Source organism: Stutzerimonas kunmingensis, assembly GCF_014764705.1.
Taxonomy (GTDB): domain Bacteria; phylum Pseudomonadota; class Gammaproteobacteria; order Pseudomonadales; family Pseudomonadaceae; genus Stutzerimonas.
Genome location: NZ_JACXXG010000011.1, coordinates 1 through 112964, shown reverse-complemented (window position 1 = coordinate 112964; position 112964 = coordinate 1). Strand labels below are relative to the sequence as shown.

Annotated in this window: 104 protein-coding genes and 1 pseudogene (1 of these 105 running past the window's edge); 71 read left to right on the top strand and 34 right to left on the bottom strand. The window is 62.1% G+C overall.

The window, feature by feature from the left end:
* On the top strand, positions 1-403 hold the final stretch of the coding sequence (cydB, locus tag IEG05_RS11200; RefSeq protein WP_046620050.1) for a cytochrome d ubiquinol oxidase subunit II. Its footprint begins 605 nt before the window's first position; 403 of the gene's 1008 nt are visible here — the last part of the coding sequence; the start codon falls outside the window, past its left edge; its stop codon occupies positions 401-403.
* Positions 403-567, top strand: a complete 165-nt coding sequence (locus tag IEG05_RS11195) for a DUF2474 domain-containing protein (RefSeq protein WP_046620053.1) — start codon at positions 403-405, stop codon at positions 565-567. The genes cydB and IEG05_RS11195 overlap by 1 nt, the downstream gene beginning before the upstream one ends.
* A 284-nt stretch (positions 568-851) precedes the next feature.
* On the opposite strand, the gene IEG05_RS11190 is transcribed toward IEG05_RS11195, so the two are convergent.
* Positions 852-1889, bottom strand: a complete 1038-nt coding sequence (locus tag IEG05_RS11190) for an AraC family transcriptional regulator (protein WP_041014199.1) — start codon at positions 1887-1889, stop codon at positions 852-854.
* Entirely contained in the window at positions 1886-2899 is a 1014-nt protein-coding gene (locus tag IEG05_RS11185) for a carbon-nitrogen hydrolase family protein (RefSeq protein WP_046620056.1), read from the bottom strand. Before IEG05_RS11185 ends, IEG05_RS11190 begins: the two co-directional genes overlap by 4 nt.
* Positions 2900-3086: 187 nt before the next feature.
* On the opposite strand from IEG05_RS11185, the gene IEG05_RS11180 reads away from it, so the two are divergent.
* From IEG05_RS11180 to IEG05_RS11160, 5 genes are all read left to right on the top strand, one after another.
* Positions 3087-5117, top strand: coding sequence for an NADPH-dependent 2,4-dienoyl-CoA reductase (locus IEG05_RS11180; protein WP_046620059.1), 2031 nt, complete (start codon positions 3087-3089; stop codon positions 5115-5117).
* Between the two features lie 31 nt (positions 5118-5148).
* Positions 5149-5571: a nuclear transport factor 2 family protein gene (locus tag IEG05_RS11175; RefSeq protein WP_014820531.1), complete on the top strand. Its 423-nt coding sequence runs from the start codon at positions 5149-5151 to the stop codon at positions 5569-5571.
* A 196-nt stretch (positions 5572-5767) separates the two neighbouring features.
* Complete coding sequence (locus IEG05_RS11170; protein WP_191122059.1) at positions 5768-7126, top strand: chromosome partitioning protein ParA; 1359 nt, start codon at positions 5768-5770, stop codon at positions 7124-7126.
* A 5-nt stretch (positions 7127-7131) separates the two neighbouring features.
* Positions 7132-8082, top strand: coding sequence for a 1-aminocyclopropane-1-carboxylate deaminase/D-cysteine desulfhydrase (locus tag IEG05_RS11165; RefSeq protein WP_046620064.1), 951 nt, complete (start codon positions 7132-7134; stop codon positions 8080-8082).
* Between the two features lie 18 nt (positions 8083-8100).
* Positions 8101-9204 carry a cyclic nucleotide-binding domain-containing protein gene (locus tag IEG05_RS11160; RefSeq protein ID WP_046620067.1) on the top strand — a complete coding sequence of 368 codons (1104 nt, stop codon included), beginning with the start codon at positions 8101-8103 and terminating at the stop codon, positions 9202-9204.
* 26 nt (positions 9205-9230) lie between these two features.
* Here the strand turns inward: IEG05_RS11160 and IEG05_RS11155 are convergent, their stop codons facing one another.
* Positions 9231-10625 (bottom strand): MATE family efflux transporter, encoded by a 1395-nt coding sequence (locus tag IEG05_RS11155; protein WP_046620071.1) that lies wholly within the window; start codon positions 10623-10625, stop codon positions 9231-9233.
* A gap of 121 nt (positions 10626-10746) precedes the next feature.
* Between IEG05_RS11155 and pdxB the strand changes: the two genes are divergently transcribed.
* The 8 genes from pdxB (at position 10747) to IEG05_RS11115 (ending at position 18567) form a co-directional block, all read left to right on the top strand.
* Positions 10747-11892 (top strand): 4-phosphoerythronate dehydrogenase PdxB, encoded by a 1146-nt coding sequence (pdxB, locus tag IEG05_RS11150; protein ID WP_046620073.1) that lies wholly within the window; start codon positions 10747-10749, stop codon positions 11890-11892.
* 88 nt (positions 11893-11980) lie between these two features.
* Positions 11981-13993, top strand: a complete 2013-nt coding sequence (gene dnaX / locus IEG05_RS11145; RefSeq protein WP_046620076.1) for a DNA polymerase III subunit gamma/tau — start codon at positions 11981-11983, stop codon at positions 13991-13993.
* A gap of 18 nt (positions 13994-14011) precedes the next feature.
* Positions 14012-14338 (top strand): YbaB/EbfC family nucleoid-associated protein, encoded by a 327-nt coding sequence (locus IEG05_RS11140; RefSeq protein WP_003294866.1) that lies wholly within the window; start codon positions 14012-14014, stop codon positions 14336-14338.
* Between the two features lie 160 nt (positions 14339-14498).
* Positions 14499-15098, top strand: a complete 600-nt coding sequence (gene recR / locus IEG05_RS11135) for a recombination mediator RecR (protein ID WP_014820524.1) — start codon at positions 14499-14501, stop codon at positions 15096-15098.
* Between the two features lie 145 nt (positions 15099-15243).
* Entirely contained in the window at positions 15244-16233 is a 990-nt protein-coding gene (locus IEG05_RS11130; protein ID WP_014820523.1) for an ABC transporter substrate-binding protein, read from the top strand.
* Positions 16234-16336: 103 nt separating this feature from the next.
* Positions 16337-17083 (top strand): ABC transporter ATP-binding protein, encoded by a 747-nt coding sequence (locus tag IEG05_RS11125; RefSeq protein ID WP_014820522.1) that lies wholly within the window; start codon positions 16337-16339, stop codon positions 17081-17083.
* On the top strand, positions 17080-17853 hold the full coding sequence (locus tag IEG05_RS11120; protein WP_014820521.1) for an ABC transporter permease: 774 nt from the start codon (positions 17080-17082) through the stop codon (positions 17851-17853). Before IEG05_RS11125 ends, IEG05_RS11120 begins: the two co-directional genes overlap by 4 nt.
* Positions 17854-17862: 9 nt before the next feature.
* Positions 17863-18567 (top strand): type 2 periplasmic-binding domain-containing protein, encoded by a 705-nt coding sequence (locus tag IEG05_RS11115; protein ID WP_191122058.1) that lies wholly within the window; start codon positions 17863-17865, stop codon positions 18565-18567.
* A gap of 28 nt (positions 18568-18595) precedes the next feature.
* Here the strand turns inward: IEG05_RS11115 and IEG05_RS11110 are convergent, their stop codons facing one another.
* The 4 genes from IEG05_RS11110 to hemN form a co-directional block, all read right to left on the bottom strand.
* A complete protein-coding gene (locus IEG05_RS11110) occupies positions 18596-19198 on the bottom strand; it encodes an SCO family protein (protein ID WP_224742794.1) in 603 nt (200 codons plus the stop codon).
* Positions 19199-19245: 47 nt separating this feature from the next.
* On the bottom strand, positions 19246-19794 hold the full coding sequence (locus IEG05_RS11105; protein WP_014820518.1) for an adenine phosphoribosyltransferase: 549 nt from the start codon (positions 19792-19794) through the stop codon (positions 19246-19248).
* Between the two features lie 26 nt (positions 19795-19820).
* Positions 19821-20555, bottom strand: a complete 735-nt coding sequence (fnr, locus tag IEG05_RS11100) for a fumarate/nitrate reduction transcriptional regulator Fnr (protein WP_014820517.1) — start codon at positions 20553-20555, stop codon at positions 19821-19823.
* Positions 20556-20672: 117 nt separating this feature from the next.
* Positions 20673-22049 carry an oxygen-independent coproporphyrinogen III oxidase gene (gene hemN / locus IEG05_RS11095; protein ID WP_191122056.1) on the bottom strand — a complete coding sequence of 459 codons (1377 nt, stop codon included), beginning with the start codon at positions 22047-22049 and terminating at the stop codon, positions 20673-20675.
* A gap of 207 nt (positions 22050-22256) precedes the next feature.
* On the opposite strand from hemN, the gene nadE reads away from it, so the two are divergent.
* Positions 22257-23084: an ammonia-dependent NAD(+) synthetase gene (gene nadE, locus IEG05_RS11090; RefSeq protein ID WP_045665512.1), complete on the top strand. Its 828-nt coding sequence runs from the start codon at positions 22257-22259 to the stop codon at positions 23082-23084.
* A gap of 18 nt (positions 23085-23102) precedes the next feature.
* Here the strand turns inward: nadE and IEG05_RS11085 are convergent, their stop codons facing one another.
* From IEG05_RS11085 to ccoN (IEG05_RS11030), 12 genes are all read right to left on the bottom strand, one after another.
* Complete coding sequence (locus tag IEG05_RS11085) at positions 23103-23819, bottom strand: urease accessory protein UreH domain-containing protein (RefSeq protein ID WP_045665511.1); 717 nt, start codon at positions 23817-23819, stop codon at positions 23103-23105.
* Between the two features lie 7 nt (positions 23820-23826).
* Positions 23827-24024: a cbb3-type cytochrome oxidase assembly protein CcoS gene (gene ccoS / locus IEG05_RS11080; RefSeq protein ID WP_191122055.1), complete on the bottom strand. Its 198-nt coding sequence runs from the start codon at positions 24022-24024 to the stop codon at positions 23827-23829.
* 79 nt (positions 24025-24103) lie between these two features.
* Positions 24104-26518 carry a heavy metal translocating P-type ATPase gene (locus IEG05_RS11075; protein ID WP_191122054.1) on the bottom strand — a complete coding sequence of 805 codons (2415 nt, stop codon included), beginning with the start codon at positions 26516-26518 and terminating at the stop codon, positions 24104-24106.
* A gap of 7 nt (positions 26519-26525) precedes the next feature.
* Entirely contained in the window at positions 26526-27026 is a 501-nt protein-coding gene (locus IEG05_RS11070) for a FixH family protein (protein WP_125861828.1), read from the bottom strand.
* Between the two features lie 12 nt (positions 27027-27038).
* Positions 27039-28454 (bottom strand): cytochrome c oxidase accessory protein CcoG, encoded by a 1416-nt coding sequence (ccoG, locus tag IEG05_RS11065; protein WP_191122053.1) that lies wholly within the window; start codon positions 28452-28454, stop codon positions 27039-27041.
* A 135-nt stretch (positions 28455-28589) separates the two neighbouring features.
* Positions 28590-29507, bottom strand: coding sequence for a cytochrome-c oxidase, cbb3-type subunit III (ccoP, locus tag IEG05_RS11060; RefSeq protein ID WP_191122052.1), 918 nt, complete (start codon positions 29505-29507; stop codon positions 28590-28592).
* Positions 29508-29693 (bottom strand): CcoQ/FixQ family Cbb3-type cytochrome c oxidase assembly chaperone, encoded by a 186-nt coding sequence (locus IEG05_RS11055; RefSeq protein WP_003301805.1) that lies wholly within the window; start codon positions 29691-29693, stop codon positions 29508-29510.
* Positions 29694-29699: 6 nt separating this feature from the next.
* The gene (ccoO, locus tag IEG05_RS11050) at positions 29700-30311 is read right to left on the bottom strand and encodes a cytochrome-c oxidase, cbb3-type subunit II (protein WP_041014125.1); all 612 of its coding nucleotides are present in this window, start codon (positions 30309-30311) and stop codon (positions 29700-29702) included.
* Between the two features lie 11 nt (positions 30312-30322).
* A complete protein-coding gene (gene ccoN, locus IEG05_RS11045; RefSeq protein ID WP_046620104.1) occupies positions 30323-31750 on the bottom strand; it encodes a cytochrome-c oxidase, cbb3-type subunit I in 1428 nt (475 codons plus the stop codon).
* 352 nt (positions 31751-32102) lie between these two features.
* On the bottom strand, positions 32103-33038 hold the full coding sequence (gene ccoP, locus IEG05_RS11040; RefSeq protein WP_191122051.1) for a cytochrome-c oxidase, cbb3-type subunit III: 936 nt from the start codon (positions 33036-33038) through the stop codon (positions 32103-32105).
* A gap of 94 nt (positions 33039-33132) precedes the next feature.
* A complete protein-coding gene (gene ccoO, locus IEG05_RS11035) occupies positions 33133-33744 on the bottom strand; it encodes a cytochrome-c oxidase, cbb3-type subunit II (RefSeq protein ID WP_044316406.1) in 612 nt (203 codons plus the stop codon).
* A 13-nt stretch (positions 33745-33757) separates the two neighbouring features.
* Positions 33758-35182 carry a cytochrome-c oxidase, cbb3-type subunit I gene (gene ccoN, locus IEG05_RS11030; RefSeq protein ID WP_041014122.1) on the bottom strand — a complete coding sequence of 475 codons (1425 nt, stop codon included), beginning with the start codon at positions 35180-35182 and terminating at the stop codon, positions 33758-33760.
* 62 nt (positions 35183-35244) lie between these two features.
* On the opposite strand from ccoN (IEG05_RS11030), the gene IEG05_RS11025 reads away from it, so the two are divergent.
* Entirely contained in the window at positions 35245-35937 is a 693-nt protein-coding gene (locus IEG05_RS11025) for an alpha/beta family hydrolase (protein WP_046620112.1), read from the top strand.
* Positions 35938-35981: 44 nt separating this feature from the next.
* Here IEG05_RS11025 and IEG05_RS11020 read toward each other — a convergent pair whose 3' ends face one another.
* Both IEG05_RS11020 and acnA read right to left on the bottom strand, forming a co-directional pair.
* Positions 35982-37550 (bottom strand): methyl-accepting chemotaxis protein, encoded by a 1569-nt coding sequence (locus tag IEG05_RS11020; RefSeq protein WP_125898485.1) that lies wholly within the window; start codon positions 37548-37550, stop codon positions 35982-35984.
* 341 nt (positions 37551-37891) lie between these two features.
* Positions 37892-40567 carry an aconitate hydratase AcnA gene (acnA, locus tag IEG05_RS11015; RefSeq protein WP_191122050.1) on the bottom strand — a complete coding sequence of 892 codons (2676 nt, stop codon included), beginning with the start codon at positions 40565-40567 and terminating at the stop codon, positions 37892-37894.
* Between the two features lie 164 nt (positions 40568-40731).
* Between acnA and rlmM the strand changes: the two genes are divergently transcribed.
* Together rlmM and tusA are read left to right on the top strand one after the other, a co-directional pair.
* Positions 40732-41781 carry a 23S rRNA (cytidine(2498)-2'-O)-methyltransferase RlmM gene (gene rlmM / locus IEG05_RS11010; RefSeq protein ID WP_191122049.1) on the top strand — a complete coding sequence of 350 codons (1050 nt, stop codon included), beginning with the start codon at positions 40732-40734 and terminating at the stop codon, positions 41779-41781.
* Positions 41782-41846: 65 nt separating this feature from the next.
* Positions 41847-42098, top strand: a complete 252-nt coding sequence (gene tusA, locus IEG05_RS11005) for a sulfurtransferase TusA (protein ID WP_014820499.1) — start codon at positions 41847-41849, stop codon at positions 42096-42098.
* A 29-nt stretch (positions 42099-42127) separates the two neighbouring features.
* Here the strand turns inward: tusA and IEG05_RS11000 are convergent, their stop codons facing one another.
* The 4 genes from IEG05_RS11000 to coxB are packed head-to-tail and all read right to left on the bottom strand — an operon-like array spanning position 42128 to position 46741.
* Positions 42128-42955: a cytochrome c oxidase assembly protein gene (locus IEG05_RS11000; RefSeq protein ID WP_191122062.1), complete on the bottom strand. Its 828-nt coding sequence runs from the start codon at positions 42953-42955 to the stop codon at positions 42128-42130.
* An 11-nt stretch (positions 42956-42966) separates the two neighbouring features.
* On the bottom strand, positions 42967-43326 hold the full coding sequence (locus tag IEG05_RS10995; RefSeq protein WP_191122048.1) for a hypothetical protein: 360 nt from the start codon (positions 43324-43326) through the stop codon (positions 42967-42969).
* Entirely contained in the window at positions 43326-45854 is a 2529-nt protein-coding gene (gene ctaD, locus IEG05_RS10990; RefSeq protein WP_191122047.1) for a cytochrome c oxidase subunit I, read from the bottom strand. Before ctaD ends, IEG05_RS10995 begins: the two co-directional genes overlap by 1 nt.
* A complete protein-coding gene (coxB, locus tag IEG05_RS10985) occupies positions 45851-46741 on the bottom strand; it encodes a cytochrome c oxidase subunit II (protein WP_046620123.1) in 891 nt (296 codons plus the stop codon). Before coxB ends, ctaD begins: the two co-directional genes overlap by 4 nt.
* Before the next feature lie 147 nt (positions 46742-46888).
* On the opposite strand from coxB, the gene IEG05_RS10980 reads away from it, so the two are divergent.
* Complete coding sequence (locus tag IEG05_RS10980) at positions 46889-47365, top strand: DUF2231 domain-containing protein (protein ID WP_014820494.1); 477 nt, start codon at positions 46889-46891, stop codon at positions 47363-47365.
* 121 nt (positions 47366-47486) lie between these two features.
* On the opposite strand, the gene IEG05_RS10975 is transcribed toward IEG05_RS10980, so the two are convergent.
* Both IEG05_RS10975 and IEG05_RS10970 read right to left on the bottom strand, forming a co-directional pair.
* A complete protein-coding gene (locus tag IEG05_RS10975; RefSeq protein WP_191122046.1) occupies positions 47487-47900 on the bottom strand; it encodes a CopD family protein in 414 nt (137 codons plus the stop codon).
* 121 nt (positions 47901-48021) lie between these two features.
* Positions 48022-48873 (bottom strand): ion transporter, encoded by an 852-nt coding sequence (locus IEG05_RS10970; RefSeq protein ID WP_191122045.1) that lies wholly within the window; start codon positions 48871-48873, stop codon positions 48022-48024.
* A gap of 189 nt (positions 48874-49062) precedes the next feature.
* Here IEG05_RS10970 and moaA point away from each other — a divergent pair, with 189 nt between their 5' ends.
* The 9 genes from moaA (at position 49063) to fliT (ending at position 62618) form a co-directional block, all read left to right on the top strand.
* Positions 49063-50058 (top strand): GTP 3',8-cyclase MoaA, encoded by a 996-nt coding sequence (gene moaA, locus IEG05_RS10965; protein WP_191122044.1) that lies wholly within the window; start codon positions 49063-49065, stop codon positions 50056-50058.
* 205 nt (positions 50059-50263) lie between these two features.
* Entirely contained in the window at positions 50264-53752 is a 3489-nt protein-coding gene (gene smc, locus IEG05_RS10960) for a chromosome segregation protein SMC (RefSeq protein WP_191122043.1), read from the top strand.
* Positions 53753-53935: 183 nt separating this feature from the next.
* A complete protein-coding gene (gene zipA, locus IEG05_RS10955; RefSeq protein ID WP_102841293.1) occupies positions 53936-54769 on the top strand; it encodes a cell division protein ZipA in 834 nt (277 codons plus the stop codon).
* 289 nt (positions 54770-55058) lie between these two features.
* A complete protein-coding gene (gene ligA, locus IEG05_RS10950; protein WP_191122042.1) occupies positions 55059-57434 on the top strand; it encodes an NAD-dependent DNA ligase LigA in 2376 nt (791 codons plus the stop codon).
* 398 nt (positions 57435-57832) lie between these two features.
* On the top strand, positions 57833-59809 hold the full coding sequence (locus tag IEG05_RS23535) for a flagellin N-terminal helical domain-containing protein (RefSeq protein ID WP_191122041.1): 1977 nt from the start codon (positions 57833-57835) through the stop codon (positions 59807-59809).
* A 74-nt stretch (positions 59810-59883) separates the two neighbouring features.
* The gene (locus IEG05_RS10940) at positions 59884-60240 is read left to right on the top strand and encodes a flagellar protein FlaG (RefSeq protein ID WP_224742790.1); all 357 of its coding nucleotides are present in this window, start codon (positions 59884-59886) and stop codon (positions 60238-60240) included.
* Between the two features lie 105 nt (positions 60241-60345).
* Positions 60346-61788, top strand: coding sequence for a flagellar filament capping protein FliD (gene fliD, locus IEG05_RS10935; RefSeq protein ID WP_336509758.1), 1443 nt, complete (start codon positions 60346-60348; stop codon positions 61786-61788).
* 106 nt (positions 61789-61894) lie between these two features.
* Positions 61895-62281: a flagellar export chaperone FliS gene (gene fliS / locus IEG05_RS10930; protein WP_104097473.1), complete on the top strand. Its 387-nt coding sequence runs from the start codon at positions 61895-61897 to the stop codon at positions 62279-62281.
* 43 nt (positions 62282-62324) lie between these two features.
* Entirely contained in the window at positions 62325-62618 is a 294-nt protein-coding gene (gene fliT, locus IEG05_RS23295; RefSeq protein ID WP_224742789.1) for a flagellar protein FliT, read from the top strand.
* A 56-nt stretch (positions 62619-62674) separates the two neighbouring features.
* On the opposite strand, the gene ppnP is transcribed toward fliT, so the two are convergent.
* Together ppnP and IEG05_RS10920 are read right to left on the bottom strand one after the other, a co-directional pair.
* Positions 62675-62956 carry a pyrimidine/purine nucleoside phosphorylase gene (gene ppnP, locus IEG05_RS10925; RefSeq protein ID WP_179484315.1) on the bottom strand — a complete coding sequence of 94 codons (282 nt, stop codon included), beginning with the start codon at positions 62954-62956 and terminating at the stop codon, positions 62675-62677.
* 77 nt (positions 62957-63033) lie between these two features.
* Positions 63034-63375: a DMT family protein gene (locus IEG05_RS10920; RefSeq protein WP_046620156.1), complete on the bottom strand. Its 342-nt coding sequence runs from the start codon at positions 63373-63375 to the stop codon at positions 63034-63036.
* Between the two features lie 128 nt (positions 63376-63503).
* Here IEG05_RS10920 and IEG05_RS23290 point away from each other — a divergent pair, with 128 nt between their 5' ends.
* Positions 63504-63755 (top strand): YkgJ family cysteine cluster protein, encoded by a 252-nt coding sequence (locus tag IEG05_RS23290; RefSeq protein WP_080950587.1) that lies wholly within the window; start codon positions 63504-63506, stop codon positions 63753-63755.
* A gap of 139 nt (positions 63756-63894) precedes the next feature.
* On the opposite strand, the gene gltA is transcribed toward IEG05_RS23290, so the two are convergent.
* Positions 63895-65166, bottom strand: coding sequence for a citrate synthase (gene gltA / locus IEG05_RS10915; RefSeq protein ID WP_003294794.1), 1272 nt, complete (start codon positions 65164-65166; stop codon positions 63895-63897).
* Positions 65167-65526: 360 nt separating this feature from the next.
* On the opposite strand from gltA, the gene sdhC reads away from it, so the two are divergent.
* The 15 genes from sdhC to htpG all read left to right on the top strand — a co-directional run bounded on the left by sdhC (position 65527) and on the right by htpG (position 83850).
* Positions 65527-65901, top strand: coding sequence for a succinate dehydrogenase, cytochrome b556 subunit (gene sdhC / locus IEG05_RS10910; protein ID WP_014820480.1), 375 nt, complete (start codon positions 65527-65529; stop codon positions 65899-65901).
* Positions 65895-66263 (top strand): succinate dehydrogenase, hydrophobic membrane anchor protein, encoded by a 369-nt coding sequence (gene sdhD, locus IEG05_RS10905; protein ID WP_015277279.1) that lies wholly within the window; start codon positions 65895-65897, stop codon positions 66261-66263. Before sdhC ends, sdhD begins: the two co-directional genes overlap by 7 nt.
* 3 nt (positions 66264-66266) lie before the next feature.
* Entirely contained in the window at positions 66267-68039 is a 1773-nt protein-coding gene (gene sdhA / locus IEG05_RS10900; RefSeq protein ID WP_014820478.1) for a succinate dehydrogenase flavoprotein subunit, read from the top strand.
* Between the two features lie 10 nt (positions 68040-68049).
* Entirely contained in the window at positions 68050-68754 is a 705-nt protein-coding gene (locus IEG05_RS10895) for a succinate dehydrogenase iron-sulfur subunit (protein WP_003302396.1), read from the top strand.
* A 290-nt stretch (positions 68755-69044) separates the two neighbouring features.
* Positions 69045-71876, top strand: coding sequence for a 2-oxoglutarate dehydrogenase E1 component (locus IEG05_RS10890; RefSeq protein ID WP_191122039.1), 2832 nt, complete (start codon positions 69045-69047; stop codon positions 71874-71876).
* A 69-nt stretch (positions 71877-71945) separates the two neighbouring features.
* Entirely contained in the window at positions 71946-73166 is a 1221-nt protein-coding gene (gene odhB / locus IEG05_RS10885; RefSeq protein ID WP_191122038.1) for a 2-oxoglutarate dehydrogenase complex dihydrolipoyllysine-residue succinyltransferase, read from the top strand.
* 95 nt (positions 73167-73261) lie between these two features.
* Positions 73262-74698, top strand: a complete 1437-nt coding sequence (gene lpdA, locus IEG05_RS10880) for a dihydrolipoyl dehydrogenase (RefSeq protein ID WP_041014095.1) — start codon at positions 73262-73264, stop codon at positions 74696-74698.
* Positions 74699-74890: 192 nt separating this feature from the next.
* Positions 74891-76057 (top strand): ADP-forming succinate--CoA ligase subunit beta, encoded by a 1167-nt coding sequence (gene sucC / locus IEG05_RS10875; protein WP_045666739.1) that lies wholly within the window; start codon positions 74891-74893, stop codon positions 76055-76057.
* Entirely contained in the window at positions 76057-76941 is an 885-nt protein-coding gene (gene sucD / locus IEG05_RS10870; protein WP_014820473.1) for a succinate--CoA ligase subunit alpha, read from the top strand. Before sucC ends, sucD begins: the two co-directional genes overlap by 1 nt.
* A gap of 451 nt (positions 76942-77392) precedes the next feature.
* Positions 77393-78712, top strand: coding sequence for a branched-chain amino acid transport system II carrier protein (brnQ, locus tag IEG05_RS10865; RefSeq protein WP_045666738.1), 1320 nt, complete (start codon positions 77393-77395; stop codon positions 78710-78712).
* Positions 78713-78833: 121 nt separating this feature from the next.
* The gene (locus IEG05_RS10860; protein ID WP_014820471.1) at positions 78834-79559 is read left to right on the top strand and encodes a DUF599 domain-containing protein; all 726 of its coding nucleotides are present in this window, start codon (positions 78834-78836) and stop codon (positions 79557-79559) included.
* 57 nt (positions 79560-79616) lie between these two features.
* Positions 79617-80078, top strand: coding sequence for a PaaI family thioesterase (locus tag IEG05_RS10855; protein ID WP_191122037.1), 462 nt, complete (start codon positions 79617-79619; stop codon positions 80076-80078).
* Positions 80075-80518, top strand: a complete 444-nt coding sequence (locus IEG05_RS10850; RefSeq protein WP_014820469.1) for a PaaI family thioesterase — start codon at positions 80075-80077, stop codon at positions 80516-80518. Before IEG05_RS10855 ends, IEG05_RS10850 begins: the two co-directional genes overlap by 4 nt.
* Before the next feature lie 65 nt (positions 80519-80583).
* Complete coding sequence (locus tag IEG05_RS10845) at positions 80584-81825, top strand: MFS transporter (RefSeq protein WP_191122036.1); 1242 nt, start codon at positions 80584-80586, stop codon at positions 81823-81825.
* 120 nt (positions 81826-81945) lie between these two features.
* Positions 81946-83850: a molecular chaperone HtpG gene (gene htpG, locus IEG05_RS10840; protein WP_191122035.1), complete on the top strand. Its 1905-nt coding sequence runs from the start codon at positions 81946-81948 to the stop codon at positions 83848-83850.
* Positions 83851-83911: 61 nt separating this feature from the next.
* Here the strand turns inward: htpG and IEG05_RS10835 are convergent, their stop codons facing one another.
* Positions 83912-84346 carry an OsmC family protein gene (locus tag IEG05_RS10835; protein ID WP_090519747.1) on the bottom strand — a complete coding sequence of 145 codons (435 nt, stop codon included), beginning with the start codon at positions 84344-84346 and terminating at the stop codon, positions 83912-83914.
* Between the two features lie 230 nt (positions 84347-84576).
* Between IEG05_RS10835 and IEG05_RS10830 the strand changes: the two genes are divergently transcribed.
* From IEG05_RS10830 to sstT, 4 genes are all read left to right on the top strand, one after another.
* Positions 84577-85602: an amidohydrolase family protein gene (locus tag IEG05_RS10830; protein ID WP_191122034.1), complete on the top strand. Its 1026-nt coding sequence runs from the start codon at positions 84577-84579 to the stop codon at positions 85600-85602.
* A 66-nt stretch (positions 85603-85668) separates the two neighbouring features.
* A complete protein-coding gene (locus IEG05_RS10825; protein WP_046620173.1) occupies positions 85669-86136 on the top strand; it encodes a DUF3859 domain-containing protein in 468 nt (155 codons plus the stop codon).
* Between the two features lie 164 nt (positions 86137-86300).
* Complete coding sequence (locus IEG05_RS10820) at positions 86301-87926, top strand: methyl-accepting chemotaxis protein (RefSeq protein ID WP_046620176.1); 1626 nt, start codon at positions 86301-86303, stop codon at positions 87924-87926.
* Between the two features lie 175 nt (positions 87927-88101).
* The gene (gene sstT / locus IEG05_RS10815) at positions 88102-89340 is read left to right on the top strand and encodes a serine/threonine transporter SstT (RefSeq protein WP_191122033.1); all 1239 of its coding nucleotides are present in this window, start codon (positions 88102-88104) and stop codon (positions 89338-89340) included.
* A gap of 63 nt (positions 89341-89403) precedes the next feature.
* Here sstT and fabB read toward each other — a convergent pair whose 3' ends face one another.
* Together fabB and fabA are read right to left on the bottom strand one after the other, a co-directional pair.
* Entirely contained in the window at positions 89404-90621 is a 1218-nt protein-coding gene (fabB, locus tag IEG05_RS10810; protein WP_046620178.1) for a beta-ketoacyl-ACP synthase I, read from the bottom strand.
* An 11-nt stretch (positions 90622-90632) separates the two neighbouring features.
* Complete coding sequence (fabA, locus tag IEG05_RS10805; protein WP_003285418.1) at positions 90633-91148, bottom strand: 3-hydroxyacyl-[acyl-carrier-protein] dehydratase FabA; 516 nt, start codon at positions 91146-91148, stop codon at positions 90633-90635.
* Between the two features lie 430 nt (positions 91149-91578).
* On the opposite strand from fabA, the gene IEG05_RS10800 reads away from it, so the two are divergent.
* The 8 genes from IEG05_RS10800 (at position 91579) to IEG05_RS10765 (ending at position 97967) form a co-directional block, all read left to right on the top strand.
* Positions 91579-92601: an NAD(P)H-dependent glycerol-3-phosphate dehydrogenase gene (locus tag IEG05_RS10800; protein ID WP_046620206.1), complete on the top strand. Its 1023-nt coding sequence runs from the start codon at positions 91579-91581 to the stop codon at positions 92599-92601.
* Positions 92602-92622: 21 nt separating this feature from the next.
* Entirely contained in the window at positions 92623-92979 is a 357-nt protein-coding gene (locus IEG05_RS10795; protein WP_046620179.1) for a DUF4389 domain-containing protein, read from the top strand.
* The gene (sixA, locus tag IEG05_RS10790) at positions 92976-93434 is read left to right on the top strand and encodes a phosphohistidine phosphatase SixA (protein WP_044314285.1); all 459 of its coding nucleotides are present in this window, start codon (positions 92976-92978) and stop codon (positions 93432-93434) included. The genes IEG05_RS10795 and sixA overlap by 4 nt, the downstream gene beginning before the upstream one ends.
* A 79-nt stretch (positions 93435-93513) precedes the next feature.
* Positions 93514-93957, top strand: a complete 444-nt coding sequence (locus tag IEG05_RS10785) for a hotdog fold thioesterase (RefSeq protein ID WP_044314286.1) — start codon at positions 93514-93516, stop codon at positions 93955-93957.
* 127 nt (positions 93958-94084) lie between these two features.
* Positions 94085-94897 carry an alpha/beta fold hydrolase gene (locus IEG05_RS10780; protein ID WP_046620181.1) on the top strand — a complete coding sequence of 271 codons (813 nt, stop codon included), beginning with the start codon at positions 94085-94087 and terminating at the stop codon, positions 94895-94897.
* The gene (locus IEG05_RS10775) at positions 94894-95751 is read left to right on the top strand and encodes an alpha/beta hydrolase (RefSeq protein WP_046620182.1); all 858 of its coding nucleotides are present in this window, start codon (positions 94894-94896) and stop codon (positions 95749-95751) included. The genes IEG05_RS10780 and IEG05_RS10775 overlap by 4 nt, the downstream gene beginning before the upstream one ends.
* A gap of 234 nt (positions 95752-95985) precedes the next feature.
* On the top strand, positions 95986-96789 hold the full coding sequence (locus IEG05_RS10770; protein ID WP_023447214.1) for a DUF4892 domain-containing protein: 804 nt from the start codon (positions 95986-95988) through the stop codon (positions 96787-96789).
* Positions 96790-96872: 83 nt separating this feature from the next.
* Entirely contained in the window at positions 96873-97967 is a 1095-nt protein-coding gene (locus tag IEG05_RS10765) for an AI-2E family transporter (protein ID WP_191122032.1), read from the top strand.
* A gap of 15 nt (positions 97968-97982) precedes the next feature.
* Here the strand turns inward: IEG05_RS10765 and IEG05_RS10760 are convergent, their stop codons facing one another.
* Positions 97983-98972: a patatin-like phospholipase family protein gene (locus IEG05_RS10760; protein ID WP_041014078.1), complete on the bottom strand. Its 990-nt coding sequence runs from the start codon at positions 98970-98972 to the stop codon at positions 97983-97985.
* Between the two features lie 182 nt (positions 98973-99154).
* Between IEG05_RS10760 and selD the strand changes: the two genes are divergently transcribed.
* The 14 genes and pseudogenes from selD to IEG05_RS10690 form a co-directional block, all read left to right on the top strand.
* Positions 99155-100189, top strand: a complete 1035-nt coding sequence (gene selD / locus IEG05_RS10755) for a selenide, water dikinase SelD (RefSeq protein ID WP_090519760.1) — start codon at positions 99155-99157, stop codon at positions 100187-100189.
* Positions 100189-101295, top strand: a complete 1107-nt coding sequence (gene mnmH, locus IEG05_RS10750) for a tRNA 2-selenouridine(34) synthase MnmH (RefSeq protein WP_191122031.1) — start codon at positions 100189-100191, stop codon at positions 101293-101295. Before selD ends, mnmH begins: the two co-directional genes overlap by 1 nt.
* Before the next feature lie 29 nt (positions 101296-101324).
* Entirely contained in the window at positions 101325-101603 is a 279-nt protein-coding gene (locus tag IEG05_RS10745; protein WP_014820449.1) for a hypothetical protein, read from the top strand.
* Positions 101604-101862: 259 nt separating this feature from the next.
* Positions 101863-102780, top strand: a complete 918-nt coding sequence (locus tag IEG05_RS10740) for an AAA family ATPase (protein WP_014820448.1) — start codon at positions 101863-101865, stop codon at positions 102778-102780.
* A gap of 34 nt (positions 102781-102814) precedes the next feature.
* Positions 102815-103777: a DUF58 domain-containing protein gene (locus tag IEG05_RS10735; protein ID WP_191122030.1), complete on the top strand. Its 963-nt coding sequence runs from the start codon at positions 102815-102817 to the stop codon at positions 103775-103777.
* Positions 103774-105774, top strand: coding sequence for a transglutaminaseTgpA domain-containing protein (locus IEG05_RS10730; protein WP_191122029.1), 2001 nt, complete (start codon positions 103774-103776; stop codon positions 105772-105774). Before IEG05_RS10735 ends, IEG05_RS10730 begins: the two co-directional genes overlap by 4 nt.
* Positions 105775-105892: 118 nt before the next feature.
* The gene (locus tag IEG05_RS10725; RefSeq protein WP_014820445.1) at positions 105893-106690 is read left to right on the top strand and encodes an acyl-CoA thioesterase; all 798 of its coding nucleotides are present in this window, start codon (positions 105893-105895) and stop codon (positions 106688-106690) included.
* Positions 106691-106865: 175 nt separating this feature from the next.
* On the top strand, positions 106866-107321 hold the full coding sequence (locus tag IEG05_RS10720) for an ATPase (RefSeq protein ID WP_191122028.1): 456 nt from the start codon (positions 106866-106868) through the stop codon (positions 107319-107321).
* A 69-nt stretch (positions 107322-107390) separates the two neighbouring features.
* A complete protein-coding gene (locus IEG05_RS10715; protein WP_191122027.1) occupies positions 107391-107828 on the top strand; it encodes a YqaA family protein in 438 nt (145 codons plus the stop codon).
* Positions 107829-107902: 74 nt separating this feature from the next.
* On the top strand, positions 107903-108970 hold the full coding sequence (locus IEG05_RS10710) for an AraC family transcriptional regulator (RefSeq protein ID WP_191122026.1): 1068 nt from the start codon (positions 107903-107905) through the stop codon (positions 108968-108970).
* Positions 108971-109155: 185 nt separating this feature from the next.
* Complete coding sequence (locus IEG05_RS10705) at positions 109156-109923, top strand: SDR family NAD(P)-dependent oxidoreductase (protein WP_090519776.1); 768 nt, start codon at positions 109156-109158, stop codon at positions 109921-109923.
* Between the two features lie 11 nt (positions 109924-109934).
* On the top strand, positions 109935-111119 hold the full coding sequence (locus IEG05_RS10700; RefSeq protein ID WP_191122025.1) for an acetyl-CoA C-acyltransferase: 1185 nt from the start codon (positions 109935-109937) through the stop codon (positions 111117-111119).
* 10 nt (positions 111120-111129) lie between these two features.
* Positions 111130-112269, top strand: a complete 1140-nt coding sequence (locus IEG05_RS10695; RefSeq protein WP_191122024.1) for an acyl-CoA dehydrogenase — start codon at positions 111130-111132, stop codon at positions 112267-112269.
* 135 nt (positions 112270-112404) lie between these two features.
* Positions 112405-112842 (top strand): annotated as a pseudogene (locus tag IEG05_RS10690) (AMP-binding protein); the annotation flags it as partial.
* Positions 112843-112964: the final 122 nt, after the last annotated feature.

Here is a 112964-nt window from a genome sequence, read left to right as displayed (position 1 = left end):
GCTGGTGGTCACCGGTATCGTCAGCCTGTGGACGCCGCTGACCCATCCGGATATCGCCGAGCGCTGGTTCAGCATGCCCAACCTGCTGTATTTCATGCCGGTTCCGGTGCTGGTGCTGCTCTGCGCGTTCGGACTGCTGCGCTCGATTCAGCGCTATGCCAACTACACGCCATTCCTGCTGACGCTGGCGCTGATCTTCCTCGGCTATAGCGGTCTGGGCATCAGCCTCTGGCCAAACATCATTCCGCCGTCGGTGAGCATCTGGGAGGCAGCCGCACCGCCTCAGAGTCAGGGCTTCACCCTGGTCGGTGCGCTGCTCATTCTGCCGCTGATCCTGATGTACACGGCCTGGAGCTACTACGTATTCCGCGGCAAGGTCAGTGCCGAGGACGGGTATCACTGATGGCAGATCTGGATAACCAACCGCCCGTACAGCGTGAGCAGCGCCCGCTCTGGCAGCGCATGAGCTGGTTGGTGCTGATCTGGAGTGGAAGCGTGCTGGCGCTCGGCATCGTCGCCTGGCTGCTGCGCCTGGCGATGAATGCGGCGGGGTTGTCTTCACCCTGAAGGCGCGCCCCGGTTTGGGGCATGCCACTCGCGCGTGCCCCGTGATCTGGCCGCCCGCGAGGCTCAAGGCACGTCACGATTCCTTCATTTGGCGGTTGTAGCCTGCTGGCATGAACCTTGATGCACAGACAGGCATCAGGCCTTGGGCAACCGCCGACGACTGAGGAATCTAGCGATGGACGACTACCAGGACGAACTACTGGAATGGCATGCCGCTGAGCAGGATCACCCGGACTGTGCCGAGGATGCGGTCGAACTCTGAGCGCCGCTCGCGTATGCGCCGTTCACGCGCCGCGCCGCTGCGCCCGGCGATAATCTCCCGGCGTCTGCCCGCTCCAGCGCTTGAAGGCACGCTGAAACGCTTCGGCTGAGGAAAAACCAAGCAGCCAGGCGATCTCGCCGAAAGCGGATTCGGTGTCGCGAATGTAGGCCATGGCCAGGTCGCGGCGGGTGTCGTTGAGGATCGCGCGATAGCTGCTGTCTTCTTCGGCCAGCTTGCGGCGCAGTGTCCAGGCCGGCATTTGCAGACGTGCAGCGATCTGTTGCAGGTCCGGCTCCTGACCCTTGAGCATCGGCCCGAGAATCTGTGCGACCCGCTCGCGCAGACTACGGGTGCGGGTGCGCCGTTCCAGTTCGGCTTCACACAGCTCCAGCAGATGCCGCCAGGTGCCGGGGCAATGATCCGGGTTGCGCAACGCCAGGCTGCGCTGATCCAGCTGCAGCTGATTCGCTTCGGCGCCGAAGATTACCGGCCGGCCGAACTGCTCGTCGTAGCGCGAGGCGTAGTCAGGGGCTTCGAACTCGATGTGGATCGCCATCGGCACCAGCGGCTGTCCGCTCAAGCGGCTGAGCTGCGAGATCCAGCTGGCGAGCACCGTATCGACGACGAAGCGGTTGTAGGCGTTGTAAGGGCTGATGGAATAGAAGCGCAGCCAGGCGCCTGACGCATCTTCATGAAAACTCGAACTGCCGCGGTAGTTGGATGCATACAGCGCCTCGTAGCGGATCAGTGCCCGTGCCGCTTCGCGCACGGTGGGCGCCTGAGCGGCGGTCAGCCCGGCGAGACCGAGGTGCCCGGGCTTGCGCAGGCGGCCCATCTCCAGGCCCAGAGCGGGATCGCCAGCCAGCTGGATGGCCGCATGCCCGAGCCGCATGTAACGGGGGATCGAGAGGCGGGCATGCGGCTCAGCGAGCCGCTCGCCATCCAGTCCGTAGGCCAGCAAAAGCGGCTGAGGGTCATGGCCGTACAGCTGCAACGCATCGTTGAGGCTGTGCAGAAAACCGACCGACAGATCGCCCAGGCGCACCCGTTGCGCATTCATGGGGTGCTGCCGAGCCATTGATTGCGTACCTGGACCGGGACGCCGTGGCCCGGGGGCGCCGGGCGGCGCGGCGAGCCGAGTAGATTCCAGGGCAAGGCGAGGGTATGCACGGCCATGTGCGGTCTTGCGCTGAGCGCGTCGGAATGTGTACTGCCACAGCTCGCCTGCGGATCTGCCAGCGCGCCGGGTACAGCCAGCAGTTTCGCTTCGGCAGGCGGTTGCTCGAGGTAGGCATCGCAGCCCAGCAGCACTGCCAGCGAGCCCGCCGGTGTTTCAATCAGCCGTCGACGCTCGGGGATGGGGGCAACGCTGTAACGGCGTTCGTAACGGCTCAACGCCTGCTTGTACTGCAGCGTTCCGAGAGGCTTGCCGCGACCGTCAAAGGTCAGGCTTACCTGGCGCAGCGGGCCATCGCCGATCATCAGCTGATCGTTCTCCAGATAGGGCTCCGGCAGCACGATCGAGCCAGCCACCAAGGTAACGCCGAACTCTCTGGCGAGGCCGCCGAAGACGTTCTGGTATTCCTCTGCCATCTGTCGGGCCTTGAGTCGCAACACCGCACCGGTACGCCGATCGTCGCCCTGATTATCCGGCAGTGCGCGCAGATAGCTGCCGGGATTGCTGAGCGCCATCCACTGCATCGCATCGCGCAGGGTGCGGGCCTGCTGCACTTCCGGCTTTTCGCCCAGGGCGAACAGGCCTGTGCCAACGTGTTCGGGGAGCACCACGACGGTTCGCTCGCTGAGCATGCCGGCTTCGGCCGCCTGCTTGAGGTAGGTGCGAAACTTGAGTTGCAGCCGCTCGCGGCTCTGATAGTCGGCAGGCTGCAGCCGCGTCTCGATGCCCAGCAGGTTGCCTGCGCTTCCGGCCTGCCCGTGGTCCTCGATGGGTAGCGTACGCAGATCGGACAGCAGTGGGCCGCTACGACGGTCTTGCGTCCAGTCGAGGTAGACGGCAAATGAGGCTGCCGCGAGGACGAGCAACAGCACGATATTGATTGAGGTGCGCATGTGAGGCAGGGCAGTGAGGGATTGCGTCAGCGTAGGTAACGCGGCGCCTGTTGCCAAGCTTTTTGCGCAGAAGGATCAAAAAGTTGTCACTTTGGATCATTGAGTGCGGCACCTTCGCTGTTTATCGTCGCTGCATACCGACCGTAGCCCCATGAGGCTCGGCACTCGTCATGATGAGGATGCTTCGATGACCGCTTTCCCGAAACTGCTGGCTCCGCTCGATCTGGGCTTTACCACCTTGCGCAACCGCACCCTGATGGGATCCATGCACACGGGCCTGGAGGAAATGCCCAACGGCTTCGAGCGGATGGCGGCATTCTTCGCCGAGCGCGCTCGCGGTGGCGTCGGCCTGATCGTCACCGGCGGCGTCGGCCCCAATGAGGAAGGCTCGGTGCGCGCCGGGGCGGCCAAGCTGTCCACGCCGGAGGAGGCCGAAGAGCACAAGATCGTTACCCAGGCGGTTCACGAAGCTGGCGGCAAGATCTGCATGCAGATCCTGCATGCCGGGCGTTACGCCTACAGCCCGCAGCTGGTGGCGCCGAGCGCTATCCAGGCGCCGATCAATCCGTTCACCCCGCGCGAACTGGACGAGGAGGGCATCGAGAAGCAGATCCGCGACTTCGTCAACTGCGCAAGCCTGGCCCAGCAAGCCGGTTATGACGGCGTCGAGATCATGGGTTCGGAAGGCTACTTCATCAATCAGTTCCTGGTGGCGCACACTAACCACCGCACCGATCGCTGGGGTGGCAGCTACGAGAATCGCATGCGCCTGCCGGTGGAGATCGTGCGCCGCGTGCGCGAAGCGGTGGGCAGCGACTTCATCATCATCTATCGCCTGTCGATGCTCGACCTCATCGAAGGCGGCAGTGTCTGGGAAGAGGTGGTGCAACTGGCCAAGGCCATCGAGCAGGCGGGCGCCACGCTGATCAATACCGGCATCGGTTGGCACGAGGCGCGGATTCCGACCATCGCCACCAAGGTGCCACGCGCCGCGTTCACCAAGGTGACCGCGAAGCTGCGTGGCGAGGTAAGCATTCCGCTGATCACCACCAACCGGATCAATACCCCGGAGGTCGCCGAACAGGTGCTGGCCGAGGGCGATGCGGACATGGTCTCCATGGCGCGGCCGTTCCTCGCCGATCCGGAGTTCGTCAACAAGGCCGCCGCCGGTCACAGCGAGCGCATCAACACCTGCATCGGCTGCAACCAGGCCTGTCTGGACCACACCTTCAGCGGCAAGCTGACCACCTGCCTGGTCAATCCACGTGCCTGCTACGAAACCGAGCTGAACTACATCCCCACTACCGTGGTGAAGGAGATCGCCGTCGTCGGTGCCGGGCCTGCGGGGCTCGCCGCTGCGACCATCGCAGCCGAGCGCGGTCACGAGGTGACGCTGTTCGATTCGTCCGCCGAAATCGGCGGGCAATTCAATGTTGCCAAGCGGGTGCCGGGCAAGGAGGAGTTCTACGAAACCCTGCGCTACTTCAAGAACCGCCTCGAAGAAACCGGAGTCGAGGTTCGTCTGAACACCCGCGCGACGGTGGAAGCGCTGCTGGCCGGTGGCTTCGACGAGATCATCCTGGCGACCGGGATCGCGCCGCGAGTGCCGGCAATTCCGGGGGTCGACCATCCGAAGGTGATTGGCTACCTGGATGCGATTCTGGAGCGCAAGCCGGTCGGCCAGCGCGTCGCGGTGATCGGCGCAGGCGGTATCGGCTTCGACGTGTCGGAATACATCACCCACGAAGGCGAATCCACCAGCCTGGATCGTGAAGCCTTCTGGAAGGAGTGGGGTATCGATCTCGGGCTGTCGGTGCGCGGCGGTATCGCCGGCATCCAGCCGGCTCCGCATGCGCCCAAGCGTCAGGTCTATCTGCTGCAGCGCAAGAAGTCCAAGGTGGGTAACGGGCTGGGCAAGACCACTGGCTGGATCCACCGTACCGGACTGAAGAACAAGCACGTGCAGATGCTCAATTCGGTGGAGTACCTGCAGATCGATGACGCCGGTCTGCACATCCGCGTGGGCGAAGGCGAGTCGCAGGTACTGCCGGTGGATACGGTGATTCTCTGCGCCGGGCAGGAGCCGTTGCGTGAGCTGCAGGAAGGCCTTGAAGCCGCCGGCGCGCGGGTGCATCTGATTGGTGGCGCCGACGTCGCCGCCGAACTGGACGCCAAGCGCGCGATCAATCAGGGCTGTCGCCTGGCTGCGGCGCTCTAGGCCATCGGCACATCCGCAAAGAGGATCACGCATGGAAACTGCAATCGCGCTGCAACCGGGGGCTGCCAATAGCCTGCAGGCCTGGCACCGAATGATCGCTGAGCGAGATCTGAGCCGGCTGCCGGAGCTGCTGCATCCGCAGGCAGTGTTTCGCTCGCCGATGGCTCACACGCCGTATGAGGGGGCAGCGACGGTGAACCTGATACTCAACACCGTGCTGCAGGTTTTCGAGGACTTCCGCTACCACCGTGAGCTGGCCAGCGCCCAGGGTGCGGATGTAGTCCTCGAGTTCAGCGCCCGGGTGGGTGACCGTGAGCTCAAGGGCATCGACATGATCCGCTTCGATGACGAAGGGAAGATTGTCGAATTCGAGGTCATGATCCGGCCCATGAGTGGCTTGCAGGCCTTGGGCGACGAGATGAAGCGACGTCTCGCTGCCTACCGCGGCAAGTGATTTAGCTAAGCTCATCGCAAATCCGCTGGGCGCCTGGTCGAACGGCGTCCGATGCGGCGACTCCCTGCCAACCGAGTCACATTGCCTGCGCGAACATTTCCCCTAAACTTGCGGCACCAAGGGGACGACGGCATCGGATGGCCGCTCGTTTCGCTAATCGCTGGCTCGCAGTTGCGGGCGATAAAGGAAATCGAGCATGCAGAACAAACCGCAGATGGTCGAAGCCGTCCTGTTCTTCAATGAGGGCTCCATCTGCAAGGAAATGCTGTATCCCGAATTCGAAGCGGTGCTGGATGGGGTGGTCGCGCTACCCGAGTTCGCAGACCGCCAGATGCATGCTGTCTACGTAATGATCAATCCGCGGCTGCAGGTGCGCGCCGCGGTGTTTTTCTGTCTCGACTTCAATGACGACGGCTCTGCCGACGCCGGTTGGAACATTCCCCTGCGTCAGTTGGCCGAGCGTACCGGGCGTGGTCCGGACATGGGGGCCGGACCGATTCGCCTGGCCTGCCGCAGCCAGTGCCCGGTCTCCTGGCACCAAATGCACATGTGGGATCCCAAGGTCGGTCCCGAACGCAATGATCTGGTTGTGTTGCGCGAGACCATCAAGCGCAACCAGCTCGGCCTGCTGGTCGAAGAGGAGACGCCTCAGGCCGTACCTGCGGAACGTCTGCAGATGGTCGCCGAAGACACCTGGTATGCAGCCGAGGCCGGCAAGGAGGCAGCCGCGAAACGTTCCGAAAGCCATGAGCGTGAACAGCGGCAGAAGGCTGCGCTGCTGATCAAGCAGCAGCGCCAACGCATTACCAACCTCGAGCGTCTGCGCGAAGAAGACGCGCTCAAGCTCACGGCTGCCGCGGAGAAGGAACGCAAGGCACTGCAGGAGGAGATCCGCACGCTGCAGCAGCAACTGCAACAGCAGACCGAGCTGAACGCCAGCCTGCATGCGCAGATGACCGCCCAGGGCGAGAGTTTCCAGAAAGCGCGTGAGGAAATGAGCAAGCAGCTGCGTACGCTGGAGGTCAGCGGCCGGGTTGAGATCGGCGCCGCCCGGGAGCAGTTCGAGCATGAAGCCCAGGCCCGTATCGCGGCGGCGATTGCGGAGTACAAGGAGCAGGTGGCGATCCGCGATGTCGAGCTGGCCTACCGCAACGAACTGGATGCACAGCTGGAAGAGGAAATCCAGCGGCTCAAGACCGAGTGCGAAACGCTGCGCCACAGCGGTGACCGGGTGCTGGAGGAACTGTCTCGACAAGGGGTCGTGTTCATGGCCTACCACCCGGGTGCCGGGCATCTGACGATCTCATTGCAGGACCTGGCCCGCTACCGCGCCAATCCTCTGGCTTATGCTGCTGCCAAGTGCTTTGTCTCCGAGGAGCAGTACCGACAGTGGCTGGAGCATTATCAGAAGCCGGCCTGCGTCGCGGCGCTTTCCAGCGGTGAGCGTTGCGCGATGCCCCTGGACAAGATCGATGCGCCGAGTCGCTTCGTGATCGGCGAATCCAACTGCTGCGCCCGGCACCGCAAGGAAGACCGGCAGCGCACCGGCAGCTGAGCGGTTTGTCCTCCGTTCAATCCGATCTCGGCTTCGATGCTCCGCTGATCCTGCAGCCGCTGTCATTGGACTGGCTCGCGCGCAGCGGGGTCGAGGTTGCGGTGCTGCGGCTCGATCTGCTGGATCCCGAGCTGTCCGGCAACAAGTGGTTCAAATTGGTAAAGCATCTCGATGCAGCGCGTTCTGTCGCTGCGCCGGGGCTGATCAGTCTCGGCGGCCCGCACTCCAATCATCTGCATGCGCTGGCTGCAGCCGGCCGCCGACTCGGCCTGCCTACTGTCGGCCTGCTGCGCGGCCATGAGCAGGTAACGCCAACGGTCGCCGATCTACGTGCCTGGGGCATGCAGCTGCATTGGCTCGGCTACGCTGGGTACCGGGAGCGCAATCTGCCTACCTACTGGACGCCATGGCGAGCGCGATATCCAGGTTTCTACTGCATCCCTGAAGGTGGCGGCGGTTTGCCCGGCGCCCTGGGATGCGCCGGACTCGTTCCGAGAGTGGAGTCCGCGCTCGCGTCGCTCGGCTGGAAGGACTACGACGCGCTCTGGCTGGCCGCCGGCACCGGGACGACGCTGGCAGGTCTGGTCATCGGCGAGGCAGGTAGGCATCGGGTGTTCGGCGCGCTGGCAGGGCCGCCTTCCCACGCCGTCGATGCCGGCGTGGCCAACTTGCTCGCGCAAGCCGGCGTGGCGTCCAGCGGCTATGAACTGCTGGACGCCAGTCGTGGCGGATTTGGTCGCTTCGACAGGGAGTTGGCGCAGTTCATTCTCGATACCGAGCGCCAGGGTGGCGTGCCGCTCGATCCGATATACACTGCAAAGACCATGATGGCATTGCGCCTTTATGTCGAGCGCGGTTATTTTCCCGCCGGCACGCGGCTGATATTCGTCCATACCGGTGGACTGCAAGGGCGCCGTGCTGCTCAGGGCCAGCTGCAGAAGCTGATTGACGGATAGACGTTTGGATTTTGTCGGATGAACAAACCGCTGCACCCCGATCAGCTGCGTAATCTGGTCCCGCTCAATGGCTTGTCGCCACGCCAGTTGTGGGAGCTTCGCGTGCGCATAGTGCCGCTCGTGCTTGCGCCTGGGCAGTTGCTCGACCTTGGTGATGAGCTGAGTTCGAAACGTCATTACCTGATGGCGGGCAGCCTGCTGTTGACCGATCACGACGGGCAGCAAACGCGGCTGGTGGCGGGCACATCGGCTGCTCTATACAGCCTTGCTGCGGGCCGCCTGGTGGAGGCGAGGGCGCTGGATGACTGCCAGCTGCTGACGGTGGACAGCGCGGAGTTGGAGCGGCTGCTGTCCTGGCGCCAAGCCCTGCAAGATGTGCTGCTGCAGCTGTCGATGGAGGGCGAGGACGGGGAGTGGCTGGAGCGCCTGCTGGAGAATCCGCTGTTCGCCCAGGTTCCACCGGCAAATATTCGCAGCATGCTCAGCCGCCTCGTGGAGATCGAGGTATCCGCCGGGCAAACCCTGCTACGCGAAGGGGAAGCCGGCGATTGCTGCTATTTCCTCAAGAGCGGCTGCGCGCAGGTCCTGAAGGCCGCCGGCAGCGGTGAGCAACTGTTGGCCGAGCTGGAACCCGGAGCCTGTTTCGGCGAAGAGGCGCTACTCGAGGAGCGACCGCGTAATGCCAGTGTCGCGATGGTTGAGGACGGTCGGGTGCTCCGCCTGGCGCGGGCGGACTTTCTCGAGCTGCTCAAGGCACCGGTGGTTGGCGAAGTCGATCTGGATGGCGTGGCGGATCTGCTGGCCTGCGGTGCGCAGTGGCTGGATGTGCGTCTGCTTGATGATTACGAGCAGGGCCATGCCATGCAGGCGCTGCACATGCCGCTGCACCTGCTGCGTTTGAAAACCCGTTTGCTGGACCCGCAGCGGCCCTACCTTTGCTATTGCGAAAGCGGCAAGCGCAGCGCCAACGCGGTGTTCCTACTGACGCAGCTCGGCTTCACCGCCTATGCGCTGCGTGGTGGACTCGACGCACTTGGTACCGAGGACCGCGCTGCGCTGCTTTGGGAGTGTGGCACGGGTTACCTGGCGCGCTCCGACGGCCGAATCGAACGCAGCCTATGATCCGCGCTGCCCCATCCCGACCTTTGTCAGACGGCCGCCCTGCGAAGCGCAGTGTGCCGACTAATCTCGCGTCGGGCGCTGCGGGCCAGGCGCACGCTGAGCAATAGAGCTGCGCAGCTCAGGCCGGCGATCAGGCCTTGCCATAGACCGGCAGGCCCACTGGCGGCGCCGAGGTGGTCGGTCAGGCCGAGCAGATAGCCCAACGGCAAACCGATCCCCCAGTAGGCGAAGAGGGTGTAGACCATCGTCATGCGGGTGTCCTGATAGCCGCGCAACGCGCCAGCAGCCGTGACCTGAACCACATCGGAGAACTGGAACAGCGCGGCGTAGAGGAACAGGCTGGCAGCGACGGCGACCACGGCCGGATCAGGGGTATAGATCCGCGCGATCTGCTCGCTGAACAGCAGCATGGCGCTGGCGGAAAAGCAGGCATATACCAGAGCGGCGCCGATCCCGACGCCGGCGACAAAGCGAGCGTCGCGTGGAGCGTTGCGGCCCAGCTCCTGACCAATGCGCACGGTCACCGCCATACCCAGCGACAGTGGAATCATGAAGATCAGCGAAGTGAAGTTCAGTGCGATCTGGTGACCGGCGACAACCGTTGCCCCGAGGGCGCCGATCAGCAGGGCGATCACCGAGAAGATGCTGGCCTCGGCGAACACCGCGACCCCGATTGGTACGCCGACCGAAAGCAGATGACGCAGCATCGGCCAGCGTGGCCATTCGAAGTGGGAAAACAGCTGACTGGCCTGATAGGCCGGTGCGCGCTTAACCCAGACGCTCATCGCCACCAACATGAACAGCATCACCAATGCCGTGGAAACGCCGCAACCGACGCCGCCCATCGCCGGCACGCCGAACTTGCCGTAGATGAACACATAGTTCAGCGGAATGTTCAGCAGCAGTCCGAGGATACCGATCACCATGCTTGGCCGCGGATGGCCCAGCCCGTCGCTGAAACAGCGCAGCACTTGATACAGAGCGACAGCGGGAAATCCGCAGGCGACAGCGCGCAGGTAGTCCATGGTCGGCTCGACCAGGGCCGGTTCGACACGCATCAGATGCAGGACGGGCTCCGCGTTCCACATCAATGATGCACTGAGCACACCGATGCCGCCGCCCATCCACAACGCCTGGCGAACCAGCGGGCCGATTTCGCCATGCCGTCCTGCGCCGAAGCGCTGCGCGACGTTCGGCGTGGTCGCCAGGGTGATTCCGCAGACGAGCAGATATACCGGCACCCAGATCGAATTGCCTAGCGCGACGGCGGCCAGGTCCTGCGGGCTTACGCGTCCGGCCATAACGGTATCGACGAAACCCATCGCCGTGCTGGCCAGCTGGGCGATCATCATGGGTAGGGCAAGGGCAAAGAGGGTGCGCAATTCGAGGCGGACCCGTCTGAGTCTGAGCTCAGTGGGCATTACTGGGCGTTCCGGTTGTATACAAGAAGCGCGCTAGTCTACGCCGCGTGGCTACGCTCAGGAAGGCGGCAAAGCAGTGGCAAGCCGTCTAGAATGTGCTCCCCCTCACCGGAGCCGTGCAATGCATATCCTTGCCGATGAAAACATTCCGCTGGTCGATGAGTTCTTTGCCGGTTTCGGCGAGATTCGCCGCATGCCCGGCCGCAGCATCAATCGAGCTGCACTGGAGAATGTCGACGTGCTGCTGGTGCGCTCGGTGACTCGGGTCGACCGCGAGATGCTGGAAGGCAGCGCAGTGCGATTCGTCGGGACCTGCACGATAGGCACCGATCATCTGGATCTGGATTATTTCGAGCAGGCCGGCATCGAGTGGGCCAGCGCACCGGGGTGCAACGCGCGGGGCGTGGTCGACTATGTGCTGGGCGGCTTGCTCGCGCTGTCGGAGGTGCGCGGTGAAGCGCTGGCCAGGCGGCGTTTCGGCGTGGTCGGTGCCGGTGAGGTGGGCGGGCGGCTGCTCGAAGTGCTGCGCGGGCTTGGCTGGGACGTGCGCGTCTGCGATCCACCGCGGCAGGTCCGCGAGGCAGGCGATTTCGTCTCGCTGGATGAGATCCTCGCGGAGTGCGATGTGATCAGCCTGCACACGCCGCTGACCCTGGGGGGCGACTGGCCGACCTTTCACCTGTTCGATCAGGCGCGACTGTCGAGATTGCGACCCGGTACCTGGCTGATCAATGCCAGTCGGGGGGCTGTGGTGGACAATGCCGCGCTGCGCGACCTGCTATTGCAGCGACCGGACCTGGAAGCCGTGCTGGATGTCTGGGAAGGCGAGCCTCAGGTCGACGTCGCACTGGCCGGCTTGTGCCGTATCGCTACGCCGCACATAGCCGGGTACAGCCTGGACGGCAAGCTGCGCGGTACGGCGCAGATATACGCGGCGCTTTGCGCGGCGCGTGGTGTCGAGCCGGCTATCGAGCTGGCGCAGCTGATGCCCGGCCCGGCACTCACCGAGCTGGCGTTTGCATCCTCTGCAGAGCCCGCCGAGATGCTGGCCACACTGTGCCGGGCGGTCTACGATCCGCGTCGCGACGATGCTGACTTCCGCCGCAGCCTGCTTGGCGATGAGGCGCAGCGTCGGGCCGGGTTCGATCTGCTGCGCAAACAGTATCCGCCGAGGCGCGAGATCGATGGCCTCAAGGTGCGGATCGGCGGGCACAACCCGGTGCTGGCTACGATAGTCGAGGCGCTTGGTGCGCGATTGTTGAGCTAGCCGGCGGTTCGAGTGCAGCCCGGATGCAATTTCCATCCTGCTCCGCTAGCATTACCCGTCCTCTGCCTTGTCCCCCCGCGATGGTGTTATGAGTTATCAGGTTCTTGCACGAAAATGGCGTCCGCGCTCGTTCCGCGAAATGGTCGGCCAGACGCATGTGCTCAAGGCCCTGATCAACGCGCTGGACAACCAGCGCCTGCACCACGCGTACCTGTTCACCGGCACGCGGGGCGTGGGCAAGACGACCATTGCGCGGATCATCGCCAAGTGCCTGAACTGTGAAACCGGGGTCAGCTCGACGCCCTGCGGTGTGTGTTCGGTATGCCGGGAAATCGACGAGGGGCGCTTCGTCGACCTGATCGAGGTGGACGCCGCGAGCCGTACCAAGGTCGAAGACACCCGCGAACTGCTGGACAACGTGCAGTACGCGCCGAGCCGCGGGCGCTACAAGGTTTACCTGATCGACGAAGTGCACATGCTCTCGTCGCACTCATTCAATGCGCTGCTCAAGACCCTCGAGGAGCCGCCGCCCCACGTCAAGTTCCTGCTGGCGACCACCGATCCGCAAAAACTGCCGGTCACCATCCTCTCGCGCTGCCTGCAGTTCTCCCTGAAGAACATGCCGCCCGAGCGGGTGGTCGAGCACCTCACTCATGTGCTGGGCGTCGAGAACGTTCCTTTCGAAGACGATGCGTTGTGGCTGCTGGGGCGTGCCGCCGATGGCTCGATGCGCGATGCGATGAGCCTGACCGATCAGGCGATCGCCTTCGGTGAAGGCAAGGTGCTGGCCGCCGATGTGCGCGCCATGCTCGGCACCCTCGATCATGGTCAGGTCTATGGTGTGCTGCAGGCGCTGCTCGAAGGTGATGCCAGAGCGTTGCTCGAGGCCGTTCGCCACTTGGCGGAGCAGGGGCCGGACTGGGCTGGCGTGCTGGCCGAAATCCTCAACGTGCTGCACCGCGTCGCCATCGCCCAGGCGCTGCCTGAGGCGGTAGACAACGGCCAGGGCGATCGTGATCGCGTGCTGGCCCTGGCTCAGGCGCTACCGGCCGAAGATGTGCAGTTCTACTATCAGATGGGATTGATCGGCCGGCGCGATCTGCCGCTGGCGCCTGATCCTCGCAGCGGTTTCGAAATGGTGCTGCTGCGCATGCTGGCATTTCGTCCTGCAGGCAGTGATGGCGCACCGCGAACACCGCTAAAGACACTGGGAATCAGCCCGGCCACAGCTGATTCCAAGCCCGCAGCGGTGGCCGATTCCGCTCCCGCTGGCGTGTCGTCCACTCCATCCGCTGCGATTGCCGTAGCAGCTGTGCCAGAGCCCGCTCCCGTTGCGCCGGCCGTTACCATGCCAGTGAACGTGCCGGCTCCCACGCCCTCGGCAGTGACCCCGGTCGCCACTCATGTGGTGGAAGCGCCGCAGGCCGCGCCTGTCATCGATGTGCCGTGGAATGAGCCGCCTGACGTACCGCCCGTCGCGGTCGAGGCTGATGCCGTTTTACCCGAACCTGTGCCGGTGGACGGCGCTGCCGATCACGTGGCGTCCGTGGTACAGGTCGAAGAGCTGGATGATGACGAACCGCCGCTGACGGACGAGGACTACTTCGAGGTCGAGAACCAGGCCGAGGCCTATCTGGACGAACTGGAACACTCAAGGGATGAGCCGGAGCCCGTCGAGCCACTGCCTGCGGTAGAGCCTGCGACCGGGCTGGCTGCCGAGTGGCTGGAGCTGTATCTCAAGCTCGGCTTGTCCGGTCTTACCGGCAGCATTGCCGCCAACTGTACGTTGATTGCCGTGGAAGGCGACCGTTGGCTGATGCATCTCGATCCTGCGCAGAGCGCACTATTCAACCCCACGCAACAGCGACGACTCAACGACGCCCTGAATCAATACCACGGGCGTACGCTACAGCTCGAGATCGTGCTGCAGAAGCCGGAGCAGGAAACGCCTGCGCAGGCCGCTCAGCGTCGCCGTGCCGAGCGTCAGCGTGCAGCGGAACAGTCGATTCACGCAGATCCCCTGGTCCGGCAGCTCATGCAGCAGTTCGCCGCTGTGATCCGCGAAGGCACCATCGAACCCGTAGAACACTCCGAAACCTGATTAATTGAGGTGATTCCCATGATGAAAGGTGGCATGGCCGGCCTGATGAAGCAGGCGCAGCAGATGCAGGAAAAAATGCAGAAGATGCAGGAGGAACTGGCGAACGCCGAGGTGACGGGCCAGTCTGGCGCCGGGCTGGTCAGCGTGGTGATGAACGGTCGCCATGACGTCAAGCGGGTCAGCCTCGACGACAGCCTGATGCAGGAAGACAAGGAAATCCTGGAAGACCTGATCGCTGCCGCCGTCAATGACGCGGTACGCAAGATCGAGCAGAACAGCCAGGACAAGATGGCCGGGATGACCGCCGGCATGCAGCTTCCGCCAGGCTTCAAGATGCCTTTCTAACTCGAACGGCCAATCGGCGCGCATGGGCGCGCTTCTCGAAGGGCGGGGCATCGTCATTTACGCGCAGTAGACTCCGATGTCCCGCTTTCTTGCCTTTGGTCCTGCAAGTCGCCTGAATCCCTGGCACTGTGCTGCCCCTTTGCATAGCGACGCTTAATTTATGAGCTTCAGTCCCCTGATCCGCCAACTCATCGACGCCCTGCGCATTCTTCCCGGCGTGGGCCAGAAAACTGCACAGCGCATGGCGTTGCAGCTACTGGAGCGAGATCGCAGCGGCGGCTTACGCCTGGCGCAAGCGCTGAGCAAAGCGATGGAAGGGGTCGGTTACTGCCGGCAGTGTCGTACCCTTACCGAAGACGACCTGTGCCCGCAATGCGCCGACCCGCGACGCGACGATTCGCTGCTCTGCGTGGTGCAGAGCCCGGTGGACGTTTTCGCCGTCGAGCAGACGGGCTTTCGCGGGCGCTACTTCGTGCTCAAGGGGCATCTGTCGCCGCTCGATGGTTTGGGCCCTGAAGCGATCGGCATTCCCGAGCTTCTGGCGCGTGTTGCAGATGGTGCGTTCACTGAAGTCATTCTCGCGACAAACCCGACGGTGGAAGGCGAGGCAACGGCGCATTACATCGCGCAGATGCTTATTCCAAAGGGGCTGACCATCAGCCGAATCGCTCACGGCGTTCCACTGGGCGGCGAGCTGGACCTGGTCGACGGCGGAACCCTGGCCCACGCACTGGCCGGGCGCAAGACAATCCGCCTATAACCCGAAGTACTGACGATATGCCACCTCGGTAGTGCAGTTTTCTGGGTGATTCAGGTAAAGTTCTAAGCCATCAACGTTAGATAACTAAAGCGAATATAGTCCTTCGTTCTGGTTATATGTGCTGGCTATCCGAATCGAGGTCGAAATGAAAGCAAAGCATTGGCTGGTTCCAGCTCTGCTGCTGCTGAGCGCGTTTGCTCAGGCGCAGGAGAAGTTCAAAGTTGGCTACATCCGTGTGATGGACGATGCCCAGGCCATGGTTGCACACGAGGCCGGTCTGTATAAGAAGCATGGCCTTGACGTCGAGCTGATCGAGTTCAGTTCCGGTACCGACCTGATCAAGGCGATCGTCGGCGGGCAGTTGGATACCGGCGTCCTCGGCTTTACCAATGCGGTGGCCTGGGCCTCCAAAGGTGCTGACCTCAAGGTGGTCGGTGGTGCTCAGCAGGGCTACCACTCCATCGTGGCGCTTGAGGGTTCGGGTATCGAGAAGGTTGCCGACCTGAAGGGCAAGATCCTCGCTTCGCAGAAAGAGGGGAGCACCGCCGATGCAGTGCTGCGTGGCGTGACCTTGAAGAATGCCGAACTCAAGCCGAGCGACGTCAACATCATGGGTGTCAGCCCGGCCGTTGCGGTGCAGTCGCTGGTGTCCGGGCGTGTCGATGCGGCGTTCCTGTTCGAGCCGTATGATCGCATCGCGCAGCTGGTTGCCCCGGTTCAGCAGGTCTACGAGATCGGTGAAGTGTGGCCATTCCCGTGCATGGTGGTGATCACCTCCGGCGATACCCTGGCCAAGCGCAAGGATGCCGTCTGGAAGTCGCTGGACGCCCAGCGCGATGCCATCGAAATGCTCGACAAGCAGCCGGCCGAGGCAGCCAAGCTGATCGCCGACTACTTCATCGCCGAGCCGACGCTGAAGACGCTCAAGCGTGGTGAGCTCGCTCGCGAGGTTGTCATTGAGGAGGCGATCGGAACCCAGACCTTCAGCGCCAAGCTTGGCAAGGACGATCTGGCGCGCATCCAGGAGCTGGCGGACATTCTGCAGGAGCTCGGTTCGCTGAAGACCCGCGATGGCAAGCCGTTCGACACCAGTGCCATCGTCGATCTGTCCTGGCAGGAAGCTCGTGAACTCTGATCGCTTGACTCTGGTTTGAAACTACACGGGCCCGGCCTTTGTGCCGGGCCGTTTGCATCGCCCGCATTGCCGGGCAATTTCGTTTCTGGATTTGCGGATTTTTATGCAACTCAGGTTTGAAGAAGTAGACAAGCGCTTCGGGCAGCTCGAAGTCATCAAGGGCTTCAGCGGTGAGTTCGCCCAGGGTGAACTGGTGGCACTGGTTGGACCTTCGGGTTGCGGCAAGTCGACCCTGCTGCATCTGGTTGCCGGGCTGGAGAAGCCCAGTGCGGGCCGGGTGCTTGCTGACGAAAAGCCGATCACCGAGCCGAGTCCTCGACGTACGCTGGTGTTCCAGGAGCATGCCCTCTATCCCTGGCTCAGCCTGCAGGGCAACGTTGCCATGGCGCTGGAACTGCAGGGCGTCGCCAAGGCCAGCGCGTTCGAACAGGCGCAGGCCTGGCTCGAGCGTGTCGGCCTCAATGGATTCGAGCATTACTATCCGCACCAGGTTTCCGGCGGCATGCGCCAACGCACGGCCCTCGCCCGTGCATTCATCGCCAAACCCGAGGTGCTGTTGCTGGACGAGCCGTTTGGCGCACTCGATGCCCTGACCCGAATGGCATTGCAGGACGTGTTGCGTGAGCTGATCGAGGAGCATCAGCCGACGGTGCTGTTGGTCACCCATGATGTCGATGAGGCCCTTTACCTGGCCGATCACGTTCTGGTGTTCAGCGCGCGGCCGACTCGCGTGCTGAAAACCTTCAACTTCACCCATTGCGAGAAGAGCCACGACCTGTCCGACTTCGCTGCCGAGCGTAAGGAAATTCTCAGTCTGCTGGGTATCAAGACGGAGGTAGCGCATCCATGAGTCAGGCTCGCCGTCTTACTGGCCCAAAGAAGTACCTTGCGGTCGTTCTGGCCATCCTTTTCATTCTTCTGATCTGGCAGGCCGCAGCATGGAGTTTGCCGGCCTTTCTGATGCCGGGTATCCCGACCGTATTCGAGCGTCTGTTCAGCACTATCCAGGAGCCGGAGTTCCGCGAAGGGCTTTACGGCAGTATGAGTCGCCTCGGCAGCGGCTACAGTTTTGCGCTGCTGTTCGGGATCGGTTTTGGCCTGGTGGGTGGGGTGCTGTTCTTCTTCCGCGAGATCCTGCGCTCGGCCATCGTCATTCTGCAGTCGATTCCGTCGATCGCCTGGGTGCCGCTGTTTCTGATCGTTATGGGTTTCGGCAATCTGCCGATCATTGTGGTGGTCGCCCTGGCCGCTTTCTTCCCGATGGCGCTGTCGGTGATGAATGCCACCGAGAGCGTGCAGCCGGTGCACGTCGCTGCGGCGCGGGTCATGGGTGCCTCGCGCTGGCAGCTGCTGCGCCGCGTTTATCTGCCCGCCGTGATGCCAGAGCTGATCACCGGCGCGCAGCTGGCCTTCGGTAACGCCTGGCGTGCACTGATCTCCGCCGAGATGCTGATTGGTTTCGGCCAGGGGCTCGGGCGTTCGCTCGCGTACTCGGGCGAGATTGCTGACATGGTTGGCGTGATGATGAACATTCTGGTCATCGCCATTCTCGCCACGCTGATCGATCAGGTTGTACTGGAGAAGTTCAAGCAGCGGATGCTTCGCTATCAGTATGTCTGAGGCCATTGCATGTCTGTTCTCTCGCGCATTGCCATATGGCTCATCCTGTTGATGCCGGTCGCGTCGATGGCCGAGTCGTTGCGGGTGCAACTGCCCGAACGCCGGGTGCTGTCCAGCAGCGAAACGGAGAGTTTCGAGTCGGCGCTGATCGAGCAATTGGCCGAAGCGCTTGGGCGTTCCGGGTTTTCCGTGGTCAGCGCAGATGACGCTGAAGTGCGCCTGGTCGCAGGCGATCGGGTTGGTCCGGCCACTTACTATCATGCTGTGCCTGCCGCGCTAAGCGCGACGGAAGGTGAGTTGCTTGCCTGGTCCGATCTTCAGGGGCAGACGGTTTGCGTCAATCACGCGAGTCCATATGGAGCGTTGCTGAGCGAGCGCTTCGCGGCGGTGCCTCGGGAATATCCGAGCGCGGCGCATGCGCTGATCGGACTCAAGCTTGGTGAGTGCGCTGCGGTTGTCGAAGATGATGTGCTGCTGACGGAGATCGCCACCTTGCCCGAGTGGCGGCGCTACAAGCACCTGTTACCGTCGCTTTTCGATGCCGGGCGGCAGCTAAGCCTGACGGTCGCCGATGACGCTAACCTGCAGCAGCAGATCAACGCACTCTTGGCGCAATGGTCGGCAGAAGGCCGATTGGCGGGGCTGACCCAGCAATGGGTCGATGAGGTGGCATTTCAGGCATACGTGCTGGCCGATACCCTGGACTGCCACTGATTCGGTAGTTCGGCTTCGACGGCCAGTTTCAGCGTTCGTTCTCGAGCATCTGCGGCAGCATCCGCTGCAAGCCCTCCAGTTTCAGCGGCGCACGAATATGCCCGCGCAGGCTGCCATCCGGTGCGACCAAAGCCAGATTTCCGCTATGACTGACAATGTAGTCGCCTTCTGTTTCGCGCGCCGGAACGAAAGGGAGACCCAGTGCCTTGGATAGCCCTAGCAGTTGCTCCATGTCGCCGGTCAAGCCGCTGAAGCCGGCGCGGTAGTAGCTCAGGTAGGCCTTGAGTTGTTCCGGCGTATCGCGCGCGGGATCGGCGCTGACCAATACCACCTGCAACTGCTCTCGAGTCTCGGGCGGTAGCTGGCTGAGCAGCCGACGCATGTCGCTCAGCGTGGTCGGGCAGATGTCGGGGCAGGCGGTAAAGCCGAAGAACAGGATGTGCCAGCGCCCCTGCAGCGACGAAGTACTGAAAGGCTGGCCGTCCTGGTCGATCAGCTCGAACTGAGGAATGGGTCGTTCACGCGGCAGCAGCAGGATATTCGCCTGGTCCAGCAGTGCATCGCGATCAAGTGCGAACCCGGGAGGAGTACAGGCCAGAACTAGGATAAGCAGGCTGCGCCTTAACGTCATTAACACGGGCAGATCCTTTACCTAGCAGCGGCGCGGAGAATTCGCCGTCAGCGGTCGCTTAGGGCGAAGGCGGTCAGAGTGAACGTGGGAATGCCAATGTCCTGAAGTTTCTGCGATCCGCCCAGTTCGGGCAAATCGATGATGGCAGCCGCCTCATGAATGCTCGCGCGCATGCGTCGCACAAGCTGTGCGGCGGCTAGCAGCGTGCCACCGGTCGCAATCAGGTCATCGAACAACAGCACCGAATCGCCCTCGCAAAGGCTGTCGGCGTGAATCTCCAGATGCGCTTCGCCATATTCGGTGCTGTAGGCCTGCGACAGCACGTCGGCCGGCAGCTTGCCCTGCTTGCGAAACAGCACCAGAGGTTTGTTCAGCTCATAGGCGAGAATCGAGCCGACCAGGAACCCTCGTGCATCAAGCGCGCCGATATGTGTGAAGTCGGCCTCCACATAGCGCTGAATGAAGCTGTCAGCCACCATGCGTAGCGCCTTTGGCGACTGGAATAGCGGGGTGATGTCGCGAAACACCACACCCGGGCGGGGAAAGTCCTGCACCGGGCGAATCAGGGTCTTGATGCTGAACTCGTCGAAGATCATCGGGCTGCTACTCCAAACGCGCTGACTCAGACATCCATTGCGCCGCCGGCTAGGGCGCACAGTCCGATGGAATCCAGAATGCGTACTTCCTTGCCCTCGGCCTCGAGTAAGCCACTCTGCTGAAAACGGGTGAATACACGGGAAACGGTCTCGACCGCCAGGCCCAGGTAATTGCCGATCTCGTTGCGCGACATCGGCAGGCGGAACTGATTGGCCGAGAAGCCGCGTGCGCTGAAGCGTGCAGAAAGGTTAATGAGAAAGGTCGCGATGCGCTCATCTGCGGTCTTTTTCGACAGCAACAACATCATCTGCTGATCATCGCGGATTTCGCGGCTCATGATGCGCATGAGCTGGCGACGCAGCTGCGGCAGCAGGACGCTCAGTTCGTCGAGTCGTTCAAAGGGAATTTCGCAAACCGAGGTGGTTTCCAATGCCTGCGCGGTGACTGGATAGCTTTCGGTATCCATGCCGGAAAGACCGACCAGCTCGCTGGGCAGGTGGAAGCCGGTGATCTGCTCCTCGCCGCCATCGGTAACGCTGAACGTCCGCAACGCGCCGGAGCGTACGGCGAATACGGAACTGAACACGTCGCCCTGGCGGAACAGGGTTTCGCCTTTCTTCAGGGGGCGGCCGCGTTTGACGATGTCGTCCAAAGCGTCCATGTCCTGCATGTTCAGCGACAGGGGCAGGCACAGCCCGGACAGGCTGCAATCCTTGCAATGAGCTTGCCGCTGCGCACGGACCTTGATCGATTCGGACATAGAGGGCTTCCTGGAAACCTAGTTATAGCGCGCAAGGTTAACTCAGGACGTCGGCGATGGCCAATCGGCTCAAGGGTCGCAGGCAATGATTTGGACGATAGTCTGAGGCGCTCTAGATCAGGCGCGGCTGGCCTGGCTGACCTGCTCGGGGAGATAGTGGTCGAAGAGCATGCATATCGAGCGAACCAGTAGCCGGCCAGCAGGCTGAATCAGCAGATGGCTCTCGGTGATCTCGATCATCCCATCAGCGGCCATCTGCTCGAGCATCGGCCAGGCTTCGGTGAAGTACTGTCTGAACTCGATGTCATGCTCGCTCTCGATTTTCGTGAAGCTCAGCTCGAAATCGCATATCAGAGACTGGATGACGGTGCGGCGGATATGGTCGTCCTGTTTGCAGCGTAAGCCTCTGGCGGTGGCTAGCTGATGCTGATCCAGTTGGTATTGATATTGTTCGATGGCGCTGGTGTTCTGGCAGTAGAGATCACCGATCTGGCTGATGGCCGAAACGCCGAGGCCCACCAGATCACAATGGCCATGGGTGGTGTAGCCCTGGAAGTTGCGCTGCAGGCTGCCATCTTCTTGCGCCATGGCCAGTTCATCGTCCGGCAGGGCGAAGTGGTCCACGCCTATGTAGCGGTATCCCGCGTCGGTGAGCAAATGAATGCTCTGCTCCAGCATGGCCAGCTTTTCGGCGGGGGCCGGCAGGTCGTTGGCGTTGATACGGCGCTGCGGCGCGTATTGCTCAGGCAGATGAGCATAGTTGAACAGCGAGAGCCGGTCCGGCTGCAGGTCAATGATCGCCTCAACGGTTCTGGCGAAGCGTGCTGGCGTCTGCAGCGGCAAGCCGTATATCAGATCGATGCTCAGCGAGCGGTACTGCAGCGTGCGGGCCGCCTCGATGATGGTGCGTGTTTGCTCCAGGGTCTGCATGCGATTGATGGCGCGCTGAACCTCCGGGTCCAGATCCTGCACGCCGATGCTGATGCGGTTGAAACCTAGTTCGCGGAGCAGGCCGATGGTTGGCCAATCCGCTCCCCGGGGGTCGATCTCGATACTGAAGTCGCCATGATCATCGTCCTGCAGGTTGAAGTGCTGGCGCAGATGGCCCATCAGCCGACGCAGTTGATCATGGCTGAGAAAGGTAGGTGTGCCGCCGCCAAAGTGCAGCTGCTCGACCACCTGGTCCTTGCCCAGGTGGCAAGTGATCAGCTCGATTTCTTTCTCGAGGCGTTCCAGATAGGGCTGTGCGCGTGTCCGGTCGTTGGTCACCACTTTGTTGCGGCCGCAGTAGTAGCACGCGTTGGCGCAAAATGGCAGATGAACGTACAGCGACAGCGGGCGTGACGCCTGGCGGCTGCCGCGCAATGCGTGCAGCAGGTCGAACGAGCCGACCTTTTCATTGAACTGGGCCGCGGTCGGGTACGACGTATAGCGCGGGCCGGTCTGATCGTAGCGACGGATCAGGTCGGAATCCCAGCGAATGGAGTCGAGCATGTGGCGTTCCCGGTCATGACGGCGGTCGCTGGATTCTAGGGGCAGGGCATTGCGGCGGACTTGACCTGTATCAAACTTGATCCGACCCTAGCGCGCTGGGCCAGATCGGCGCCGACATCCGGAAGGGATCGCGCTGATTGGCGGTCAGATGATCACGTCAGCGTCTTATGCTTCAGCAGCGCCTTCATATCGCCAGAGGAGAGATTCATGCACAGCCGCCAGCAGGAAATCGCAACCGCGCTCAACGTCTGCGCACCATTTACCGGGCCGGAGTCGGTACAGGCCGAGATTGATCGTCGGGTGAGCTTCATCCAGACCTGCTTGCGCGAGTCGGGCCTGAAGACCTTGGTGCTCGGGATCAGTGGTGGCGTCGATTCGACCACGGCGGGTCTGCTGGCCCAGCGGGCGGTCGCCGGCATGCGCGAAGCAGGGGAAGGCGACGACTATCGCTTCATCGCCGTGCGCCTGCCTTATCAGGTGCAGCATGACGAGCATGAAGCGCAGCTGGCGGTGGATTCGATCAAGCCCGACGAGTGCCACACCGTGAACATCGGCACCGCGGTGCTGGGCCTGGCTGCCGCCACGCAGGCGCTTGATCCTTTGAGCCCGGCGCAGCGTGATTTCGTGCTGGGCAATACCAAGGCGCGGATGCGCATGGTGGCTCAGTACACGATCGCCAACGCGCGCCAGGGCCTGGTCATCGGTACCGACCATGCGGCAGAGGCGGTGATGGGCTTCTTCACCAAGTTCGGTGATGGCGCGTGCGACCTGACGCCACTGGCGGGTCTGGTGAAGGACCAGGTTCGGCAGATAGCCGCGGCATTGGGCGCTCCCGATCAATTGGTGCACAAGGTGCCAACCGCGGATCTCGAAGAGTTGTCACCTGGCAAGCCCGATGAGGCAGCTCATGGTGTCAGCTACCGCAACATCGATGATTTTCTGCAGGGTAAGCCGGTACCGGACGAGGCGGCCCGGATCATCATCGATACCTACGACAAGACTGCTCACAAGCGCCAGTTGCCCAAGGAGCCATGAGCGCTCGCAAGCCTTCCGCTAGTGCGCGTGTGTCTCGTGAGATGGCGCTGAGCCATGCCCCATCAGCCACTGCTGATGAGGGCCTGGCAGCGTCCAGATACCGAACAGAATCACCATTACCCCGCCGACGACGCGCACGCCACGCTTGCGCAGCAACGTTGTCAATCGCTCGGCAGCAAGGCCGGTGGCAAGCAACACCGGCCAGGTGCCGATGCCGAACGCCAGCATCAGCAAAGCGCTATCCAGTGCATCGCCCTGGCTGGCTGACCACAACAGGGTGCTGTAGACCAGGCCGCACGGTAGCCAGCCCCACAGCGCCCCCAGTATCAGGGCGCGTGGAATGCTCGTTACCGGCATGAATTTGCTAGCGATAGGCTGGATATGACGCCAGAGTCCGCGTCCTAGCGACTCGATGCGTGTCAGCCCGCTCCACCAGCCGGCGAGGTACAGGCCCATGATGATCAGCAGAAGTGCGGCGACGACTCGTAACGCCATGGCCGCTGGACTGTTGGCAACGGCCAAGCCCGCCAGGCCGATCAGGAATCCGGCAACGGCATAGCTTGATACGCGTCCGAGGTTGTAGGCGACCAGGAGGCGCAGGCGCCTGCCGCGCTGATCCGGTGGAATGGCCATGGTCAGTGCACCCATCAGGCCGCCGCACATGCCGAGGCAATGGCCGCCACCTAGTAGTCCCAAGACCAGTGCAGACAGCAGCAGGGGCAGCAGTTCAGTCACCTTTGCGTTACTCCGGCTGATCTTCCGAGGATTCCACTGCATCGGCTGCGGAAGGCTTCTGCGGCTCGTCGTCGTCGAACAGGATGCTGTGCGCCGGTCCGTCGAGATCGTCGAACTGCCCGCTGTCCACCGCCCAGAAGAACACCCAGATTGCGACGGCCACCAGGACCACGGCAACAGGGATGAGGATGTACAGAGCGGCCATTAGGACCTCCAGGATCCGAAGCGAAGTCTTTAGCTGCGTAAAGTGCGCCGCTGCGCCAATGACGTGCGTTGCAGCAGATTCAGCCGTGACTTGCCGGCTGACGTGTCAGCCGCAAGGCGTTCAAAACCACCAGCAGCGAGCTGAGCGACATCCCCAGCGCGGCCCATAGTGGGGTGACCCAGCCAAAGGCGGCGAAGGGCAGAATCAGGCCATTGTACAGGCTTGCCCAGGCCAGGTTCTCGATGATGATGCGGCGGCTGCGGCGTGCGACGTCGAATGCCTGCGCCAAGCTGCCTAGACGGTTGGATAGCAGCACCGCATCAGCACTGGTCTTGGCCAGGTCGGTCGCCGAGCCCATAGCGACGCTGATATCCGCTGCGGCAAGCACCGGGACGTCGTTGACGCCGTCGCCGAGCATTAGCACCCGATGTCCGGCGGCCTGCAATGCCTGCAATCGGGAAAGCTTGGCAGCAGGGGTCATGCCGCCTTCGGCCTCAGCGATGCCCAGTTCCCTGGCAATCTGGCCGACCATCGGTGAGCTGTCACCGGATAGCAGTAGCGTCTGCCAGCCACGGGCGCGGCAGGCCTCAAGGAGTGCCGGGGCATCGTCGCGAAGCCGATCGCCCAATACCAGCCAGGCCAGCGGGCCTTGATCGTCGCCCAACAACAGCCATTGCCCCTGGTCGCCGGGAATAGCGGGTGCCGGTTGGGCGAAGCCTTCGGCGACGAAACTGGGCTGGCCGATCCGCAGGTTGCGACCTTCAACGTTGCCTTGCAGGCCCAGGCCCGGCACCGTTTCGACCGATTCCGCCGCCAGCGGCGCACGTCCGAAGGCGCGGGCAATCGGGTGTTCGGAACGGTTCTCCAGGGCTGCGGCCAGCGCCAGGCAGGCATCGGCATTCAAAGCTCCGAGCGGGTGCACGGCGCTAAGTGTCAGGCGGCCCTCGGTCAGGGTACCGGTCTTGTCGAACACCACGGTATCGATATGATTCAGGCCTTCGAGCACATGCCCGCGGGTCAGCAGCAGACCGAGCTTGTGCAGCGTACCGGTGGCCGTGGTAAGTGCTGTGGGTGTCGCCAGCGACAGCGCGCATGGGCAGGTCGCGACGAGCAATGCAAGAACGATCCAGAACGCGCGTTGCGGATCGATCTGCCACCAGACCACCCCGACGACGGTTGCAACCAGCAGCACCACCAGCAGGAACCACTGCGCGACGCGGTCGGCCAGCTCGGCAAGCTTCGGTTTGTCTGCCTGAGCACGCTCCAGCAGGCGGACAATGGCGGATAAACGGGTGTCGTCGCCCAAGGCCTGGACTTCCACGGTCAGCGGGCCTTCGACGTTCAGCGTGCCAGCGGTTACTGCATCGTCCACGCCGCGGGGCAGGGGGAGGTACTCACCGGTCAGTACCGATTCATCGACGCTGGACTGACCGCTGATGATGAGGCCGTCTGCCGGAATCAGCGCACCGGGTTGCACCAGTACGCGGTCGCCGAGCTGCAGCTCGCTGAGCAGGATGCGATTGCTGTGACCGTCTGCGTCGAGTTTCAGGCAGGACGCAGGCAGCAAATTGACCAGTTGTGCGGTGGCGGCTGCGGTGCGTTCGCGCGCGCGCCGCTCCAGGTAGCGCCCGGCCAGCAGGAAAAGGGCAAACATGCCCACCGCGTCGAAATAGAGTTCACCCTGGCCGGTGATGGTGGACCAGATGCCGGCGACGTACGCACCGCCGATCGCCAGCGACACCGACACGTCCATGGTCAGGTGGCGGGTGCGCAAATCGCGCAGTGCTCCTTTGAAGAAGTCGGTGCAGCAGTAGAAGACGATCGGCGTGGTGAGCAGCAGGGCGGTCCAGCGAAGGGTGACGAAGAAGCTCTCCGACAGGTCCAGGTTGAACTCGGGCCAGGTGGCCATGGTGGCCATCATTACCTGCATCCACAGCAGCCCGGCTACGCCCAGCTGGCGCAGCGAACGGCGGTTCTCGCTGGCCAGGCGCTCGGCAGCCTGGTCGGCCTGGTAGGGGTGTGCTGCGTAGCCGATCCGTCGCAGCTCGCCGAGCAGCTCGCTGAGCGGCAGCTGTGCGTCGCTCCAGCGTACGTTCAGGCGATGATTGGACAGGTTGAGGCTGGCCTCGGCCACGCCGTGCAGGTTGCGCAAGTGGCGTTCGATCAGCCAGCCGCAGGCGGCGCAGCTGATCCCTTCGATCATCAGCGAAGTGCTTGCCAGATCGCCCTGGTGCTGTACGAACGGCTGTTGGACGTCCTCGCGGTCGTATAGCGCCATCTCTTCGCTCAGTTCCTGAGGGAGAGTCTGCGGGTTGATGGCGGTGTCGCTGCGGTGCTGGTAGTAGCTCTCCAGCCCACCCTTGACGATGGCTTCAGCGACGGCCTTGCAGCCTGGGCAGCACAAGGCCCGCGTCTCACCCAGCACGCGGGCCTGGAACGGACTGCCGGCTGGCACCGGCAGGCCGCAGTGGTAGCAGGGGAGAGGCTTTGCCATCAGCGGCTCAAGGCTTCAGTTCGAGGGCGCGGCCGGCTTCGATGGTTTTTTCCCCGTACAAGCGCCAGTCCTGCTCGCCTTCGCGACCGAGCAGCTCGATGAAGCGGCGGCCGCTGATCGATTCCTGCATCTGGCCCTGATAGATGCCGTCACCCTGCGGTTGCAGGATGATGCGGCGGTCACGCTCGGGCTGGGTCGGCGAGATCAGGTTCAGCACCAGTTGCTGCGGGCGGCTCGCGCCGCTCAGCTGCACTTCGGCCAGGCCGCGCTCGTCATTCAGGGCGATGCGTGCCTGCATCTCCAGACGCTCTGCCAGTTTCTCGCGCTCCAGCGACTGGTTGATGCCCTTGCCCGCGTCGTAATAGTTGTCCGCGACCAGGGTGTCGGCATTCTTGATCGCCAACGTCAGCAGGGACACGCCCAGTACTACGGAGCTGAGCAGGATGGCGATGACAAACCAGGCCCAGAACTGGGTGTACCAACGCGTTTGTTCGTTATCAGAGCGCATGCATTACCTTACTTAGCGGATGCTCGGGCCGATGAAACGGCTGTCTGCATCGTCGTTTATCGAGTCGTCGTCTACCGAGCGAATGTGGAAGACGATTTCATTAGTGCTCGAGGGCAGCTTCTCGGCGGCGATGGACAACTCGACCGGGATCGTGACGAGCTCGCCGCCCTCGGCGCGAATCTCGCTACGGCCTTCGTAGACCAGACCGTCGAGGCCGGTAGCTTCGATCACGAAGGTCTGTTCTTGCTGAGCCTTGTTCATCACCTTGAGGGTGTAGACGTTCTCGATATTGCCCTGCTCGTTCTCGCGGTAGAGCACGCGATCCTTGAGCACGTCGAGTTTTACCAGCGGGCGATCATACACGGCGTAGGAGAACAGCCCCATCATGGCCAGGAGCGCGACGGCGTAACCGATCAGGCGCGGGCGCAGCAGATGAGTCTTCTGGCCGGACAGATTGTGTTCGGTGGTATAGCTGATCAGGCCGCGCGGGTAGTTCATCTTGTCCATGATGGCGTCGCAGGCGTCGATACAGGCGGCGCAACCGATGCACTCGATCTGCAGGCCGTCGCGGATGTCGATGCCGGTCGGACAGACCTGAACGCACATGGTGCAGTCGATGCAGTCGCCAAGGCCCATTGCCTTGTAGTCAGCGTCTTTCTTGCGCGGGCCGCGCTTCTCGCCGCGACGCGGATCGTAGGAAACGATCAGGGTGTCCTTGTCGAACATCACGCTCTGGAAGCGCGCGTACGGGCACATGTAGATGCACACCTGCTCACGTAGGTAGCCAGCACTGCCGTAGGTGGCGAGGGTGAAGAAGCCGATCCAGAATGCCGACCAGCCATTGACGTTCAGGGTGAGCAGGTCGGGCACCAGCTCGCGGATCGGGGTGAAGTAACCGACGAAGGTGATCGCCACGAGGATGCCGACCGCGAGCCAGATGGCATGCTTGGCCAGTTTGCGAAGGAACTTGTTGGCGCTCATCGGCGCCTTGTCGAGCTTCATCCGCTGATTGCGATCACCCTCAGTGATCTTCTCGGCCCACATGAATACCCAGGTGAACACGCTCTGCGGGCATGTGTAGCCACACCAGACGCGGCCGGCGAAGACGGTGATGAAGAACAGGCCGAAGGCGCAGATGATCAGCAGCCACGACAGCAGCATGAAATCCTGGGGCCAGAATGTCGCCCCGAAGATGTGGAATTTGCGCTCTGGCAGGTCCCACCAGACGGCTTGACGGCCGTTCCAGTTAAGCCAGACGGTCCCGAAGAAGAGGATGAAGAGTACTGCGCCGCCAACGCGTCGCAGGTTGCGGAACAGGCCGCTGAAGGCTCGGGTGTAGATCTTTTCACGCGCGGCGTAAAGGTCAGCTGACGCTCCGGCCTTGGACGGGGGGGGGGTTACATCACGAACGGGGATCTGCTCAGTCATCGAGTGCGTACCACGGCGGAAGGTGGGTGTCCTGGCCGATGCATGCCGACCAGGATCATTTTTCTGTCCAGCTGCTAATGGTACGCCCGGAGCGTTGGGGTCGGGTGCGACAGGTCGTCACCCCGACCCTGTGTATCACTGCTCCGGCTGCTGCGACAGGCTGTAAACGTAAGCCGCCAGCAAGTGCACCTTGTCGTTGCCAAGGATTGCTTCCTGGGCCGGCATGCGGCCATTGCGACCGTAGCGAAGGGTTTGCTGGATCTGGGCAAAGCTCGAACCATATAGCCAGACATTGTCGGTCAGGTTCGGCGCGCCCATGGCTGCAACGCCCTTGGCTTCCGGTCCATGGCAGACTACACAGTTGGTCGCGAAGATTTTTTGACCCTGCTCAATGTCGATGCTGATACCCTCTGGGGTATCACGACCGGACAGGCTGCGCACATAGCCGGCAACGTTGCGGATGCCTTCTTCGCCGATCACGTCCCGCCAGGCCGGCATCGCCGCCTGGCGGCCGTGCAGGATTGTGGTCTTGATGGTTTCCGGCTCGCCGCCCCACAGCCAATCGTTGTCGGTCAGGTTCGGGAAGCCGTAGGCGCCCTTGGCATCGGAGCCGTGGCAGACCGAGCAGTTGGAGGCGAACAGGCGACCGCCCATCTTCAACGCCTGAGCATCCTTGGCGACTTCCTCTACAGGCATGCCGGCGTACTTGGCGAAAAGCGGACCGTACTGCTCGTCCGCCTTGTCCATCTCGCGCTGCCATTCCTTGACCTGAGTCCAGCCACCTTCATAGCCCGGCAGGATGCCTTTCCAGTTGCCCAGGCCGGGGTACAGCACCAGGTAGCCGAGGGCGAAGATGACGGTGCCGACGAACAGCATGAACCACCAGCGCGGCAGCGGGTTGTCGTATTCCTCGATACCGTCATAGGAATGGCCAACGGTTTCTTCAGTGCTGTCAGGGCGTTGGCCCTTGCGAGTTGCCAGTAGCAGCCAGACCAGCGCGGCAATGGTGCCGAGGCTCAGCAGGGTGACGTACCAACTCCAAAACGAGGTCATTTATTTCTTACTCCTGGAAGCTTCTTCATCACGCTTCTTGGCGTCGGTCTCGTCGTCCGCGAAGGGCAGGTTGGCGGCTTCGTCGAAGCTATTCTTGCGTTTGCTGCTGTAAGCCCAGAGCACCACGCCGATAAAGGCGACGAATACCAGAATTGTGCCCAAGCCGCGAAGAGTCCCGATTTCCATCATGCGTTACCGTTTGTTGGTGAGTGCAGTGCCGAGTACTTGCAGGTAGGCCACCATGGCGTCCATTTCGGTCTTGCCACGGACGGCATCCTTGGCGCCGGCGATGTCTTCTTCGGTGTACGGCACGCCGAGAGTGCGCAGTGCCGACATCTTCTTGGCGGTGTCCTTGCCGTCGAGGGTGTTCTCGACCAGCCACGGGTAGGACGGCATCTTCGACTCGGGCACTACGTTGCGCGGGTTGTACAGGTGCGCGCGGTGCCAGTCATCGGAGTAGCGGCCACCGACACGGGCCAGGTCCGGACCGGTACGCTTGGAGCCCCACAGGAACGGATGGTCATAGACGCTTTCGCCAGCGACCGAGTAGTGGCCGTAACGCTCGGTTTCAGCGCGGAACGGACGCACCATCTGCGAGTGGCAGCCGACGCAGCCTTCGCGGATGTACAGGTCGCGGCCTTCTAGCTGCAGCGCGGTGTAGGGCTTCATGCCTTCGACCGGCTCGTTGACGGCGTCCTGGAAGAACAGCGGGACGATCTGGGTCAGACCACCGATGCTCACCGCCAGGATCATGAACAGGGTCAGCAGACCAATGTTCTTTTCGAGTACTTCGTGATTCTTCATCTATCCGTTCCTCAAGCGATCTGCGCAGCAGCGTCGTACTGAGCTGCTTTGGCGGCACGCACAGTGCGCCAGGTGTTGTAGGCCATCAGCAGCATCCCGGCGAGGAAGAAGGCACCGCCCAGTGCACGGACGATGAAACCGGGGTGGCTGGCTTCCAGTGCCTCGACGAAGGAGTAGGTCAGCGTGCCGTCTTCGTTGATTGCGCGCCACATCAGACCCTGGGTGATGCCGTTGACCCACATCGAGGCGATGTAAAGCACGGTGCCGATGGTGGCCAGCCAGAAGTGCGCATTGATCAGGCCGATGCTGTGCATCTGCTCGCGACCGAACACTTTCGGGATCAGGTGGTACATCGAACCGATGGTGATCATCGCTACCCAGCCGAGGGCGCCGGCGTGTACGTGGCCGATGGTCCAGTCGGTGTAGTGGGACAGGGCGTTGACGGTCTTGATCGCCATCATCGGACCTTCGAAGGTCGACATGCCGTAGAACGCCAGGGAAACGACCAGGAAGCGCAGGATCGGGTCGGTGCGCAGCTTATGCCAGGCGCCCGACAGGGTCATCATGCCGTTGATCATGCCGCCCCAGCTCGGTGCCAGCAGGATGATCGACATCACCATGCCCAGCGACTGCGCCCAGTCCGGCAGCGCGGTGTAGTGCAGGTGGTGCGGGCCGGCCCAGATATAAAGGGTGATCAGCGCCCAGAAGTGCACGATCGACAAGCGATAGGAATACACCGGACGCTCGGCCTGCTTCGGCACGAAGTAGTACATCATGCCGAGGAAGCCGGTGGTCAGGAAGAAGCCCACGGCGTTGTGGCCGTACCACCACTGCACCATCGCATCGGTAGCACCCGAGTAGATCGAGTAGGACTTGAACCAGCTGACCGGGATTTCCAGGTTGTTGACGATGTGCAGCATCGCCGTGACCAGGATGAAGCCACCGAAGAACCAATTACCCACATAAATGTGCTTGGCCTTGCGCTTCATGATCGTGCCGAAGAACACGCCGATGTACGACACCCACACCAGCGTGATCAGGATGTCGATCGGCCACTCCAGTTCCGCGTATTCCTTGGAGCTGGTGAAGCCCTGTGGAAGCGTGATGACTGCAAGCACGATCACAGCCTGCCAACCCCAGAAGGTGAAGGCCGCGAGTCCGTCGGAGAACAGACGCGCCTGGCAAGTGCGCTGAACCACGTAATAGGACGTGGCAAACAGTGCGCAACCGCCGAATGCGAAGATCACCGCGTTTGTGTGCAATGGTCGTAGACGGCCGAAGCTCGTCCACGGCAGGTCGAAGTTGAGCGAGGGCCACACCAACTGCGCGGCGATCAAAACACCCAGGCCCATCCCGATGATTCCCCATACCACCGTCATGATGGCGAATTGGCGAACCACCTTATAGTTATAAGCAGTCTCACTTATTGCTGTGCTCATGCAAGGCTTCCACGCTAATGGCATTTTCGAAGGCAAAAACGGCGGCAAGTATGGAGAAAGCATGGGGGCAATGCAAACGACGCCCGGGCTCTCTTTGCTGGCCAAAACCCTGATTTAAAGCGTTTTCCATGCGCTGCGCAGGGATGTTTCGCACCAGGCCGGCGCGCCAGAAATACCGAGTTCGCCTTATGCTTCTAGGTGGCGCGGCGAGTCGGAAGCAAAGCTTAGAAGTGCGTGGGCGGGCGGGGAAGGTCTTCGGTCGGCTGATGATGCGACAGATGGTCGCAGCGCGACGAGAGTTGCCTGAAGATAAGGCGAGAAGGGCGGTACGAGTGTACCGCCCTTTTACGACTTACTGCTTGGCGAGTTGTTCCGGTTTCTGCGACAAGCTGTAGACGTAGGCGGCGAGCAGGTGAACCTTGTCGTCGCCCAGGTACTGCTGCTGGGCAGGCATCTGGCCGTTGCGGCCGTGGCGGATGGTCTGCTGCAGCTGGGCGAGGCTCGAGCCGTAGATCCAGCCGGAGGCATGCTGAAGATTCGGCGCACCCAGTGCCGCCATACCTTCTCCACCCTGGCCGTGGCAGACGGAGCAGGTCTGTGCATAGACCTCTTTGCCTTTGCCCATATCAGCGTCGGTGCCTTCCGGCAGCGCCAGGCCAGCGAGTTCCTTGCGGACGAAGGCTGCCACGTTCTTCACGCCTTCCTCGCCGATAGCCTGACCCCAGGCCGGCATTGCTGCGATACGGCCGTTGAGGATGCTGGTCTTGATCGAGGCTGCATCACCACCCCAGCGCCAGTCATGGTCAGCCAGGTTCGGGAAGCCCAGGGAGCCCTTGGCATCGGAACCATGGCAGATGGCGCAGTAGTTGGCGAACAGGCGAGCACCCATCTTCACGGCTTGCTCGTCCTGAGCGACTTCTTCCACCGACATGGCAGCGTACTTGGCGAAGATCGGACCGTATTTCTCATCGGCCTGAGCGACCTCGCGCTCCCACTGCTTTTCCTGAGTCCAGCCACCCTCGTAGCCGGGCAGTACGCCTTTCCAGTTACCCAGGCCCGGATAGAGCGCGAGGTAAAGGATGCCGAACACCAGGGTGCCGATGAACAGCAGGAACCACCAGCGCGGCAGCGGGTTGTCGTATTCCTCGATGCCGTCGAAGGCATGACCCATCGTTTGGTCCGTGGTGCCGGCCGACTCGCCCTTGCGGGTGGCGAAGATCAGCCAGAACAGAGCGACGATGGTGCCCAGCGTCAGCAGGGCGATGTATCCACTCCAGAAAGTGCTCATGTGCTACTCCTGGACAGCCCGAGCAACTCTGGCTGTCCGCGATTGAAGTCCCTGACGGCTGCGAAGCCAGCCGTCATTTTTCTTGGCTGTGCGATTAGCGCTTGTTGGTCAGAGCCGTGCCGAGCACCTGAAGATAGGCCACCATGGCGTCCATCTCGGTCTTGCCATTGACGGAGTCGCGAGCGCCAGCGATGTCCTCTTCGGTGTACGGCACACCGAGGGTGCGCAGTGCCGACATCTTCTTGGCGGTGTCCTTGCCGTCGAGGGTGTTCTCGACCAGCCACGGGTAGGACGGCATCTTCGACTCGGGCACTACGTTGCGCGGGTTGTACAGGTGCGCGCGGTGCCAGTCATCGGAGTAGCGGCCACCGACACGGGCCAGGTCCGGACCGGTACGCTTGGAGCCCCACAGGAACGGATGGTCATAGACGCTTTCGCCAGCGACCGAGTAGTGGCCGTAACGCTCGGTTTCAGCGCGGAACGGACGGATCATCTGCGAGTGGCAGCCGACACAGCCTTCGCGGATGTACAGATCGCGGCCTTCCAGTTGCAGCGCGGTGTAGGGCTTCATGCCTTCGACCGGCTCGTTGACGGCGTCCTGGAAGAACAGCGGGACGATCTGGGTCAGACCACCGATGCTCACCGCCAGGATCATGAACAGGGTCAACAGCCCGACGTTCTTTTCTAGTTTCTCGTGCGATTTCATTTACCTAGGCTCCTCAGGCGATCTGCGCGGCAGCGTCGTACTCGGCGGGCTTGGCAGCCTGCACGGTGCGCCAGGTGTTGTAGGCCATCACCAGCATGCCGGCGAAGAAGATCGCGCCACCGATCATCCGCACCACGAAACCGGGGTGGCTGGCTTCCAGTGCTTCGACGAAGGAGTAGGTCAGCGTGCCGTCGTCGTTGATCGCGCGCCACATCAGGCCCTGGGCGATACCGTTGACCCACATCGAGGCGATGTAGAGCACGGTGCCGATGGTGGCCAGCCAGAAGTGGGTGTTGATCAGCGCGACGCTGTGCATCTGAGCGCGGCCGAAGACCTTCGGAATCAGGTGATACAGCGCGCCGATGGACACCATGGCAACCCAGCCGAGGGCGCCGGCGTGTACGTGGCCGATGGTCCAGTCGGTGTAGTGCGAGAGGGCGTTGACGGTCTTGATGGCCATCATCGGACCTTCGAAGGTCGACATGCCGTAGAACGCCAGCGAAACAACCAGGAAGCGCAGGATCGGGTCGCTGCGCAGTTTGTGCCAGGCGCCCGAGAGGGTCATCATGCCGTTGATCATGCCGCCCCAGCTCGGAGCCAGCAGAATCAGCGACATCACCATGCCCAGGCTCTGCGCCCAATCCGGCAGGGCGGTGTAGTGCAGGTGGTGCGGACCGGCCCAGATGTAGACGGTGATCAGTGCCCAGAAGTGGACGATCGACAGGCGATAGGAATACACCGGACGCTCGGCCTGCTTCGGCACGAAGTAGTACATGATCCCGAGGAAGCCGGCGGTGAGGAAGAAGCCCACGGCGTTGTGGCCGTACCACCATTGCACCATCGCATCGGTCGCACCGGCATACAGCGAGTAGGACTTCATCGCACTGACCGGAATTTCCAGGTTGTTGACGATGTGCAGAATGGCCACGGTCAGGATGAAGGCGCCGAAGAACCAGTTACCGACGTAGATGTGCTTGACCTTGCGCGTCGCCAGCGTACCGAAGAAGACGACCGCATAGGCCACCCAGACGATGGTGATCAGGATGTCGATCGGCCACTCCAGTTCCGCATATTCCTTGGAGCTGGTGAAGCCCAGCGGCAGGGAGATCGCGGCGAGCAGGATGACCAGCTGCCAGCCCCAGAACGTGAACGCGGCCAACTTCGGCGCGAACAGTGTGGTCTGACAGGTACGCTGTACCGAGTAGTAGGAAGTTGCGAACAGAGCACAGCCGCCGAAGGCGAAGATCACCGCGTTGGTGTGCAATGGACGTAGACGACCGAAACTGGTCCAGGGGAGGTCAAGGTTCAGAAATGGCCAGGCCAATTGTGCTGCGATGAAAACGCCGAGCCCCATCCCGACGATTCCCCACACCACCGTCATGATGGCGAATTGGCGGACCACCTTGTAACTGTAGGCGGTACTGGTTGCTGTGTTCATGTATGGGCTTCCATCCACGGGTAATGAGCAGTTTTTTCTTTCTAATAGAAAGCGGGGCAAGGATGGGGAAAGGGCAATCTGCCGGTATTGACGCGGGTCAATACACACAAAGTGACAAAGGGTATCTCGTCAGGTGGAACCGGCCGTCTGGCGGCGCATGGGTGAGCCTGATCCTGGCGCATGGTGCAGGCGCACCGATGGACAGCCCGTTCATGGAACAAATGGCTGCGCGCCTTGCTGCGCGCGGGATAGCGGTTTGCCGATTCGAGTTCGCCTACATGGCGGCGCGACGTGCCGGGGCAGGCAAGCGGCCGCCCAGTCCACAGGCTCAATTGTTGGCCCAATGGCGTGAAGTCCATGCCCTGGTGCGACAGCAGGCCACAGGACCGCTGGCCATCGGTGGCAAGTCGATGGGGGGGCGAATGGCCAGTTTGCTGGCCGATGAGTTGGGCGCGGACGCGCTGGTCTGCCTGGGTTATCCGTTCTATGCCGCCGGCAAGCCGGAAAAGCCTCGGGTGGCGCATCTCGCCACGCTGCAGACGCCGACCCTGATTGTCCAGGGTGAGCGCGACGCCTTGGGTGATCATGAAACGGTGGCGCAGTACGCGCTATCCCTGGCGATTGCGCTGCACTGGCTGGCCGCCGCCGATCACGATCTCAAACCGCTGAAACGCTCGGGCCTGAGCCACGACCAGCACCTCGACAGTACTGCCGATGCGATTGCCGCGTTTCTCCAGGGTGTGATCTCGCACTGAGCGCTGCCTGCATCCGGATCGAGCGATACCGGCTGCGGCTTTTCCTAGCGGTTGAAGCGCTCGACCAGGGCGTACTGCCCTTGTGCCGTGGCGGCGAGGTCCTCGCTGAGCAGCGCAGAGCTGCGCGCGTCACCGGTGGTCTGTTCGGCCAGCTGGGCGATGGTGCTGACGTTGTTGCTGATCTCGTCGGCCACCGCGCTCTGCTGCTCCGTCGCGGACGCGATCTGCGTGGTCATGTCGATGATATTGCCCATCGCCTCGTTGATCCCGCTGAGGGCCTGATCGGCCTGGACCACCTGATCGACGCCGCGCGTCGCATGCACGCGGCCATCCTCGGTGGTCTCCACGGCGTGTCGCGCCTGTGACTGAAGCTTCTCGATCAGTTGGTGGATCTCACCCGTGGCACTGGCCGTTCGTTGGGCAAGCTGGCGGACTTCGTCGGCGACCACCGCGAAGCCGCGGCCACTTTCACCGGCACGCGCAGCCTCGATCGCGGCGTTGAGTGCCAGCAGGTTGGTCTGGTCGGCGATGCTCTTGATCACATCGACCACGCTGCCGATCGCCTCGCTGTCGTTGGCCAGTTGGTTGACCGCTTCGCCCGTCTTGGCGACGGATTCGGATAGCTGCTGAATGGCCTTGCGTGTCTCGGCAGTGACCGCACGGCCCTGATCGGTGAGGCGGCTGGCCTCTCGGGTCGCGTCGGCGGCCAGCGCGACGTTGCCGGCGACTTCCTGCGTCGTCGCGGCCATCTCGTTGATCGCCGTTGCGACCTGCTCGGTTTCCTGATGCTGCTGCACCAGGCCGTTGGCGCAGTTCTGTGCGAGCGAGTCGGCCTGTTTGGCTTGCCCCTGCAACTGCACGGCCATGTCCTGCAGGCGCGTGAGGCAGGTCTTCAGGTGCGCATGCTGACTGAGCATCGCCATTTCCAGCTGGGCTTCGACGCCGCTGCTGTCGGTATACATGCGCGCGATGAGCGGGTCACTGGTGCTCTCGCTCGCCAGCTGCAACAGGCGCTTTATGCCACGTTGCTGCCAGTGCAGCGCGACCAGGCCGAACGGTACGGCCAGCAGCGCGGCGGCGATGAACCCCAATGCATGATCGAAGCTGGCCCCGACCAGAAATCCTATCTGGCTGATGACCAGAAACGGCAGCCATTTGCTCAGTACGGGCAGCCAGGTGTCGCGGCGGGGCACGCCGGACTTGCCGGAATTGATGCGCGCATACAGGGCTTCGGCTCGCTGAACCTGTTCGCGGGTCGGTTTGGTACGCACCGACTCATAGCCTGTTACCTGGCGCTGCTGATCGAAAATGGGCGTGACGTAGGCGTTGACCCAATAATGGTCGCCGGTCTTGCGCCGGTTCTTGACGATGCCCATCCATGGCTTGCCCTGCTTCAGGGTCGTCCACATGTGGTCGAACACGGCCGGCGGCACATCCGGATGGCGCACCAGGTTATGCGGCGCGCGAATCAGTTCGTCACGCGCGAAGCCGCTGACCTCGGCAAATATGTCGTTGCAGTAGGTGATCTGGCCTTTGAGGTCGGTGGTCGAGATGAGGCGTTGCTGGTCAGGAAACGCGTATTCGCGCTGAGTTACGGGTTGATTGTTACGCATCGACTATCACGCCTGGCAGAGGAATCGTAGGGTGTCGCACCCGACCTTGTGTTTTTCTAATGGGTCAGGCTGACCAGTTGGTCGGCCGGAGAGTGGCGTTCTTGAGCCAAAGCTGATTCGTGGATCAGCTTCTTCTGCGCACAGGCGACCAGCGGCAGCCGTGGCTTAATGGTTCTGTAACGGGTTTTGGGCATTGTCGGTGCGTGTCCGGTGCTTCGCGATGCGAAGCGAACTCAGGGAGCCGGGCAGCGGGCAGGGACGTCAGGGCAGCTGGAAACCAATCGCCGAAGGACCGGCGGACGCCGATGCGAAAGGAATCGCATCGGCGTTTCCGGTTTCGCTCAGCTCCCGATCAGCTGGCGCAGCACGTAGTGCAGAATTCCGCCAGCCTTGAAGTACTGCACCTCGTTGAGCGTATCGATGCGGCTCAGCACCTGGAACGAGTCACGCGAACCATCGGCGCGCTCCACATCCACGGTCAGCATCTGGCGCGGCGCGATATCGGCGCCTAGACCGCGGATCGACAACTTCTCCGTACCGTTCAGGCCCAGCGACTGGCGCGTCTGATCACCGACGAACTGCAGCGCCAACACGCCCATGCCGATCAGGTTGGAGCGATGGATGCGCTCGAAGCTCTCGGCGATCACCGCCTTGACGCCCAGCAGATTGGTGCCCTTGGCCGCCCAGTCACGGCTGGAACCGGTGCCGTATTCCTTGCCGGCGATCACCACCAGCGGTACGCCCTCGGCCTGGTAGCGCATGGCGGCGTCGTAGATCGAGAGCTTCTCGCCACTCGGCTGATAGAGCGTGTTGCCACCTTCCTCCCCGCCGAGCATCTCGTTCTTGATGCGGATATTGGCGAAGGTGCCGCGCATCATCACTTCATGGTTGCCGCGCCGCGAACCATAGGAGTTGAAGTCCTCCGGCGCCACGCCCAGCGACTGCAGATAGGTGCCGGCCGGTGAGCTGGCCTTGATATTGCCGGCCGGTGAGATGTGGTCGGTGGTGATCGAGTCGCCGAACAAGGCCAGCACGCGAGCGTTCTCGACATCTGCCGGTGGGGTCGGAGGCTGGCCGATATCCTCGAAGTAGGGCGGGTTCTGCACGTAGCTGGAGCCAGCGTCCCACGCGTAGGTATCTCCGGCGCTGACCGGAATCTTCTGCCAGTGCTCGTCGCCGCTGAATACGTCGGCATAACGGCTGCGGAACATCTGGCCATCGATGCTCGCCACCGCTTCGGCGATTTCCGCGCTGCTCGGCCAGATGTCCTTCAGGTACACTGGCTGGTTTTGCGCGTCATAGCCCAGCGGTTCGCGGTCCATGTCGATGCGTGTGGTGCCGGCCAGTGCAAAGGCGACCACCAGCGGCGGTGAGGCCAGCCAGTTGGCCTTGACCAACGGATGTACGCGCCCTTCGAAGTTACGGTTGCCGGACAGTACGGAAGAAACGATCAGATCGTTATCGGTGATCGCCTGGCCGATGGCATCCGGCAGCGGCCCGGAGTTGCCGATGCAGGTGGTGCAGCCGTAGCCCACCAGGTTGAAACCGAGTTCGTCGAGATAGCGGGTCAGGCCGGCGCGCTCGAGGTAGTCGGTAACCACTTTCGAACCGGGCGCCAGAGAGGTTTTGACCCAGGGTTGGCGTTGCAGGCCGCGCTCGATGGCTTTCCTCGCAACCAGGCCGGCGGCCATCAGCACGTTCGGGTTCGAGGTATTGGTGCAGGAGGTGATGGCTGCGATCACCACCGCGCCGTGCTTGAGCTGGAACTGTTCACCGGCAACCGCAAACTCGGTATCGGCCTGTTGCTTACGCCCGCTGGTTTCAAGCAGCAGGTCGAAGTTCGCGCCGATATCGCCGAGGGTCACACGATCCTGCGGACGCTTGGGCCCCGCCACGGACGGTCGAACCTGGCTCAGGTCCAGTTCGAGGGTAGCGGTGAACTCGGGATCGGGCGAGTTGCTGTCGCGCCACATGCCCTGCGCCTTGCTGTAGGCCTCGACCAGTGCGACGCGCTCTTCGTTGCGGCCGGTCAGGCGCAGGTAGTCGATGGTCACCTGATCGACCGGGAAAAATCCGCAGGTGGCGCCATATTCCGGGGCCATGTTGCCGATGGTGGCGCGGTCGGCCAGCGGCAGGTGATCCAGGCCGGGGCCATAGAACTCGACGAACTTGCCGACCACGCCGTGCTTGCGCAGCATCTGCGTCACGGTCAGCACCAGGTCGGTGGCGGTGACACCCTCGTTGAGCTTGCCGGTCAGGCGGAAGCCGATCACTTCGGGGATCAGCATCGACACCGGCTGACCGAGCATTGCCGCTTCGGCTTCGATCCCGCCAACGCCCCAGCCCAGCACGCCGAGGCCGTTGATCATGGTGGTGTGCGAGTCGGTGCCGACCAGGGTATCCGGATAGGCGAAGGTTTCGCCGTTCTCTTCGCGGGTCCAGACCACCTGGCCGAGGTATTCCAGATTCACCTGGTGACAGATGCCGGTGCCCGGCGGCACTACGGCGAAGTTGTCGAAGGCCTGCTGGCCCCAGCGCAGAAACTCGTAGCGTTCACCATTGCGCTGCATCTCGATCTCGACATTCTGTTCGAATGCCTGGTCACTGCCGAAGCGGTCGACCATCACCGAGTGGTCGATCACCAGATCCACCGGCGACAGTGGATTGATCTTCTGTGGGTCACCGCCGGCCTTGGCCACGGCGTCGCGCATGGCAGCCAGATCGACGACTGCCGGCACGCCGGTGAAGTCCTGCATCAGCACGCGGGCAGGGCGATACTGGATCTCCATGGTGGAGCTGCGGGTGTCCAGCCAGCTCACCAGGGATTTCAGGTCGTCGGCGCGCACCGTCTGGCTGTCCTCCCAGCGCAGCAGGTTTTCCAGCAGCACCTTCAGTGACGTGGGCAGGCGGCTGATATCGCCGAGTTGGGCGGCTGCGTCGGGCAGGCTGTAGTAGTGGTAGGTCTTGCCGGCAACTTCGAGGCTGCGGCGGCAATTCAGGCTATCCAGGGAATGCATTCCTCATCTCCTTGTGCCCACACGGTAAGGGCTGGCTGATGAACGAGCGGTGAAACCCATGGGGCTTCGCTACTGCACTGGACCGGGTCATGCAGGCGAGGGTTCCCGTGGTCGGCTATGATGCGCGGCTTTGGCGCTGGCCCGACCGCTGACAGGATTCGAACATGAACACATTGCTGCTGCATTGCCGCCCCGGTTTCGAGGGCGAGGTTTGTGCGGAAATCAGCGAGCACGCCGCCATTCTGGAAGTGGCCGGCTACGCCAAGGCGCGGCCGGAGAGCGCCAGCGCGGAATTCATCTGCAGCGAAAGCGGCGGCGCCGAGCGGCTGATGCGCAAGCTGCGTTTCGCCGAACTAATCTTTCCGCGGCAATGGGCGCGCGGCGAGTACCTGCAACTTCCTGAAACGGATCGTATCAGCGTCCTGCTGGAGTATCTGGCGAGCTATCCGGTGTGCAGCAGCCTGTGGCTGGAAGTGCTTGATACCAACGACGGCAAGGAGCTTTCCAATTTCTGCCGCAAGTTCGAGGCGCCGCTACGCAAGGCGCTGATCAAGGCCGGCCGCCTCGACGAGCAGGGCAACGGCCCTCGACTGTTGCTGACCTTCAAGAGTGGCCGTGAGGTGTTCGTCGGTATTGCCGAGGTGAACAACAGCGCCTTGTGGCCGATGGGCATCCCGCGACTGAAGTTTCCACGCCAGGCGCCCAGCCGCTCCACGCTCAAGCTGGAAGAGGCCTGGCACCATTTCATCCCGCGCGACCAGTGGGATGCGCGTTTGGCGGCGGGCATGACCGGCGTCGATCTCGGCGCAGCGCCGGGTGGCTGGACCTGGCAGCTGGTCAACCGGCATATCAAGGTCAGCGCCGTGGACAACGGACCGATGGACCCTGATCTGATGGATTCCGGGCTGGTCGAGCATTTTCGCGCCGATGGCTTTACCTTCCGCCCGCGCAAGCCGGTGAACTGGATGGTCTGCGATATCGTCGAAAAGCCGGCGCGCAATGCCGCGCTGCTGGAAACCTGGATCGGCGAAGGCCTGTGTCGCGAGGCGGTGGTCAACCTCAAGCTGCCGATGAAGCAGCGCTATGCCGAGGTCAAGCGGCTGCTGGAGCGCATCGCCGATGGCCTGGCCGCGCGCGGCGTCAAGGCCAGCATCGGCTGCAAGCAGCTGTACCACGACCGCGAAGAGGTGACCTGCCACCTGCGGCGTCTCTGATCAGCCAGCGGATGACCCGCCATCGCGCATGCGTAACAATGCACGCCAGTTTTCCGGAGCCCAAGATGACCCAATCAGCTGAAATGTCCGTCGATGCCGTGCTCGATGCCAGCGGCCTGAACTGCCCCGAGCCGGTGATGATGCTGCACAACAAGGTGCGCGATCTGGCCGGTGGTGCGCTGCTCAAGGTGATCGCGACCGATCCCTCGACCCAGCGAGATATTCCGAAGTTCTGCATCTTTCTTGGCCATGACCTGGTCGAGCAGCAGGAAGCGGCTGGCACCTACCTCTACTGGATTCGCAAGAAGAGTGAGTGAGCGACGCGGCTGCAGGCTCGTTCGCAGCCTCAGCCCAGCTCCTCCCGGGCAGCACCCGTTTGCTGGCGCCGCCACATGCGGGTCAGCCAGCGCCAGGCGATCCAGCCGCCACCGATCAGATAGATAAGCCCACCGGGTACCCACATGATCAGGCCGGCGAGTTGCTGGTCGTCCACCGAGCGACCTTCGCCATAGAACGAGACGGTGCCGAAGGTCAGCAGGGCGCCCAGCAGGCCGGTGTGCATCAGCGTCAGCAACACGGCCATCAACGCCTGGGGCACCTGTTTCGGATTGGCGCGCAGTACCGACCACCAGAACAGCCAGCCGGTGAACAGAAAGCACGCATGTTCGAAGGCGTGCCACCAGAGGTTGTCCAGCGCCAGCACGTAGAGCTTCGGCGTGTGCCAGATCCAGATGATCGCACCATGCAGCAGCGCCAGCAGCGTGGGGTAGCGGCCGGCGCGCAGAATGCCGGTCCACAGCGGCTGGGCAAAGCGGCCGGTGACGCCGCGCCATTGCGGCAGCGGCCGGGCCAGCGCCCACAGCGGCGCGATCACGATGATGAACAGCATGTGCTGGGTCATGTGCCAGCTGGTGCTGCTTTCCGCCCAGTCGTCGATGGGGCCGAAAACCGAGACCACCACCAGCAGCATGGCGCTGTGAAAACAGAGGGCTTCGCTGCGCCGCGGCGGCACCTTGCGGGCGCCCAGCACATAGAGCAGCCAAGCTGCCGCGACCAGCACCGCCGTGAGCAGCAATGGTGCGCGGTCCAGCAGGTGGGCATCGAAAAGGCCATGGGCCTGTGCCGATACCGGCAGGAAGATGGCGGTCAACGCTGCAGCGGCTGCCTGGCGCATCGGCGGCCGGATTACAGGCATGGCGGAATCTGCAGCAGCGGAATGCCGACGAACAGGGTGGCCAGCGCCGCAATGAAGTGAATACCGGCAGCCAGCTTGGTGACGAACTGCTGCCGCTCGTTCAACTCATGGGGTGGTCGCGACAAGCGCCAGAAGTAACGCGCCAGCCAGAACAGTAGTGCAAGGGTAAGCAGGGTCAGCACGCCGAGGCTGCCGTTCAGCCAGTTCCACACCCCGTCCGTGGGGTCCGGTGGGCTTACCTTGCAGATCACCGCCTGGCCACCGTACATCGCGACAAACCACAGGCTCCAGATGATCAGGCCGATCGGGATCTGCACCGGGTGAAAGGGTGACGTGCGTGCATAGGCCATCAGGCACCCCCCCAGGTCGCCGGGAACAACACGATCGCCGCATAGCTGACCCACAGCACACCCAGGTTGTAGTACCAGAGCTGCTCGACCACGATGGGCTCGTATGGCGCTTTATCGCCCACGTAACCGAGGGCTACCCGCCACGCCTGCAGTCCGGTCAGCACGGCTGCCAGCGTACAGTGAATCAGGTTGTACGCCAGCATCACGAAGATCACTGCATCGTGGGCGGTTTCGGTCGGCGCCAGGCCGGCCGACAGCATCAGCCAGAGCAGCAGCGCCGATTGAATGAAGGCGACGATCGCCAACACGGCAAGTTGCCCCATCAGCCCGCGATGCATACCGGCGCGCAGACGCTTGATCAGCTGGTGCAGCCAGAGCGTGCCGGCACTCAGTAACACGGTGCTGGCCAGCATCAACCAACCGTTCAGGTCGCTGTCCGGCACCTGCCATTGCGGCGACACGGTCCACAGATAGAACCAGCCGAACAGCAGCGAAAGGTACAGCGCGCCATTGGCCAGCAGCGTCACGCCCATGCCCCACAGGCCCGGGCCGTCGAACGTACGCGAGTGCAGCGGTGGCTCGCCCGGTTGGGTATGGGCGTCCGGCGCGGCAGCAGGATGGGCGCCGTTTTCCCAGGACCAGCGCAGCAGCACGATCAGCGTTGCCACGGTGGCGATGATCGCGAGGATGTACGCTTTGGTCAGCAGGCTCAGGCAGAGCACCGCAAGGAACACCGAGGCAATGAACGGCAGCCAGCTGTTGCCAGGTAAATGAATGATCTCGCGGACCTTGCCCGTCAGCGGATCACTGCCCCAGGTCTCCCGTCGACCGTGGTCGATCACCGTCAGCGCATGTTCGCCGCGGGCGATGCTGTCGGGCAGGTTCGGGTCTTTCCACAACGGATGACGGTCCGTCACGTCGGGCAGGCTGACGAAGTTGTACGCGCTGGGCGGCAGGCTGGTGGCCCACTCGAGGGTATCGGCTTTCCAGGGATTCTTCGGTGCCGGGATGCCGAAGCGGAAATGCAGGATGATGTCCAGCAGGATAGTGGCGACGCCTGCCGCCATGATGAAGCTGCCGATCGACGACACCAGGTTGGGCATGTCCCAGCCGAGGCCGGTGTCATAGGTGTAGACACGCCGAGGCATGCCGATCAGGCCCGTCCAGTGCATGATCATGAAGGTCACGTTGAAGCCGATGAAGAACAGCCAGAAGCCCCAGCGGCCGAGCTTTTCCGACGGCATGCGCCCGGAGAAGTGCGGCAGCCAGTAGTACAGACCGGCCATCAGCGGGAACAACATGCCGCCCACCAGCACGTAGTGCATGTGCGCGACGACGAAATGGGTGTCGTGTACCTGCCAGTCGAACGGCACCAGCGCCAGCATCACCCCGGTCAGCCCGCCTGCGACGAAGACGATCAGAAAGCCCACCAGCCAGAGCATTGGCACTCTGTACACCGGTTTGCCGAGCCAGAGCGTCGCCAGCCAGGCGAAAACCTGCACGCCGGTGGGGATTGCCACCAGCATGCTCGCCGCCGAGAAGAACGCCGTGGCCAGCTGCGGGATGCCCACCGTGAACATGTGGTGCACCCATAGTCCGAAGCTGATGAAGCCGGTGGTCAGTACGCCCAGCACGACCCAGCGGTAGCCCACCAGCGGGCGCCGGCAGAACACTGGAATCAGCGTGGAGACGATGCCAGCGCCGGGCAGGAAGATGATGTACACCTCCGGGTGACCGAACAGCCAGAACAGGTGCTGCCAGAGCACCGGATCGCCACCACGGGCGACATCGAAGAACGGCATGCCGGCCGCGCGCTCCAGCTCCAGCAGGATCGAGCCGAGGATCAGCGGCGGAAAGCCGACCACGATCATCATCGCCATCACCAGGATGTACCAGGCGTACAGCGGCATCTTGTGCAGCGCCATGCCGTTGGTGCGGGTGCGCAGGATCGATACCACCAGCTCGACGCCGGCGGATACCGCGGAAATTTCGACAAAGGTGATGCCCAGCAGCCAGAAATCCGAGTTCACCCCAGGGGTATGTGCCGAGCTGGACAGCGGCGTGTACATGAACCAGCCGGCCTTGGGCGCGACGTCGAGAAAGATGCTCGACAGCAGGATCAGCCCGCCGAACAGGTAGCAGTAGTAGCCCAGGGCGGAAAGGCGCGGGAAAACCAGGTCGCGGGCACCGATCATCTTCGGGATCAGGTAGACCGCCAACCCCTCCATCATCGGCACCGCGAAGAGGAACATCATCACCGTGCCGTGCATGGTGAAGACCTGGTTGTAGACGTCCGGCTCCATCAGCTCGTAGCCGGGGAGGGCGAGCTGGGTGCGGATCAGCATCGCCAGCAGGCCGCCGACGAGGAAGAAGAAGGCTCCGGTGACCAGAAAGCGCAGACCGATGCTGGTGTGGTTGACGATGGTCAGCGCACGCCAACCACGGGGGTTGCCCCAGACCTCGTTGAACTGGTCCTGCAACTGGTCGAGATCGGTAGCGGGCGCGCCGCTCTTCGGGGTCGGTGTCATGGAGCGAGTGTCTCCAGCCAGTCGGCAAGCTGGCCGAGGGTTTCTTCGGGAATGTCGTCGTGCCGCGGCATGGCGTTGCCGTGCTTGAGGCTCTGGTGATCGCTCAGCCAGCGGCGCAGGCCGTCCGTATCGTTGGCGATCACGCCGGCGCCGAGGGTCGGACGGGTGGCGAGATCGCTCAGGTCCGGTGCGCGATTGCCCTCGCTGACGCCCGTGACGCGGTGGCATTGCCCGCAGCGCTCAGCGAAGACGCGACCGGCATCGCCGCTGGGTGGCTGGTGCTGCAGCTCACGGCGGGCCTCGATCCAGCTGGCAAAAGCGTCAGCTTCCAGCGCCTCCACGTGCAGAATCATGTGCGCATGCTGACTGCCGCAGAACTCCGAGCATTGCCCGCGGAAAATTCCGCTCTGCGAGGCCTGCACGCGCAGGGTGTTGGTCCGGCCGGGAACCATGTCCAGCTTGCCACCCAGGCGTGGCACCCAGAACGAGTGGATCACGTCCGCGCTGGTGACCTCGACGTCCACCGGGCGATCGACCGGCAGGATGAACTGGTTGGCTGTCACCACGCCGCTTTCCGGGTAGCGCACCTCCCACCACCATTGGTGGCCGATGACCTGGATGCGCAGCGGTTGCTCGCCTTCGACCGGCAATGGCAGCATGCCGCGCCCGGTGGGAATGCCGAACGCCAGCAGGGCGATGATGGTGACGGTGGGCAGGATCAGGCCGCCGCCGATGATCCAGCGACGATTGATCCGTTTGGCTTCTTCGGCGGTGTGCGTTCGCGGGCGGCGCAGCATCGCGTAGATCCACAGCGCGCTCACTACCAGCAGCACCACCACGGAAAAGCCGAACATCGCCCACCAGACGTTCGCCACGTCGCGGGCCATCGGGCCGGCAGGTGAAAGCGCCGATTGCGGACCGTCGCAGGCCGCGAGTAAAGGAACTGCCAGCGCCAGCGTGGTCCATTTGAAAGGGTTGCCGCCTCGTCTCGACCACCGGGCGGCCCGTTTCACTTCAGTGCCTGGGAGGGCCGGATGGCCACAGAACGCGAGTCGATCAACAGCAACGCCGCCATTGCCGGCCATCCGCTGCACCCGATGATGATTCACTTCCCCGTCGCGGCGTTGATCGGCCTGGTGCCGGCGGATCTCGCCTACCTGTGGACGCTTGACGAATTCTGGTGGCGCGCTGGCCTCTGGCTTTCCGGTGTGGGTGCCATCGGCGGCTGGATCGCCAGCGTCGCCGGCGTGATTGATCTGGTCACCGTGCAGCAGATTCGCCGCAAGGTGACCGCGTGGTGCCATGCGATCCTGGCGGTGATGATGCTTTCCCTGGCCTCGCTGAACTGGCTGTTGCGCTACCAGGGCATGGATCGCGGTGACGGCGACGCTATGTGGGGTCTCTACCTGTCGCTGCTGACCGCCGTGCTGATCTCGCTGGCGGCCTTTCTCGGCGGGCGCCTGGTCTACGAGCATGCGGTTGGTGTGGACATTGAAGGTGATGGGCCGTAAGCGCGAGTCGCGACGGATCGAGTCGTCTCCTGGCGACCTGCCGGGCTGCGCCGCGCAATGGCGCTGAGGGTATACGAATCGGGCCGGAGAGTCGGTCATGCGAGGCGGTTGTTCCTTGAGGTCAGAAGGGCTTGGCCAGCACCAGCCACAGAGTCAGGGCGATCAGCACGGGCACCATCACGCCCAGGGTGATGCACTGGTATGTGACGCCACGCTCCGGCTCGCGTTCGATGCGCAGGACTAGAACGCCGCACAGCGCATGACAGAGCGCCATCGCCGTCACTACCGTGAGCTTCGTGATCAGCCAGCCTGCCAGCGTTCCGTCGCGCAGGAACAGCGCCGTGCCGGAGCCGATCGCCAGCAGCGCAGCCGGGGTGCTGATGAGGGTAAAGACCATGCGGGTGAGGTGTGCATGGTCACGGTAGAAGAGCTGATCGCTACGCTTGGTACCCGCCGCGATAAGCGCCGGAAGATAAAGCAGCGAGCCGCACCAGCAGAGCAGGGCAGCGAAGTGCAGCAGTTTGAGCAAGGGCATGCCGGTCTCCATCCTGCCTGACGCGAGTCAGAGGATGTGACAGCCCTGCTTCAGGGCAGTTCGCCATGCCGTTGGCGATGCAGCGGGTCGGCAACCCAGCCCGCGCGACGGTTGGCACGTGTCAGTCGCGCGCCTCGCCTTCGCGTCGCTCGAACAGCTGGCTGCCGCAGCGACTGCAGAAGGCCGCATTGGGCTCATGGGTGAGCTTGTCGCAGGTCGGGCAGCTGTGGCGCAGGCTGTCCTGGCGCATGGCATTCGCCAGCTCGGCGGTGAAGATGCCGGTCGGCACGGCGATGATCGAATAGCCGGTGATCATCACCACCGTTGCCAGCGCCTTGCCCAGCGGGGTATGCGGGACGATGTCGCCGAAGCCGACCGTGGTCAGCGTGACCACCGCCCAGTAGATGCTCATCGGGATGCTGGTGAAGCCATTGCTTGGCCCTTCGATCACATACATCAGCGTGCCGTAAACGATGATCAGGGTGGTTACGCTGACGAGGAAGACGATGATCTTTTGCCGGCTGCCCTGCAGCGCCACCAGCAGGAAATTCGCCTGGCTTAGGTAGGGCGTGAGCTTGAGTACACGGAAAATCCGCAGCATGCGGACGATGCGTACCACCAGCAGGTACTGCGCATCGGGTAGCAGCAGGGCGATGAAGGCCGGCAGCACCGAGAGCAGGTCCACCGCGCCGTAGAAGCTGAAGATGTATTTGCGTGGCTCGGGGTGGGTGTAGATGCGCACCAGGTACTCCAGGGCGAATATCGTGGTGAATCCCCATTCCAGAGTGGTCAGCAGCTCGCCGTGGCGCTCATTGAAGGAGGCGATGCTGTCGAACATCACCACGACCAGACTGGCGAGGATAATCACCAGCAGCCAGGTATCGAAGCGTTTTCCCGCTGGGGTATTGGTGAAAAAGATGATGACGTATAGCCGTTCGCGCCAGCTCATCGCTTTCAAGGAGTCGTTATCCATTCGCCGTGGTCTCTCGCATGGTTGCAGGTCGAGCGGGTTGCCTGCCAAAGCGGCTCATTAAAGCATTGCGACCGTGATGCTGCATGCCCGGCGGTGGCGCGGACCGCTCGCCGTTGGTAACGTCACTTTGCCTGATTCGCGCTTAGCGCATAGTCTGAATACAGGCGCAACCAGCAGTTGGAGAGTTCCATGCCCGATTCCCAGTTGGTCGACCCGTTCGGCCGGCGCATCACCTACCTGAGGTTATCGGTAACCGATCGCTGCGATTTTCGCTGCACCTACTGCATGAGCGAAGACATGGTCTTCGCTCCCCGCGCGCAGATACTTACCCTCGAAGAGCTCTATGCCGTGGCCGATGCCTTCATCAGTCTCGGTGTCAAACGCATTCGCGTGACCGGCGGCGAGCCGTTGGTGCGCAAGGGTGTGACCGGCCTGCTGGCGCAACTGGGCGCGTGCAGCGAGCTCGAAGACCTGGCCATCACCACCAACGGTTCACAGCTGCCAAGTCTGGCGCCGTCGCTGCGTGATGCCGGCGTGAAGCGCCTGAACATCAGCCTCGACTCGCTCAAGCGCGACCGCTTCGCCGAACTGACTCGCCGTGACCGCCTCGATCAGGTACTGGCAGGCATCGAGGCGGCACGCGCTGCTGGCTTCAAGCGGATCAAGCTCAACAGCGTGGTGCAGAAGGGGCGCAACGACGACGAGATTCTCGATCTGGTGGAGTTCGCCATTGAGCGCGGCCTGGATATCAGCTTCATCGAGGAGATGCCGCTGGGTAGCGTGTCCAGTCATCAACGCCAGATCACCTTCTGTTCCAGCGACGAAGTGCGTGAGCGAATCGAGGCGCGGCATACCCTGGTACGCAGCAGTCATGCCACCGGCGGCCCGTCGCGTTACTGGCAGGTAGCGGGCAGCGAAACACAGGTCGGCTTCATTTCGCCCCACAGCAACAACTTCTGCGGCAGTTGCAACCGCGTCCGCGTGACTGCCGAAGGCAAGCTGGTGCTATGCCTCGGCCACGAGGGTGCGCTGGATCTGAAAAGCCTGATGCGCCGGCATCCGGGCGATGGCGAACGCCTGCGCAATGCGCTGGTGGACGCACTGCAACTCAAGCCGGAGAAACATCACTTCCGCACTGATGAGCAGGTTCAGGTGGTGCGCTTCATGAGCATGACGGGCGGCTGACGAATCGTCTTTCCAGCCCGAGCGCCGCTTGCAGTTCCGATGCCTTACCTGCCACACCGTTCTGTGCGCGGCCACGCTGCGAGCGGAGCCAGGCTGCGTGATAAACTCCCTGGCTTCTTGCCAGTACCCATTCGATGCCAGGATTTCCGATGTTCACGGCGACCCCGCTTGTTCGTTCCCACGCTGACTGCCACGGATAGGCCGCATGCGACTGAAAAGCATCAAACTCGCCGGCTTCAAATCCTTCGTCGATCCCACCACGGTCAGCTTTCCGAGCAACATGGCGGCGGTGGTCGGGCCGAACGGCTGCGGCAAATCCAACATCATCGACGCCGTGCGCTGGGTAATGGGCGAAAGCTCGGCTAAGAACCTGCGTGGCGAGTCGATGACGGACGTCATCTTCAATGGCTCGAACACGCGCAAGCCGGTAACCCAGGCGAGCATCGAGCTAATCTTCGATAACTCCGACGGCACGCTGACCGGTGAGTACGCAGCCTTCGCCGAAATTTCCATCCGCCGCCGCGTCACCCGCGACTCGCAGAACACCTACTTTCTCAACGGCGTGAAGTGCCGGCGCCGCGATATCACCGATATCTTCCTCGGCACCGGGCTGGGGCCGCGCAGTTACTCGATCATCGAGCAGGGCATGATCTCCAAACTGATCGAGGCCAAGCCCGAGGACCTTCGCAACTTCATCGAGGAAGCGGCCGGCATCTCCAAGTACAAGGAGCGCCGGCGCGAAACCGAGAACCGTATTCGCCGCACCCACGAGAACCTGGCGCGCCTGACCGACCTGCGCGAAGAGCTGGAACGCCAGCTCGAACGCCTGCACCGTCAGGCGCAGTCGGCGGAGAAGTATCAGGAATACAAGGCCGAAGAGCGCCAGCTCAAGGCGCAGCTGTCGGCACTTCGTTGGCAGGCCTTGAACGAGCAGGTCGGTCAGCGCGAGCAGGTCATCGGCGATCAGGAGGTCGCCTTCGAAGCACTGGTGGCCGAGCAGCGCAGTGCCGATGCGAGCATCGAGCGCCTGCGGGACGGTCATCATGAGCTGTCCGAGCGTTTCAACCAGGTGCAGGGCCGCTTCTATTCGGTGGGCGGCGACATCGCACGCGTCGAGCAGAGCATCCAGCATGGCCAGCAGCGCCTGCGCCAGTTGCAGGACGATCTGCGCGAGGCGGAGCAGGCGCGGCTGGAGACCGAGTCGCACCTTGGCCACGACCGCACGCTGCTCGCTACCTTGGGCGAAGAGCTGGCGATGCTCGAGCCCGAGCAGGAGCTGTCCGACGCTGCTGCCGAGGAATCTGCCGCCCAGCTGGAAGAAGCCGAATCCGCCATGCAGGCCTGGCAGGAGCAGTGGGAGCGCTTCAACCAGCACAGCGCCGAGCCGCGCCGCGCCGCGGAAGTGCAGCAGTCGCGCATCCAGCAGCTGGAGCAGAGCCTTGAGCGCCTGGCCGAGCGTCAGCGCCGCCTGGATGACGAGCGAGCGTTGCTGGCGGCCGACCCGGAAGATGTCGTGATCCTTGAATTGGACGAGCAGCTTGCCGCTAGTGAGCTCGAGCTCGAAGCATTCACCGCGGCGGGCGAAGCGCTCAATGAACGTCTTGAGCAGCTGCGTGAAGAGTTCCAGCTGGCGACCCGAACCCAGCAGCAGGCGCAAGGTGAACTGCAGCGCCTGAATGGGCGAATCGCGTCGCTGGAGGCGTTGCAGCAGGCCGCGATGGAGCCGGGCAAGGGCGTCGCTGAATGGTTGCGCGAACAGGGGCTGGAGCAGCGCCCGCGGCTGGCCGATGGGCTGCGCGTCGAGCCAGGCTGGGAACTGGCCGTGGAAACCGTGCTGGGCGCAGATCTGCAGGCAGTGCTGCTGGATGATTTCGCCGAGGTCGAGCTTGCGGGCTTCCAGCAGGGCGAGCTAAACCTGGCCAACGCGTCGCGTGGCGGCGTCCGCTGCCCTGGCAGTCTGCTGGAGCGGGTCGAGTCGGTGCAGGATCTTTCGCCATGGCTGGGCCGCGTGCGGCCGGTCGAATCGCTGGAGCAGGCACTGGCCGCGCGCGCGTCGCTGGTCGAGGGCGAGAGTGTGGTCAGCCGCGATGGCTATTGGGTCGGCCGGCATTTTCTGCGTGTGCGTCGCGCCAGCGAGGCAGAGTCCGGCGTACTGGCGCGCGGTCAGGAACTGCAGCGCTTGCTGGCCGAGCGTGACGAGCGCGAAGCGAGCCTGACGACGATGGAGGACCGCATCGCCGTGCTGGGTGGCGAGCAGTCCCGTCTGGAAGGCGAGCGCGAACAGCAGCGTCGTCAGCAACAGGAAGAAGCACGCAAGCATGGCGACCTCAAGGCCAAGCTGTCGGCCGGCCAGGCACGCCTGGAACAGCTGGCGCTGCGCCGTCGTCGGCTGGACGAGGAGCTGGCCGAGCAGCAGGAGCAGCGCGAAATCGAGACCGAACAGCTGGGCGAAGCGCGCCTGCAGCTGCAAGAAGCGCTGGAAGCGATGGCGCAGGATACCGAACAGCGCGAGACGCTGCTGGCCAGCCGCGACGGCATCCGTGAGCGGCTCGATCGTATTCGCCAGGAGGCGCGGCAGCATAAGGATCATGCCCATCAGCTGGCGTTGCGGGTCGGTTCGCTCAGGGCGCAGCACGAGTCGACTCGCCAGGCTCTGAATCGGTTGGAACAGCAGTTCGAACGCGCCGTCGAGCGCCGCGAGCAGCTGACGCTGAACCTGGAGGAGGGTGAGGCACCGCTGGAAGAGCTGCGCATGAAGCTCGAAGAGCTGCTGGAGCGCCGCATGGGCGTCGAGGACGAGCTCAAGCATGCGCGTCTGGCGCTGGAAGACGCCGATCGCGAACTGCGCGATGCCGAGAAACGCCGTACCCAGGCCGAACAACAGGCGCAGTTGCTGCGGGGGCAACTGGAGCAACAGCGCCTGGGTTGGCAAGAACTGAGCGTCCGGCGCAAGGCGCTGCAGGATCAGCTGCACGAGGACGGCTACGACCTGCATGGCGTGCTCGCCACGCTTCCCGGCGACGCCAGCGAGCAGACCTGGGAAGCGGAGTTGGAGCGCTTGGCTCAGCGTATCCAGCGTCTGGGGCCGATCAACCTGGCGGCGATCGACGAATACCAGCAGCAGTCCGAACGCAAGCGCTATCTCGATGCGCAGAACGACGACCTCGTCGAAGCGCTGGACACGCTGGAAAACGTCATCCGCAAGATCGACCGTGAAACCCGCAACCGCTTCAAGGAAACCTTCGACCAGATCAACAGTGGCCTGCAGGCGCTCTTTCCGAAAGTGTTCGGCGGCGGCAATGCTTATCTGGAACTTACCGGTGAAGATTTACTCGATACCGGGGTGGCGATCATGGCGCGTCCGCCCGGAAAGAAGAACAGCACCATTCACCTGCTTTCCGGTGGCGAAAAGGCATTGACTGCGCTGGCGTTGGTGTTTGCGATCTTCCAGCTAAACCCGGCGCCGTTCTGCATGCTGGATGAAGTCGATGCGCCACTGGACGACGCCAACGTCGGCCGTTATGCACGACTGGTCAAGGAAATGTCGGAGAAAGTGCAGTTCATCTACATCACCCACAACAAGATCGCCATGGAAATGGCCGATCAGCTCATGGGTGTGACGATGCATGAACCGGGTTGTTCACGGTTGGTGGCAGTCGATGTCGAACAGGCCGTGGCACTGGCCGAAGCATGAGGATTAAGCCCGCGCATTTGAGCGTTTTTGATACTGAAGAGCCCATAAAAAGAGAACTACCGCACGGTGCAAATTTACCGTTCGTCGTGCTAGCTTAGGGCACAATTTTTACGATGCGCTGAGAGCAGTCCCAAGTGACCGCTCGTTGCGTCTTTATCATCGAATTCAGAGGTTAATGCATTAATGGATATCGGTCTGCGCGAGTGGCTGATCGTCATCGGCATCATCGTCATTGCCGGCATTTTGTTCGACGGCTGGCGTCGCATGCGCGGTGGCAAGGGCAAGCTGAAATTCAAGCTGGACCGCAGCCTTTCTAACCTTCCCGATGTCGATGATTCCACCGAGCTGTTAGGGCCGGCTCGCGTGGTGGATCGTGAGCATGAGCCTTCGCTGGACGAAGCCGACATGCCGCCGGTGAGCGCCCGCCAGTCTGGTCGCGACGCGGGCAAGAAGCGCCGGCATAGCGAGCCTTACCAGGGCGATCTGCAACTGAGCACTGACGAGCCGGTGCCGACCCTGCTGGATCCGGTCGTCGGCGACGCGGACGATGCCGAGGCGCAGCCGGCGAAAGAGCAGGCACCGGTGGAAGAAGTGCTGGTGATCAACGTCATCTGCCGCGATCCGCACGGTTTCCGTGGCCCGGCATTGCTGCAGAACATCCTGGAAAGCGGTCTGCGCTTCGGTGAGATGGACATCTTCCACCGCCACGAAAGCATGGCCGGGAATGGTGAGGTGCTGTTCTCCATGGCCAATGCGGTCAAGCCCGGTACCTTCGATCTGGACGATATCGATCACTTCACCACGCCGGCCGTGAGCTTCTTCCTAGGTCTGCCGGGGCCGCGTCATCCCAAGCAGGCCTTCGATGTCATGGTCGCCGCGGCGCGCAAGCTGTCCCAGGAGCTCAACGGTGAGCTGAAGGACGACCAGCGCAGTGTGCTGACCGCCCAGACCATCGAACACTACCGCCAGCGCATCGTCGAGTTCGAACGCCGGCAGATGACCATCAAGCAACGCTGATAACTCACCGCACCGGGCCTCGCGCCCGGTGTTGCGTTTGATTGGGCAGACTCGCTTTCACTGGCCTGCCGCCTCGCTCTGCAGACTGTCGTAGGGTGGGCTTCAGCCCACCAAGCCCTTCGCTTCAGCGCATCGTAACGCAACGCTGCCTGCCCAGTCCGACCCCAGCCAACAGAACCCGCAGACTGCCTTCGGACTCGCATTCGGCTAGAATCCGACGCCTTCCATATCAACCAAGGCGCGCTGATGCGGTCTGAATCAGCACAGCCCCAGTCACGGCTCCGTCCTTATGCCTTCCGCCCAAACCGCCGCCGAGCGCATCGCCGAACTGCGCAGCGAAATCGACGCCCACAACTACCGCTACTACGTCCTCGATGAACCCAGCGTTCCCGATGCCGAATACGACCGTCTGTTCAATGAGTTGAGAGCGCTGGAAGCCGAGCACCCTGAATTGGTGACGCCCGAGTCGCCGACTCAGCGCGTCGGTGGCGAGGCGCTGGCGGCGTTCGGCCAGGTGCGCCATGAAGTGCCCATGCTCAGCCTCGGCAATGCATTCGAGGAACAGGATCTGCTGGACTTCGACCGTCGCGTACGCGAAGGGCTGGATTTGCCGGCCGGCGACCTGTTCGGCGATGGCGTACAGGTCGAGTACAGCTGCGAGCCCAAGCTCGACGGCCTGGCCGTCAGCCTGCTCTACGAGAACGGGCACCTGGTGCGCGGCGCCACACGCGGCGACGGCAGCACGGGCGAGGACATCAGCGCCAACGTGCGCACCGTGCGCAACATTCCATTGAAGCTGCATGGCAGTGGCTGGCCCGCGGTACTCGAGGTGCGCGGCGAGATCTACATGCCCAAGGCCGGCTTCGAAGCGCTCAATGCGCGGCAGCTGGAAAGCGGCGGCAAACCCTTCGCCAATCCCCGCAACGCCGCTGCTGGAAGCCTGCGTCAGCTGGATTCGAAGATCACTGCCAGCCGGCCGCTCGAACTTTGTGCCTACGGCGTCGGCCGCAGCGACGGCGAACTGCCTGACACGCACATCGGCGTTCTCCAGGCCTTGAAAGGCTGGGGTCTGCCCATCAGCCGTGAGCTGAAACTGGCCAAGGGCGTTGCCGAGTGCCGCGCCTATTACGACGCCATCGGTGAAAAGCGCGACGCGCTGCCGTATGAGATTGACGGTGTGGTGTTCAAGGTCAACGCAGTCGCTCAGCAGCGTGAACTGGGCTTCCGTGCGCGCGAGCCGCGCTGGGCCATCGCCCACAAATTTCCCGCGCGGGAAGAGATCACCGAGCTGCTCGATGTGGAATTCCAGGTCGGCCGTACCGGCGCCATCACCCCGGTCGCACGGCTGAAGCCGGTGCAGGTGGCGGGCGTTACGGTTTCCAACGCGACGCTGCACAACATGGACGAAGTGGCGCGCCTGGGCGTGATGATCGGCGATACGGTGATCGTGCGCCGCGCCGGTGACGTCATTCCGCAGATTCTCGGCGTAATCGCCGAACGCCGCCCGGCCGACGCGCGCGCCGTGCATGTGCCGGAGCAGTGCCCGGTGTGCGGTTCCGCCGTGGAGCGTACCCAGCTGATCAAGCGCAGCAAGGGCCGTGAGTCGGTCAGCGAAGGCTCGATCTACCGTTGCGTTGGCCGTCTGGCGTGCCAGGCTCAGCTTAAGCAGGCGATCATCCATTTCGTATCGCGCCGAGCGATGGATATCGACGGCCTGGGCGACAAGATCGTTGAGCAGCTGGTCGACCGGGGGTTGGTCAAATCGCCAGCGGATCTCTACTGCCTGACCCATGAGCAGGTCATAGACCTGGAAGGTTTCGCCGAGATTTCCACGCGTAACCTGATCAACGCCATCGATGCTAGTCGCAAACCGAATCTCGCAAAGTTCGTCTACGCCCTCGGCATACCAGACGTCGGTGAGGAAACCGCCAAATTGCTGGCACGCGCGCTGGGTTCCCTGGAGCGAATCAGCCGGGCATTGCCGGACGTGCTCGTCTACCTGCCCGACATCGGTCTGGAAGTCGCTCATGAAATCCATAGCTTCTTCGAGGATGAACACAACCGCACGGTCATCGCGCTGCTGCGTGAACGTGGCGTCGAGCCGCAGGAGGAAGGCGACGTGCATCCGGAGTTCGCCGCCTGCGCGACACTGCCCGATCTGCTCGACCGGCTCAACATTCCTCATATCGCCCGCACCGGTGCCCAGCGGCTGACAGAGCGTTTCGGCACGCTCGAAGCAATCATCGCCGCCGACTGGCTCGATCTGCGTCAGGTCGAGCGCCTCACTGAAAAGGCCGCGCGCTCCCTGCGCGACTACTTCGACAAACCCGGTAACGCCGAGCGCGCCCGCGATATCGAAGCGCAGCTGCGGGAGTTCGGCATGCATTGGGAAAGCGAGCGGAAAGCCGCCGAAGGCCTGCCGCTGGCCGGGCAGACCTGGGTACTGACCGGCACGCTGGAAACCATGAGTCGTGATGAAGGCAAGGCGCGGCTGGAGGCGTTGGGAGCAAAGGTCGCCGGGTCCGTATCCGCCAAAACTACCTGCGTGGTGGCAGGCCCCGGCGCGGGCTCGAAGCTCGGTAAGGCCAATGAGCTCGGCGTGACGGTACTGGACGAATCGCAGTTCCTCGGGCGCCTCGCACAGCTGGGTTCGGTAGATACATAGCGCGGCAGCTGTTCCTTTCTAGAAGCCCCGACGCCGCCCCCACTCCTGTAATGCTCAACCGAACCTGCGGGAGAGGCGCCGGCTGCGAAAGCGCCGTCCAAAGCTCACCAGCAATAAATCGATTCCCTGGATCGCGATTCAGCGAAACAGGCTTAGCCATCCCCTAAAGTTTTCCCCCCTGCGCCCGAAAAGCTGGTCAAGCAAGTCCGCAGTATGGATGCGCTGGCGTAGCGTTGGAGCGGTACCGGGCTCACGAAAAAGTTCGAATCTGCCCTAAAGCCAACCCAAACGGCGCCGATAAGCTAATCGAATGCGAACTCAATGGGTGCCTGGGCACAAGCCGGCCCGGAGTCGCAAGCTCAGGCAACCATAGTAACTAGCGCCCTTGGAGGCTCATCATGGCTCTTACAGTCAACACCAACATCCCGTCGCTAAATACCCAGCGCAACATCAACAACACGTCCAACGCCCTGAATACCTCCATGCAGCGCCTGTCCACCGGTAGCCGCATTAACAGCGCGAAGGACGACGCCGCCGGCCTGCAGATCTCCAACCGCCTGACCAACCAGATCAGCGGCTTGAATGTGGCGACTCGTAACGCCAACGACGGCATCTCCCTGTCGCAGACTGCTGAAGGTGCATTGCAGCAGTCAACTAACATCCTGCAGCGTATGCGTGACCTGTCGATCCAGTCGGCCAACGGCTCAAATAGCGACTCCGATCGCGCTGCGCTACAGAAGGAAGTATCGGCGCTGCAAAGTGAGCTGACTCGTATCGCGGAAACCACTACTTTCGGCGGTCGTAAGCTGATGGATGGCTCGTTTGGTACATCCAGCTTCCAGGTTGGTTCGAATGCTTATGAGACCATTGACGTAACTGTTAAAAGTGCCTCGGCAAGCGACATCGGTTCGTATCAAGTAGGTAGTAAAGCAAAAGGCGTGAATGCCGACGGGGAGCTAACTCGCGCATTTGGCGCAGTCGCTACGGCGGCAGATATTAAGACTGTAACCGGTAGTGTTGTGAGTGGCGATGGCAGCGGGGCGTTTACTCCTTCTAATCTTAGTATTGTTGGCGGTGGTAAGTCGGAAGAGGTAAAAGTTGAAGCTGGTGATAGCGCCAAGAGCCTGGCGGCCAAGTTAAATGGTGTTATTCCTGGACTAAGCGCTACGGCGCGTACTGTCTTTCAGGCTGAAGTGACCGCCTCGGCGGGGCAGTCGGCAGATTATAAGCTGACGGTAGGTAGCGGATCTGATGCCAAATCGGTAGATCTTGTCGGTGTGACCTCTACCCAAAGTCTCGCAGATCAGATCAACTCAAATGCTTCGAAGCTGGGGCTGAAAGCGAACGTGGACGAGAAAGGCGTGCTCACCGTTGAATCAAGTACCGGTGAGAATGTCACGTTTGGCGGGTCGAGCAACGCGACAGGTGTGTCGTTAAAGGTTCGCGTCCAGGATGCCGAAGGTAATTTCGGTGCGTCTACCTCTGTTGGTGAAAGCGCAGCCGGTACTGCGGGTCAAGAGACAATAGTTGGTTCGCTCCAGCTTAATTCGCCCACGAGCTACGCTATCTCAGCAGCGACTACGACAGCGACTGCGAAAACTAACGACATGACACTCGCGCTAACAATTACCGCCTCTGGGCCCGCAGTGCCCGCAACTGACGCAGTAAGCGTGTCGTTGGCTAGCATCACGGTTAGTGGAGTTGCAATCGATACATCCGGCTACAAGTTTTCCACTGTCGGAGAGCTGGCAACAGCTCTAAAAAATGACCCCAACGCATCAGATCTGCTTCGTTTTGGGACGGATGGGCAGATCAGTTCTAAAGATGGTTCAGATATTGTCTTCGGGGCGATGAGCAAGTACACCGCAGCTGGTGCGCCTGCGACGACAGGTACCGTGACATTCACAGTGACCCCCAAAGACAAGGACGGGGTGGATTTGACCGGTGCAAGTATTTTGGATCTCACTGCCGGAGCCTCCAATACGGTTGCAGGGAAGACAAGTAGCGCAATTACCGTTGAGGGAAGCTACCAGCTTTTTGGCAGCGCGTCGGCCACCAAAAACTCGGTTGATAAAGTGGATATTTCCACAGCCGATGGTGCCCAGCGTGCCCTTGCGGTAATCGATAACGCTCTCGCGGGCATCGATTCTCAGCGTGCCGACCTCGGTGCTGTGCAGAACCGCTTCGACAACACTATCAACAACCTGCAGAACATTTCGGAAAATGCCTCGGCTGCCCGTAGCCGGATCATGGACACCGACTACGCTGCAGAAACCGCCAACCTGTCTAAGAATCAGGTGCTGCAGCAGGCTGGTACTGCAATCCTGGCCCAGGCCAAGCAGCTGCCGCAGTCTGTACTGTCGCTGCTCCAGTAAGGCGAAAGCCGTCTGGCTAACAGGGGGAGGGAGTTTAGGCTCCTTCCTCCTTTTTGCGTTGTGAGGTATTAGATATGGAAACGGTAAATCTCTCTTCTTTATCGCAGCCAAATACAGTTAGGCGCGAAATGCCGTCGCTGAGCCCTAACGCTTCCGGTGAAACTGCGCCGACTGATGGTGCTAAGGCTAAGGAACAATCGGTTTCCGCTTCTGAGAGTGCAACCTCGGCAGTGGAGCGGTTCAAGTCCATCGTCCAGGACCTGCAGCGCAATCTCGATTTCAGCGTGGATGATTCTAGCGGGCAGGTTGTTGTGAAGGTCATGGATGGCGAGTCAGGCAAGCTAATACGCCAAATACCATCCGAGGATCTTTTACGGCTTTCCGAGCGGCTTGAGGACATGCGTAGTTTGCTGTTCAAGGCTGAAGCCTAAGGCACGATTATTGGATGGACTTCCTGAGTCGCCAGCTCAGCCTGGCTTTCAGGCATATTTTTGACGAGGTGTCGTATGGCAGGTATCACAGGTATCGGATCCGGTATGGATATCGATGCGATGGTTAAGGCCATTTCATCAGCCGAGCAGGCGCCGAAGGAAAGTCAGCTGAAGCGGCTGGAAGCCAAGACGACTACCCAGCTGACATCGTTAGGGCAGTTGAAAGGTGCAATCAGCAATTTTCAAACGGCGTTGTCTGCTCTCAATAGCCCCTCTTCATTCCTGGCGCGTAAGGCGTCCTCTTCTGAAAGCAATGTGGTAACCGCTAAGGCCAGCCAAAGCGCTGTGGCGGGGAGCTATAAGCTGGAAGTCGAAAAACTGGCGAGTAGCAGCAAGGTCGCCCTGGCTGCTGTGCCTGCTGATGATAAAACCAAACTGAACGCCGGCACCTTGAGCATCAAGGTGGGCGGCTCGGCCGCGCTCGATATCACCGTCGACTCGACCAATAACACGTTGGCGGGCGTTCGTGATGCCATAAACAAGGCAGGCGCAAGCGCGGGCGTCAGCGCAACCATCATCACCGATGACCAGGGCTCTCGCCTCGTGTTGAGCAGCAGCAAGACGGGGGATGGCAATGACATTTCCGTTGTGGGGACGGATGCCGACCCTGCAGAAGGCAACGTTTCGCTCGGGGCATTAGCGTATAGCGCCCCCCCTAATTTAGCTGACTACTCTGGAGAAACAGACCCGGAGTATGTCGAGGCCAAGGCCACGTATGACGCCCAGATTGCTAGCCCGGGCTCGGCCAAGACTCTTGCTGTTGCGCAGAGTGCGAAGTTCACAATCGATGGCCTTTCTGTTACCCGCGAGAGCAACAGTGTCGATGATGTGGTCAGTGGTGTCAGTTTTGAGCTCAAGTCTGAAGGTACCAGTAGCGTGACGATTGCTCGCGACGAGGCCGGAGTGCAGGGCAACGTCAAAAAGTTCGTGGATGCCTATAACACCTTGATGAACTTTATAAATACCGAGACGAAGGTCACCACGGTTACCGAAACCGATGCGCCCGTGACTGGGGCTTTGGTGGGTGATAGCTCTGTTCGCTCGCTTATCAATTCTATTCGATCAGAGCTGGTGTCGCCTCAGGGGGAGGGCGCGATGCGAGCCTTGGCTGACATGGGCATCACTACCAAGAAAGACGGCACTCTTGAGATGGATGCGGCCAAGGTGAGCAAGGCGATTACGTCGAATTTCGAAGAGGTCGCCGCCTACTTTACTGGGGACAATGGATTAGCGAGCCGCTTAGGTGCTCGGTTGAAGCCCTATACCGATGCTGGCGGAATATTGGAGTCCAGAACGGATGCATTACAGGGGACTATCGATAAGGTCGACACGCAGAAAGCGGAATTAACAAAGCGGATTGCGGCGCTGGAAGAGCGCTTACATAAGCAGTTCAATGCGATGGATACCCTGGTGGCCCAGCTTACTCGCACAAGCGATAGCCTCACGCAGCTTTTTGACAGCATGCCTGGGTTTACGCAGAAAGATTGACCGGATGACTGTCAAGGCTTTGCTTTAAGTGTTGGAAAAAGCTGCTAAAGCTCTTTGATTGTTTGTCGATAACTTGAACAGTATCGCTAAACGCTTGGAGCCCATTATGAACGCAATGTCCGCAATGAAGCAGTATCAACGTGTTGGGGTGCAGACTCAGGTTGCTGAGGCTAGTCCCCATCGCTTGATACAGATGCTCATGCAGGGCGGCCTAGACCGCATATATCAGGCCAGGGGCGCCATCCAATTTGGCCGCTTGGCCGAAAAGGGCGAGCTTATCGGCAAGAGCATCTCCATCGTTGGTGGCTTGCGCGAGGCCCTTGATCATGAAGTAGGCGGCGAGATTTCGGCCAATCTTGACCGGCTCTATGAATACATGATCAGGCGGCTAACGGAGGCTAACCGCAACAATGATGCTGATGCGCTTACAGAGGTCGCGGCTTTGCTCCAGGAAGTCAAGGCTGGCTGGGATGGAATTGCGCAGTACGCGTAACATTTAACTGGGCCCTAGGGTCACCCAGACCAAGGTATTTTTTATGACGCTTATCGGCTCTCTCAAGGAGCTTCAGGTCGAGCTAAGTGACGCGCTGTCTCGCCGTGATTGGGGTGCAGTCAGTGGGCTTGATCCTCGCTGTCGTGCGCTTGTAGCAGAGATTGTTGCGATGGAGCCTTGGGGTGATTCAGCGCTCCGCGATGAGATTGGCGCCTTGTCTAGTTTGTATGCGGATCTACAACAAGCAGCGAGAGCAGAGCGTGAGCGAATTGCTGGTGAGTTGGCTCAGCTCAATCAGTCGAGGCGGGCGGATCAAGCGTATAAGACACTCAGCTGAAAGCAGCTCAGTGGTGGAAAGTCCTTGGAGTCTTTCCACCTTGCGCCTTGTAATGCTTAGCGATACTCGCACAAATAGGCGGTTTCAACCGTCACCTTCAGCTGAAATTTGCTGTTCGCCGGTACGGTGAACTGGCTGCCGCTGGCGAAGGTTTCCCAGGCATCGCTACCCGGCAATTTCACGTCCAGGCTGCCGGCAACTACGTGCATGACTTCCAGTTGGGCGGTGCCGAACTCGTATTCACCTGGCGCCATGACGCCGATCGTGGCCGGGCCTTCAGTCATGTCGAAGGCGATGGATTTGACGGTGCCATCGAAGTACTCATTGACCTTGAACATTTGGATTCCTTTGCAGGGTCGGGAAAAGGGTCGCCAGTATGCCCAAGCGCCAGGCCTGGCGTCACCTGGCAGAAGTGCTAGCTGCGAAAAATGAAGTAGACCGCTCCGACCATGCAAAGCCCTGCCCATAGATAGTCCAGCTTCAATGGCTGCTGCATGTACAGCACGCTGAAGGGCACGAACACCATCAGCGTGATCACCTCCTGCATGATCTTTAGCTGGCCGATCGATAGCTCGGTATAGCCGATGCGGTTAGCCGGCACCATCAGCATGTATTCGAAGAAGGCGATGCCCCAGCTGATCATTGCGGCTATTAGCCAGGGTTTGCCGTTCAGGCTCTTCAGGTGGCCGTACCAGGCGAAGGTCATGAAGAGGTTGGAGCAGCAGAGTAGGGCGGCGGTTTGCAACCAGACAGGCATGATGGGGTGGGGCTCGAAATACTGACGCGCTAGCGTATTTCCAGGCGGTGCTGCGTGCAATGGCCATCTGGTGCGCACACTTCTGTCGGATTATCATCGCGCGCGTTTTTTCACTGAGTGGCAGTTTTATGGATTGTCGCCCCGGTTGCGGTGCCTGCTGTATCGCCCCCTCAATTAGCTCCTCGATACCTGGCATGCCTCATGGCAAGCGTGCGGGGGAGCGGTGCGTGCAGTTGACCGCTGATTTTCTTTGTTCACTGTTTGGAGACCCGCGGCGGCCGGCGGTGTGCTCGGCTTTCTCGGCTGACGCTGTTTGTTGTGGGGAAGGCAGGGCGGACGCGATTCGTCTGCTTGGCTGGCTGGAGCAGGCGACGGCATAGCGATAGTCTTGGGTTTGCTGCTTAGCGGTCCCGTTGTTCTGGCGGCTCCGGCTTGAAGCTGTGCACTACTAGCTAACGGTCATGCGAAAAGCAAAAAAGGCTGCCCCAAGGCAGCCTTTTTCGTGCGCGGGGTTGTCGCTTAGCGCGGCAGGTCGCGCTTGGTGTGGCCGGTGTACAGCTGACGCGGGCGGCCGATCTTCTGGCCGGAGGCGATCATTTCTTTCCAGTGAGAGATCCAGCCGACAGTGCGCGCCAGGGCGAAGATGACGGTGAACATGCTGGTCGGAATGCCGATGGCCTTGAGGATGATGCCCGAGTAGAAGTCCACGTTCGGGTACAGGTTGCGCTCAGCGAAGTAAGGATCGTTGAGGGCAATCTCTTCCAGCTTCATGGCCAGATCCAGCTGCGGGTCATTGATGCCCAGCTCGCCCAGAACCTCGTCGCAGGTCTGCTTCATGACCTTGGCGCGCGGATCGAAGTTCTTGTAAACGCGATGGCCGAAGCCCATCAGCTTGAACGGGTCGTTCTTGTCCTTGGCCTTGGCCAGGAATTTCTCGACGTTCGACACGTCGCCGATTTCGTCCAGCATGGTGAGTACGGCTTCGTTCGCGCCACCGTGTGCCGGTCCCCACAGGGCGGCGATACCGGCGGCGATACAGGCGAATGGGTTGGCACCGGTGGAGCCGGCGAGGCGTACGGTGGAGGTCGAGGCGTTCTGCTCATGGTCGGCGTGCAGGATGAAGATGCGATCCATTGCCTTGGCCAGCACCGGGCTGATCGGTTTGATCTCGCACGGGGTGTTGAACATCATGTGCAGGAAGTTTTCCGAGTAGCTCAGATCGTTGCGCGGATACATCAGCGGCTGACCGATCGAGTACTTGTAGACCATCGCAGCAATGGTCGGCATCTTCGCGACCAGGCGCACCGCGGAAATCTCGCGATGGTGCGGGTCGTTGATGTCCAGAGAGTCGTGGTAGAAGGCCGAGAGCGCGCCGACAACGCCGCACATGATGGCCATGGGATGAGCGTCACGGCGGAAGCCATTAAGGAAGGATTTCAGCTGCTCGTGAACCATGGTGTGGTTCTTCACGGTGCTGACGAACTGTGCCTTCTGTTCGGCGGTCGGCAGTTCCCCGTTCAGCAGCAGGTAGCAGGTTTCCAGGTAGTCGGATTTTTCCGCCAGCTGCTCGATCGGATAGCCGCGGTGCAGCAGGATGCCCTTGTCGCCGTCGATGTAGGTGATCTTGGACTCGCAAGAGGCGGTCGACATGAAGCCGGGATCGAAGGTGAAGTGACCCGTGGAGGTCAGGCTTCGTACGTCTATTACATCAGGCCCTACGGTGCCGGTTAAAACGGGCAGTTCGACGGGGGCAGCGCCCTCGATGATCAACTGCGCTTTCTTGTCAGCCATGTATGGCCTCCTGTTTTGTGCTTGGAATCATCATGGCCCCCCACGCAGGGCCCGCATCACTATAGAGTGATAAATCGCAAAGTCAATTTGCGTGAACCCATGCCGTAGAGGGCTCTGCAGGGGGATGCGTACAGCTTGGGTGCACTGTTTACGGCATTTATATAGGGGGTGCTATCAGCCTTTAGTGGCACTTCACCACATTGTCATTAGTGACCTAACTGTTTATACTCGGACACCGACCGGCAGGGGCCTTACAGGCAGTATTCTGTAGGTTGTCACTCGTGGGTAGCGGGTACTGCTGCGTACTCTTCCCAACAACTTTGCCCTGCGCTCTGGGGCTCTCAAGTGTGAAAAAAAGCCGTGAAAAGCCAACGACCTGTAAACCTAGATCTTAGGACAATAAAACTCCCCATCACTGCTTACACGTCGATTCTCCACCGTGTATCCGGTGTCATCCTGTTCGTCGGTGTCGCCTTGTTGCTGCTTGCGCTCGATACCTCGTTGTCTTCGCCAGAAGGCTTTGAGGATGTTCGTGCGTATCTGAGCAGCCCCCTGGCCAAGCTGGTGAGCTGGGCGTTGCTGTCCGCACTGCTGTATCACCTGGTGGCGGGTGTGCGTCACCTGATCATGGACACTGGGCATGGCGAGACGCTGGAAGGCGGCAAGCTGGGCTCGAAAATCGTAATCGCCGTGTCGGCGGTGCTGATCGTTCTGGCGGGAGTGTGGATATGGTAACCAATGTCACCAACTTTTCGCGCTCGGGTCTGTACGACTGGATGGCACAGCGCGTTTCTGCAGTGGTTCTTGCGGCTTATTTTCTGTTCCTGCTTGGATACCTGATTGCGAATCCGGGCTTGGAGTACGCACAGTGGCATGAGCTGTTTTCGGCCAACTGGATGCGGATCTTCAGCCTGTTGGCGCTGGTTGCCCTGAGTGTGCACGCGTGGGTTGGTATGTGGACGATTTCCACTGACTACCTGACCAATATGGCGATCGGTAAGTGGGCTACCGGCGTTCGTTTCCTGTTCCAGGCGGTGTGTGGCATTGCCATGTTCACCTTCTTCGTCTGGGGCGTGCAGATTCTTTGGGGTATCTGATTCATGGCTAACATTCGTACGCTTTCTTTTGACGCCATCATCGTTGGTGGTGGTGGCGCCGGCATGCGCGCGGCGCTGCAGTTGTCTCAGTCCGGTCACAAGACTGCTGTGGTCACCAAGGTTTTCCCGACTCGCTCGCACACCGTTTCCGCTCAGGGTGGTATCACCTGCGCCATCGCTTCGGCTGATCCGAACGATGACTGGCGCTGGCATATGTACGATACCGTCAAGGGTTCCGACTACATCGGTGACCAGGACGCTATCGAGTACATGTGTTCCGTTGGTCCGGAAGCCGTGTTCGAACTCGAGCACATGGGGCTGCCGTTTTCCCGTACCGAGCAGGGTCGTATCTATCAGCGTCCGTTCGGTGGTCAGTCCAAGGACTTCGGTAAGGGCGGCCAGGCTGCTCGCACCTGCGCTGCTGCCGACCGTACTGGTCACGCACTGCTGCATACGCTCTATCAGGGCAACCTGAAGAATGACACCGTATTTCTCAATGAGTGGTATGCGGTCGATCTGGTGAAGAATCAGGATGGCGCGGTCGTTGGTGTTATTGCCATCTGCATCGAGACTGGTGAGACCGTTTACATCCGTTCTAAGGCCACTGTTCTTGCAACTGGTGGTGCTGGGCGCATCTATGCATCGACTACCAACGCGCTGATCAACACCGGTGACGGTGTGGGCATGGCGCTTCGCGCCGGCGTACCGGTTCAAGATATCGAGATGTGGCAGTTCCACCCGACCGGTATTGCCGGTGCAGGCGTGCTGGTAACTGAAGGTTGCCGTGGTGAAGGTGGCTACCTGATCAACAAGCACGGCGAGCGCTTCATGGAGCGTTATGCTCCTAACGCGAAGGACCTGGCTGGTCGTGACGTCGTTGCGCGCTCGATGGTCAAGGAAATCCTGGCCGGCAATGGCTGTGGGCCGGATGGCGACCACGTCATGCTGAAGCTGGATCACCTTGGTGAAGAAGTGCTGCACAGCCGTTTGCCGGGTATTTGTGAGCTCTCGAAGACCTTTGCGCATGTTGACCCGGTGACTGCTCCGGTACCGGTCGTGCCGACCTGTCACTACATGATGGGTGGTATTGCCACTAACATTCATGGTCAGGCCATCACTCAGGATGCTAACGGTAACGACACCATCATCGATGGCCTGTTCGCCGTAGGCGAAGTGGCTTGTGTGTCGGTGCATGGTGCCAACCGTCTGGGCGGCAACTCGCTGCTCGATCTGGTGGTGTTCGGTCGCGCTGCGGGCCTGCACCTGGAGAAAGCGCTGAAGGAGGGTATCGAGCATCGTGGTGCCAGCGAAACCGATCTGGACGTTGCCCTAAGCCGTCTTGCCGGTCTGAACGAGCGCACCACTGGTGAGGACGTCGCCCCGCTGCGCAAAGAGCTGCAGAACTGCATGCAGAACTACTTCGGTGTGTTCCGTACTGGCGAATACATGCAGAAGGGTATCGCTCAGCTGGTGGATCTGCGCCAGCGTATCGCCAATGTCAAGATCTCGGACAAGAGCCAGGCGTTCAACACCGCGCGCATCGAAGCGCTCGAGCTGCAGAACCTGCTGGAAGTCGCCGAGGCTACTGCAATTGCCGCGGAGAACCGCAAGGAATCCCGTGGTGCACATGCTCGCGAAGATTTCGAAGAGCGTGATGACGAGAATTGGCTGTGCCACACCCTGTACTTCCCGGGTGACAAGCGCGTTGCCAAGCGTGCCGTGAACTTCGCTCCGAAGACCGTTCCGGCATTCGAGCCCAAGGTTCGGACTTATTGAGGTCGACGATATGTTGCAAGTGAGTGTTTATCGCTACAACCCCGATCAGGACGAAAAGCCGTTCATGCAGGATTTTCAGGTCAATACCGATGGTAAGGATCTGATGGTTCTGGACGTCTTGGCTCTGATCAAGGAACAGGATCAGGGTTTCTCTTATCGTCGCTCCTGCCGCGAAGGCGTGTGTGGCTCCGATGGGATGAACATCAACGGCAAGAACGGTCTGGCTTGCATTACGCCGCTGTCCGCGGTGGTCAAGAACAATAAGCTGGTCGTGCGTCCGCTGCCGGGTCTGCCAGTTATTCGTGACTTGGCCGTCGATATGAGCATCTTCTACAAGCAGTACGAGAAAGTGCGTCCGTATCTGATGAACGATACGCCGCCACCGGCTATCGAACGTCTGCAAAGTCCGGAAGATCGCGAGAAGCTGGATGGTCTGTACGAGTGCATCCTGTGCGCTTGCTGCTCGACCAGCTGCCCGTCCTTCTGGTGGAACCCGGACAAGTTCCTCGGTCCGGCCGCGTCGCTGCAGGCTTATCGTTTCCTGGCCGACAGCCGCGACACCGAAACCGAGAACCGTCTGGCAGGTTTGGACGATCCGTTCAGCGTGTTCCGCTGCCGCGGTATCATGAACTGCGTTGACGTTTGTCCGAAGGGATTGAACCCTACCAAGGCAATCGGTCACATACGCAACATGCTGCTGCAGAGCGGCACCTGATGACACCCCGGTCGCGAAAGGTTATGCGCTAGCCTGGAATGGCCGGTGCGTTACCCGTTACACCTGCGGCGCCGAAGTTGAAGCTCGGCGCCGTAGTTTTAGTAGGAATCCCAGCTCACAAAGCCGGGATTCCACTCTGAAAATTTGATGACCAGCAGGAGCACCCGGCTTGTGCCCGGGAACTATCTGCGCGGTCCGTAGTGGCTTTACCTGAGTCGCTGCTTCAGAACTTGGGAAGTCATGCTGCGGTTTCCACGCTGGTGGTGTCTCCTTATCGAAGGTGACCAGACATGCAAGAAAGCGTAATGCAGCGCATGTGGGACAGTGCCCACCTATCCGGTGGTAACGCTGCCTATGTGGAAGAGCTTTATGAGCTCTACCTGCACGATCCCAACGCTGTGCCCGAAGAGTGGCGCACTTACTTCCAGAAGTTGCCCTCCGGTGGCAGCACTTCAGCCGATGTATCGCACTCGACGATTCGCGACCACTTCGTCCTGCTGGGCAAGAACCAGCGTCGTGCTCAGCCTGTGTCCGCAGGCAGCGTCAGCAGTGAGCATGAAAAGAAGCAGATCGAAGTCCTGCGTCTGATCCAGGCCTACCGTGTGCGCGGCCATCAGGCAGCACAGCTCGATCCGCTTGGCCTGCAACAGCGCACCGTTCCTGCCGATCTGGCGATCAACAACTACGGTCTGACCGACGCCGACCTCGACACCGTGTTCCGCACCGCTGATCTTGCGATGGTCAACGGCCAGGCCACTCTGCGCGAAATCCTGCAGGCGTTGCAAGAAACCTATTGCCGCACCATCGGCGCCGAGTACATGCACATTGTCGATTCCGAGCAGCGCAGCTGGTTCGTTCAGCGCCTGGAAAGCGTGCGTGGCCGTCCGGACTTCTCGCCGGAGATCAAGAGCCATCTGCTCGAGCGGCTGACCGCCGCCGAAGGCCTGGAAAAGTACCTGGGTACCAAGTATCCGGGCACCAAGCGTTTCGGTCTCGAAGGTGGCGAGAGCCTGATCCCACTGCTTGATGAGATCATTCAGCGATCCGGTTCGTACGGCACCAAGGAAATCGTCATCGGCATGGCCCACCGTGGTCGTCTGAACGTGCTGGTCAATACCTTCGGCAAGAACCCGCGCGACCTTTTCGACGAGTTCGAAGGTAAGAAGGTCGAGGGGCTAAGTTCGGGTGACGTCAAGTATCACCAGGGCTTCTCCTCCAACGTGATGACCCCGGGTGGCGAAATTCACCTGGCCATGGCGTTCAACCCGTCCCACCTCGAAATCGTTTCCCCGGTAGTCGAGGGTTCGGTGCGGGCTCGTCAGGATCGTCGTTGTGATCCTATCGGCGACAAGGTGCTTCCGGTAACCATCCACGGTGATGCTGCTGTAGCCGGTCAGGGCGTGGTGATGGAAACCTTCCAGATGTCGCAGACACGCGCCTATCGTACGGGTGGCACCATTCGTATCGTGGTCAACAACCAGGTCGGCTTCACCACCAACAAGCAGGAAGATGCTCGTTCCACCGAGTACGCGACCGATGTGGCGAAGATGATCCAGGCGCCGATCTTCCATGTGAACGCAGACGATCCCGAGGCGGTGCTGTTCGTCACCCAGCTCGCTATCGACTATCGGATGCAGTTCAAGCGCGACATCGTCATCGACCTGATCTGCTACCGCCGTCGTGGTCACAACGAAGCGGACGAGCCGAGCGGCACCCAGCCGCTGATGTATCAGAAGATCGCCAAGCAGCGCACCACTCGTGAGCTGTATGCCGATTCGCTGATCCAGTCCAAAGTGCTGGACGACGAGCGTGTTCAGGCCAAGATCGATGAGTACCGCACGGCACTCGACAATGGGCTGCACGTAGTCAAGAGCCTGGTCAAGGAGCCGAACAAGGAGCTCTTCGTCGACTGGCGTCCGTATCTGGGCCATGCCTGGACTGCACGTCATGACACCAGCTTCGATCTGAAAACCTTGCAGGATCTATCCAACAAGCTGCTGCAGACGCCGGAAGGCTTCGTGGTGCAGCGTCAGGTCTCGAAGATCCTCGAAGATCGCCAGAAGATGGGCGCAGGCGCGCTGGCCATCAACTGGGGCTACGCGGAAGTCATGGCGTACGCCACGCTGCTGTTCGAAGGTCATCCGGTACGTATCTCCGGTCAGGACGTCGGCCGCGGCACCTTCTCGCATCGCCATGCTGCGCTGCATAACCAGAAGGATGGCAGCACCTACGTTCCGCTGCAGCACCTCTATGAAGGTCAGCCGCGTTTCGATCTGTACGACTCGTTCCTCTCCGAGGAAGCGGTTCTGGCCTTCGAGTACGGTTACGCCACCACCATGCCCAATGCGCTTGTCGTGTGGGAAGCGCAATTCGGCGACTTCGCCAACGGCGCCCAGGTAGTGATCGACCAGTTCATCACGAGCGGTGAGCACAAGTGGGGTCGCCTGTGTGGCCTGACCATGCTGTTGCCACATGGCTATGAGGGGCAGGGCCCGGAACACTCGTCCGCTCGTCTGGAGCGTTACCTGCAGCTGTGCGCCGAGCACAATATCCAGGTTTGCGTGCCGACGACTCCGGCGCAGGTCTACCACATGCTGCGTCGCCAGGCGATTCGCCCGCTGCGCAAGCCGCTGGTTGCGCTGACACCCAAGTCGCTGCTGCGTCATAAGCTTGCGACCTCGACACTGGAAGAGCTCACCCAGGGTTCCTTCCAGACCGTTATCCCGGAAGTCGACGCGATCGATCCGGCGAAGGTCGAGCGTGTAATCATGTGTAGCGGCAAGGTCTACTATGACCTGCTGGACAAGCGTCGTGCCGAAGGCCGCGAAGATATCGCCATCGTGCGTATCGAGCAGCTGTATCCGTTCCCGGAAGAGGATCTGGCCGAGGCGCTCTCGCCTTACCAGAATCTCAAGCACATCGTCTGGTGCCAGGAAGAGCCGATGAACCAGGGTGCCTGGTACTGCAGCCAGCATCACATGCGCCGTGTGGCCACCGCACACAAGAAGGAACTGTTCCTTCAGTACGCGGGTCGTGATGCTTCAGCGGCGCCGGCGGTCGGTTACGCCTCCATGCATGCCGAACAGCAGGAAAAACTGCTGCAGGACGCCTTCACCGTTTAACCATTTCGTGCAAGGGGCCGCGATATCGCGGCCTCGATGTAGAAACCGAATCAATAGGACCCCTGAATAATGGCTATCGAGATCAAAGCCCCTACATTCCCGGAATCGGTTGCCGACGGCACCGTTGCCACCTGGCACAAGCAGCCGGGCGACGCGGTCAAGCGTGATGAGCTGATCGTCGACATCGAAACCGACAAGGTGGTGATGGAAGTGCTCGCCGAAGCTGACGGCGTGCTGACCGAGATCGTCAAAAACGAAGGCGACACCGTGCTGAGCGGCGAACTGCTCGGCAAGCTGGAGGCGGGAGCTACTGCCGCCGCCGCACCTGCCCCGGCTGCTGCGCCGGCTCAAGCTGCTGCCCCGGCTGCTGCTGCCCCGTCCGGTGAAGAGCCGATCCTGGCTCCTGCTGCGCGCAAGATGGCTGAAGAGAACGGCATCGATCCGAACAGCATCGCCGGTACCGGTAAAGACGGCCGTGTGACCAAGGAAGATGTAGTTGCCGCCGTCGAAGCCAAAAAATCCGCTCCGGCTGCTGCTGCCAAGCCGGCTGCTCCGGCTGCATCCGCTCCGATCTTCGCCGAGGGCGATCGTGTCGAGAAGCGCGTTCCGATGACCCGCCTGCGTGCAAAGGTCGCCGAGCGTCTGGTCGAAGCGCAATCCTCCATGGCGATGCTGACTACGTTCAACGAAGTCAACATGAAACCGATCATGGAGCTGCGTTCCAAGTACAAGGATCTGTTCGAGAAGACTCACAACGGCGTGCGCCTGGGCTTCATGTCCTTCTTCGTCAAGGCCGCGGTCGAAGCACTCAAGCGCCAGCCGGGCGTCAATGCTTCCATCGATGGCAACGACATCGTCTACCACGGTTATCAGGATATCGGGGTCGCCGTTTCCAGCGACCGCGGTCTGGTGGTTCCGGTTCTGCGCAACGCCGAGCACATGAGCCTGGCCGAGATCGAGGGCGGCATCAACAACTTCGGCAAGAAGGCCAAGGCTGGCAAGCTGACCATCGAAGAGATGACTGGCGGCACCTTCACCATCTCCAATGGTGGTGTGTTTGGTTCGCTGCTGTCGACGCCGATCGTTAACCCGCCTCAGACCGCCATCCTCGGTATGCACAAGATCCAGGAACGCCCGATGGCCGTTAACGGTCAAGTGGTCATCCTGCCGATGATGTACCTGGCGCTGTCCTATGACCATCGCTTGATCGACGGCAAGGAAGCGGTGACCTTCCTGGTTACCATGAAGGACCTGCTGGAAGACCCGGCCCGTCTGCTGCTGGATATCTGATAGAAACGTCACGGGCTGCAGCTGGCAGGTCAGGTGAAAGCCGGTCGTGCTACCTGCAGCCTTTGGCTTTTAGCTGCTTTTGAAGAGGATTCGTAATGAGCCAGAAATTCGACGTCGTCGTCATCGGTGCCGGCCCTGGCGGCTATGTGGCCGCCATTCGTGCAGCCCAGCTGGGTCTGAAGACCGCATGTATCGAAAAATACCAGGGCAAGGATGGTAAGACCGCTCTGGGCGGCACCTGCCTGAACGTAGGTTGCATTCCTTCCAAGGCGCTGCTGGACAGCTCCTACAAGTTTCATGAAGCCCACGAGAGCTTCAAGGTTCATGGCATCAGCACTGGCGAAGTGGCCATGGACGTTCCGACCATGGTCGCGCGCAAGGACCAGATCGTTAAGAACCTTACCGGTGGGGTTTCGGCTCTGCTGAAGGCCAACGGTGTGACCGTATTCGAAGGCCACGGCAAGCTGCTGGCCGGCAAGCAGGTTGAAGTGACCGGCCTGGACGGCAACGTGCAGACCTTGGCTGCCGAGAACGTCATCCTTGCCTCCGGCTCGACTCCGGTAAACATTCCGCCGGCGCCGGTCGATCAGAACGTCATCGTCGACTCCACCGGCGCACTGGACTTTCAGAGCGTTCCGGGCAAGCTCGGCGTCATCGGTGCCGGCGTGATCGGCCTCGAGCTGGGTTCGGTCTGGGCGCGCCTCGGCGCGGAAGTGACCGTTATCGAAGCCATGGAAAAGTTCCTGCCGGCTGCCGATGAGCAGATCTCCAAGGAAGCGTTCAAAGTCCTCTCCAAGCAGGGTCTGAAGATTCTGCTGGGCGCTCGTCTGACCGGTTCGGAAGTGAAGGGCGATCAAGTGACCGTCAACTTCACCAGCGCTGAAGGCGAGCAGCAGATGACCTTCGACAAGTTGATCGTCGCAGTGGGCCGTCGTCCTGTCACCTCCGAGCTGCTGGCGGCTGACGCCGGCGTCGATATGGACGAGCGCGGTTTCATCTTCGTTGACGACTACTGCGCCACCAGCGTTCCCGGCGTCTACGCCATCGGTGACGTAGTTCGCGGCGCCATGCTGGCCCACAAGGCCTCGGAAGAGGGCGTGATGGTTGCCGAGCGTATCGCTGGTCACAAGACCCAGATGAACTATGACCTGGTTCCGTCGGTCATCTACACTCACCCGGAAATCGCATGGGTCGGCAAGTCCGAGCAGGCGCTCAAGGCTGAAGGCGTTGAAGTTAATGTCGGCACCTTCCCGTTCGCGGCCAGCGGACGTGCCATGGCGGCCAACGATACCGCCGGCCTGGTCAAGGTCATCGCCGATGCCAAGACCGACCGCGTGCTGGGCGTTCACGTCATGGGCCCAAGCGCTGCCGAGCTGGTTCAGCAAGGCGCGATCGGCATGGAATTCGGTACCAGTGCCGAAGACCTGGGCATGATGGTGTTCTCGCACCCGACGATGTCCGAAGCGCTGCATGAAGCGGCCCTGGCAGTGAATGGCCACGCCATCCACATTGCCAATCGCAAGAAGCGCTAATCGGTTTCGTGCTGTACCCGGGCCCGACGTATCTGTGGATACGCCGGGCCTTTTGCAAACTGCAGATTCGAAAAGGATTGCAGGTCGCTGAGAGGTATCGTGAATTCGCAGATAGTTTTCAGCGACTTGTGAGGGGGCACGGCGGCTCGTCGTGCCGTAAATGCGCCAATACCAAACCAGACGGTAGAAAGCATGAATCTTCACGAGTACCAAGGTAAACAACTGTTCGCTGAATACGGTCTGCCCGTGTCCAAGGGTTACGCAGTCGATAGCCCGAAGGAAGCAGCGGAAGCCTGCGACAAGATCGGCGGCACGCAATGGGTGGTCAAAGCCCAGGTGCATGCAGGCGGACGTGGCAAGGCCGGTGGCGTAAAGCTGGTTCGCAGCAAGGATGAAGCCCGGGCGTTTGCCCAGCAGTGGCTAGACAAGCGTCTGGTGACCTATCAGACCGATGCCAATGGTCAGCCGGTAAGCAAGATCCTTGTCGAGGCTTGCACCGATATCGACAAGGAACTCTATCTGGGCGCCGTGGTTGATCGCGCCAGCCGCCGGGTCGTGTTCATGGCTTCCACCGAAGGTGGCGTGGACATTGAAAAAGTCGCTCACGACACGCCGGAGAAAATCCTCAAGGCCACCATCGACCCGCTGGTCGGTGCACAGCCGTTCCAGGCGCGCGAGCTGGCATTCCAGCTGGGTCTGAAGGGCGATCAGGTCAAGCAGTTCGTCCATATCTTCGTCGGCCTCGCGCAGCTGTTCCAGGACTATGATCTGGCCCTGCTCGAGGTGAACCCGCTGGTGATCAAGAAGGACGGCAACCTGCACTGCCTGGATGCCAAGATCAACATAGATAGCAACGCCATCTACCGTCAGCCCAAACTGCGCGACATGGCCGATCCGTCCCAGGACGATCCGCGTGAATCCCATGCGGCCAAGTGGGAGCTGAATTACGTGGCGCTCGACGGCAACATTGGCTGCATGGTCAATGGTGCGGGCCTGGCCATGGGCACCATGGATATCGTCAACCTGCATGGCGGTGCGCCGGCGAACTTCCTCGACGTGGGCGGTGGTGCCACCGAGGAACGCGTGACCGAAGCGTTCAAGATCATTCTCTCCGATAGCAATGTCGCGGCCGTTCTGGTGAACATCTTCGGCGGCATCGTGCGATGCGACATGATCGCCGAAGGCATCATCGGTGCCGTTCGCGAAGTGGGCGTCAAGGTGCCCGTGGTGGTTCGCCTGGAAGGCAATAACGCCGACTTGGGGGCCAAGATGCTGAGTGAAAGCGGTCTGAACATCATCGGTGCGAGCAGCCTGACCGATGCGGCCATTCAGGTTGTCAAAGCCGCGGAGGGCAAGTAATGAGCGTATTGATCAACAAGGACACCAAGGTCATTTGCCAGGGCTTCACCGGCTCGCAAGGTACCTTCCACTCCGAGCAGGCCATTGCCTACGGCACGAAGATGGTCGGCGGCGTCACGCCGGGCAAGGGCGGCACCATGCACCTCGGTCTGCCGGTATTCAACACCGTTCGGGAGGCCGTCGAGACCACCGGTGCTGACGCCTCGGTGATCTACGTGCCTGCGCCGTTCTGCAAGGACTCGATCCTCGAAGCGGCTTTCGGTGGGATCAAGCTCATCGTTTGCATCACCGAAGGCATTCCGACACTGGATATGCTCGAGGTTAAGATCAAGTGCGACGAACTGGGTGTGCGCCTGATCGGGCCGAACTGCCCGGGTGTGATCACGCCGGGTGAGTGCAAGATCGGCATTCAGCCTGGGCACATCCATATGCCCGGCAAGGTCGGCATCGTCTCGCGCTCCGGCACGCTGACCTACGAAGCCGTGAAGCAGACCACCGACGCCGGTTTCGGCCAGTCGACCTGTGTTGGCATCGGTGGTGACCCTATTCCGGGCTCGACCTTCATCGATATCCTCAAGCTGTTCCAGGATGATCCGCAGACCGAGGCCATCGTCATGATCGGCGAGATCGGCGGTTCGGCCGAGGAAGAAGCGGCGGCCTTCATCAAGGCCAACGTGACCAAGCCAGTCGTTTCCTACATCGCGGGTGTCACGGCTCCGGCTGGCAAGCGGATGGGGCACGCCGGCGCGATCATTTCTGGCGGCAAGGGAACGGCGGAAGAGAAATTCGCTGCCCTGCAGGACGCCGGTGTGAAGACCGTTCGCTCGCTCGCCGATATCGGCAAGGCGCTGGCGGAGGTGACTGGCTGGGAAATGAAGGCCTGATGTAACGCCCGCCCGGCTGCAGCCGGGCGTTCGAGTTGCTCAGTCTTCGCATGCCCCGAGGCAGACCTGACGGTTCTGCCTCGGGGCTTTCAGCTTTGGGTTTGGTAACGTTGCAGCTTCAATCGCTGCTTGGTCCCGCCCTTCCATCTATCACGCGTTGAGCGCTTCAACCCTGAGGCGCGACGTTTTTCGCGGCCAATGCTGACGCTCCGGTCAGCATCCATCGCCGCATCGTGGCATCATTGCCGCTCATTCATACGCTTGTTCGGTCCACAAGAGCGACAGCGTGCAACGAAGGATTCGGCCCAACCGGCTGAATGACGTTTCCCCTTATCCCTGAAGGAAACCCGTAATCCCATCATTCAGGCCAATATGAACCGCTGACCCGTCGCGCTCGTGGCATGTGCGTCGCGTTCATTTAAGCCGTCATCCATTTGGTAGTTTTTTCCGCATGAATCGTTTGAAAGGTTTTGACCTGCTGGCTCTTGGCTTCATGACATTTGCGTTGTTCCTTGGCGCCGGCAACATCATCTTCCCGCCCAGCGCCGGTATGGCGTCGGGCGAGTTTATCTGGCAGGCGGCACTGGGCTTCTTGCTGACCGGTGTCGGGTTGCCGCTGCTGACCGTCGTCGCGCTGGCGCGAGTGGGTGGGGGCATGGACCGTTTGACCGCACCGCTCGGCAAGGTCGCTGGTACGGTGCTGGCGGTGGCCGTCTACCTGGCGATCGGTCCGCTGTTCGCGACTCCGCGCACCGCCGTCGTTTCGTTCGAGATGGGCATTGCGCCATTCAGCGGTAACGCCGGCATGCCGCTATTCATCTACACGCTGGTGTTCTTCGCGGCCATGCTGTTCCTGGTGCTGAACCCCGGTCAGCTGGTCAACCGTATCGGCAAGTTCATTACGCCGGTGCTGCTGGCGGCACTGCTGGTACTCGGTGGTGCGGCGATTTTCGCCCCGGCGGGAGAGGTCGGTGCTGCGAGTGAGAGTTATCGTGCGTCGCCGCTGATCAAGGGTTTTCTCGAAGGCTATCTGACCATGGATACGCTCGGCGCCCTGGTGTTCGGCATCGTGATCGCCACGGCCATTCGCGACCGTGGTGTCACCGAGCCCGCGCTGGTTACCCGTTACTCGATGATTGCCGGCGTGATTGCTGCGGTCGGGCTGTCGTTGGTCTATCTCGCTCTGTTCTATCTTGGTGCTACCAGCCAGGGCATCGCCGCCGGTGCGGAGAACGGCGTGCAGATTCTGACGACCTACGTGCAACACACGTTCGGCACGCCGGGCAGCCTGCTGCTCGCAGTAGTCATCACGCTGGCCTGCCTGACCACGGCGGTCGGCCTGACCACGGCCTGTGGCGAGTTCTTCAGCGCATTGCTGCCGGTTTCCTATCGCACAGTGGTGGTCGTTTTCGCTCTGTTCAGCCTGCTGGTGGCCAACCAGGGTCTGACGCAGTTGATCAGTGTGTCGGTGCCAGTCTTGGTGGGCCTTTACCCGCTGGCCATCGTCCTGGTTGCTCTGAGCTTGCTGGATCGCTTCTGGGTTTCGCCCTCGCGGGTGTTCGTGCCGGTCATGGCGGTGACGCTGATCTTCGGCGTTGTCGATGGACTTGCCGCCGCGGGCTTCACCGACTGGGTTCCGGTGCTGTTCACGCAGTTGCCATTGGCCGATCAGAGCATGGGCTGGCTGGTTCCGGTTCTGGTGATGCTGGTGTTTGCAGTCGTCACTGATCGCCTGCTCAGTCGCGCCGATCAGGCGCAACATCACGCCTGACTTGTTCTCGCGCTGCGCCGCGGCTGACGATAGATCGGTCGCGGGGGTAGCGCTGACATTAGGCGCAAGCTTCGGCGACGCGGTGCTGGCTATAATCGCGTGATGTCTCCGAGGGCGCGCCATGACGTTATCCGATTCAACCCTGCCGCATCTGATCGCCGTGCTCTGGTTCATCGTCTGTTGGGCTGGATACACCCGCTACGCGAGCTGGCGCGGTCGGGATACGGCTTGTCTGGCGAGTGTGTTGCACCTCTATCGGCAGGACTGGATGCAACGCCTGCTGTTGCGTGACAACCGTATCGCCGATGCCAACGTGATCGGCAATCTGGAGCGCAACGCATCGTTCTTTGCATCTAGCACGCTGATCATCCTTGCCGGCATCCTGACCGCGTTGGGTGCATCCGATCGAGCGGTTTCGCTACTGGCCGACCTGCCATTTGCGCAACCGGTCAGCCGCGGTCTTTCGGAAGTCAAACTGCTGTGTCTGGCGGTCGTCTTCGTCTATGCGTTCTTCACCTTCAGCTGGTGCATGCGCCAGTACAACTTCGCCGCGGTACTGGTTGCTTCGGCGCCGATGGTGGGCGAGCGCAACGTCAGTGATCAGGAGCGCAGAGCTTTCGCCGAGCGTGCGGCGCGGGTCCTGTCCATGGCGGCCAACCAGTTCAACTTCGGCTTGCGCGCCTATTACTTCGGCATGGCCACCTTGGCCTGGTTCGTTCACCCCTGGTTCTTCATGTTGGTCACCACAGGCGTGGTGCTGATCCTCTATCGCCGCGAATTCCACTCGGACGTGCTCGGGGTGATGGTATTCACGCCAACTTCCCCGGCCGAAATGCCCAAGGAATAGGGCGCGTGCATGGCAAGGCGGTATCATGCGCGCCTTGAGCATCCCCCGAGAATTCGAATGAGCGATAGCCAGATACTCGAGCGCACCCAGCGCTTCTTGTCCTTTCTGCGACACTGTCAGGTGCTGGGGCTTACAGTCGAGCATGCCGACAGCCGCGGCCTTACCCTGCGCCTTCCATACAGCGAGAAGATCATCGGAAACCCGGAAACCGGCGGAGTCCATGGCGGCGCGATCACCACGCTAATGGACACCACCTGCGGCATTTCAACGGCCTGCGCCCTGTCGGAGCTGGAAGTTTGCCCGACGCTCGATCTGCGAGTCGACTACATGCATCCCGCCGAGGCCGGACACGATATCTTCGGCTTCGCCGAGTGCTACCGCGTCACCCCAACGGTCATCTTTACTCGTGGCGTCGCCTATCAGCGCGACATCAACGAACCGATCGCTCATGTGGTAGGCACCTTCATGCGCATGGGCAAGGCTGCACCGACAGCCATGGGTAAGGAGGGCGGCGCATGAGCGATCTCAACCTCAACGAGCTGGTCCAGCATGCACACGCCAACAACGATTACGACTCGCTGATCAAACTGGTGCCGTACGCCAAGCTGATCGGCATCGAGTGCCTGCGGCTCGGTGACGAAATGGTTTTTCGCCTGCCGCAGAACGAGGACAACATCGGCAATCCGCTACCGGCCATTCACGGCGGGGTCATCGCAGGCTTCATGGAGCACGCGGCGATGCTGCATCTGCTGATGTTCATGGGCGCGCCACATTTGCCCAAAATCATCGACTTCTCGATAGATTATCTACGCGCCGGTCACTATCGTGACACCTTTGCCGCCTGCCAGGTCTGGCGCCAGGGCCGCAGGGTCGCCAATGTCGCGATCACCGCCTGGCAGACCCATCAGGCCGAGCCCATCGCCACCGCCCGCTGCCATTTCAAGATCGACGAGCCCTGACGCATTCGTCAGGGTGGCGTTGCGGTGTGCGGCGTCACCTTGTGCGATTGCGTGAAGGAACTCGAATGGAAGCACTTCTGATCCTCGGCGGCTTGCTGCTGATTCTTGCTGGCGCCGTCTGGCTCATCAGCCTGGCATTCTCGACGAGCTTGCTCTGGGGCCTGGGTAGCCTGCTGCCTCCATTGACGTTGGCGTTCGTATTCAGTCACTGGCGCGTTGCGCGCAAGGCACTGATCCTGTCCTGTCTGGGTTTCATTCCGCTGATCGTGGGGCTGTCGCTGCTGGCCAGTCGCGATGCCGAGCGGCTGGAGGCGATTTTCAGTCTGCGTTGGCTGCCAACTCAGGTCGAGCCGGATCTTGCCATGGGGGTGCGCGGGGAATTGAACGGACGTCGATTCGCGCCGCAACAGGGTGAGCTCATAAATGGCGTACTGAATCTGCGTGAGGGGAAGGGCTTCTTCGCTCGCCAGGAGGTGACGATTCGCTTGCGCGAACCGATCGAGGGTGCGTTGCGCATCGACGTTCTGCCCGATGACATCGGCGCATTGCCTGAGGTCGAAATCGCCTGGCTGAACCCCGATCAGGAGCTGCCGGAGACGCGACGCCTCGATCGCGGTTACACGTTGCATCTTGATCTGCAACCGGTGGCGCCGAACAAGCTGCGTGGCGATTTCCATCTCGTGCTGCCGCCACAGTTCGACACCAGCATCACCGGCGTCATCGAGCTGTACACCGATCGCCTGCGCTACCTGAACGGTCAGGTCGACCGCCGCCATGATTCGCGGGACACCCTGGCCTTCGTGATCGAGGACTACCTGCAGCGTCGTCACGCGAGCCGGGACGTCGCTTTGCAATCGACGCCCGTCGTCACGTTGCCGGCCGAAGAGTTGGAGGTTGAGGTCCAGGCTCAGGTGAAGGGCGAGATGCAGGCGTTCACGCTCCCCCTGGCAAAGAACGAGCAGGGCTGGCACGTCAGGGGCGATGACTATCCGCCCCTGACCGAACCTGCGGTGGAGACACCTGTAACGACGATCAAGGCGGCTGAGCCCGTTGCTGCGACGGTGCCGCAAAGCAGTCTGGATCGGCGACTGCGCTTCTCGATGGAGCAGGTCCTGCGCACGCCTGACCGCTATCAGCACCTGTTGATGCGCGCGCACACCGAGCGCGGCGGTGTTGCAGAAGGGCGCTTCGCTGGTCTGGATAGCGAGGGCAATCTGATCATCAGGCGGGTCATCAGCGGCCCAGGCGAAGCGACCTATCACCTGGCTCCCGGGGAGATCGTGCTGCTCGAACTCGTTGACCCTTGACTGGACTGGCCGGCGTTGCGACGCGTCGGCTGCCCTTGAAAATCATCGCCACGCCCCCATCTGCCAGACATCGCCGCAACCGCGGTCCGTGCCATTACGCTGATGTGGAGTTTGTAGACGATGAGTGTGGAGACTCAAAAAGAAACCCTGGGCTTCCAGACCGAAGTGAAGCAGCTGCTTCATCTGATGATCCATTCGCTGTATTCCAACAAGGAAATCTTCCTTCGCGAGCTGATTTCCAACGCCTCCGATGCCGCCGACAAGCTGCGCTTCGAAGCGCTGGCCAAGCCGGAGCTGCTTGAGGGTGGCGCTGATCTGAAGATTCGCCTCAGCTTTGACAAGGATGCCAATACCGTCACCCTGGAAGACAACGGCATCGGCATGAACCGCGATGACGTGATCGCGCATCTGGGTACCATCGCCAAGTCTGGTACTGCCGACTTCCTGAAAAATCTCTCTGGCGACCAGAAGAAGGATTCGCACCTGATCGGTCAGTTCGGTGTGGGCTTCTATTCGGCGTTCATCGTCGCCGACAAGGTCGACGTCTACAGCCGCCGCGCCGGTACCCCGGCCAGCGAAGGGGTGCATTGGTCGTCGAAGGGCGAGGGCGAATTCGAAGTCGCCACCATCGACAAGGCCGAACGCGGCACCCGCATCGTCCTGCACCTGAAGAAGGGCGAAGAAGAGTTTGCCGATGGCTGGCGCCTGCGCAACATCGTCAAGAAGTACTCCGATCACATCGCGCTGCCGATCGAGTTGCCTAAAGAGTTCCACGGCGAGGAGAAGGACAAGCCGGCCGAGCAGGAGTGGGAGACGGTCAACCGCGCCAGCGCTCTCTGGACCCGTCCGCGCACCGAGGTGAAGGACGAGGAGTATCAGGAGTTCTACAAGCACGTCGCTCACGACTTCGACAACCCTCTGTCCTGGAGCCACAACAAGGTCGAGGGCAAACTCGAGTACACCTCGCTGCTCTATGTGCCCGGCCGTGCGCCATTCGATCTGTATCACCGCGAGGCGCCGAAGGGCCTGAAGCTTTACGTCCAGCGCGTCTTCATCATGGATCAGGCGGACGAGTTCCTGCCGCTGTACCTGCGCTTCGTCAAGGGCGTGGTCGATTCCAACGACCTGTCGCTCAATGTGTCCCGCGAAATCCTGCAGAAGGATCCGGTCATCGATTCGATGAAGTCGGCGCTGACCAAGCGCGTGCTGGACATGTTGGAGAAGCTGGCCAAGGACAAGCCCGAGGACTACAAGAAGTTCTGGTCGCAGTTCGGCCAGGTGCTCAAGGAAGGTCCGGCGGAAGATTTTGCCAACAAGGAGAAAATTGCCAGCCTGCTGCGTTTCGCTTCCACCAGCGACGCGTCGGGCGAGCAGTCGGTTTCGCTGACCGATTACCTGTCGCGCATGAAGGAAGGTCATGACAAGGTTTACTACCTGACTGGCGAAAGCTACGCGCAGGTCAAGAACAGCCCGCACCTGGAAGTCTTCCGCAAGAAAGGCGTCGAGGTACTGCTGCTCACTGATCGTATCGACGAATGGCTGATGAGCTACCTGACCGAGTTCGACGGCAAGCAGTTCGCCGATGTTGTGCGCGGCGACCTGGATCTGGGCAAGCTGGATTCCGAAGAGGACAAGAAGGCTCAGGAAGAAATCGCCAAGACCAAGGAAGGGCTGATCGAGCGCCTGAAGGGCGCGCTGGGTGATGAAGTCGCCGAGGTGCGCGTCTCCCATCGTCTGACCGACTCGCCGGCGATTCTCGCCATTGGCGAGCAGGACCTGGGCCTGCAGATGCGGCAGATTCTCGAGGCAAGCGGGCAGAAGGTGCGAGAGTCCAAGCCGATCTTCGAGATCAACCCGCAGCATCCGCTGATCGAAAAGCTCGATGCCGAGCTGGACGAGGATCGCTTCGCGGATCTGTCGCACATCCTGTTCGACCAGGCTGCGCTGGCGGCGGGGGATAGCCTGAAGGATCCCGCTGCTTACGTGCAGCGTCTGAACAAACTGCTGGTCGAACTATCGGCCTGATCCCAGGCAGCGATGTACGAACGGCCCGTCAAGTGACGGGCCGTTTTCGTTTCGGGTTGCTTCAGAGCAGGACGCTGATCAGACGAGTGCCGTGGGTGAGATTGTCGGCTACCGGGCAACGCTGCTCGATCTGCTCCAGCAATGCCTGCTTGCCGGCCCGATCCAGATCCGCGTCGATGTCCACCTTAATGCGCAACTCCTGAAAGCCCGGCCGTACAGCAGGATCGCGTCCGAGCAGTCCGGTGGGATCGTAATCGGCTTCGATCTCGAAGCGCATGCCGCGCAGTTCGATCTTCTGCTGGTGAGCGATGAAGCGGCCGATGGTGCCGAAACATCCGGCCACTGCCGCCAGAATGGCTTCCAGCGGCGTCGGGCCGAGGTCCTGGCCCGCCGCGCTCTTTGGCTGGTCCATGATCAGGCGGTGGTTGCCGCATTGCACCTCGATTGCCATTCCGGCATTCAATGTTCCGTGCGCGCTGATGGTTTTCATTGCCATGCGATGGGTCCTTTTGTGAGGCGGAAGAAAAGCAGCGCGCAGTGAGGTAGCGGCTGCGCGGCTGTGGTGATCATGAGACTAGTTTGATGGCGATGGATGGTCGTTGATTTCAGTCAAATACTGTGGGGGGTATGCCTCGGCTGAGCTTCTGGTCGTGTCCCGCAGCACGGCAAAGCTGAACGGGTAGCCCTCCTGGCGGTCTACTCGCTGGCTGTCAGGAGGACCGAGCTTTGTACATTTTCAGAATATTTTCCGTTGTAGCCCTCGTTACGTTGTCGTCCGTCGCGGTAGGGGAAGGGCGTAACTATCGTTACAGCGATGCGCATCTGCACTATGTGGATTTTTTCCAGGAAACCGATGGCATGCAAAATCTGCTTGCAGCGATGGACGCGGGCAGCATCGATCACGTGATGATCAGCGGCATTCCGGTGGCGAAGAAATGGCACGAGAACGAGCCCAAGCGGCCTCGCTACTACGCAGGTGACGATGCGCCGGTGTACTGGTACAGCGCGACCGACGTGCTGGTCGCCGCAGCGCTGGAAGATCTGGATGAGGAGCAGCGCAAGCGCTTCCATCCGTTTCTTTCCGGCTTCAACCCTAACGACAAGAACGCCGACGCGCATATCCGCCGCATGCTGGAGCTGAACCCGGGCCTCTGGCAGGGTCTGGGGGAGGTATTCACCCGACACGATGACGTGACCGCGTTGACCGAGGGCGACACCCCGCGGGCCAATAACGAGGCGCTGGCCAGGGTCTATCACCTGGCGGCGGAGTTCGATCTGCCGGTGATGCTGCATTCCAACATCACCTCCAAGCGAGAGCGCAATCCGCTCTACCTGGTCGAGCTGGAGGAGCCGCTGCGCAATCATCCGCATACGCGCTTTATCTGGGCTCATGCCGGAACCAGCATGGAGCTGCACCGACACCAGGAGAAGCTTGAATTCCTGCACGATACGGTCAGCCGCCTGCTCGATGACTATCCGAATCTGTACATCGACCTTTCCTGGACCATGTTGCAACCTTATCTGCTGGACGAAGATAAGCGTCCCGACCCGAAGTGGGTCGCGCTGGTGAAGCGGCATCCCAAGCGCTTCGTGATCGGCTCGGACGTGGTCGGCCATTTCGATAATCTGGCGACCGGCATGCACGCCTTCGCTCCCTTCCTTGATGCACTTCCAGCCTCCGTAGCGCAAGGCGTGGCGCGAGATAACTTTCTCGCGCTGCTCCCCCGCAAGCGTCAGGCTGAGCTACGTTGAGCGTCATGAGACTGTAATCGGGGCGTCATAACCTGCCTGCTTCGCAAACAGGAAGGAGCAGGTTCCATGTCGTTCACTCGTTGGGCGTTCGTCGCCATGGTACTGGGTGTGAGTTCGCCCGCAGCGCTGGCTCAGGTCGAGGTCGTCGGCGCCGTGGAGTACGGCGTGTTCGAAACCGTCAAAGAGGATTTCGAGCCAGGCGAGCGCGTGCTGACTCGTCGTGACCAGCCCATTCGCCAGACGACAGAGGTGCCGGCGCGACTCGGAAGCAAGTTCGGCCTGCGCTATCGCCTAGCCGGCAAGCGCGAAGCCGATGCGCCGTTGACCTTGCTATACCTGACGCCAGGTGTGGTAACACCCGATGGCAAGCGGCATGACAAGTTCGAGGTCGTGCAAGCGCTGGTGTCGGGCGCCGAAACGGACGTGATGGCGTTCGAATTCACCGAGCCCCATGAGATTGTGGCTGGCCGATGGCATTTGATGGTGTTCCAGGGGGACCGCAAGTTGGCCGAGCAGGCATTCGACGTGCGGTGATGGCCATCCTGTCCGGTTCTGCTGGCCATTCGAACCGTTAGTCGGTGTGGGGGGCGCGAGAGGCAAAAAGTTGGCGCCAAAGTTCAAGTGATTGGCCAGGCCTTCCGATAACGGAACAAGTCACGGTTTGTGGCTGTTCCGTTTTTCATGGAGAAGGTAGTCCCATGTCCATTCGCTCGCTCACTATTGGTAAACGCTCAACACTGGGTTTCGGCCTGATTGGCCTGCTCGTCCTCTTCCTCGGCCTGTTCGCACTGAACCAGATGGCCAACATGCGCAACGAGAGCAAGGAGGTCGATGAGAACTGGCTACCCAGCATCATGGCGCTCAGTGAACTTAACGTCACGGTCATGCGCATTCGAGCCAATACCCTGCGTCTGGCTCTGGCTGAAGAGTCGCAGATGGTGCAGGACACCGCCCAGCGCTTGACCCAGATGCGCAGCGAAGTGGCTCAACGTGATGCCAATTACGCCAAGCGAGTAACTACGGCCAAAGAACGTGCTGCGTATGAACGTTTCAAGCAGAGCTTCGAACAGTACTTGCTGCTTCAGCAACGTGTCGTCGAGCATGTGGTCCGCGGTGAGCGCGCCCAGGCCGTGACGATAATCAACGGCGAAATCAATGGGCACGCGGATAACGTGACTGCGTCACTGAACCAGCTCCTTACCATCAACAGCGAGGAAGCCGGCGGGGCGGCGGATCGCGCGTCCGCACAATACGACACGGCGTTCAGCTGGGTGGTAGCGACGCTGGTGTTCGCTGCCGCTATCACCGTTACGCTGGCCTGGGTGTTCACCCGCAGCGTCGTGGGCCCGCTGGGAACTGCTGTTTCGGTAGCCGAGCGTATCGCTGGTGGTGATCTGACCGGCGATTTTTTGGTCGAGGGCAAGGACGAGCCGGCCCGCCTGCTGACATCACTGAAAGCCATGCAGGCCAATCTGCGCTCGACCATTCAGGGCATCGCCGACTCGTCCAATCAGCTTGCCTCGGCAGCCGAGGAGCTCAACGCGGTCACCGAAGACTCCACCCGCGGCCTGCACCAGCAGAACCACGAGATCGAACAAGCGGCTGCCGCCGTGAATGAGATGACCGCAGCCGTAGACGAAGTGGCGCGCAACGCGGTGGCTACCTCCGAGGCCTCCCAGGACTCCAACGACACCGCACAGCGCGGGCGCAAGCAGGTGCTGCAGACAGTCGAGTCGATCAATCTGCTGGCGAGCGACGTGACCAACACCGCCGGAGAAGTGGAGCATCTGGCTGGTCAGGTGCGGGACATCAGCAAGGTGCTGGAAGTGATCCGCTCGATTGCCGAACAGACCAATCTGCTCGCGCTGAACGCCGCGATCGAGGCGGCTCGGGCTGGCGACGCCGGCCGCGGCTTTGCGGTGGTGGCCGACGAGGTACGTGCCTTGGCGCATCGTACCCAGCAGTCCACCGGTGAGATCGAGCAGATGATTGGCAGCGTGCATCAGGGCACGGACAAGGCCGTGTACGCGATGCAATCGAGCAACGAGCGTGCCCGTACTACGTTGGAAATGGCTCGGGCAGCCGGCGAAGCCCTTGATGGCATCACCTCGGCGATCAGCCAGATCAGCGAGCGTAACCTGGTGATTGCCAGCGCCTCAGAAGAACAGGCTCAGGTCGCGCGGGAAGTGGATCGGAATCTGGTTAATATCCGTGACCTCTCGCTGCAGTCCTCGGCAGGTGCCAATCAGACGAGCGCGGCAAGCCAGGAACTGGCTCGCTTGGCCATCGACCTGAACGGTCTGGTAGCGCGCTTTCAGGTGTGACATGCGCTAGCCGCAATGGCGCCTTCCCGCCGTCTGTGGGCGCTTCAGCAGCCTCCCGTGCCCCCGTGACAGCACAACGCTGGGCATGGGCGGGAGAGCGGCGTACCATCCGGCGTTTTTCCATGGCAGGCACGGGCTGTTTCGGGCCGTACCTGCCGAGCTGCGAGATGCGCCCATGTCCGATATGCCTCGATTCATTCGCTTCATCAGCCGTACCAGCCTCGTTGCCCAGATCGTCGTGGGCCTGGTGGCTGGCGCCTTGCTTGCGCTACTGCTGCCTGGCGCAGCAAAATCCGTAGCTCTTCTCGGTGATCTGTTCGTGCAGGCGCTCAAAGCGGTAGCACCGATTCTGGTGTTCGTGTTGGTGACCTCTTCACTGGCCAACCACAAGCGCGGCCAGCCGACCCACATCCGCCCCATCATCTTGTTGTACGCGCTCGGCACGCTGAGTGCGGCGGCCGTTGCCGTGCTGGCGAGCTTCATATTTCCAACCACGCTTACGCTGGTCAGCGGTGCTGCGGATGTAACGCCGCCGTCGGGCGTGGGGGCCGTATTGCAGACGCTGCTGTTCAATATCACGGCTAACCCGGTGCAGGCGCTGCTCGACGGCAACTTCATCGGCATCCTGGCCTGGGCTATCGGACTTGGCTTCGCCTTCCGTCATGCGCAGGAGAGCACCCGGCATCTGATCAGTGACCTTTCCGATGGCGTCACCTTGATCGTCAAGGTGGTCATCCGCTTCGCCCCGCTGGGGGTATTCGGGCTGGTAGCCGGCACGTTGGCCGATTCGGGCTTCGACGTGCTGCTGGGCTACATGCGGTTGTTGCTGGTGCTGGTCGGCGCGATGCTGTTCATGGCGTTGGTGATGAATCCGCTGATCGTGTTCTGGCAGATCCGTCGCAACCCGTATCCGCTGGTATTCGCCTGCCTGCGAGAAAGCGGTATCACGGCGTTCTTCACGCGCAGTTCTGCCGCGAACATTCCGGTGAACATGCAGCTCTGCCAGCGGCTCGGGCTACACAAGGACACCTATTCGGTATCCATTCCGCTCGGGGCGACGATCAACATGGGCGGCGCGGCGATCACCATCACGGTGCTCACCCTGGCGGCGGTCAACACTCTGGGTATCGAGGTGGATATCGCCACGGCGGTGCTGCTCAGCCTTCTGGCTGCGGTATGTGCCTGCGGTGCGTCGGGTGTCGCCGGTGGTTCGCTGCTGCTCATTCCGCTGGCGTGCAGCCTGTTTGGCATCTCCAATGACCTGGCGATGCAGGTGGTGGCTGTCGGCTTCATCATCGGGGTCGTCCAGGACTCGGCGGAAACCGCGCTCAACTCCTCTACCGATGTGTTGTTCACCGCCGCTTCATGTATTGCCCATGGCGATATCGATGGGGGCGCCGAGCGCCGGGTGTGACGGCGTTAGGTGGAAACAAAAAACGGCGCCCTAGGGCGCCGTTCTTGTTTGTCGCTAGTCGATTCAGCCTTTGTAACGGCGCAGCACCAGCGTAGCGTTGGTGCCACCGAAGCCGAAGCTGTTGCTCATCACGGTGTCGAGCTGCACGTTCTCGCGGGTTTCGTGAAGAATCGGCATGTCGGCGACTTCCGGATCCAGCTCGTCGATGTTGGCCGAGCCGGCAATGAAGCTGCCTTCCATCATCAACATCGAGTAGATCGCTTCGTGAACGCCAGCGGCGCCCAGAGAGTGACCGGACAGGCTCTTGGTCGAGCTGATGGTCGGGATCTTGTCGCCGAACATGTTTCGCACGGCCTTGATCTCGGCCACGTCGCCTACCGGCGTGGAGGTGCCGTGGGTGTTGAGGTAGTCGATGGTGGTATCGACGGTGGACATCGCCTGCTGCATGCAGCGCAGGGCGCCTTCGCCACTCGGGGCGACCATGTCGTAGCCGTCGGAAGTGGCGCCGTAGCCGACGATTTCCGCGTAGATCTTGGCGCCGCGCTTGAGGGCGTGCTCCAGCTCTTCGACCACCACCATGCCGCCGCCGCCTGCAATTACGAAACCGTCACGCTTGGCATCGTAGGCGCGGGAGGCTTTCTCCGGCGTATCGTTGTACTGGCTGGACAGCGCACCCATGGCGTCGAACAGGCAGCTCTGGCTGTAATGCTCTTCCTCGCCGCCACCGGCGAAGACCACATCCTGCTTGCCCATCTGGATCTGTTCCATGGCATGGCCGATGCAATGCGCGCTGGTGGCGCAGGCCGAAGCGATGGAGTAGTTGATGCCCTTGATGCGGAACGGCGTGGCCAGGCAGGCGGATACCGTGCTGCTCATGGTGCGCGGCACGCGATATGGGCCAATGCGCTTGACGCCCTTGTCACGCAGGATGTCGATGGCTTCCATCTGGTTGATGGTCGAAGCACCACCAGAGCCGGCCACCAGGCCGATGCGCGGGTTGGAGATGTCATCGAGGGTGAAGCCGGCGTCTTTCACGGCCTGCTCCATTGCCAGATAGGCGTAGGCGGCAGCGTCACCCATGAAGCGCAGGACCTTGCGGTCGATCAGTTCTTCGAGGTTCAGGTTGACGGAACCGGAAACCTGGCTGCGCAACCCCATGTCCGCGTAGGACTGGTTGAAGCGAATGCCGGGGCGGCCGGCGCGCAGGTTGCCGGAGACGGTCTCTTTGTCATTGCCCAGGCAAGAAACGATACCCAGGCCAGTGATCACGACGCGACGCATGCGGATGTCCTTCAAAAGCTGTCGGTAGAGGTGAACAGGCCGACGCGCAAGCCTTCGGCACTATAGATCTCGCGGCCATCAACGCTGACGGTGCCATCGGCAATGCCGAGAATCAGCGAGCGGTTGATGGTGCGCTTGATGTGAATGTTGTAGGTGACTTTCTTGGCGGTCGGCAGAACCTGACCGAAGAACTTCACTTCGCCGGAGCCGAGGGCACGGCCACGGCCGGGGTTGCCCTGCCAGCCGAGGTAGAAGCCGACCAGTTGCCACATAGCATCCAGGCCCAGGCAGCCGGGCATGACCGGATCGCCTTCGAAATGGCAAGCGAAGAACCAGAGATCAGGGTTGATGTCCAGTTCGGCGACCAGTTCGCCCTTGCCATACTTGCCGCCCACTTCACTGATGTGAACGATACGATCGACCATCAGCATGTTCGGCGCGGGCAGTTGCGCATTACCGGGACCGAAGAGTTCGCCGCGGCTGCAACGAAGCAGGTCTTCCCGAGTAAAGGCGTGTTGTTTGGTCATGCGTATTCCTCAATGGGCCCCTTGCGAAGGGCTTTGCTGCTTACATACCGGGCCAGAATTCAAGGCCTGATCATCAAGACTAGTCATAGACTGCCGCGTTGTGGCTAAAGTCACAGCCCGCCAACAGCGACGCCATTCAACCCGTACCTGCGGCTGAACGCGCAAAGACAGAATTGGGCGGCTACTTTAACACTCCTTAACGGCGAACGAGGACCTTGCGACAGCGTGTCCTCTATAGACAATCGTTGCAGTGACGGTTGCATGGCGTGAACGAATACCGATCCAAAGGCCCCCGGGAGGCTCTGGACTAGCCTTCGTGACGACTGTAACCAAATGATTTCACTGGGCCCCGTAGTTGCGCTGGCCGCTGTGAAGATGAAACGTATAATGCCCGGCACTGCCATTTCGGATGGCCAACAACGGATTCCACATGACACGACAGCAACCCATCGCGGTACTCGGCGGCGGCAGTTTCGGTACCGCGATTGCCAATCTGCTGGCCGAGAATGGTCACCACGTCCTGCTCTGGATGCGCGATGCGGAGCAGGCCGAAAGTATCCGGACGCTGCGACAGAACCCGCGCTATCTGAAAGGCGTCGAGATCCTTGCGCAGGTCGAGCCGACCATCAATCTCTCGTCGACCCTCGATGCCTGCGAGCTGATCTTCGTTGCGCTGCCGTCCAGCGCGCTGCGCCAGGCACTGCAGCCGTTCGCGGCGCAGCTCGGCGGCAAGATGCTGGTCAGTACCACCAAGGGCATCGAGGCTGACGGCTTCATGCTGATGAGCCAGATTCTCGAGCAGATCGCGCCGCAGGCGCGCATCGGCGTGTTGTCTGGCCCGAACCTGGCGCGTGAGGTGGCCGAGCACGCGCTGACCGCAACGGTCGTGGCAAGTCAGGACGAGGCGCTCTGCCGCAGCGTCCAGCAGGTGCTGCACGGCCGCACCTTCCGTGTCTATGCCAGCTCCGATCGCTTCGGCGTGGAGCTGGGCGGGGCATTGAAGAACGTCTACGCGATCATGGCGGGTATGGCCGCAGCTCTGGGCATGGGTGAGAACACCCGTAGCATGCTTATCACCCGCGCTCTTGCGGAAATGACTCGTTTCGCCGTGAAGCTGGGCGCCAATCCCATGACCTTTCTCGGGCTGGCAGGGGTTGGCGATCTGATCGTGACCTGCACCTCGCCCAAGAGTCGCAATTTCCAGGTGGGCTACGCCCTGGGCGAAGGCCTCAGCCTGGAGGAGGCGGTTTCCCGGCTGGGCGAGGTCGCGGAAGGCGTCAATACTATCAAGGTGCTCAAGTGCAAGGCCGAGGAGCTGCAGGTGTACATGCCGCTGGTCGCGGGTCTGCATGCCGTCCTGTTCGAGGGGCGTACGCTCGATCAGATCATCGGTGTGCTGATGCGTGGCGAGCCCAAGACCGATGTGGACTTCATTTCAACCGACGGTTTCTGAGCCGAGCGTAGGGGACATTCCATGAGTCAATCGAACCAGGCAACGGACCGGGAATCGCTGATCCTGCGAGCCGTCTGGATGCTGATCTTCTTCTTCGTCTGGCAATTGGCCGAACTGGCCCTGCTGGTGGTCGTGGTGCTGCAGCTGATAATGCGCCTGGTCAAGGGGGACCCGGACTCCAGCCTGCAGGGCTTTGGCGACAGCCTCAGCCAGTACATCGCGCAGATTGGCCGTTTCGCCACCTTCAATACCGAACGCAAGCCCTGGCCGCTTTCGGACTGGCCGACCCCGCGTCCGGCGGATGTCGAGCTGACCACCCCGGCTCCGCCCGTTGCGCCGAACGAGCCGAAGGACTCCCAGAAGGGGCCGACGGCATGAAGCTGTGGCTGCTACGACACGGCGAAGCCGAGCCCCGTGCACGCACCGATGCGGAGCGCAACCTGACCGAGGGAGGGCGCCGCGACGTGCGCCGCAGCGCCACCTTTCTTCGCGGCAAGCCGCTGAAGACGATTCTGGTCAGTCCGTTCCAGCGCGCGCAGCAGACTGCGGATGAGGTGCGCAAGGCTCTCGGCTTCGTCGGCCAGTGTGAGACGGTTGACTGGGCGACACCGGAATCCGATCTTGCCGAGGCATTGCGGCAGCTAGATCTGCGCGGCGAAAGCGATCTGCTACTGGTTACCCACCAGCCCTTCGTCGGCAATCTTGCCGGCTGGCTGGTGAACGGCAACTATGCGGAGCCTGTGCCGATGGCGACAGCGTCCCTGGCGGAGCTGGAGGGTGAGGCAATTGCCGGAGGGCTGATGCGGCTGGTGTCCTTGCGTCACGTTGGTTAGGGTTGACCGGTCCGCCAGGCTGTTTTGCTCACGGCGGCACATCAATCAAGAACAACAATAGACGTCAGGAGTATGCGCCTTGAGTATCTGGCACCGTCAGCCCAACCTGGAAGAGCTTCACAGTACCCGCAAGAACACCATCACCGAATTGCTGGACATCCGCTTCGAGACCTTCGATGACTCGTCCATCACCGCCAGCATGCCGGTCGATGCACGCACCCATCAGCCTTACGGCCTGCTACATGGCGGTGCCTCTGTAGTGCTGGCTGAAACCCTCGGTTCGATGGCCAGTTATCACTGCATCGACAGCAGCAAGTTCTATTGCGTTGGCCTCGAAGTGAACGCCAACCATCTGCGCGGTTTGCGCAGCGGACGCGTGACCGGCGTATGCCGGCCGGTGCACCTGGGACGTTCGACCCATGTCTGGGATATCCGTCTCAGCGGCGAGGACGGCAAGCCAAGCTGCATTTCACGTTTGACTGTCGCGATCGTGCCGCTGGAAAAAGGTGCTTCGGCGGGCTGACAGCAAACTTGGGACATTGCGGCCTGCTGATTGGCCTGAATGCCCTTCATTCGGCAGGGCTATGGCGATTGCCGCCTGCCGAGGCCTGCCAGACAATGAGGCTTCAGTCTGTCCGGCAATGCCTTCCATGTCGCAACGCATCTTCTTCGCCCACGCCAATGGCTTTCCCTCGGCCACCTATCGCAAGCTGTTCGACGCCTTGGCGCCGGAATACCGGGTCACGCACATGGACCGCCATGGGCACGACCCGCGCTTTCCGGTCGACGATAACTGGAACAACCTGCTCGACGAGTTGTTCGAGCAGCTAGATCGATTGCACGAGCCGGTGTGGGGGGTAGGGCATTCGTTCGGTGGCATGCTGCACTACCGCGCCGCGCTGCTGCGCCCGGAGCTGTACCACGGGGTCGTCATGCTGGATTCGCCGATACCGACCTGGTTCGACCAGACGGTGATCTGGGCGGCCAAGCGCCTCGGTTTCATCGACCGGCTGACGCCGGCTGGCCGCACGCTAGGACGGCGCGAACAGTTCGCCAGTGTCGAAGAGGCACGCGCCTATTTCGCCGGTAAAGCCCTGTTCAGCAGCTTTGATCCGGAATGCCTCGAAGCCTATATCGAGCATGGTCTGGAGCCTGTGGGGCAGGGGGTGCGCCTGCGTTTCGATCCGCAGACCGAAATCAGCATCTATCGCAGCGTGCCTCATCTCACTCCCGGTTGGCCGCCGGCCTTGAAGATTCCGCTGGCGATGATTCGCGGGCGCGATAGTCGTGTCGTGCTGCCGCATCATGGTTATCTGCTGCGGCTGATGTCGCGTGGCGAAGCGCACAGCTTGCCAGGAGGCCACATGTTTCCGTTCGAACAGCCGCAGCAGACCGCCGAAAAGCTGCGTGAACTACTTGGCCGCTGGGGCAGCTATACCGAGCTTTCCAAGGGGGCTGCATGAGCGTGCTGTTCGAAGAAGTCCGGCTGAGCCTGCCGCATCTCGAGGTGGCGGCGCATCTTTACGGGCCCGACGATGGTAAGCCGGTGATTGCGTTGCATGGCTGGCTGGATAACGCGGCGACCTTCAGCCGGCTGGCGCCCAGGCTGAAAGGGCTGCGCATCGTGGCGCTGGATCTGCCTGGTCACGGCCATTCCGATCATCGTCCGATCGGGGCCGGATACAACATCTGGGACTACGCCCATGACGTGCTGCAGGTCGCCGAGCAGTTTGGCTGGCAGCGCTTTTCATTGCTCGGGCACTCCATGGGCGCGATCGTTTCCGTGCTGCTCGCCGGTGCGCTACCCGAGCGCGTCGAGCGGCTCGCATTGATCGACGGCGTGATTCCCTACACCGGCGAGGCTGATAGCGCGCCGCAGAAGCTTGGTTCCGCCCTCGAGGCGCTGCTCGCGGTGAACGACAAGCGCAAGCCGGTCTACGCGAGTTTCGACCAAGCTGTGGAAGCGCGGATGAAAGGTGTCGGCGCGGTCAGTCGCGAGGCGGCCGAGATGCTCGCACTGCGCGGGTTGATGCCTGTGCCCGGCGGCTACACCTGGCGCACAGATCCACGCCTGATGCTTCCCTCGGCAATGCGGCTGACCCGCGCCCATGCGTTGGCCTTCGTCAGTCGGGTCGCTTGCCCGACCAGCCTGGTGCTGGCCGAGCAGGGGTTGATGATGCAGCCTGAGCTGCTTGAGCTTGTCGAAAGCTTCCCGTTCGATATCCGCCGCCTGGTGGGTGGGCATCATTTGCATCTGGACGATGACATTGGCGCTGAGGCGGTCGCCAGGGTATTCAACAGCTTCTTGCACGACTGACGTATCCGGCGGGCTCGCAATACTCTCTCGCAAACCCTTGCTTGACTTGCTTTTGCCAACTGGCGAGGCTGGGAAGCAATGTTCCAGCAGAGCCAGCGCAATGATCGATCGCTACAGTGCCACGTTTCCCTGCGAGCACCGGCCTGCTGACGTTCTGAGCCTATCGGGTCCATGCGACGCGATACGCCGGTTGAGCTTCGGCAAGCAGTCGAAGGTGTCCCGTTGAGGAGAGTTATGCGAAGTGCATGGATAGCAGCGGCGGCGTTTTTCTCCGCCGCTGTGCTGGCGGCTGACGTTACCGGGAGCGCCGATCTGGAGCGCCTGCCTCGTTTTGCCCAGGCGCAGATCGTCGATTACCGGCAAACCCAGGTTCAGGAGCGGGTGTATCCGCAGGACTCGATACGTCGCATCAGTGGCAACCTGCGGATGGCCTCCCAGGTGGTCGTCTCTGGCGAGCTGACCGCGATCACCTATCAATTGCCAGCCACGCACACGGGTATTGAAGCCTTTACCGAGGCTCGCGGCACGCTGTTGCAACGGGGCGCCGAGTTGCTCTTTTGGTGCGAAGGGCGTGAGTGTGGTTCCAGCAGTCTGTGGGCCAACGCAATCTTCGACAAGTCGATGCTCTACGGTCCCGAGGCGCAGCAGGCCTATCTATTGGCGCGCATGCCCGGGGGTGAGGGCGAACTGATCGCGCTGTACGGGATTACCCGTGGCAACGGTAGGCCTTATCTGCATGTCGAACAACTTCTCTCCGACCGGCCTTTGACGGGTGTACTGCCGACTGCGGCGACATTACAACGACAGCTGCGCAGCACTGGCGAACTGCGTCTACCGGATCTGGCCGATGAGCCGACGGCCGAGTGGGGTGCGCTGCTAGCCAACGTCATGCGCCTGGACAGCACAACGCGGGTGAGCCTGGCCGGCCGCAGCGCAGCGGCCTGGCGTGAGGCGCTGGTCGCCGAACGCATTCGTGGCGGCCGCCTGGAAGTGGATGAGTCGGAGCAACCCGGTTTGCTCATCAGACTATTGCGCTGATCCTGCGTAACGGCTGCAATAGCCGTCTTCGCTGGCGCGTTGCTGACAGAACGCGCCGGCTCTTTTCAGTAGAGTAACTTCGCATGCTCAACAATGATCGCCTGCTGGTGCAGATTCTGCTCCTCGGGCTGCTGGCCGCCTGTCTCTGGGTACTGGCGCCCTTTGCTTCCGCGTTGTTCTGGGCTGCCGTTCTGGCATTCGCCAGCTGGCCGGTCATGCGCGTGCTGACCCGTTGGCTGAATGGCAATGCCACGCTCGCCGCCGGTCTGCTCACGTTCAGCTGGATGGTTCTGGTGGCGGTGCCGCTGGTTTGGCTGGGCTTCAACATCGCCGACCAGATACGCGATGCCAATGCATTGCTGCACGATCTGCAGGTTGAGGGACTACCGCCGGCGCCGGCCTGGCTGGGTGAGGTGCCGCTGATAGGCGATGCACTGCTGAATTTCTGGAGCACCGTGGACGAGCAGGGCACGGCGCTGATCGCCAGCATTCGGCCCTACATCGGCCAAGTCGCCAACTGGCTCCTGGTGCGCAGCGCGCGCATCGGCGGCGGGATGCTCGAACTGGCGCTGAGCCTGGTGCTGGTGTTCTTTTTCTATCGCGATGGGCCACGCTTGTCGGCATTCGTCCATAGCCTGTTGCACAGGCTGATCGGTGACCGTGCGGATCATTATCTGGAACTCGTTGCGGGGACGGTGCAGCGAGTGGTCAACGGGGTGATAGGCACTGCCGCGGCTCAGGCGATTCTGGCCTACATCGGTTTTCTCATCGCCGGGGTGCCGGGGGCGCTGGTGCTCGGGCTGCTGACCTTCGCCTGTAGCTTCATCATGGTGCCGCCGCTGATCTGGGGCCCAGCCGTTGCCTGGCTGGCCTGGCAGGGCGATTACGGTATGGCGATCTTCCTCGGCGTCTGGGGGATGTTCATCATCAGCGGCGTGGACAACGTGCTCAAACCCTATCTGATCAGCCGAGGGGGCAATCTGCCGCTGGTGGTGGTGCTGCTCGGTGTGTTCGGCGGCATTCTCGCGTTCGGTTTCATGGGGCTGTTCCTCGGCCCGACCCTGCTCGCGGTCGCCTATAGCCTGCTGGGTGACTGGCTGATCAAGGAGGTGCCGCAGATGCCACCGCACGAATCGACGCAGCTCGCGAACGAGCGGCGGGAACCTGCCGGGCGGTGAGGTGGCGTCTGCCGGTCACTGCTCCTCTTCGTAGCGCACGAGGGCGTCGTGGGCGACGATGCGGCCCAGCGCTATGAGCTCCGGCGCCTTGTAGAACTCGTAGAAGCGGCAGGCCCGCTTCGGAATATTGACCAGTACATTCGGCGGATAGCCGGCGATCTTGTACTGCGCCAGCGAAGACTGCATGACATCGAAGCTCTGGTTGATCAGCTCCAGCAGCGACGCCGGGCCAGTCACATCGATTACCGTCGAGCCTTCCGCCGATCGAGGCGCGCTGCGGCTGGTCGGTGCGGCCGGTGGCTGATCACCGCGAGTCAGTTCGCCTGCGCGGATATCCTCGATCTGTTCGGTCAGCTCGGCTTCGTCCTTGCGCCAGAACGGGATGTGCGAGCTGATCGAGGTCATGAGCGAGTCGAAGCGGCCGGGGCGCTCGATCTCCGGCAGCGGATATTGCTTGTGATTGTTGGCGTTGAGGTTGACCGCGATGATCATGTCGCAATGCGCCGACACCACCGGGACGATCGGTAGGGGATTGAGCAGGCCGCCGTCGACCAGCATGCGATTGCCCTGCATGACCGGCGTGAACAGGCTCGGGATGGCCGCGGAGGCGCGCATCGCCAGTTCCAGGCTGCCTTCCTGAAACCAGATTTCCTGCTGATTGGTCAGGTCGGTGGCGACCGCGGTGAACGGAATCGGCAGATCCTCGATGCGGGTCTTGCCGACCATGTCGCGGATGCGGCCGAACACCTTTTCGCCGCGGATCGCGCCGAGACTGAAGCTCGGGTCGACCAGGCGCAGCAGATCCAGATAATCGAGGCTTTCGATCCAGCTGCGGTACTCGTCGAGCTTGCCAGCTGCATAGATGCCGCCCACGACCGCGCCCATGGAGCAGCCGGCGATGCAGGCGATCTCGTAGCCACGTGCCTCCAGTTCCTCGATCACGCCGATGTGCGCATAGCCCCGTGCGCCACCGGATCCCAATACCAGTGCAACTTTCTTACTCATGCGGTTCTCCCTGTGGCACTCGCGATAGCTTCATGCCTGGCCGGCGAGCCTGCAAGCGCTGATCGGGAACTCGTCATGTGCGAGCCTGTCACCGCGTGCCAGAATCCAGCGGCAACCGGCGAAATCACGGTGGCCTTTGCTACAATCGCCGCCCGTTTGTGCACGTGTCACGAGAGAGCCTGATGAGCGAACCGATCCGCCTCACCCAGTACAGTCACGGCGCCGGCTGCGGCTGCAAGATATCGCCTAAGGTGCTGGATGTGATTCTTGCCGGCAGCGGTGCGCAGAACCTCGATCCGCGCCTTTGGGTCGGTAACGCCTCGCGTGATGACGCCGCGGTGTATGGCATCGATGAAGAGCGCGGCGTGGTGTCGACCACAGACTTCTTCATGCCCATCGTCGACGATCCGTTCGATTTCGGTCGCATTGCTGCGACCAATGCCATCAGCGACATCTACGCCATGGGTGGCGATCCGCTCATGGCCATCGCCATCCTCGGCTGGCCGGTCAACGTGCTGCCGCCGGAAGTCGCCCGAGAAGTGATCGCCGGTGGCCGCGCCGTCTGCGATGCCGCAGGCATTCCCCTCGCCGGCGGCCATTCGATCGATGCGCCCGAGCCGATCTTCGGCCTGGCCGTCACCGGCCTGGTGAACAAGCATCAGATGAAGCGCAACGACACCGCTACCGCCGGCTGCAAGCTGTACCTGACCAAGCCGCTGGGCATCGGCATCCTCACTACCGCGGAGAAAAAGGCCAAGCTGCGCGCCGAGGACATCGGCTTGGCCCGCGACTGGATGTGCACGCTGAACACCGCCGGCAGCCGTTTCGGCAAGCTTGAAGGCGTTCGCGCCATGACTGACGTCACCGGCTTCGGCCTGCTCGGCCATCTGGTGGAAATGGCCGACGGCAGCGGCCTGACCGCCGAGATCGACTACCCTCGCGTCCCGCGCCTGCCGGGCATCGAATATTACCTGGAGCAGGGCTGCGTGCCCGGCGGCACCCAGCGCAATTTCGACAGCTACGGTGAACGCATCGCCACGCTCGACGAACGCCACAAGCAGCTGCTCTGTGACCCGCAAACCAGTGGTGGCTTGCTGGTCGCCGTGGCGCCGGAAGGCGAAGCTGAATTCCTCGCCGTTTGCGCCGAGCTCGGCCTCGCCTTGGAGCCGATCGGCCAGCTGGTGGACGCGCGCAGTCATGCAGTAGAGGTGCGTTGATGCGCAGCGATACCGAAGATTTTCGCGCGTTGTTCCTCCACGACACCCCGATGATGGATGCCCGTGCGCCGGTGGAATTCGACAAGGGCGCGTTTCCCGGCGTAGTCAACCTGCCGCTGATGAGCGACATCGAGCGGCAGAAGGTCGGCACCTGCTACAAGCAGCACGGCCAGAAAGCCGCCATCGAGCTGGGCCATCAGCTGGTGTCCGGCAAGACCAAGGCGGAGCGGCTTCAGGCCTGGGCCGATTTCGCCCGGGCTCATCCGAACGGCTACCTGTACTGCTTCCGTGGTGGTTTGCGTTCGAAGATCGTCCAGCAATGGCTGAAGGACGAGATGGGCATCGAGTACCCGCGGGTCGTCGGCGGCTACAAGGCGATGCGCCATTTCTTGCTGGATACCATTGATCAGGCTGTCGAGCAGTGCGGTTTCGTGCTGGTGGGCGGGATGACCGGTACCGGCAAGACCGAAGTGCTGGCGCAGCTGGATAACAGCCTGGACCTGGAAGGCTTGGCCAATCACCGTGGCTCCAGCTTCGGCAAGCGCGCGACACCACAGCCGGCGCAGATCGATTTCGAGAATGCCCTGGCGATCCGGCTGCTGAAGATGCGTGCAGCGGGCATCGAGACGTTCGTTGTCGAGGACGAGGCGCGTCTGGTCGGGCGTTGCTCGATTCCATTGCCGCTGTTCAACGGCATGCAGGAATTTCCGCTGGTCTGGCTGGAGGACAGCCTGGAAGGGCGCGTCGAGCGAATTCTCAAGGACTACGTGATCGACCTGTGCGCTGAATTCATCGCCGAGCAGGGCGAAAACGGTTTCGCTGCATTCGCCGAGCGTCTGCAGCAAAGTCTGGTCAATATCAGCAAGCGACTCGGCGGCGAGCGTTACCAGCGCCTGGCATTGCTGATGGATCAAGCGCTGGCGGAGCAGGCGCGTAGTGGCTCTGTCGACCTGCATCGCGCCTGGATTGAGACGCTGCTGGGTGAGTATTACGATCCCATGTACGCCTATCAGCGCGAGAGCAAGGCCGAGCGTATCGAGTTCGCTGGCGACCAGCCGTCCGTGGTCGAGTATTTGCGGCACCGTCAGGCGCGAGCTGCGCCTTAACTCCTGAATGGCATACGAGGGATCATGCGATGAAAACCTGGCTATCTTTGCCTTTGCTGGTTCTGTTGCTGGCCGGTTGTGCTGGCAAGACGGCATACCGTGACAGCTGCGCCGCGGAGCTGAATGCGGCGTGGAAGGAGCAGAGCCTGGCGGAAGCCGAAGGCTTCGCCGGTACGGTCAGCTACTCCAAGGCCATGGCCTTGCTGACCGGCGCCAAGACGCAGCAGCAGTTCGAAGCCTTCCGCGGTTGCACGCAGAAAGCGCAGAAGGCGCGCTTCTACCTTCGCGAATCCCGCGCCGGTCGCTGAGCCGGCGCCTCCAGTTGCTGGTCCGTTCGCTAGCGCACGGGCCGGCAATTGCCTTCGAGCTTTCCGGCTCGCTTACCGCTTTCCCGCGGCCGTCATCTCACAAGCAATGTCTGCAGCTGCTTTCCATCGTCTGGAAACAGGCGCAGCGGCGTGAGCGTTGCAACGGTGCCAGGATCACAAACTCGTCACCGGGCATTTCCTTCGCTTTGCCTGGCCGCAGCTGACCAGTAGCATCAGGGCGACGAACGAAGGAGAGTCTATGCGCACCCGATTGGACGCCTGCCTGCGAGCAGTCAACGAAGTATTGCTCGGCAAGGAAGCCCAGGTTCGACTGGCCCTTGCCTGTCTCTTGGCCCGAGGTCATCTGCTGGTCGAAGACATGCCGGGCATGGGCAAGACCACCCTGAGCCATACCCTGGCCAAGGTGCTGGGACTGGAGTTCCAGCGCATCCAGTTCACCTCCGATCTGCTGCCCGGCGACATTCTCGGCACCTCGGTGTTCGACAAGGACAGCGGACAGTTCGTCTTCCACCCGGGTCCGATCTTCGCCGAGCTGGTGCTGGCCGACGAGATCAACCGCGCCACGCCGAAGAGCCAGAGCGCGCTGCTTGAAGCCATGGAGGAGGGGCAGGTCACCATCGAGGGGGCGACGCGCCCGTTACCTGACCCATTCTTCGTCATCGCCACACAGAACCCGGTCAGTTCAGGCGGCACCTTTGCGTTGCCGGAATCGCAGCTAGACCGCTTTCTCATGCGCGTTTCCCTGGGCTATCCGGCCAAGGCAGCGGAAAAGGCGCTGCTGTTGGGCGAGTCGCGACGCGATCTGCTGACCCGCCTCGAACCGCTGCTGGAACACGACGAACTACGTGCCATTCAGGACGCAGTGGGCAACGTGCGGGTCAGCGATGCGCTGGTCGATTACGTGCTGCGACTGGTGGAGGCCACCCGCACGCAGCCGCAATTCGCCTGGGGACTGTCGCCGCGTGGCAGCCTGGCCCTGCTTGCGGCTGCACGTGCCTGGGCGTTTCTCGACGGTCGCGACTACGTGATCCCGGAAGACGTGCAGGCGGTGTTGCCAACCGTGGTCGGTCATCGCCTGCGCGAGCGCGCGGATGCCACCGGTCACGGCGGCGGCGCGCTGGTGCAGTGGTTGCTGCGCGAAGTGCCTGCGCTGTGACAGCGACATCCGCGCATGACGGCGGGCAACTGTCGTGAGGCTGTTGCCGCGCTTTCGTGACCGCTGGCTGCTACGGCGTATCCCGCCCGCTTCCAGCGTGCGCCTGAACCAGCGGCGCATCTTCATCATGCCCACCGCGGTCGGGCTGGCGTTCCTGGTGGCGCTGCTGCTGATGCTGCTGACCGCGATCAACTACCAGAACAGCCTGGCCTACGGCCTGACCTTTCTGCTCGGGTCGTTGTATCTCGTCACCATCCTGCATACCTGGCGCAATCTTGCCGGCCTGGTCCTGCAGGCGGGCGGAACCACCGCAGCATTCGTCGGTGAGCAGGCGCTGTTGCGGGTGCGTCTGGAAAGTCCCGGTCGCGCCTATCAGGCGGTGGCGCTCGGCTGGCCGGCCAGCGGCTTGCGCCTGGTCGATGTGCCGGCGGGCGGCGCCGTCGAAGTCGAATTGAGCCTGCCGACGCAACGCCGCGGCTGGCTGCGACCGGGGCGTGTGCGGGTCGAGAGCCGGTTTCCGCTGGGCCTGCTGGTGGCCTGGAGTTGGATCGATCTGGAGTTGGCGGCGCTGGTCTACCCGCAGCCATCGTTTGCCGAGCGCCCTCCTGGCGGCAGTGCGCCGGAAACCGAGGATGAGGGCACACTGACGCGCGGCGCCGGTGTCGACGACTATCAAGGGCTACGGGCCTGGCAGCCGGGCGATCCGCGCCGACGCCTGCACTGGAAGGCCTATTCCCGTGGCCAGGGCCTGCTGGTGAAGGATTTCGCCAGCCTGCTCGGCAACGATCCGCTGCTCGACTTCGATGCCCTGGACGGCGACACCGAGCAGCGCCTGTCGAGGCTCTGCCACTGGGTCGTCGACCTCAGCGACAAGCAGCAACCGTTCGCACTGCGCCTGCCGGGTGAGCTGGTCGGACCCGATGGCGGGCAGGCTCATCGGGATGCCTGCCTGCGTGCACTGGCGCTGCATGGCCTGAGCGAGGAGGGCGCGAAGTGAGCGCGAAGCCGGGAATTCCGCGCAACAGCCTGATCTGGCTGCTGGTGGCGCAGGTGCTGGTGATCCTGCCGCACCTCACTCATCTGCCGCTATGGATCATCGGCCTGTGGTTGGGCTGCGCCAGCTGGCGGATCCAGATATTCCGCATGCGTGCGCGTTATCCGCGCAGCTGGCTCAAGGCGCTGCTGATGATTGGCGCCGGCTTCGGCGTGTATTTCTCGCGCGGCAGCCTGGTCGGCCTGGAAGCCGGCGTGGTGCTGCTGATCGCTGCGTTCATTCTCAAGCTCGTGGAGATGAGCACCCGTCGCGATGCACTGGTACTGATCTTCCTCGGCTTCTTCGCGGTGGTGACCAGCTACCTGTTCGAGGACAGCCTGATCGCCGGACTGTATAGCCTGCTGCCCGTCACCGCATTGCTGGCCGCGATGATCGGGCTGCAGCAGAGTAGCCTGGTCACCCGACCATGGCCGACGGTACGCCTGGCCGGTTCGCTGCTGTTGCAGGCGATTCCGCTGATGCTGGTGCTGTTCCTGTTCTTCCCCCGCCTGCCGCCGCTGTGGTCGTTGCCGCAGGCCGGCGACCGCGGCACAACCGGCCTGGCCGATCACATGGCGCCCGGCGATATCGCCCGTCTTGGCCGTTCGGCGGAGCTGGCCTTTCGCGTCACCTTCGACGGCGACATTCCGCCCCGCGACCAGCTCTACTGGCGCGCGGTGACCTTCGAACGCTTCGACGGTCGTCGCTGGTCGCAGTCCTACGCCTCGCAGCTTCCCCAGGCGCCGGAGTGGCAGGCGGCTGGTGAGCCGCTCAGTTACAGCATCGTCATGCAGCCCAGCGGTCAGCCCTGGCTGTTCGCGCTGGATGTGCCGCAGGTCGCGAGCGGCGAGGCGCAGCTGATGGCAGATTTTCATCTCCAGCGCCGCCAGCCGGTGAACAAGCCGCTGATGTATCAGGCGACCTCATGGCTGGACGCGCGTCGCGAAGCGACCAGCGCACCGGCGAGCCTCGGCCGTGCATTGCAGCTGCCGGAGCAGGGCAATCCACGCGCTCGCGCCTGGGCGACCGAGCTACGGCGCTCTGCGCAGGAGCCGCAGGCGATGGTGGATGCGCTGTTGAAGCACTTCAACAGCCAGCCCTATCACTACACCCTGGAGCCGCCGCCGGTGGGGAACGATATCGTCGATGACTTCCTGTTCGAGACGCGCAGCGGTTTCTGCGCACACTACGCCGGCGCCATGACTTTCGTGCTGCGCGCAGCGGGCATTCCGGCCCGGGTGGTGGCGGGCTATCAGGGCGGTGAGGTCAACCCGGCGGGCAATTATCTCTCCGTTCACCAGTTCGACGCCCACGCCTGGGTCGAATACTGGGTCGCTGAGCGCGGTTGGGTCAGTGTCGACCCGACCTTCCAGGTCGCGCCCGAGCGGGTGGAGCAGGGCCTGGAGCAGGCGCTGGCCCGTGAGCAGAGCTTTCTCGCCGACGAACCGATGTCACTGCTGCGCTACCGTGACATCGGCTGGATGAACGCGCTGCGCCTGCGCTGGGACAGCCTCAATTACGGCTGGCAGCGCTGGGTACTCAGCTATCAGGACGAGCAGCAGTCGCAGATGCTGCAACGCTGGTTCGGCAAGCTGGACGGGCAGACGCTCGGTCTTGGCCTGGTGGCGCTGCTGGGTGTGCTGACCGGCGTGCTCGTGCTGCTGCTGTTCAAGCCTTGGCGGCGCGAAACGGACGTTCATCAGCGCCTGTTCCGGCGCTTCGAACGACTTCTGGCACGTCATGGCGCGCGCCGCCACAAAGGCGAGGGCGCCCGTAGTTTTGCCCAGCGCGCCGCAGCGATGCTGCCCGAACAGGCGCCGGCCATTCTTGCGTTCGTCAGCCTCTACGAGGCGCAGCGCTACGCCCAGCAAACTGATGCGACTGACGACCTGTCACGCGCCTTGAGCCAGCTGCGCCGGGCGCTGCCCTGGCGTCCCGCTGCGCCGGCACAACGTGGCTGACGTCCATTGCCGGCATGGATGATTCGGCATTTCATGCGGCCGCTTCTGCCAGGCAGGCTCGCACCCTCACCGGCGCCCCTTTAACATCGCTCGCATAACGAACGATAACGAGGTGGATATGGAGCTTTGCGAGCTGTTGCAGGCGGTGCGTGACAACCCCGGCAGTGTGGTGGTACCGGCCAGCTGGGGACAGGGGCGTGCCGGTTTCGGCGGTCTGGTCGCCGCGCTGGTCTTCGAAAGCATGCGCGCCAAGGTGCCCGACGGCAGACCGCTGCGTTCGCTGGCGATCACCTTCGTCGGGCCGCTGGCGCTGGACACGCCGGCGAGCTTCGAGGCCGAGGTACTGCGAGAAGGCAAGGCCGTGAGCCAGATGCTAGGCCGCGTGATGCAGGACGGGCAGGTGGTCACCATAGTCCAGGGCAGCTTCGGCGCAGCGCGCAGTTCCGTCGTGGATGTCGCGGCCGAGCCGGCGCCGGCCATGCCACCGGTCGAAGCCTGCCAGGAACTGCCTTACGTAGCAGGCGTAACGCCGGAATTTACCCGCTACCTGGCCATGCGCTGGGGCATCGGCGGGCTGCCATTTTCCGGCAACGCGTCCCGCGAAATGGGCGGCTGGGTGCGCCAGCGTGGTGATGTACCCCGCGAGCCGATGACTGAAGCGCACCTGCTGGCGCTGGTCGATGCCTGGCCGCCTGCCGTGTTGCCGCATCTGAAGAGCTTCGCGCCCGGCAGTTCACTGACCTGGACCATCGAATTCATCCAGCCGTTGCCTGAACTCGACAGCCACGACTGGTGCATGTACCGCGCCGTTATCGAGCATGCCCGTGACGGCTACGGCCACTGCGCCGCGGCGTTGTGGACACCAACCGGAGAATTGGTCGCGCTGAGCCGTCAGACCGTCACTGTGTTCGGCTGAGCCTCACCGCGCTGCGCAGCATCGTGCAGCGCGACAGGCCGCCGCGCGGTATGGGCCTGCGGGTGAGCTAGTCTTTAACCTGAGTAATGCAAACGTGCGCGGGAAATGACGGACTCGTGCGTCGGCAGGCATGTCGACGCGGTATCTGTGGCTGCCACCCAGCGGAGATTTGGCGATGAAGATCGAGCGATTCGAAGACCTGGTCGACTGGACACGCGACACCCACGCCATGCTGGCGCGATGCATGGCGCGCTGTTCCGACAAGCATGACGAGACCCGCGCCAAATGGCTGCTCGTATACATAGCCGACCACGAGCGCGCGCTGGCCGAGACGGTCGACAAGATCGAGAAGCATGCGGACCCGAAAGCGCTGCACACCTGGATCTACGACTACCTGACGCGCAACCCGGTGCTGCGCAACCAGGCGTGCAAGGCCTACGACACCATGACCGTGGAGGAGATCTCGCTGGACATCTTCACCATCCACAATCAGTTCATCGATCTGTACCGATCACTGGCGCGGCGTGCCGAGATCGACGGCGCGCGCAACTTGGCCGAAGACCTGTTGCGCCTCGAGGAACACGAAACCATGCGCCTGGCGCGGCAGGTCAGCCGTATTCACGAGATGTAAGCGCAGGCGTGGGCGGATCGTTTCGAGCATACTGCCGCACCAGTCAGGATGCTGCTCACGGGGCGGTTGATGTTCGCGTTTTCCGGCTATCTCGGCCTTTTTCTCGCAGCCTTCGGGGCTGCCACGCTGCTACCGATGCAATCCGAGGCGGTGCTCGCCGGCCTCCTTCTTTCCGAACGCTACACGGTCTGGGCCCTGGTCGCCGTGGCCAGCCTCGGCAATGTGCTGGGCTCGGTTGTGAACTGGCTGCTCGGGCGTTACGTCGAGCATTTTCGCCACAAGCGCTGGTTTCCGGTCAACGAGCGGCAACTGACGAAGGCGCAGCACAGCTACCATCGCTACGGTCGCTGGACCTTGCTGCTCAGCTGGGTGCCGATCATTGGTGATCCGCTGACCCTGGTCGCCGGCGTGATGCGTGAGCCGCTATGGAGCTTTCTGCTGATCGTCACGTTGGCGAAGACCGCGCGCTACCTCATGGTGATGGGGTTGACCCTGGGCTGGATGTGACGCAAGGGCTGACAGCGCGACCGTGCCTGGCCGATCATGGCGGCCAACGACTACAGGGCAGGAAACCGAGCCGCATGACCAGCGAGGCGCAAACGACAGCAGACGAGGCAGCCGCCTCGGCGATAGCCCGCCGGGACAGCATCAGCGTCCGCCTGGTAGCCGAGGCGCTGCTGGGTTTTGTGCAGCCCGGGCTATCCACCGGGCAGCTGCTGGATGAGATCGGCCTCGACCCCGCCTGCCTGCAAGATCCCGACGGCCGCATGGACGTGCGCGACTACTCGCAACTCTGGCTGCGCCTGGCGCGGCGCTTCGATGACGAATTCTTCGGCATGGACCCGCGCCGGCTGCGCTGGGGCAGCTTCGTCTTTCTCAGCCGCAGCTGCATCCAGCAGCCGACACTGGAGAAGGCGCTGGTTCACGCACTGAGCTTTCTCGGGCTGGGCCTGGAGAACCTGCGTGGCAAGCTGATCCGCAGCCAGAGCCTGGCTGAAGTGGTGCTGCGCGAACGCAACCCCGAGCCGGCGCGAGCCTTTTGCTACTTCACCTTCTGGATGCTCCTGCACGGCCTGGCCTGCTGGCTGGTGGGGCGGCGTATCCCGCTGCTGGCGGTCGAGTTGCGTTGTGCCGAACCGGACTACACGGATGATTACCGGGTGATGTTCTCCGACAACCTGCGTTTCGGCCGGCCGTCGACGCGGATTATTTTCGCTGCCGAAGTGCTCGATCTGCCGATCCGTCGTAGCGAAGCAGAATTGCAGGCCTTTCTCGCCGAAGCGCCAGCCAACATCCTGGTGCGTTATCGCGACCACTCCAGCCTGGCCAGTCGCATCAAACAGCACCTGCGCAGCCTGCCTGCCGAACGCTGGCCAGACAGCGAGACGCTGGCACAGACCCTGTGCATCTCGGCCTCGACCCTGCGTCGCCGGCTGGCGGAGGCGGGGCAGCCTTATCAGGCCATCAAGGACGGCTTGCGCCAGGAAATGGCCACCGAATGGCTGGCCGACGCCGCCATCAGCTATGGCGAAATCGCCGAGCGGCTGGGGTTTGCCGATGTCAGTTCGTTCTACAAGGCGTTCCGCAAGTGGACAGGTATCAATCCCGGGCACTACCGCAACCTGATTCTGGCGCCGGCGCGCGCCTGATAGCGCGTTGTTGGGCCTGAGGCCTCCAGCTGTCCTCACGCCTTTAGCGATAGCGGGATGATTGCCTTTTGCCATTGGCCAAAACGGTCAGGCAGGTTGAGAACATCGACCATTGCCGCACCCGTGTCGCTGTCCAAAGATAACCCCGGCTTCGCACCGAATAACAACAAGCACGGGAGACAGCCATGCAGATTCGCGACAAGGTATTCCTCATTACTGGCGGCGCCTCCGGCCTTGGCGCTGCCGCGGCGCAGGCGCTGGTCGAGGCGGGCGGCAAGGTCGTGCTCGCCGATCTGGACGAAGCCGCGGCCAACGCCACGGCACAGGCGCTCGGGCCTAGCGCCCTCGGCGTCGCCGCCGACATTCGTGATGAACAGGCCGCGCGCCATGCCGTCGCCACCGCGCGCGAACATTTCGGCGGGCTGCACGGGCTGGTCAATTGCGCTGGCGTCGCCGGTGGCGAAAAAGTGCTCGGACGCAATGGTCCGCACAGCCTCGACGCTTTCAGCCGCATCGTCGGCATCAACCTGATCGGCAGCTTCAACATGCTGCGGCTGGCCGCCGAGGCGATGGCGGAGAACGCGCCAGACGCTGATGGCGAGCGCGGCGCGATCATCAATACCGCATCGATTGCCGCCTTTGACGGGCAGATCGGCCAGGCCGCCTATGCTGCGTCCAAAGGCGGTGTGGTCAGCATGACCCTGCCGGCCGCGCGCGAGCTGGCGCGCTTCGGCATTCGCGTGATGACCATCGCCCCCGGTGTGTTCGAGACACCGATGATGGCCGGCATGACCCAGGAAATCCGTGACTCGCTGGCCGCCGGCGTGCCGTTCCCACCACGCCTGGGCCATCCGGCCGAATACGCCGCGCTGGTGCGGCACATCTTCGAGAACAGCATGCTCAACGGTGAGGTGATTCGCCTCGACGGCGCCTTGCGCATGGCCGCCAAGTAAAGGAAGCAGAGATGAAAGATGATCCGATCGTAATCGTCAGCAGTGCGCGCACGCCCATGGGCGGTTTTCAGGGCGACCTGCAGGGGATGACCGCCTGGCAGCTCGGTGCTGCCGCCATCCGTGCCACCGTGGAACGCAGCGGCCTGCCGGCCGAGAACGTGCAGGATGTGCTGATGGGCTGCGTGCTGCCTGCCGGCCAGGGCCAGGCACCGGCGCGCCAGGCGGCATTGAGCGCCGGGCTGACCCGCGCCACCACCTGCACCACGGTCAACAAGATGTGCGGCTCGGGCATGCAGACGGTGATCATGGCCCACGACCAGCTGCTCGCCGGGAGTGCCGATATCGTCGTCGCCGGCGGGATGGAAAGCATGTCCAACGCGCCTTACCTGCTCGACCGCGCCCGTGGCGGCTATCGCATGGGGCATGGCCGGGTGCTCGACCACATGTTTCTCGATGGTCTGGAAGACGCCTACGACAAGGGCCGCCTGATGGGCACCTTTGCCGAGGAGTGCGCCGACGCCTTCGGCTTCACCCGTGAGGAGCAGGATGCGTTCGCGCTGGAATCGCTGCGACGGGCCCAGGCGGCAATCGCCGAAGGGCACTTTGCCGATGAGATCGTCGCGCTGGACGTCACTCAGGGCAAACAGCAGCGGCAGATCCGCGATGACGAGCAGCCGCCCAAGGCGATGCCGGAAAAGATTCCCAGCCTGAAGCCGGCGTTCCGCGAGGGCGGCACGGTGACTGCGGCCAACTCCAGCTCGATTTCCGATGGCGCCGCCGCGCTGCTGTTGATGCGCCGTTCCGAAGCCGAGCGCTGGGGCCTGCAGCCACAGGCGGTGATCCACGGCCACGCGGCCTACGCCGATGCGCCGAACCTGTTCACCAACGCGCCGATCGGGGCGATCCGCAAGCTGATGGAGCGCACCGGTTGGTCCACCGGAGACGTGGATCTGTTCGAGATCAACGAAGCCTTCGCGGTGGTCGCCATGGCCAGCATGCGCGAGTTGGGGCTGGACCACGCCAAGGTCAACGTCAACGGCGGTGCCTGCGCGCTCGGCCATCCCATCGGTGCTTCGGGCGCGCGGATCCTGGTGACGCTGCTTTCGGCCCTTCGTGCACGTGGTCTGCGCCGTGGCGTAGCGGCGATCTGCATCGGCGGCGGCGAAGCCACCGCCATGGCCGTCGAACTGATCTGAGGAGGCACCCATGCTGCCCAATGAAGATCAAAACGCGATCGCCGAGATGGCCCGCCAGTTTGCCCAGGAGCGGCTGAAGCCTTTTGCCGAACAGTGGAGTCGCGAGCATCGCTATCCCGCCGAAGCAATTGGCGAAATGGCCGCGCTCGGCTTCTTCGGCATGCTGGTGCCGGAGCAGTGGGGCGGCAGCGACACCGGCTATCTGGCCTATGCCATGGCGCTGGAAGAGATCGCCGCCGGTGACGGCGCCTGCTCGACCATCATGAGCGTGCACAACTCGGTGGGCTGCGTGCCCATCCTGCGTTTCGGCAATGACCAGCAGAAGAGTGACTTCCTTACTCCGTTGGCCCGTGGTGAGCAGATCGGCGCCTTTGCGCTGACCGAGCCGCAAGCGGGCTCCGACGCCAGCAGCCCGCGCACCCGCGCCCGTCGCGACGGCGATCATTACGTGCTCAACGGCGCCAAGCAGTTCATCACCTCCGGTAAGCATGCCGGCACGGTGATCGTCTTCGCGGTGACCGATCCGGACGCCGGCAAGCGCGGTATCAGTGCCTTTATCGTGCCGACCGACAGCCCGGGTTATCAGGTGGTGCGGGTGGAGGACAAGCTCGGCCAGCACGCGTCGGATACTTGCCAGATCGCCTTCGAGGACCTGCGCGTGCCGGTGGCCAACCGGTTGGGCGAGGAGGGTGAGGGTTATCGCATTGCCCTGGCCAATCTCGAAGGCGGACGCATCGGCATCGCCGCCCAGGCGGTCGGCATGGCGCGCGCGGCGTTCGAGGCGGCGCGTGATTACGCCCGCGACCGGGAAACCTTCGGCAAGCCGATCATCGAGCATCAGGCGGTGGCGTTCCGCCTGGCCGACATGGCCACCCAGATCGCCGTGGCGCGGCAGATGGTGCATCACGCCGCTGCGTTGCGCGAAGCCGGACGGCCGGCATTGGTGGAGGCGTCGATGGCCAAGCTGTTCGCCTCGGAGATGGCGGAGAAGGTCTGCTCGGCAGCGATACAGACCCTGGGTGGCTACGGCTACCTGTCCGACTTCCCGGTGGAGCGCATCTACCGCGACGTGCGGGTCTGCCAGATCTACGAAGGCACCAGCGATATTCAGCGCCTGGTCATCGCGCGCAACCTCGGAGGGCCGGCCTGAGCTGAACCAGCTGCGCCTGCGTGCCCCAAGGCGCATCGATACGTGATTTCAGTGGTGCCGGTAGAACGCCGTTTCCTCGACCGGCACTTGCACAATAAAAACAAGATAGAGGTAGGAAACATGCAACCAGGATTGATGCAGAACGCCCCCCTGTTGATCAGCAGCATCGTCACCCACGCCGCCCGTGCTCACGGTGATCGCGAAATCGTCTCGCGGCTGGTCGACGAACCCCTCTGGCGTTATGACTATGCCGGGCTCGCCGCCCGTTCGGCGCAGGCCGCCAGCATGCTGGGCAAGCTCGGCATCGGCCCCGGAGATTGCGTGTCGTCGCTGGCCTGGAATACTCACCGTCACTACGAGCTGTTCTTCGCCGTGCCCGGCATCGGCGCCGTGCTGCACACGGCCAACCCGCGGCTGTCGGACGAACAGATCGTCTACACCATCAACCACGCCGGCAGTCAGGTGCTGCTGTTCGACAGCAGCTTTGCCGAGTGCGTCGCCCGGCTGCGGCCACGTCTGGGCAATATCCGCCATTTCATTGAACTGGCCGCGCAACCGAGTTCTGGCCTAGCAGGCCGTTGAAAAAAGCCAGAGCCCGCGTGGCTCTGGCAAAATGGCGGCCATCCTCTTCTGCCGAAGCCAGCCCAAGCCGATGCGTGGACTCGACCTCAAACAAAACGAGCTGTTCAGTTATA

Excerpts from the sequence above, each read along its gene's own strand:
- IEG05_RS11195 (WP_046620053.1), top strand. The coding sequence starts at position 403 with ATGGCAGATCTGGATAACCAACCGCCCGTACAGCGTGAGCAGCGCCCG.
- IEG05_RS11190 (WP_041014199.1), bottom strand. The coding sequence starts at position 1,889 with ATGAATGCGCAACGGGTGCGCCTGGGCGATCTGTCGGTCGGTTTTCTG.
- IEG05_RS11185 (WP_046620056.1), bottom strand. The coding sequence starts at position 2,899 with ATGCGCACCTCAATCAATATCGTGCTGTTGCTCGTCCTCGCGGCAGCC.
- IEG05_RS11180 (WP_046620059.1), top strand. The coding sequence starts at position 3,087 with ATGACCGCTTTCCCGAAACTGCTGGCTCCGCTCGATCTGGGCTTTACC.
- IEG05_RS11175 (WP_014820531.1), top strand. The coding sequence starts at position 5,149 with ATGGAAACTGCAATCGCGCTGCAACCGGGGGCTGCCAATAGCCTGCAG.
- IEG05_RS11170 (WP_191122059.1), top strand. The coding sequence starts at position 5,768 with ATGCAGAACAAACCGCAGATGGTCGAAGCCGTCCTGTTCTTCAATGAG.
- IEG05_RS11160 (WP_046620067.1), top strand. The coding sequence starts at position 8,101 with ATGAACAAACCGCTGCACCCCGATCAGCTGCGTAATCTGGTCCCGCTC.
- IEG05_RS11155 (WP_046620071.1), bottom strand. The coding sequence starts at position 10,625 with ATGCCCACTGAGCTCAGACTCAGACGGGTCCGCCTCGAATTGCGCACC.
- pdxB (WP_046620073.1), top strand. The coding sequence starts at position 10,747 with ATGCATATCCTTGCCGATGAAAACATTCCGCTGGTCGATGAGTTCTTT.
- dnaX (WP_046620076.1), top strand. The coding sequence starts at position 11,981 with ATGAGTTATCAGGTTCTTGCACGAAAATGGCGTCCGCGCTCGTTCCGC.
- IEG05_RS11140 (WP_003294866.1), top strand. The coding sequence starts at position 14,012 with ATGATGAAAGGTGGCATGGCCGGCCTGATGAAGCAGGCGCAGCAGATG.
- recR (WP_014820524.1), top strand. The coding sequence starts at position 14,499 with ATGAGCTTCAGTCCCCTGATCCGCCAACTCATCGACGCCCTGCGCATT.
- IEG05_RS11130 (WP_014820523.1), top strand. The coding sequence starts at position 15,244 with ATGAAAGCAAAGCATTGGCTGGTTCCAGCTCTGCTGCTGCTGAGCGCG.
- IEG05_RS11125 (WP_014820522.1), top strand. The coding sequence starts at position 16,337 with ATGCAACTCAGGTTTGAAGAAGTAGACAAGCGCTTCGGGCAGCTCGAA.
- IEG05_RS11120 (WP_014820521.1), top strand. The coding sequence starts at position 17,080 with ATGAGTCAGGCTCGCCGTCTTACTGGCCCAAAGAAGTACCTTGCGGTC.
- IEG05_RS11115 (WP_191122058.1), top strand. The coding sequence starts at position 17,863 with ATGTCTGTTCTCTCGCGCATTGCCATATGGCTCATCCTGTTGATGCCG.
- IEG05_RS11110 (WP_224742794.1), bottom strand. The coding sequence starts at position 19,198 with ATGACGTTAAGGCGCAGCCTGCTTATCCTAGTTCTGGCCTGTACTCCT.
- IEG05_RS11105 (WP_014820518.1), bottom strand. The coding sequence starts at position 19,794 with ATGATCTTCGACGAGTTCAGCATCAAGACCCTGATTCGCCCGGTGCAG.
- fnr (WP_014820517.1), bottom strand. The coding sequence starts at position 20,555 with ATGTCCGAATCGATCAAGGTCCGTGCGCAGCGGCAAGCTCATTGCAAG.
- hemN (WP_191122056.1), bottom strand. The coding sequence starts at position 22,049 with ATGCTCGACTCCATTCGCTGGGATTCCGACCTGATCCGTCGCTACGAT.
- nadE (WP_045665512.1), top strand. The coding sequence starts at position 22,257 with ATGCACAGCCGCCAGCAGGAAATCGCAACCGCGCTCAACGTCTGCGCA.
- ccoS (WP_191122055.1), bottom strand. The coding sequence starts at position 24,024 with ATGGCCGCTCTGTACATCCTCATCCCTGTTGCCGTGGTCCTGGTGGCC.
- IEG05_RS11075 (WP_191122054.1), bottom strand. The coding sequence starts at position 26,518 with ATGGCAAAGCCTCTCCCCTGCTACCACTGCGGCCTGCCGGTGCCAGCC.
- IEG05_RS11070 (WP_125861828.1), bottom strand. The coding sequence starts at position 27,026 with ATGCGCTCTGATAACGAACAAACGCGTTGGTACACCCAGTTCTGGGCC.
- ccoG (WP_191122053.1), bottom strand. The coding sequence starts at position 28,454 with ATGACTGAGCAGATCCCCGTTCGTGATGTAACCCCCCCCCCGTCCAAG.
- ccoP (WP_191122052.1), bottom strand. The coding sequence starts at position 29,507 with ATGACCTCGTTTTGGAGTTGGTACGTCACCCTGCTGAGCCTCGGCACC.
- IEG05_RS11055 (WP_003301805.1), bottom strand. The coding sequence starts at position 29,693 with ATGGAAATCGGGACTCTTCGCGGCTTGGGCACAATTCTGGTATTCGTC.
- ccoO (WP_041014125.1), bottom strand. The coding sequence starts at position 30,311 with ATGAAGAATCACGAAGTACTCGAAAAGAACATTGGTCTGCTGACCCTG.
- ccoN (WP_046620104.1), bottom strand. The coding sequence starts at position 31,750 with ATGAGCACAGCAATAAGTGAGACTGCTTATAACTATAAGGTGGTTCGC.
- ccoP (WP_191122051.1), bottom strand. The coding sequence starts at position 33,038 with ATGAGCACTTTCTGGAGTGGATACATCGCCCTGCTGACGCTGGGCACC.
- ccoO (WP_044316406.1), bottom strand. The coding sequence starts at position 33,744 with ATGAAATCGCACGAGAAACTAGAAAAGAACGTCGGGCTGTTGACCCTG.
- ccoN (WP_041014122.1), bottom strand. The coding sequence starts at position 35,182 with ATGAACACAGCAACCAGTACCGCCTACAGTTACAAGGTGGTCCGCCAA.
- IEG05_RS11025 (WP_046620112.1), top strand. The coding sequence starts at position 35,245 with ATGGGGAAAGGGCAATCTGCCGGTATTGACGCGGGTCAATACACACAA.
- IEG05_RS11020 (WP_125898485.1), bottom strand. The coding sequence starts at position 37,550 with ATGCGTAACAATCAACCCGTAACTCAGCGCGAATACGCGTTTCCTGAC.
- acnA (WP_191122050.1), bottom strand. The coding sequence starts at position 40,567 with ATGCATTCCCTGGATAGCCTGAATTGCCGCCGCAGCCTCGAAGTTGCC.
- rlmM (WP_191122049.1), top strand. The coding sequence starts at position 40,732 with ATGAACACATTGCTGCTGCATTGCCGCCCCGGTTTCGAGGGCGAGGTT.
- tusA (WP_014820499.1), top strand. The coding sequence starts at position 41,847 with ATGACCCAATCAGCTGAAATGTCCGTCGATGCCGTGCTCGATGCCAGC.
- IEG05_RS11000 (WP_191122062.1), bottom strand. The coding sequence starts at position 42,955 with ATGCGCCAGGCAGCCGCTGCAGCGTTGACCGCCATCTTCCTGCCGGTA.
- IEG05_RS10995 (WP_191122048.1), bottom strand. The coding sequence starts at position 43,326 with ATGGCCTATGCACGCACGTCACCCTTTCACCCGGTGCAGATCCCGATC.
- ctaD (WP_191122047.1), bottom strand. The coding sequence starts at position 45,854 with ATGACACCGACCCCGAAGAGCGGCGCGCCCGCTACCGATCTCGACCAG.
- coxB (WP_046620123.1), bottom strand. The coding sequence starts at position 46,741 with ATGGCCCGCGACGTGGCGAACGTCTGGTGGGCGATGTTCGGCTTTTCC.
- IEG05_RS10980 (WP_014820494.1), top strand. The coding sequence starts at position 46,889 with ATGGCCACAGAACGCGAGTCGATCAACAGCAACGCCGCCATTGCCGGC.
- IEG05_RS10975 (WP_191122046.1), bottom strand. The coding sequence starts at position 47,900 with ATGCCCTTGCTCAAACTGCTGCACTTCGCTGCCCTGCTCTGCTGGTGC.
- IEG05_RS10970 (WP_191122045.1), bottom strand. The coding sequence starts at position 48,873 with ATGGATAACGACTCCTTGAAAGCGATGAGCTGGCGCGAACGGCTATAC.
- moaA (WP_191122044.1), top strand. The coding sequence starts at position 49,063 with ATGCCCGATTCCCAGTTGGTCGACCCGTTCGGCCGGCGCATCACCTAC.
- smc (WP_191122043.1), top strand. The coding sequence starts at position 50,264 with ATGCGACTGAAAAGCATCAAACTCGCCGGCTTCAAATCCTTCGTCGAT.
- zipA (WP_102841293.1), top strand. The coding sequence starts at position 53,936 with ATGGATATCGGTCTGCGCGAGTGGCTGATCGTCATCGGCATCATCGTC.
- ligA (WP_191122042.1), top strand. The coding sequence starts at position 55,059 with ATGCCTTCCGCCCAAACCGCCGCCGAGCGCATCGCCGAACTGCGCAGC.
- IEG05_RS23535 (WP_191122041.1), top strand. The coding sequence starts at position 57,833 with ATGGCTCTTACAGTCAACACCAACATCCCGTCGCTAAATACCCAGCGC.
- IEG05_RS10940 (WP_224742790.1), top strand. The coding sequence starts at position 59,884 with ATGGAAACGGTAAATCTCTCTTCTTTATCGCAGCCAAATACAGTTAGG.
- fliD (WP_336509758.1), top strand. The coding sequence starts at position 60,346 with ATGGATATCGATGCGATGGTTAAGGCCATTTCATCAGCCGAGCAGGCG.
- fliS (WP_104097473.1), top strand. The coding sequence starts at position 61,895 with ATGAACGCAATGTCCGCAATGAAGCAGTATCAACGTGTTGGGGTGCAG.
- fliT (WP_224742789.1), top strand. The coding sequence starts at position 62,325 with ATGACGCTTATCGGCTCTCTCAAGGAGCTTCAGGTCGAGCTAAGTGAC.
- ppnP (WP_179484315.1), bottom strand. The coding sequence starts at position 62,956 with ATGTTCAAGGTCAATGAGTACTTCGATGGCACCGTCAAATCCATCGCC.
- IEG05_RS10920 (WP_046620156.1), bottom strand. The coding sequence starts at position 63,375 with ATGCCTGTCTGGTTGCAAACCGCCGCCCTACTCTGCTGCTCCAACCTC.
- IEG05_RS23290 (WP_080950587.1), top strand. The coding sequence starts at position 63,504 with ATGGATTGTCGCCCCGGTTGCGGTGCCTGCTGTATCGCCCCCTCAATT.
- gltA (WP_003294794.1), bottom strand. The coding sequence starts at position 65,166 with ATGGCTGACAAGAAAGCGCAGTTGATCATCGAGGGCGCTGCCCCCGTC.
- sdhD (WP_015277279.1), top strand. The coding sequence starts at position 65,895 with ATGGTAACCAATGTCACCAACTTTTCGCGCTCGGGTCTGTACGACTGG.
- sdhA (WP_014820478.1), top strand. The coding sequence starts at position 66,267 with ATGGCTAACATTCGTACGCTTTCTTTTGACGCCATCATCGTTGGTGGT.
- IEG05_RS10895 (WP_003302396.1), top strand. The coding sequence starts at position 68,050 with ATGTTGCAAGTGAGTGTTTATCGCTACAACCCCGATCAGGACGAAAAG.
- IEG05_RS10890 (WP_191122039.1), top strand. The coding sequence starts at position 69,045 with ATGCAAGAAAGCGTAATGCAGCGCATGTGGGACAGTGCCCACCTATCC.
- odhB (WP_191122038.1), top strand. The coding sequence starts at position 71,946 with ATGGCTATCGAGATCAAAGCCCCTACATTCCCGGAATCGGTTGCCGAC.
- lpdA (WP_041014095.1), top strand. The coding sequence starts at position 73,262 with ATGAGCCAGAAATTCGACGTCGTCGTCATCGGTGCCGGCCCTGGCGGC.
- sucC (WP_045666739.1), top strand. The coding sequence starts at position 74,891 with ATGAATCTTCACGAGTACCAAGGTAAACAACTGTTCGCTGAATACGGT.
- sucD (WP_014820473.1), top strand. The coding sequence starts at position 76,057 with ATGAGCGTATTGATCAACAAGGACACCAAGGTCATTTGCCAGGGCTTC.
- brnQ (WP_045666738.1), top strand. The coding sequence starts at position 77,393 with ATGAATCGTTTGAAAGGTTTTGACCTGCTGGCTCTTGGCTTCATGACA.
- IEG05_RS10860 (WP_014820471.1), top strand. The coding sequence starts at position 78,834 with ATGACGTTATCCGATTCAACCCTGCCGCATCTGATCGCCGTGCTCTGG.
- IEG05_RS10855 (WP_191122037.1), top strand. The coding sequence starts at position 79,617 with ATGAGCGATAGCCAGATACTCGAGCGCACCCAGCGCTTCTTGTCCTTT.
- IEG05_RS10850 (WP_014820469.1), top strand. The coding sequence starts at position 80,075 with ATGAGCGATCTCAACCTCAACGAGCTGGTCCAGCATGCACACGCCAAC.
- IEG05_RS10845 (WP_191122036.1), top strand. The coding sequence starts at position 80,584 with ATGGAAGCACTTCTGATCCTCGGCGGCTTGCTGCTGATTCTTGCTGGC.
- htpG (WP_191122035.1), top strand. The coding sequence starts at position 81,946 with ATGAGTGTGGAGACTCAAAAAGAAACCCTGGGCTTCCAGACCGAAGTG.
- IEG05_RS10835 (WP_090519747.1), bottom strand. The coding sequence starts at position 84,346 with ATGGCAATGAAAACCATCAGCGCGCACGGAACATTGAATGCCGGAATG.
- IEG05_RS10825 (WP_046620173.1), top strand. The coding sequence starts at position 85,669 with ATGTCGTTCACTCGTTGGGCGTTCGTCGCCATGGTACTGGGTGTGAGT.
- IEG05_RS10820 (WP_046620176.1), top strand. The coding sequence starts at position 86,301 with ATGTCCATTCGCTCGCTCACTATTGGTAAACGCTCAACACTGGGTTTC.
- sstT (WP_191122033.1), top strand. The coding sequence starts at position 88,102 with ATGTCCGATATGCCTCGATTCATTCGCTTCATCAGCCGTACCAGCCTC.
- fabB (WP_046620178.1), bottom strand. The coding sequence starts at position 90,621 with ATGCGTCGCGTCGTGATCACTGGCCTGGGTATCGTTTCTTGCCTGGGC.
- fabA (WP_003285418.1), bottom strand. The coding sequence starts at position 91,148 with ATGACCAAACAACACGCCTTTACTCGGGAAGACCTGCTTCGTTGCAGC.
- IEG05_RS10800 (WP_046620206.1), top strand. The coding sequence starts at position 91,579 with ATGACACGACAGCAACCCATCGCGGTACTCGGCGGCGGCAGTTTCGGT.
- IEG05_RS10795 (WP_046620179.1), top strand. The coding sequence starts at position 92,623 with ATGAGTCAATCGAACCAGGCAACGGACCGGGAATCGCTGATCCTGCGA.
- sixA (WP_044314285.1), top strand. The coding sequence starts at position 92,976 with ATGAAGCTGTGGCTGCTACGACACGGCGAAGCCGAGCCCCGTGCACGC.
- IEG05_RS10780 (WP_046620181.1), top strand. The coding sequence starts at position 94,085 with ATGTCGCAACGCATCTTCTTCGCCCACGCCAATGGCTTTCCCTCGGCC.
- IEG05_RS10775 (WP_046620182.1), top strand. The coding sequence starts at position 94,894 with ATGAGCGTGCTGTTCGAAGAAGTCCGGCTGAGCCTGCCGCATCTCGAG.
- IEG05_RS10770 (WP_023447214.1), top strand. The coding sequence starts at position 95,986 with ATGCGAAGTGCATGGATAGCAGCGGCGGCGTTTTTCTCCGCCGCTGTG.
- IEG05_RS10765 (WP_191122032.1), top strand. The coding sequence starts at position 96,873 with ATGCTCAACAATGATCGCCTGCTGGTGCAGATTCTGCTCCTCGGGCTG.
- IEG05_RS10760 (WP_041014078.1), bottom strand. The coding sequence starts at position 98,972 with ATGAGTAAGAAAGTTGCACTGGTATTGGGATCCGGTGGCGCACGGGGC.
- selD (WP_090519760.1), top strand. The coding sequence starts at position 99,155 with ATGAGCGAACCGATCCGCCTCACCCAGTACAGTCACGGCGCCGGCTGC.
- mnmH (WP_191122031.1), top strand. The coding sequence starts at position 100,189 with ATGCGCAGCGATACCGAAGATTTTCGCGCGTTGTTCCTCCACGACACC.
- IEG05_RS10745 (WP_014820449.1), top strand. The coding sequence starts at position 101,325 with ATGAAAACCTGGCTATCTTTGCCTTTGCTGGTTCTGTTGCTGGCCGGT.
- IEG05_RS10740 (WP_014820448.1), top strand. The coding sequence starts at position 101,863 with ATGCGCACCCGATTGGACGCCTGCCTGCGAGCAGTCAACGAAGTATTG.
- IEG05_RS10725 (WP_014820445.1), top strand. The coding sequence starts at position 105,893 with ATGGAGCTTTGCGAGCTGTTGCAGGCGGTGCGTGACAACCCCGGCAGT.
- IEG05_RS10720 (WP_191122028.1), top strand. The coding sequence starts at position 106,866 with ATGAAGATCGAGCGATTCGAAGACCTGGTCGACTGGACACGCGACACC.
- IEG05_RS10715 (WP_191122027.1), top strand. The coding sequence starts at position 107,391 with ATGTTCGCGTTTTCCGGCTATCTCGGCCTTTTTCTCGCAGCCTTCGGG.
- IEG05_RS10710 (WP_191122026.1), top strand. The coding sequence starts at position 107,903 with ATGACCAGCGAGGCGCAAACGACAGCAGACGAGGCAGCCGCCTCGGCG.
- IEG05_RS10705 (WP_090519776.1), top strand. The coding sequence starts at position 109,156 with ATGCAGATTCGCGACAAGGTATTCCTCATTACTGGCGGCGCCTCCGGC.
- IEG05_RS10700 (WP_191122025.1), top strand. The coding sequence starts at position 109,935 with ATGAAAGATGATCCGATCGTAATCGTCAGCAGTGCGCGCACGCCCATG.
- IEG05_RS10695 (WP_191122024.1), top strand. The coding sequence starts at position 111,130 with ATGCTGCCCAATGAAGATCAAAACGCGATCGCCGAGATGGCCCGCCAG.